Source organism: Achromobacter sp. ISS7 (assembly GCF_056523125.1).
The window spans coordinates 2,476,451-2,588,258 of the sequence record NZ_JAWRZD010000001.1 but is presented as its reverse complement, the minus strand read 5'-3'; the positions used below and the strand labels follow the sequence as shown (position 1 = coordinate 2,588,258).

Genomic DNA, 111,808 nt, shown 5'->3' with positions numbered 1-111,808 from the left:
CGTTCCAGTTGCGGCGCGATGGCGCCGACCACCTGCTGGGTCACCTGGTCCTGCAGCGCGAAGATATCGTCCAGCACGCCTTCGAAACGGCCGGCCCAGTGATGCGCGCCGGAGGTCGCGTCGATCAGCTGGCCGGTGATGCGCACCCGCCTGTTGGCGGTGCGCCAGCTGCCTTCCAGCACATAGCGCACGCCGAGCTCGCGGCCGACCTGCTTGATGTCGATCGCGCGGCCCTTGTAGGCGAAGCTGGAATTACGCGCCACCACGAACAGCCAGCGATGCTGCGACAGCGCCGCGATGATGTCCTCGACCACCCCGTCGGCCAGATAGTCCTGGGCCGGATCGCCGCTGAGATTGACGAACGGCAGCACCGCGATCGACGGCCTGGCGGGCAGGGCCGGCAGGGCGCCGGCGGGCGCCCCGGCGTCGGTCGCGGTCACCGGTTCGCGCAGGTCGGCGACGAAGCGAAAGCCCTTGCGCGGCACGGTGCGGATCACGCGTTGCGCCTCGCCACTGTCGCCCACCGCCTTGCGCACCGCGTTGACGTGGCTGGCCAGGGTGGATTCCGACACGATGCGTCCGGCCCAGACCGCCGCGATCAGGTCGTCGCGCGTGACGACGCGGTCGCGCTGCCGTGCCAGGTAGGCCAGCAGGTCGAATACCCGCGGCGCCGTGGCCACGGCCAGGCCGGCGCGGTGTAGCTCGCGCCGGTCCAGATCGAGCACGCAGTCGTCAAACGCCAGCAACATCCGCCGCTCCGGGGCAAGGAAAAAACAAGGGAAAGACAAGGCGCCGGCAAGGTCTCGCGGCCGGCGGCCAAGGATACTGCATCCATCGGTCGCCGCCATCCGGACGACCCCCACTTTTCCCAGGAGATTCCCATGAAAATCGTCGTCATCGGCGGCACCGGCCTGATCGGCTCGAACGTCGTCAGGCGCCTGCGCGCCATCGGCCACGAGACCGTCGCCGCCTCGCCCAACACGGGCGTCAATACCCTGACCGGCCAGGGCCTGGCCGAGGCGCTGCGCGGCGCGCAGGTGGTGGTCGATGTGTCGAATTCGCCGTCGTTCGAGGACCGGGCGGTGATGGACTTCTTCCAGACCTCCGGCCACAACCTGCTGGCCGCCGAAGCCGCCGCCGGCGTCGGGCATCACGTGGCGCTGTCCGTGGTCGGCACCGACCGCCTGCCCGACAGCGGCTACTTCCGCGCCAAGGTGGCCCAGGAGGCCTTGATCAAGGCGGCCGGCAGGCCCTATACGCTGCTGCGCGCCACCCAGTTCTTCGAGTTCGTCGAAGGCATCGTCCAGGCCGGCGCCGACGGCGACGTGGTGCGCCTGTCGCCGGCCCTGATCCAGCCGATCGCCGCCGACGACGTGGCGGCGGCGCTGGCCGACCTGGCCGTGGCCGCGCCGGTCAACGGCACCGTCGAGGTGGGCGGCCCGGAACGCTTTCCGCTCGACGAACTGGCGCGCACGTTCCTGGCCGCGCGCGCGGACCGCCGCGAAGTCATCGCCGACGTGCACGCCCGCTACTTCGGCAGCGCGCTGGACGACCGGTCGCTGGTGGCCGCGGCCGGCGCGCGCATCGGTCCCACGCGCTTGTCCGACTGGCTCGGCCGCGCGGCCGGCTGACGGCCGCGCGGCCGGCTGACGGCCTCCGTGCCGCTTTCCACATCATTGCAAGGATTTCCCATGACGCCCCGCATCGACTACCAACAGCAATCTCCCGAACTCTTCAAGAAATTCGTCGCCTTCAGCCTGGCGTTCAAGCAATCGGCGATCGAGCCGTCGATCCGCGACCTGGTCGACCTGCGCGCCTCGCAGCTCAACGGGTGCGCCTTCTGCGTGGACATGCACGTCAAGGAGGCCACCCAGCACGGCGAACGGCCGCTGCGCCTGCACCACGTGGCCGTGTGGCGCGAATCGCCCCTGTTCAGCCCGCGCGAGCGCGCCGCGCTGGCCTGGACCGAGGCCTTGACCCGGCTTGGCGAGCACGGCGTGGCGGACCCGGTCTACGAGGCGGCGCGGGCCGAGTTCTCGGAAAAGGAACTGTCCGACCTGACTTTCCTGGTGATGTCGATCAACGCCTGGAACCGCGTCAACATCGCCTTCCAGGTGCCGCCGGGGCTGTACGACAAGGCTTTTGGCGTGGACGGCTCGGGCCTGGCCTGACGCGAAGCCCGCGGCGGGCAGGTCGGGGCGCGCCGTGGGCGGCGGCGCGTTCCACCGGGCTTGTTTATGAGGGACGGGTTGAGGGGTTAATTGGGGACTCATAGTTGCCGGCGACCGTGCCATCGTCACATCTTCGCGAGCGATTTCCCCCTAAAATTGCGATCGCCGCCGCGATTTCCAGGCGTGCCTCATTTCCCTATAAGAGATGCACGTCGATCTCCTGACCCTGTACTTCATCACCATTGGAACGCTGCTGGCCAGTGCCGGCCTGACGTTCTGGGAGCATCGGACCCACTCCAACCGCAGCCGCTCGCTGGGCATCCTGGCGGCCGGCTTCGCCACGCTGGCGCTTGGCTGTATCAGCGCCCTGTTCCGCGCCGACATGCCGGCAGGGCTGGGTTCGCCCGTCAGCAATCTCATCATCCTGAGCGGCTACCTGCTGGTCCTGAACAGCGTCGCCTCCCTGAGCGGGCGCACCTGGCGCGGCCGCTCGCTGGCCCTGCTCGCCGTCATGGCGCTGATCTGGCTGGGCGCGGGCATCGAGGGGCAGGACCTGGTGTGGAAATACGTCAGCGCCTTTCCCATCGCACTGGTCAGCGCCTGTACCGCCTGGGAACTGCTGCGCTGCGACGCCATGAAGATGCTGAAGACCCGCAACATCGCCGTGGCGGTCGCGGGCGTGCATGCGCTGATCTATTTCGGCCGCGCCTTCCTGCTGCCGTGGTGGGTCGCGGTGGACGGCCCGTCGGTGCAGCTGCTGGCCAGCAACATCACCATGTACGAGGGCGTGCTGTATTCGGTGCTGCTGCCGATGACGCTGGTCAAGCTGATCCGCGAGGAAACCCACGCCCAGCTGGTGCAGGAATCGCAGACCGACTACCTGACGCGCCTGGGCAACCGCCGCTGGTTCTTCGAGCAGGGCGCGCGCCTGATCGAGACCCACGGGGCGCGCGAGCCGATCGCCGTGCTGGCGTTCGACCTGGACCAGTTCAAGGGCATCAATGACCGCTATGGCCACCATACCGGCGACCTGGTGCTGAAGTCGTTCGCCGGCATCGCCCGCGTGGCGCTGGGGCCGCGGGCCATCCTGGCGCGCATCGGCGGCGAGGAATTCGCCGCGCTGCTGGCGGGCGACGATGCCCGCCGCGCGCACGAACTGGGCGCGGACGCCGCCACGCGCTTTGCCCAGACCATCGCCCACCAGGCCGACGGCCTGGGCATCGCCGCCACGGTCAGCATCGGCCTGGCGTATTTCGAAGACGACGCGCCGGCGCTGGCCGACGGGCTGGCGCGCGCCGACATGGCCTTGTATCGCGCCAAATCGCTGGGCGGCAACCGGCTGGAATCGGCGTTGGCGCCGGAACGCGTCGCCGCGGACTGACGGTCTGGCGTTTGCGTCGATAATGGCGGCCATGACGACGCCCACGCACGCTTGCCCGTCCGACCGTGACGGTTTCTGGTTCGACGCCGCCGATCCCTCCCTGGCGCTCGAACGCGCCGGCAACCACGTCCGGCTGGCGCGCGCCGAGCCGCCCTGGATCGTGGTCGACCAATCCATCGCCTCGCTGACGCTGGGCCGCCACTGGCCCGGGCGGTTGTGGCGGGTGCGGGTGACGCAGCTGGGCGACATGTCCGGGCTGGTGGCGCAACCCGGCTACTGGCGCGCCGCCGCCATCGAGCTGCTGCAACCGCTGCCGCTGGGCACGCTGTTCGGTCCGCACGGCGAAGCGGTGGTCGACATCCTGGCCCGCATTCCCGAATTGACGCGCGAACAGGCGCAGGCGCTGGGCGCCGGCTTGCCCGACGATGGCTGGGACCGCTACGGGCGCGCCTGGGAGCGCTGGGCGGCGGACGAGGATGGCCCCGTCGCGGCACCGCCCGATGGCGCCACCGAGGCGTCGCCGCAATCCGAGTGGCATGGCGTGTTGTCCGCCGCCCGCCGCCGTGGCGGCGCGCATTCGCCGATCCATGCCGGCTTCATGCAGGTCCACGGCCTGCTGCGGCGGCGCGCCGAGGCCGTCGATGGCGCCGCCGCCTTCATCCGGGAGGAAGACGAGGACGGCGAGATCGACGAGTGGCTGGCGGCGCCGTGGGACCAGGCCAGCGACGCCTTGCTGTTCGCCGCCATGGCGCGGGGGGCGCCGCAATACCTGACGGCGGCGGATGCCGAGGCGCTGTCGCGGCCCTGGCGCGACGTGTTCGGCGACCCGGCCGGCCCGGCGTGATCCGGTCGTGCGCGGCGGGCGCCGTCCGGCGCCGCCGTCCGCGCGTTTTGCCTACCAGTTCACCCGCGCCGTCAGCATCACATTGCGTTCGTCGCCGTAGTAGCAGGCATACGGGCACGCGGCGATGTAGCGCTTGTTCGTCAGGTTCTTGACGTTGAGCGCGAATTCCCAGTTCTGCAGGCGGTACCGCAACGCCGCGTCCAGCACGGTGTAGCTGGGCACCGTGACGCCGTCGCTTTCCTGCCGTCCCACGTAGCGCACGCCGGCCGCGGTGCTCAGGCCGGGCAGCGCCGCCAGCTTGTAGTCCAGCCACAGCGACGCCATGCTGCGCGGCACCGATGCCGGCCGCGCGCCTTCGTCGCCCCGCGTGCTCTTGGTGGTCCTGGCGTTGGTCAGCGTGAAGGCGGCCACCACATCCAGGTTGTGGTTGAGGCTGGCGCGGCCTTCCAGCTCGGCGCCGCGCGAGCGCACTTCGCCGGTCTGCACCGAGAACCCGGGATTGGCCAGGTCCGAGGTCATCACGTTGCGCTGGGTGATGTCGTACAGCGCCAGCGTGACCGACGCGTCGACGCCGGGCGGCTCGTACTTCAGGCCGATCTCGTGCTGCGTGCCGGTGGTGGGCTTGAACGGCGTGCCGCCGAAATCCATGCCAGAGGTCGGCTGGAATGACTTGGTGAAGCTGTAGTAGGGCGCCAGGCCGTTGTCGAACAGATACATCAGGCCGGCGCGCGGCGAGAACGCGTGCGAATCCTGCCTGTCGCCGCCGGGGGCTTCCTCGGTGCGGGCGCGGTCGTAGCGGCCGCCGAACAAGCCGATCCAGCGGCCATCGAATTTGATCTGGTCCTGGGCATAGAAACCCACCTGACGCGAGCGGTCGACGCCGCGCCGGGCGGGGTCCAGCGTCGGCGTGCTGCCGTAGACCGGGTCATACACATCGATCGGGACGGCATTGACGCCCACCGCCTGATCGCGTGTCAGGCTGCTGCGGCTGGCGTCCACGCCGAACAGCAGGGTGTGCTCGAAGCGGCCGTGGCGCAGCTTGCCCAGCAGCTGGTTGTCCAGGGCGATGCCCTTGTCCGTGTCGTCGCGCGACACGGCCAGGCGCTCGAGCAGCGCCGGGTTGGCGGGGTTGACCGAGCTTGTCATCATGTACATGCTCTTGCTATTGGCGCGGTGGTTGTAGCCCAGCAGATTCTGGCGCACCTGCCAGTCGTCGTTGATCTTGTGCTCCAGCAGGTAGCCCAGGTGGCCGCCCTGCACCACGAAACGGTCAAACCCCGGTTCGCCCAGGAACACCGAGCGCGAGATCGCGCCGTTGGGATTGGGCAGCAGCGTGCCCTGGCGCGGCTTGCCCACGTCGTAGGGATTGTCGGTGCGGCTCCAGCCGCCCAGCAGCGTCAGCCGCGTGGCACCGCTCAACTGCCATTCGAGCGAGCCCGACAGCGACTGGCGGTCGTTGTTGATGTGCCGCACCATGGTGTCCGCATCGCGTCCCAGCCCGGTCAGGCGGTAGCGCACGTTGCCGTCCTCGGTCAGCGGGCCGCCGAAGTCCATGGCCAGTTGCTTGGTGTTCCAGGTGCCGTACTTCACCTCCATCTCGCGCAGCGGCTCGGCGGTGGGGCGTTTGCTGACCAGGTTGATGATGCCGCCGGGCGCGGCCTGGCCGTACAGGATCGACGCCGGCCCCTTCAGCACCTCGATGCGTTCGTAGTCATACGGCTCCATGGCGCCGCTCAGCGAGTTCATCGGCAGCTTGGTGCCGTTCAGGTACAGCGGCGCCGAGCCGGTGACGTTGAAGCCGCGCACCGTGAAGCCGGTGCTGATGTTGCGCAGCGCGCCGCCGTCCAGCGGCATCACGCCGGCGGTATACGCCAGCGCCTGGTCGAGCGAGTCGGCGGCCTGCGCCACCATCTGGGCGCGCGGCACCACCGACACCGATTGCGGCGTTTCGTGCAGCGGCGTGTCGGTCTTGGTGGCGGTGGCGCTCTGTTTGGCCACGAAGCCCTGCACCGGGCCCCAGGCGGTTTCCGGGCGTTCCCCGGTCACCGTCACCGACGGCAGGGTCTGCGCGCCATCCGCGCCCGGCGCGGGACGCAGCAGATAGCCGCCGTTCGGTTGCAGGCTGGCGCGCATGCCCGTGCCGGCCAGGATCTGGCTCAGCGCCGAGGCCGGGTCATGGCTGCCGCTCAGGCCGCCGCTGCGCTTGCCGGCCACGTCGGTCGCGGCATAGGACAGCATCAGCTGGCTTTCCAGGGCATAGCGGGTCAGCACGCTTTCGAGGGAGCCGGCGGGAATCGCATAGGCGCGCGCGGCCGGCTGCGCCAGGGCGGCAGGCGACAGCAGCGTGGCCGACAGGGACAGCACGGCCAGGCGGCCGGGCGAGAGCAGGGGGGCGGTCCGGCCGATGAGGCGGGCGGCGCGGCGCGAGAGGCGATCGTGCATGGTGGTCTTCAGTTCCCGTGAAAAAAGTGGCTTCCATAGGGATTGCCACGCGAGAACGAAAAACCCCTCATCTGGACCGTATCAGCCCTCACGCGGCGTCACGGTGGTCCAGTAGCGCGTCATGCTGCGCATCTCGACCGGATGGGTGCGGGTCAGCATGTCCAGCACCCTGTCCGGGTCCGCCAGCGGATAGACGCCCGAGACGCGCAGGGCCGCGACCTGCGGCGCACAGGCCAGCCGGCCGGGGCGGTAGCGGGCCAGTTCGGCGATGAAGTCATCCAGCCGCATGTCGCGCGCCACCAGCATGCCGGCGGCCCAGGCGCCGGCCTGGGCGTCCGCTTGCTGGTCGCTGCGCAGCGGCGCCTCGGCGGCCAGCCGGCTGTAGTGGCTCTGCTCGCCGGCCCGCACGACCCGGGTGGCCGCCGGGGCGTCCCGCGGCAGGATTTCCACCGCGCCTTCCAGTACGGCCACCAGATCGGCGTCGTCCAGATGCTGCGCGACGAACCGCGTGCCCAGCGGGCGCAGCCTGCCGCGCGCCGTGTCCACCAGCAGCGGACGGGCCGGCCAGCCCGCGCGCGCCGGGTCGGGGGCGGTGGCCACCAGGATGCGGCCGTGCAGCAGCTGGATCAGGCGCTGGCCGTCGTCGTAGCGCAGGGCGATGGCGCTGCGCGTGTCCAGGTCGACGCGGGTGCCGTCGGTCAGCGTCAGCGCGCGTCGCTGGCCGGTGCCGGTGCGATAGTCCGCGTTCAGGTCCTGCCATTGCAACACCAGGCCGTCGCGCGCCAGCCAGGCGCCCGAGCCGGCAAATGCCGCCAGCGCCAGGGCCTTGAGCGCGCCGCGCCGGCCACGCCGTTCGCCGCCGCGCACCAGGGTGCCGCGCGCCAGCGGCGCATCCAGGCCGCGCAGGTGCGCGCCGAACGATTCGATATGGCGCCAGGCGCGCGCATGGTCCGGGTCGGCCGCCAGCCACTGTGCCCAGTCCCGGCGCAGGGCGTCGTTGGCATCCGCGGCCTGCAGGCGCACCAGCCACTCGACCGCGGCCCGGCTGGCCCGTTCGGGCAGCGGCGGGCCTTCCAGGGCGGGCAGGGGCGGCGCTGGCCGGCTGGCGGTGGAGTAGGGCATGGGTGGCGTGCCGGGCGCCGGGTCAGGCGCCGAAGAAGCAGCAATGCGCTGCCCTGGCGATATGGCGTTGCACCGTGGCCAGCGACAGCTTCAGTTCGGCGGCGATGTCCGCCTGCTTCATGCCGTCCAGTTGCGACAGCAGGAAAGCTTTCACCACCGGCGCGGGCAGGGTGTCCAGGCGGCGGTCCAGCTCGACCAGGGTCTCGATCAGGATGGCGCGCGTCTCGGGGCTGGGCGCGGTCTGCTCGGGCAGGGCGGCCAGGGTCGCCAGATAGGCGTCCTCGATCTTGCGGCGCCGCATGAAGTTCGACAGCACGCCCTGCGCCACGGTGGTCAGCAGCGCGCGCGGTTCGCGCACCACGGGCGGGTCTTCGCGGGCGATCAGGCGGATGAAGGTGTCGTGCGCCAGGTCGGCGGCATCGAACGAATTGCCCAGGCGCCGGCGCAGCCATCCCTTGAGCCAACCGTGATGGTCGACATACAGCGCTTCGATGCTGGGCGGGGGCATGGGCGATCCGGTCGAGGTTCCGGCGCGCAAAGCAGGGGGGATGGCGCCTGATGAATGAGAATTATCCGCAATTCTAGCGTGTGGGCCATGACGCGGGCAAGACGAGCGGCCACGGCGGGTCCATGCAAGGCGGCCGGTTTGGCCGATGCGGTCAGGCGGGCCCGGTCGAATCGCCGCCGGCGAGGCTTCGGTTCATTCCTCCGAGCGCCACGACTTGCGCCGGCGGGCCCGCGGCTTGGGTACCACGCCCAGGCGCGGGTCGCGCGCCAACGCCAGTTCCACCAGCCGCGTGGCCAGCGTCTCGAAGGCCTCGTCGGTCTGCGGCAGGTACAGCCACTTGCCCAGCTGCGGATGCGGCAGCAGGCTCGGCATGTCGGCCAGCAGCGCCGCGTGGCGGTCCTGCGAGGAACACACCATCACGCCGTTCCAGGGCGGTTCGCGGTCGGCCACCACCAGGTACAGCGCGCCATCCAGGTAGGCGGCGTCGCAGCCGAACATCTTGCGGCGCAGATAGCCGGCATCGCGTTCCAGCGGGTCGAGGATCCACAGCAGCGAATTGGCGCGGGCGGTGCGTTGGCGGGTGGGGGGCGAGAACAGGTCGGAGCGATGGGGCATTGCGAACGAAGCGGGGGGAAGGGGCCTGGTGCAGACGATACCCGATCCCGCCATCGCGCAGGCCGCCGCCGGTCGCAGGCGCGCCGGGCGGCCCGGTGTCCGCACAAAGCAGATATGCGATCCCGCGCATAGCGCCACCGCCGCCCCGCGCCTACCATGCTGCAAACATAAAAACCCCCAGGGTGGAGACAGCATGAGAATGGCAAGTGCGCTGACCGCGGTCAGCCTGTGGCTCGGTGCGGGCCTGATATCGGCGGCCATGGCGGCCGGGGCCTATCCCGACCGGCCGGTGAAACTGATCGTGCCGTTCCCGGCCGGCGGCGCCACCGACCTGATGGCGCGGTCGCTGGCGCAGGGCCTGGGCGAAAAGCTGGGCCAGACCGTGGTGGTGGAGAACCGTGGTGGCGCCGGCGGCGCGATCGGCGCCGAGGCCGTGGCCACCGCCGCGCCCGACGGCTACACGCTGCTGTATTCGACCATGGGCGTGTTGACGATCAACCCGTCGCTGTACCCCAAGCTGCGCTACGACCCGCAGCGCAGCTTCGCGCCGGTGTCGCTGACCAACCTGACCTCGAACCTGCTGGTGGTCAACCCCGGCCTCAAGGTCGACTCGGTCGCCGAGCTGGCCGAACTGGCGCGGCAGCGGCCGGGCGAGCTGACCTTCAGTTCCTCGGGCAATGGCACCACCAGCCACCTGGCCGGCGAGATGTTCAAGGCCGCGGCCCATGCCGACATCCGCCACATTCCCTACAAGGGCACCTCGGGCGCCATCAACGATTTCCTGGCCGGCCGCATCTCGATGATGATCGACACCTCGTCCAACTTCATCGAGCAGGTCAGGCAGGGCAAGGTACGGGCGCTGGCCGTGACCAGCCGCCAGCGGCTGGCGGCGCTGCCCGACGTGCCGTCGATGTCCGAGACGCCGGGGTTCGAGGACTACGAGGTCAGCCTGTGGTCGGGCGTGCTGGCGCCGGCAGGCACGCCGCGTCCCATCATCGACCGGCTGAACGCCGACATCAAGGCGGTGATGACCGCGCCGCAGATGATCGAGCGCATGGCCGGCTACGGCATCCAGACCACCCACAGCACGCCGGAGGCCTTCGCCGAACGCATCCGCGTCGACACGGCCAAATGGGCGCGCATCATCGAACAGTCCGGCGCGCGGGCCGATTGATTTCGCGATCCGAATCCTGGCCAGCCCAGCGGCCTGGCCCTTCGAAGGAAACTCCATGCGATTGATGCTTCGATCCCTGCTGGCGGCCGTCGCCACGACCGTCATTTCCGTTTCCGCCGTGGCGGCCTATCCCGAGCGGCCCGTCGTCCTGGTCAATCCCTATGCCGCCGGCGGCCCCGCCGACGTGGTGGCGCGCAGCCTGGCGCGGGCGCTGGAAAAGCGCCTGGGCCAGCCGGTGGTGGTGGAGAACAAGCCCGGCGGCGGCGCCTCCATCGGCACCGGCTTCGTGGCGCGCGCCAAGCCCGATGGCTACACGCTGCTGCTGGGCACCTCGGCCGGCCACGTGGTCACGCCGCTGATGCAGAAGACCGTGTACGACGGCGTCAAGGGTTTCGCCTTCTGCTCGGTGGTGGCGGTGCAGCCCATCATGCTGGTGGTCAACCCGTCGCGCGGCATCCGCGGCGTGCCCGAGCTGATCGCGCGCGCCAAGGCCGCGCCCGGCAAGCTCAGCTACGGTTCGGCCGGCGTGGGCGGCGCCACGCACCTGGGCGCCGAATTGTTCCAGCAGGTCGCCGGCGTGCAGCTGAACCACATTCCCTATGCCGGCGCCTCGCCGGCCATCAACGACGTGGTCGGCGGCCAGACCGACCTGGCCATGCTGAACCTGTCGGCCAGCCTGCCGTTCATTCGCCAGGGGCGGCTGCTGGCGCTGGCCTATGCCTCGGACAAGCGCTCGCCGCTGCTGCCCGACGTGCCGACGCTGGCCGAGGCCGGCGTGGCGGGGGCCGACGCGGCCACCTGGTACAGCCTGGCCGCGCCGGCCGGCACGCCCGCCGACATCGTGCGCATGCTGAGCGATACCGTCCGGGCCGTGAACGAGGACCCCGACTACCGCCGCGTCATGCAGGAGCAGGCGATAGAGTTGATGGCGCTGTCGCCGCGGGAAGCGGACGCCTACGTCGCCAAGGACCAGGCCGACATGCGCCGGCTGCTGGGCACGCTGGGCCTGCTGGCCAAATGAAGAGGCGGCGCCGGCCGCCAGGAACGCATCCATGAACTTCGATTTCAGCGAAATCAGCACCGCCAACGCCTTCAAGCTGCTCTCCAGCGTGGTGGTGCCGCGGCCCATCGCCTGGGTGGTGAGCCAGTCGGCGCAGGGGCAGCGCAACGCCGCGCCGTTCTCGTTCTTCAACGTGGTCAGCAGCGATCCGCCCATCGTGGCGCTGGGCATCGGCCCGCGCGGCGGCCAACTGAAAGACACCTCGCGCAACATCCTGGAGACCGGCGAATTCGTCATCAACCTGGTGTCGGCGGAACTGGCCGCGCAGATGAACCACACCAGCCTGGACTACATCGCCGAGGTCGATGAACTGGCGCGCGCCGGGCTGGCGACCGAGCCTTCGCGGGTGGTCGCCCCGCCGCGCATCGCGCTCAGTCCGGCGGCGCTGGAATGCCGCGTGTGGCAGGTGCTGGATGCCGCGCCGCAGCGCGTCATCGTGTTGGCGCGGGTGGTGGCGCTGTACCTGCGCGACGACGCGCTGCTGGACGCGCAGCGGTTCCATGTGGACACCCCGGCGCTGCGGCTACTGGGCCGCATGCACGGTGCCGGTTGGTACGCGCACACCAGCGACCTGTTCCAGATGCGCGCGCCGGACGCCGCCAACGATCCGGCGGTGCGGCCCGCGCAGGGCCATTGAACCGCATCACGATTTTGAATCTCCTGGGAGCCTCCTGATGAAACTGCATTGGTCGCCGCGATCGCCCTTCGTGCGCAAGGTGATGATCGTCCTGTACGAAGCCGGCATCGCCGAGCGCGTGACGCTGGTGCGCACGCCGGTCGCGATGGACAAGCCCAACCTCGACCTGGTGGCGGACAACCCGCTGATCAAGCTGCCGACCCTGGTGCTGGATGACGGCACGCCGGTCTACGACTCGCGCGTCATCTGCGCCTATCTGGACGGCCTGGCCGGCGCCGGCCTGCTGCCGGCGGACCCGGCCGCGCGCCTGTTGGCCGAGCGCCGCCAGGCGCTGGGCGACGGCTTCCTCGACGCGTTGTTGCTGTACCGGCAGGAACGCAACAAGCCGGCCGAGAAGCAGACCCAGGCCTGGCTCGACGCCTTCGCGCTGAAGACCCGCGCCGTGCTGGCGGTGCTGGAGGCCGAGGCGCCCGCCCTGCAAGCCAGCCGCTTCGACCTGGGCCTGATCGCCATCGGTTGCGCGTTGTCGTATCTGGACTATCGTTTCCCGGATCTGGCCTGGCGCGATGGCCACCCGAGGTTGGCCCGCTGGCACCAGGACTTCAGCGCGCGGCCCTCGGTGCAGCGCAGCCAGCCCGACGAAACCCCTTGAGCGAAGGACGATGATGAGCCGCATTCCCCTGCCCACGCCCGACAGCATGAGCGACGACCAGAAGCGCGTCTACGAGCGCATCGTCTCCGGCCCGCGCGGCCGGCTGGTCGGCCCCTTGCGTGCCGCGCTGCACAACCCGGAATTGGCCGAACGCTGGCAGGCGCTGGGGGCCTTGCTGCGCTTTGGCACCAGCCTGCCGCCGCGGGTCAGCGAGCTGGCCATCGTGGTCACGGCGCGGCGCTGGAACAGCCAGATCGAATGGCACATCCACGCCCAGGCCGCCCGCGCCGCCGGCATTGCCGACGCGGTGCTGGACGCCATCCAGGCGCGGCGCGAACCGTCGTTCGACAGCCGCGACGACGAGATCGTCTACGCCTACGCCCGCCAGCTGCAGGAGACCGGCCAGGTGGCGCCGGCCCTGTATGCCGAGGCGGTGCAGCGCTGGGCCGCCGTGGGCGTGGTCGAGCTGACCGCCGTCATCGGCTACTACACCATGGTGTCGATGACGCTGAACGCGCACGAGATCCCGATGCCGGACGACGCGCCTGCGCCGCTGGACCAGCCGCAACAGGACGGCCAGCCGGCGCTGAGCCGGTTGGCGCCATTGGCCGCGGAGGGCCCGGCATGACCGCGCCCGCCGATTCCCGCCAGGCCTACGTGCCGGACAGCGTCGAAACGCCGCGCATGCCGCGGGCGCCCGCCGAAGCGTTGCCGCCCCAGGCCTGCGACACGCATTGCCACGTGTTCGGTCCCTACGACCGCTTCCCGCTGTGGCATCCGTCTTCCTACGCGGCGCCCGACGCGCCGGCGGCGCGCTATCTGCGCATGCTGGACACGCTGGGCGCGGCCCGTGGCGTGCTGGTGCAGCCGGCTCCCTACGGTACGCATGCGGACGCCTTGCTGGACGCGCTGGCCCAGGGCGGCGACCGCCTGCGTGGCATCGCCGTGGCCGACCCGTCGATCAGCGAAGCGCAATTGCGGGCCCTGCATGATGGCGGCGTGCGGGGGCTGCGCTTTGTCGAGGCGCGCGACCCGGCCGGCAACCTGTTTCCGGGCAGCGTGGGCTTCGACCAGGTCGCGGCGCTGGCCCCGCGCATGAAGCACCACGGCCTGCACGCGCAGCTGTGGGCGCCGTGCGACACCTACCTGCGGCATCTGCCGGCGCTGGCGAAACTGGACCTGCCGCTGGTGATCGACCACCTGGGCAGCCTGGCGCCCGCGCGTGGCGACCAGGACCCGGCGTTCCAGCTGTTGCGCGGCCTGCTGGCCGACGGCCGGCTGTGGATGAAGCTGACGCTGTGCCGCGTGGGCAGCGCGCCCGACTACGACAACGCGCGCTTCATCCACGACGCCTTCGTCGCCGCCAATCCCGACCAGGTGCTGTGGGGTTCTGACTGGCCCTTCGTGCGCATGGGCGCCGCGGCGCCCTCGGCCGACGCCCTGGTGGCGGTGGCGCAGCGCTGGCTGGGCGATGACGCCATGCGCCGCAAGGTCTGGGTCGACAATCCGGCGCGCCTGTACGGCTTCGCTTGAAGCGCCGGCCCCGTCAGGGGCTGGCGTGCCACACGCCTTCGCCGCCGATCTCGCGCACCAGGCTCTGGATCTGCGCCGCCACCTCGGTGACGGTGCGGCCCGGGCCCTTGGCGCGGGCGAACGCCATCGAGATGATGCGGCCCATGGCCGGATCGCGCAGCGCGGCGATGCTCAGGCGGCCTTCCTGCACCTCCTGCCAGACCGCGTGCAGCGGCAGCACCGTGTACATGTGCTCGTGTTCGACGATGGATTTCATCAGCGGCAGCGAATCGGCCTCGATCAGCGGCGCGATGGTGATCTTGCGCGCCCGCGCCATTCCGTCCAGCGCATTGCGCAGGCCATTGGGCGCGCCCGGCAGGATGAAGGGCAGGCCGTCCAGCTGCTCGAAGGCGACCTCGCCGGCGCGCGTCAGGGCGTCGCCCGCCGCGCCCACCAGGTATGAATCGACCGAGGCCAGCGCCTGCTCGCCGGGCGGGCACTTGTCGCCGTAGCGGTACAGGATGGCGATGTCGACGCGGCTGTCGGTCAGCCATTCCTCGATCTGGCCGCTGGAGCCTTCGAGGATCTTCAGGTGCACCTTGGGGAACTGCTTGCGCAGCCGCGAGAACAGCCGCCGGATCAGCGGATGCGCCGTGGACGGCAACAGCCCCAGCGTGACCTCGCCGGCCGGCTCGCGCGCCTCGCCGTTCAGTTCCAGTTCCAGCCGCTCGGCGTCGCCCAGCAGCGTGCGCACCAGCGGAAACAGGCGTTCGCCCACTTCCGACAGGTGCACGCCGCGGCCGGTGCGGTTGAACAGCCGCGCGTTGCACTCGCGTTCCAGCGCGTTGATGCGGCGGCTCAGCACCGACTGGTCCTGGTCCAGGTACAGGGCGGCGCGCGAGATGCTGCCCAGTTCCGCGATCGCCAGGAAGGCCCGCCACTTGTGCAGGTCGGCGGTGACGTCCAGGCTCAGGCCCGTGGCTTTGGCAGGCGGCATGATGGATAAGGCGGCAACGAAAGAGACGGCATAAGGGTACGGCAAAAGCGGGCCGGCATGGGACTATTCCAGCCCCAGCTTGCCGCGCCGGATCACCTCGCCCCATTTCTTCGACTCGGCCTGCATCAGCGCCTGGTAGGCCTCGGGCGTGGTGGCCGCGGGAATGGCGCCCTGGTCGATCATCTTCTGCCGCAGGGCCGGCTCGGCCAGCGTCTCGGCGATGGCCCGCGACATCTTCTGCACGATCTCCGGCGGCGTGCCGGTCGGGGCGATGATGCCGTAGTTCGATTCCACGATCACATCGGGAAAACCCGCCTCCTTGGTGGTCGGCACATCCGGCAGGCCCTCGAAGCGCGTCGGGCTGGCCACCGCCAGCGTGCGCAGCTTGCCGGCCTTGATGAAGCCCAGCACCGCCGAGGTGTCGCCCGGGAACATCTGCACCTCGTTGGACAGCAGCGCCGTCACCGCGGGCGATGCGCCCTTGTACGGCACGTGCATGATGTCGATGCCGGTCTGCTGCTTGAGCAGCTCGCCGCCCAGGTGCGGCGTGGTCACATTGCCGGCAGAGCCGTAGTTGTATTTGCCCGGCTGGCGCCTGGCGCTGGCGACGAAGTCGGCCAGCGTGGCGTCGGGCAGCGACGGGTTGACCACCAGCACCAGCGGGATGCGCGCCACCAGCGACACGTACTGGATCTTGGACACGTCATACGGCACCTTCATCACGTGCGGCAGGCCGGTGATGGCGCCCGGCACGCCGAAGCCGAAGGTGTTGCCGTCCGGCGTGGCGCGCACCGTGGCGTCCACGCCGATGGTGCCGCTGGCGCCGGCCTTGTTCTCGATCACGATCGTCTGGCCCAGCCGCTGGCCCAGCGCCGGCGCCAGCAGCCGCGCCAGGTTGTCGACCGAGCCGCCGGGCGGGTAGGGCACGATCAGCCGGATCGGCTGGCTCGGCCAGGGGGCGGCGGCCTGGCCCGGGGCGGCGAAAGTGGCGCCCAGCAGCAGGGTGGCCACCGTCAGTGCGGTTGCTTTGTTCATCTGTCTCTCTCCCGTGGCGCCGGCTCGGGGCCGGCGCGTCGTTGTCATGCGCCTTCCAGGCCGAGCTGCTTGGCGTAGATATTGCGCTGGATCTCGTTGGTGCCGCTGAAAATGGTGGCGGCCAGGGCGTTGACGTACGGCGCCAGCGCGTGCACCTGGCCGTTGCCATAGCCCAGCCGCATCGCCGCGCCGCCGTATTCCTCGGCGATCTGGATCAGCAGGGCGCCCAGCCGTTCGTGCGTCTCGGTGGCCCAGACCTTCAACAGCGACAGCTCGGGCGGCAGCGGCCGGCCGGCCTTGGCCAGCTCGGCGAAGACGCTGTACATGGCGGTCAGGTCGGCCGCGTCCAGCCGCAGCTCGGCCAACCGGTCGGCGAACGCCGGGTCGGCCAGCAGGCCGCGCTGGCGCGCGATGCTGAAGATCTGCTGCAAGGCATGGTTGGCGTGCTTGGGGCTGCCGCTGAACAGGCGCTCGAAGCCGAGCAGCGCCTTGGCGATGCCCCAGCCGGCGTTCAGTTCGCCGACGACATTGGCGCGCGGCACGCGCACCTGGTCGAAGAACACCTCGCAGAATTCCTCGTGGCCCGACAGCGTGCGGATGGGGCGGCGGCTCACGCCCGGGCTGGCCAGGTCCACCAGCAGGAAACTGATGCCGGCCTGCTTCTTGACGGTCTTGTCGGTGCGCACCAGCATGAACATATGGGTGGCGTCCTGCGCCAGCGTCGACCAGGTCTTCTGGCCGCTCACGATCAGGTCGTCGCCGTCCAGCAGCGCCTCGCAGCGCAGCGAGGCCAGGTCCGAACCGGCGTTCGGCTCCGAATAGCCCTGCGCCCAGACGGCCTCGCCCGACAGGATGCCCGGCAGGAAGCGGGCGCGTTGTTCCTCGGTGCCGTGGCGGATCAGGATCGGCCCCAGCATCACCAGCCCCTGGTCCGGCGCGCGCGCCACGCCATGGCGTTCGGCTTCCTCGATGAAGGCGATCTGGCGCGCCGGCGACAGCGCCATGCCGCCATGCTCGCGCGGCCACGACGGCGCGATCCAGCCCTGGCGCGAGAGCGTGTAGTACCAGTCCTTGATCTCGTCCCAATGCAGCCGCCATGGCACATGGCGCAGGTGCTCGGGGTAGTGGGCGCGGAAGAAGCCGCGCACCAGCCGGCGGAAGTCGGCTTCCGGCATGCCGTTCCAGTCGGCTTCGCGCGGGAAGTCGGTGATGGGCGCGGCGTCGTCGTCATCGGCGCCGGGCGCGGGCAGCGCCGCCAGCGCGCCGTAGCGCTGGCGATGGGCGGTGGCATTGCCCAGCCAGGCCGCCAGGTGCAGCGCGCTGCGGAAATACAGGCTGACGTCGCATTCCTCGGTGTAGCCGATGGCGCCGTGCAGCTGGATCGCCAGCCGCGCCGCCTCCAGGCCGGCGCGCGCGGCGCGGGCCTTGGCGCGGCTGGCGACGGTCTTGCGCAGGGTGGCGTCGCCTGGCCGCGCATCCAGCGTGTCGAGCGCGTCCAGCAGGCTGTTGGCCGCCAGCTCGACCTGCATGGCGGCGTCCACCAGCCGGTGCTGCAAGGCCTGGAACGCGGCCAGCGGCCGGCCGAACTGCTGGCGCGTGTTCAGGTAGGCCACCGAATCGGCCAGCACCTGCCGCGCCACCCCCACCAGTTCCGCCGATTGCATCAGGCGGCCCAGGTCCAGCGCTTCGTCCACCGCGTCCACCACGCCGTCGCGCGCCAGCAACGCGTGCGCCGGCACGACGGCCGACTCGATCGTCAGGTGGCAGGCGGCGGCGCCGTCGGCGCGCGCGTGCACCTGCGCGGTCACGCCCGGCGTGCCGGCGGCGACGAAGAAGAGGGCGGTGCCGCGCTCGCCGTCGGCCGTGACCAGCCAGCCATCGACACCGGCGCCCGGCATCACGTGGCGCTTCTCGCCATTGAGCACATACGCGCCCTCGCGCTCCGTCACGCTGACGCCGAAGGCCGTCGCGGCTTCGCCGGCCTCCAGCTGGCCCTCGGTCTCCTGCCAGGCCAGCCCGATCAGCGCGTCGCCGGCGCACACGGCCTGCAGCAGCGCATCGCGCCGAGCCGCATCGACCGGCTCGATCCGCGCCAGCAGGGTCGCCGGCAGCACGCCCGCGCCGACCAGCGGCTCGGGCAGTTGCGCGCGGCCGGCTTCCTCCAGCACCGCCGCCATCGCCCGCCATCCAAGGCCCAGGCCGCCCAGGGTCTCGGGTACGCTCATGCCGAGCCAGCCGACTTCGGCGATCTCGCGCCAATAATCACGGTCCGCCGTGGCCTCGCCGCGCTTGCGCTGGCGTTGGTCGCGCCGTTGCAGGAAGTCGCGCGCGCTGTCGCGGATCTCTTCGATCAGGTCATGGTCGACGCCGCTCATACGATGCCCTCCGCCCGCAGGCGCGCGATCTCGTCATCGGACAGCCCCAGTTCGGCGCGCAGGATGTCCGCGGTGTGCTCGCCCAGCAGCGGCGGCGGCAGGCCGCCCGTGATCGGCGTGCCGGAAAAATGGATCGGGTTGCGGATGACCGGCAGGGGGCCCAATCGCGGATGCTCGACGCTGCCCAGCATCTCGCGATGCCGCACCTGCGGATCCTCGAACACCTGGTCCATGGTGTAGATCGGCCCGCAGGGCACGTTGGCGGCTGCGAGCGCCTGGTTCCAGTCCTGCACGGTGCGCGCGCGCATCGCCGGTTCGATCAGCCGCGACAGTTCCGGCTGCGCGGCGGCGCGCTTGGGGTTGGTATCGAAGCGCGCGTCGCGCCCCAGCTCGGGCAGCCCGATCACCTCGCAGAAACCGCGGAACTGCGAGTCGTTGCCCACCGCCACCATCAGGTGCCCGTCCTGGCATTCGAACGCCCGGAACGGCGCCGTGATCTGCGAGGCCGAGCCCATGCGTGCCGGCAGCTGGCCGCTGGCCAGGTAGTTCATGCCGATGTGCGACAGCGCCGCGATCTGCGCGTCCAGCAGCGCCAGGTCGATGTGCTGGCCCGTGCCCGAGATCTGGTCGCGGTGGCGCAGCGCCGCCAGGATGGCGCACACCGCATAGAACCCCGCCGTCAGGTCCGACACGGAATAGCCCGCCTTGACCGGCCCCGCGCCCGGCTCGCCGTCGGGCACCCCGGTCACGCTCATCAGCCCGCTCATGGACTGGAAGATCGGGTCGTAGCCCGGCAGGTGGCTGTAGGGCCCGCTCTGGCCGAAGCCGGTGATCGAGCAATACACCAGGCGCGGGTTGACCGCCGCCAGCGTCGCGTAGTCCAGCCCGTAGCGGCGCAGGTCGCCGGCCTTGAAGTTCTCGATGACGATGTCGGCCTGCTGCGCCAGCCGCCGCACCAGCGCCTGGCCCTCGGGGCGCGAGATATCGATGGTCAGCGACTTCTTGCCCCGGTTCATGGCCACGAACGACGAGGTCTGCGGGCTCGGCGCGCCATCGCGGCCGGGCATCGGGTAGCCCTGGTGGCGCACATCGTCGCCGCGTCCCGGGCGTTCGACCTTGATCACGTCGGCGCCGAAGTCGGCCAGCATCTGCGCCGCCCACGGCCCCGAAAACACCCGGCTCAGGTCCAGCACCTTCACGCCGTCCAACGCGCTCGTCATGTCGTCTCCTTGGTATTTTTTTGCGAAGTGTAGGCAGCGCCGGGCCTTGCACCTACGGCGCCACCGCAATAGCTGTTATGCGCCCCGTCCGGGGCCATGCCGCTAGCGGCCCTGGAACACCGGCGCGCGCTTTTCCAGGAAGGCGCGGCGCGCTTCCATGGCGTCTTCGGTCTTGGCGATGGCCGCCGTCATGTCCTGCTCGTAGCGGTAGCCGTCGCGCAGGCTCATGTCCTCGATGGCATTGAGCGTCTGCTTGGCCAGCATGGTCGCCAGCGGGCTCTTGGACGCCAGCTCGCGCGCCAGTTCCTGCGCGCGCGGCATCAGCGCCTCGGCCGGCAGCGCCTCCTCGACCACGCCGAGCCGGTACAGCTCGTTGCCGTCCACCCGCAGCCCGGTCAGCATCATGCGCCGCAGCCGCGAATGGCCGAACAGCCGCATGCCATGACGTCCGCCGCCCAGCAGCCCGACGTTGATCTCCGGCAGGCCCACCACGGCGTCGGCCGCCGCCAGCAGGATGTCGCACGAGGCCACGATGGCCAGCCCCGCGCCCAGCGCCGCGCCGTTGATCGCGCCCACCACCGGCTTGGCGCACTCGCGGATCGCGTGGAAGCACTCACGCGTGCGGCGCGAATGCTGCGGCAGGTCGCCCGGCCCCTTGATGGTGGCGGCGCGGTTCTTCAGGTCGGCGCCGGCGCAGAAGGTCTTGCCCTGGCCGGACAGCACCACCGCCCGCACCTCGGGCGTCTCGGAAATGCGGTCCAGCACCCACGACAGCTCGTTCATCATCTCGGTGCTGAGCGCGTTGACGGGGGGATTGGCCAGCAGGATGGTGGCGACGCCGCCGTCGATGCGCACGTCCAGCGCGCGGTAGGGCCCGGCCAGGTTTTCCGGCATGGTCATGGTTTGTCTCCTTGTGGTCCGGTCTGGTGAAGCCGGTCAGATGATCTTGCGGTCGCGGAATTCCTGGATCTGCGCCGCGCTCAGTCCCAGTTCGGCCAGCACCTCGTCGGTGTGCTGGCCCAGCAGCGCCGGCGCGCGTTCCACCCGCAATGTCGACTGGCCAAAGCGCAGCGGGTTCATCACCTGCGGCACCTCGCCGGCGGTGGGGTGGGGCAGGCGCCGCAGCATGCCGCGGTGCAGCACCTGCGGGTCCTCGAACACCTCGGGCACCGTGTTGATCGAACCGGCCGGCACCCCGGCCCGCTTGAGCAGGTCCAGCCAATGGGCGCGCGGCTCGGTGATGAAGATGGCGTCCAGCAGCGGATCGAGCGTGTCCAGGTTCTTCACGCGCTGGCTGTTGCTGACGTAGCGCGCGTCGCGCGCCAGGTCGGGCTGGCCCAGCGCCTCGCACAGGGTGGCGAACTGCGCGTCGTTGCCCACCACGATGACAATGTCGCCGTCCGCGCAGGCAAAGGTGCGCTGCGGCTGGATGTTGGGATGCGCCGTGCCGGTGCGGCGCGGCACCCGCCCGCCCAGCAGGAAATTCATGGCCTGGTTGGCCAGCAGGCCCACCTGCACGTCCAGCATGGCCACATCGATGTACTCGCCCTGGCCGGTCTGCGCGCGCCGCAGCAACGCGGCCACGATGCCCAGCGCGGCGTACACGCCGGTGGTCAGGTCGACGATCGGCACGCCTACCTTCTGCGGCCCGCCGCCCGGCTTGTCGTCGCGTTCGCCGGTCACGCTCATCAGCCCGCCCATGGCCTGGATCAGGAAATCGTAGGCCGGCTCGGCCGCGCGCGGCCCGGTCTGGCCGAACCCCGTCACCGAGCAATACACCAGGCGCGGGTTGATCGCCGACAGCGAGGCATAGTCCAGTCCCAGCCGCGCCAGCGTGCCGACCTTGTAGTTCTCCAGCACCACGTCCGCATCGCGGCACAGCTGCTTGACCAGCGCCTGGCCCTCGGCCGTCTGCAGGTCCAGCGTGATCGAGCGCTTGCCCCGGTTGGTGGCCACGAAATAGGCGCCGTCCGCCGTGTCGCGGCCCTGTTCGTCCTTCAGGAAGGGCGGCCCCCAGGACCGGGTGTCGTCGCCCTGGCCGGGCCGCTCGACCTTGATGACGTCGGCGCCCAGGTCGGCCAGGATCTGGCTGGCCCAGGGGCCGGCCAGCACGCGGCTCAGGTCGAGCACTTTCAGGTTTGATAACAGCGGCTGCAACGCCTTCTCCTTGACTGCTGTGAAGTGCGGCCAGTCTAGGATTTCCAGGCCGCCGTAGGCTCCACCCGGATGGCAAAGCTGTTATGCGTGCCGCGCCGCCGTCCCCGGTACAATTCGGCCCATCATGCCCAGGTCGCAAGGGGCATTCCGGTAGTCCGTGCAGCGTAGACAAAGGTCCCCCGATGCGCCTGAACCAGTGCCAGAATTTCCACGACTTTCGCCGCATGGCGCGCCAGCGGCTGCCCGGCCCGATCTTCAACTACATCGACGGCGCCGCCGACGATGAGACCACCTACCGCCGCAACACCGAGGCCTTCGAGGCCTGCGACCTGGTGCCCGACGTGCTGCGCGGCGTGGCCGACGTCGACATGTCCGTCACCGTCATGGGCCAGAAGCTGGCGCTGCCGGTCTACTGCTCGCCCACCGCGCTGCAGCGCCTGTTCCACCATGACGGCGAACGCGCCGTGGCCGCCGCCGCCGGCCGGTTCGGCACCATGTTCGGCGTCTCGTCGCTGGGCACCGTCAGCCTGGAAGAGGCGCGCCAGATCAGCGGCGGCCCGCAGGTCTACCAGTTCTACTTCCACAAGGACCGCGGCCTGAACCGCGACATGATGGCGCGAGCCAAGGCCGCCGGCGTGCAGGTCATGATGCTGACGGTGGACAGCATCACCGGCGGCAACCGCGAGCGCGACAAGCGCACCGGCTTCGCCATCCCGTTCCGCCTGAACCTGGCCGGCATCGCCCAGTTCGCCATCAAGCCGGCCTGGGCCATCAACTACGCCACCCACGAACGCTTCCGCCTGCCGCAGCTGGACGGACATGTGGACATGGGCGGCGGCGCCATGTCCATCAGCCGCTACTTCACCGAAATGCTCGATCCCGCCATGACCTGGGACGACGTCGCCGCCATGGTGCGCGAGTGGGGCGGCCAGTTCTGCCTGAAAGGCATCATGTCGGTCGAGGACGCCAGACGCGCCGTCGACATCGGCTGCACCGGCATCGTCCTGTCCAACCACGGCGGCCGTCAGCTCGATGGCTCGCGCAGCGCCTTCGACCAGCTGGCCGAGATCGTCGACGCCGTCGGCGACCGCATCGACGTGATGATGGACGGCGGCGTGCAGCGCGGCACGCACGTGCTCAAGGCCCTGGCGCTGGGCGCCAAGGCGGTGGGGCTGGGACGCTACTACCTGTTCCCGCTGGCCGCCGCCGGACGGCCCGGAGTGGAAAGGGCGCTGGAACAGATGCGCGTGGAGATCGAGCGCGCGATGAAGCTGATGGGCTGCCGGACGGTGGCGGAGTTGCAGCGGCGGCATCTGCGGTTCCGCTGAGGTGGCTAGGCCGCGCGCCTTTTTGCCAAGGCGGCGGGTCCGGGCGCAGTTGCCAAGGGGCGGCCCGGGCGCATTTGATACAGTCTCGGCACGCCCGATCCAGGCAAACACCCGCCGGCCGTGCCGGCCGGGGTTCATTCAGATAGTCGACGCTTTGGAGTCTTCATGCATATTCGTCCTCGTCTGACCGCTTCAATCGCCATCCTCGCGCTCTTTGCCGCGCCGGCCGCCATGGCCGCCAACCCGCAGGCCGAAGCCCCCGCGGGCGCCACCGCCTGCGCCTTCGGCGCCTGGGCCAACTACGAAAAGCCGTCGATCACGGTGCGCGATGCGCCGTCGGCCAACGCCAAGGCGCTGGGCCAGATCCCCACCAAGCCCGCCGCCGGCGAACCGGAATACTCCTACAGCGTCACCTTCGACGTGAAGCAGGCCCAGGACGGCTGGCTCAAGATAGCCAACGCCAGCGACGCCTATAACGAAGAAGAGTTTCCCGATCAGGCCCCGCGCAAGGTCTACAAAGGCGAGGGCTGGATCCGCGCCGACGAGGCCCGCGTCGGCATCCAGTCGGCGCGCGGCTATCTCAAGCCCGACGCCGCCAGCCAGCGCCTGGTGGACCTGGGCAGCGACTGGTTGACCGAGATGGGCAAGATCCAGGGCATCCGCGCCTGCCACGAGAACTGGGTGCTGCTGGACTATCTGGTGGATCGCAAGCGCTCGCCGCAGGACGAGATCGTCGAGCGCGCCAAGGGCGAGCAACTGGCCGGGCGCGCCTGGTTCCGCGGGCTTTGCGATGTGCAGGAAACGACCTGCGATATGAAGTCGGTGGATCGGTAAGGGCAGGGGACTAACGCCTTGGCGCGATGCAGGACTTGAACGGGGCGACAAGTGGCCGACACCAGGATGATTCAGCAGTGCTTATTCATGACTGCCGTGGATGAGGATGAATTCGCCGGCGCGCTGCTGCGGGCACGCCCATCGATCAGGTTCATCAATATGCGGGAACAGCCGGACAACGATCGGCCCAGATACAGGGATCGAATCGATGCGTGTGAAGGGGCTCATGTAACGGTCGTGGATGCCTCCATCATCTCCGAAGATGATTTTCACGATCGCTATGTGAAGCGTCATCCCTCGGGAAAGGGCTGGATCTACGCGTTGGTGGGATCAGGGCTGGTCAGTCTTCTGAGGTCGAGAGCCGCGGGCTTTCTTCAGGATTCCATTCTCAACGGCGAACTGCGGGCGTCCATTCCCGCGGGTGACGAAAATACCGGGGAATTCGTGGCGATCGTGCTGCGCGAGGCCAAGGCGCGCGCAGAGATGGTGGTCTCCATCGACGCGGCGACAGGTCAGCGCGGAACACGGGCCGATCGGAAATTCATCGCGTGGCCAGACGCGGCCCGGAAATTCGATGGCCTGAACGGCGCCTACCTGGCCAATGGCGCGCATGCATTATTCGTGCCGAAGGCGGCTGGGAAATAGGCGCCGCGTAATACCGCCTGCTGGCCTTGTCGCATGAATCGATGCGCGTTCCACACAGCGTGGTCCTGACGGAACTATCCATCGAAGCTTGCGATGCCGCGCCACGAGAAGCGGACACGCCACGCCGGCGTGCCGGCCAGGTACGACATGAAGGCATGCCGCACCTGCTCCAGCGTGACCCTGTCGCTTGCCTGGAACTGTTGCGAACCCTCGCGATATTGCAGTATCCACGGGTCCGAGTCGTGAGCGTTCAGAAAGGCTTGCGTCGAATCGTCAGGGCGCCAGTCATTCCCCGCCTGGATGAATTCGGTATCGGCGGCGCTCAGGACTGCGAACTTGCCGAACGCGTCGGCGGCGAGCGTTTCGTCCAGCGAAGTGGCGGTGACATCGGCCATGCTGCCCAGTTCTTCGGTGGTAAGTATCATCGAACTTCTCCTGGCTGAGGGATGGACGCAAGGTCCCGACCCGTTCACTGGCGCGGATACGAGCCCAGCACCCGTATGCCCGGCTGCGCCGCCAGGACCGACGCCAAGGGTTCCTGCCGGGCGTGGCCGGCCACCTCGATCACGTAGCGATGCGTGTCCAGCGTCTTCTTGCTGGGCCGCTCGTAGAGGGTCAGTACCGGCACCTTGGCGTCGACCAGCGCCGCCAGCGTGCCGTTGAACCTGTCATCCGACGTGTCGACCAGCAGCGAGGTCTTGTCGCGCCCGGTCGGCGCCGGCATCGCGCGGCCCAGCACCCACCAGCGGGTCACGTTGTGCGGCCCTTGCTCGATGCCATCCACCAGCGACACCAGTGAATAGACCGACGCGCCCACCTTGGGGCCGAACGATGCCTTGTCGTGGCCCGGGTCGTCGGCCACCGTCTTGGCGGCCGCGCCGCCGCTGGCCGCCTCGGTGCGCTTGACCTTGGGCATTTCGCGGTCGACCCACGGCTTGACCTCCTCGAACGCCACCGGGTGGGCCAGCACCTCCTTCACGTCCGCCAGCTTCGTGCCCGGCTTGGCCAGCAGGCTGTAGCCCAGCATCTTCGGATACTCGGCCACGACCATCACGTCCGGCAGGTCCAGCACGGCGTCCATATAGGGCGTCACGCCAACGACCGATGTCGTGACGGGCACGCATGCGCGCTCTATCTTGCCGGACTGGTAGCCCTTGAACAGGTCGTCGCGCGACAGCGCGACCAGGTCAGTGGGACCGAACAGATCCAGGCAGGCCTGGTGCGTCCAGGAACCCGCGGGTCCCAGGTAACCGATCTGGCCAGCCACGCTGGCGGCCAGCGGCAGCGCGAACATCGAGCAGCCGACCAGCGTCGACAGGAGGGTCTTCTTCATGCTTTCCCCTTGTAGAGCGCGGGTCAAGCGCCCGCGTTGGCATACTCTACAACGGCAATGTCGCGGAATGCACGAACCAGTGCCAGGCGCGGCGAGCCGCGTGACCAGATCAGGCCGAAGCGGCGCGTCGCGCGCGTGCCACGCGCATCCCCCTGGCGCAACCCTGCGTAACATCTCTCGACTTATGCGATGTAGAATAGCAACACCAATGCGCATGAGAATAAGTCGCATTAAACTTCCTTTCGCCTTGTTTCACCCCCCTGCGAAAGGAAGTCATCATGCAAGACCCGCGGCCCGCCGGCCCCATCCGCTCCGTCCGTCCACGCGCCACCCTGCGGCGCACCACCAGCCTGGTGCTGATGGCGTTAGCCAGCGGCGCCGTCCTGGCCCAGGAGAGTGGAGTCGCCACCTTGCCCGCCGTGCAGGTCCAGGCTGACGGCGACCCGACCACCACCGAAGGCACCGGCTCCTACACCCCGCGCGCCACGTCCGCCAGCACCGGCCTGCCGCTGTCGCTGCGCGAAACCCCGCAATCGGTCACCGTCGTCACGCGCCAGCGCATCGAAGACCAGGACATGCGCTCGATCACCGACATCCTCGGCAGCACGCCCGGCATTTCGGTGCAGAACTACGACAGCGAGCGTTATTCCTTCAGCTCGCGCGGTTTCGCCATCAGCAATTACCTGTACGACGGCGTGCCCACCAGCTTTGACATCGGCTACGCCGGCGGCGAATCGTCGCTGGACTCCATCATCTATGACCGCGTCGAGGTCGTGCGCGGCGCCACCGGCCTGCTGACCGGCACCGGCAACCCGTCGGCCTCGGTCAACCTGGTGCGCAAGCACGCCACCAGCCGCGAATTCAAGGCCGACCTGAGCGTCAGCGCCGGCACCTGGGACACCTACCGCGCCACCGCCGACCTGTCCTCGCCCCTGAACGCCAGCGGCAGCGTGCGCGGCCGCATCGTCTCGGCCTATCAGGACAACCACTCGTACCTGGACGGCTACCAAAACCGCAAGAAAGTCTTCTACGGCGTCGTCGACGCCGACCTGACCTCGCGCACCACGCTCAGCGTCGGCTTCAATTACCAGGACAACGAGCCGCAGCGCAGCAGCTGGGGCGGCTTCCCGCTGTGGTACGCCGACGGCGGCCGCACCGACTGGAAGCGTTCGCTCAACACCGGCGCCGACTGGACCAAATGGGCCAGCACCACCGAAGGCGCCTTCGCCAGCCTGGAGCATCGCTTCGACAACGATTGGCGCGTACAGGCCGCGGTCTCGCACTCCAAGCACGAAATGGACGGCAAGCTGCTCTACCTGTACGGCTGGCCCGACCGCACGACCGGCCTGGGCATGGGCGCCTCGGCCCAGCGCTATTTCGGCGACCGCAAGCAGAACAGCCTGGATATCAAGGCCTCCGGTCCGTTCTCCCTGTTCGGCCGCCAGCACGAAGCCGTTGTCGGCGCCAGCTTCACCCGCCAGTACGCCGAGTTCTTCAACCGCGGCGCGGTCTCGCCGGCGCCGATCGGCAATTTCCTGGATTGGGACGGCTCGTACCCCGAACCGCAGTGGAGCGACACCTCCACCCTGGCCAGCCGCTACACCACCAAGCAGGCCGGCTGGTACGGCGCGCTGCGCCTGAGCCTGGCCGATCCGCTCAAGCTGATCGTCGGCGGGCGCTACAGCACCTGGAAGACGGATTCGGTCGGCTTTGGCGGCGGCAGCCGGCAGGCGTTCGACAAGGACGCGTTCGTGCCGTACGCGGGGCTGCTGTATGACATCAACGAGAACTACACGGCGTATGTCAGCTACACCGGCATCTTCAACCCGCAGAGCTACCAGGACCGCAACGGCAGCTGGCTCGACCCGCTGGAAGGCAAGGCCTATGAAGCCGGCGTCAAGGGTGAATTCCTCGAAGGCCGCCTGAACGCGTCGGCGGCGGTGTTCCAGGTGAACCAGGACAACCTGGCCCAGGAGGACACCGGCTACCTGATCCCCGGCACCATCAACCAGGCCTACCGCGCCACCAAGGGCACCCGCAGCCGCGGCTTCGACCTGGAAGTGTCGGGCGAGGTGTCGCCGGGCTGGAACGTGGCGGCGGGTTGGTCGCACTGGACCGCGCGCGACGGCCAGGGCAGCCCCATCCAGACCGACCAGCCGCGCAGCCTGGTGCGCTTGTTCACCACCTACCAATTGCCGGGCGACTGGAACCGGCTGACGGTGGGCGGCGGCGTCAACTGGCAGAGCCACGTCTATACGATCGCCAGCGGCCCCAACGGGGACGAGCGCGTGGGGCAGGGCAGCTATGCGCTGTTCAACCTGATGGCGCGCTACAAGTTCGACAAGAGCCTGTCGGCGCAGTTGAACGTCAACAACCTGACGGACCGCAAGTATTACTCGCAGATCGGCTTCTACAGCCAGGGCGCGTGGGCGGCTGGGCGCAGCGCCACGTTGACGATGCGGTATCAGTATTGAGGAAACACGCGGGCGCTACGGCACGATGACGATGGCGCCCGCGTTTTCTCTTTTCTCCGCCATGCGATGGGCATCCGCAATCCGGTCCAGGCTGAAGCGGGCCGCGATCGCCGGTTTGATCCAGCCCTTGTGCAGCGCCTCGAAGACGGCCGCGGCGTTGGCCCGGAAGGTGACCGCATCGGCATTGTGCGGAAACACGGAAGGCCGCGTGAGAAACAGGCAGCCTTTCTTGTTCAGCAGTTCGGGGTCGATGGCGGGCGCCGGCCCCGATGCCGCGCCGAACACCACGACGGTGCCGAATTTCGCCGCGCAGTCCAACGAGCCCAGAAAGGTGTGCCGCCCGACGGAGTCATACACCACCTGCGCCTTGCGGCCGCCGCTGGCCGCGATCACCTGCTCGACCCATCCTTCCTCGCTGTAGTTGATGGCATGGTCGCAGCCCGCCTCGCGCGCGATCCGGCATTTCTCGTCCGATCCCGCCGTACCGATGACGACGGCGCCCAGGGCCTTCGCCCAACTGCTCAGGACTTGCCCCACGCCACCCGCAGCGGCATGGATCAGCACGATATCGCCGGCCTTCACGGGATAGGTCCTGCGCAGCAGGTATTCGGCCGTCATGGCCTTGAAGAACACGGCTACCGCATTCAATTCGTCAACGCCTTCAGGAATGTGCGCCAGCTTGGTGGCGTCCACATTGCGGCGGTCGGTGTAGGCGCCGATGCCGGCGTTCATGTAGATGACGCGGTCGCCCTCGCGGAAATCCGTCACGCCCGGTCCGACGCTTTCCACCACACCGGCGGCTTCATGTCCCAGCCCCGTCGGCAAGGGAAGGGGATATTTGCCGGAGCGCTGATAGATATCGATGTAGTTGAAGCCCATGGCGATCTGCCGAAGCTGGACTTCACCCTGGGCGGGCGGGGCGATTCCTTCTTCCCGCAGTTGGAGCACGCCAACGTCTCCGAAGGCGTCCAATTGGATCAAGCGGCGGGAAATTGCGGCTGCGGGCATGCGGATCTCCAGGGTGGGAATCGGGGTGCCTGCCCAGCATAATTCATAATTATGGAGAAAAGCGATGCTGGTTTTCGCGAGTGGGCCCGCCGGGATCGATACCCGACGGGCTCAATCCAGCATTGCCTTCAATGCCGTCGATCCAAGCCCTGGGGCCGCAATCCCCCAGGCACTCCACTCGGGAGCCTTGGTCTTTTGTCAGACGGGCGAGCGCGGGATCACGGGCGGGGATACGAGCCGAGCAGCCGCATCCCCGGATGGGCCGCCAGAACGGATGCCAGCGGTTCCTGGCGGGCGTGGCCGGCCACCTCGATCACGTAGCGATGCGTGTCTAGCGTCTTCTTGCTGGGCCGCTCGTAGAGGGTCAGGACCGGCACCTTGGCATTGACCAGCGCCGCCAGCGTGTTGTTGAACCGGTCGTCCGACGTCTCGACCAGCAGCGAGGTCTTGTCGCGCCCGGTCGGCGCCGGCATCGCGCGGCCCAGCACCCACCAGCGGGTCACGTTGTGCGGCCCTTGCTCGATGCCATCCACCAGCGACACCAGTGAATAGACCGACGCGCCCACCTTGGGGCCGAACGACGCCTTGTCGTGGCCCGGGTCGTCGGCCACCGTCTTGGCGGCCGCGCCGCCGCTGGCCGCCTCGGTGCGCTTGACCTTGGGCATTTCGCGGTCGACCCACGGCTTGACCTCCTCGAACGCCACCGGGTGGGCCAGCACCTCCTTCACGTCCGCGAGCTTCGTGCCCGGCTTGGCCAGCAGGCTGTAGCCCAGCATCTTCGGATACTCGGCCACGACCATCACGTCCGGCAGGTCCAGCACGGCGTCCATATAGGGCGTCACGCCAACCACCGACGTCGTGACGGGCACGCATGCGCGCTCGATCTTGCCGGACTGGTAGCCTTTGAACAGGTCGTCGCGCGACAGCGCGACCAGGTCAGTGGGACCGAACAGATCCAGGCAGGCCTGGTGCGTCCAGGAACCCGCGGGTCCCAGGTAGCCGATCTGGCCAGCCGCGCTGGCGGCCAGCGGTAGCGCGAACATCGAGCAGCCGACCAGCGTCGACAGGATGGTCTTCTTCATGATTTCCCCTTGTAGCGCGCGGGTCAAGCGCCCGCGTTGGCATACTCTACAACGGCAATGTCGCGGAATGCACGAACCAGTGCCAGGCGCGGCGAGCCGCGCGACCAGATCAGGCCGAATCGGCGCGGCTCGCAGGGCTCGGGCAGCGGCAGGGCCAGCAGGCCAAGCCGTTCGATCGCGCCATTGGTGGAACGCGGCAGGATCGCCACGCCCAGGTCGCGGCTGACCATCACCGCGATCGACTCGATGGCGTTCAGCTCGAAGCGCTCGCGGGGCGTGATGCCCACGCGCCGCAGGTAATCGTCGACGTGGTGTCCGCCCCAATCGCTGCGCTGGTAGCGGATGAAGGGCTCCGCCGTCAACAGGCTGTGCGGATGCCGCCCCGCATGGCGTGGCGCCGCCGCCAGCACGTAGGGTTCTTCGCGCAGCAACTGCCAACCCAGGCTTTTGGACAGCGGGTAGGGGGCTTCCAGCGCGATGGCGGCGTCCAGTTCGCCGCTTTCGATGGCCGGATAGAAGCGCGCGGAATGGCCCGGCTGGATCTCGACGTTGATCAGTGGATGGCGACGCACCAGGTGTTCCAGGATGGCCGGCACCATCGAATTCAGCGCCGTATTGCCGGCGCCCAGCCGCAGCTCGCCCATCATCTCGTCCGAGCGCGCCAGATAACGGATCTTCTCGATCCGCTCCAGCACCTCGCGCATCGGCCCGATCAGTTCGGTGGCCTTGGCCGTCAGGTGCACGGTGCGGCCGGCGCGCGCCACCAGCGGCACGCCCAGCTCCTGTTCCAGCTTGCGGATCTGCTGGGCCACCGCGCCGTGGGTCAACCCCAGGCGGCGCGCGGCTTCGGCCATGGAGCCATGGCGCGCCACGGCGGCCAGCGTGTGCAGGAAGTCGGTGTTCATGATGATAGATATTCTATCGTCTTATCGTAATTTGGCTGTCCCCGGCCAGGTGTCTCCAGCGCCACAATGCCTCCAGGAGACATCAATGAGAAGCAAGCTTTTCGTTCCGGCCTCGCGCCCGGAACTGTTCGACAAGGCCCTGGCCAGCATGGCCGATGCGCTGTCCTTCGACCTGGAGGATGCGGTTGCGCCGACCCGCAAGCAGGAAGCCCGCGACAGTCTGGCGGCCTGGCTGGGGGCGCCCGCGTTCGTCACCGCCAACGCGCAACATCCCAAGAAAATTATCGTTCGCGTCAACGCCGCCGATAGCCCCGACTATGCCGCCGACCTGGCCGCGCTGCGCGGCCTGCCCATCGACGTGCTGAACCTGCCCAAGGTCGAGAGCGCCAGCGCGCTGCGCGCCGCGATCGACGACGCCACGGACGCCGGCTTCGCCGGTGAGTTCCTGGTCACCGTCGAAACCCCGCGGGCATTGGCCGACGCCGCGCAACTGGCCGCGGCCCATCCGCGCGTCGCTGGCCTGCAACTGGGCCTGGCCGACCTGTTCGAGCCGCTCGGCATCGAGCGCTACCAGCCCGACACGCTGCGCGCGGTGATGCTGTCGTTGCGCCTGGCCGCCGGCTGCGCCGGCAAGTACGCCATGGACGCGGCCTATGCCCGCGTGCGCGATGCCGATGGCTTTCGCGCCGAGGCGCAACTGGCGCGCTCGCTCGGGTTCCTGGGCAAGTCCTGCGTGCACCCCAGCCAGATCGCCATCGCCAATGAGGTGTTCGGCTTCAGCGCCGAAGAGGTCGCGCAGGCCGAGCGCATCGTATCGGCCAGCCGCGAACAGGACGGCGTCGGCGCCTTCCTGCTCGACGGCAAGATGATCGACGCCCCATTCGTGCGCCGCGCCCAGGACGTGCTGCTGGCCGCCGGCAGGGCAGCGTGAGGCCGGTCCCGGCACTGATAATGAGTGAATTCCCCATGCAACAAGAATCCCCCGCCGACCTGCCGCTGGCCGGCATCAAGGTCCTGGACCTGAGCGCCTACATCGCCGGCCCCTACGGCTGCGCCCTGTTGGGCGACATGGGCGCCGACGTCATCAAGGTCGAGCCGCCCGAAGGTGACAACCTGCGTAAATACCCGTCGACGCTGGCCAGCGAAAGCCGCGCCTTCCTGGGCATCAACCGCAACAAGCGCGGCCTGTGCCTGAACCTGAAGGAAGCCGCCGGCCACGAGATCCTGCTGCGCCTGGTGCGCGAGGCCGACGTGCTGGTCCACAACTTCAGGCCCGGCGTGCCCGAACGCCTGCGCATCGACTTCGCCACGCTGTCGGCGGTCAACCCGCGCCTGGTCTATTGCGCCATGACCGGTTACGGCGCGGCCGGCCCGATGGCGCGCCACGCCGGCTACGACCAGGTCCTGCAGTCCATGACCGGCATGTGCGCGGCCCAGGCCAAGGCCGACGGCCCGCCCGAAGTGTTGTACGGCTCCGTAGTCGACTACTACGGCGCCGCGCTGATCTCGAACAGTGTGTCGGCAGCCCTTTATCGCCGCGAAAAGACGGGGCGGGGCCAGGCGATCGAAGTCTCGCTGCTGGGCAGCGCGCTGGCGATGCAGGCGGCCCGCCTGGTCTGGGCCGACGGCGAGCCGCGCCACATCGAACGCGACATGCGCTCGGGCGGCATCACCGGCATCCATCCCACCCGCGAAGGCCACCTGTACCTGTCGGCCAACACGCCGCATTTCTGGCACGCGCTTTGCGGCCACCTCGGCCTGCCAGAATTGGCCGAGCACCCCGACTACGACTCCGTCAAAAAGCGCGCGGCGCAGGCCGCGGTGCTGGTGCCCCTGGTGCGCCAGGCGCTGTCGCGCGCATCGGCCCGCGAATGGGCCGAGCGCTTCGGCCAGAGCGTGCCGTGCGCCGAAGTGCGTCCGGTCGAAGACATGTTCGACCATCCCCAGGTCCAGGCCATGGGACTCATGCGTCCGTACCACAACCCGCAGGCCGGCGACTACCTGGGCCTGGCGCAATGGGCCCACTTCGGCGGCGCCGCGCCAACGCCCGCCGTGGCGCCCACGGCGGGGCGCGGCGCGCCCGGCCTGGGGGAACACAGCGAGAAGATTCTGTCCACGCTGGGATACAGCGCGCCGGAAATCCACCAATTGCGGCAAGCCGCAGTGGTGCAATAGCCGTCACAACGACCATAAGACTCGTCCGCCAAAGAACGAGGAGACAACCGCATGCGTCCACGCTACCTGCAGCGTCCCGAAGGCTCCAACTGGGGCGATTTCGGCGCCGATGACCAGCTCGGCACCCTGAACCACCTGGACCACCAGGCGCGCCTGGCCGCCGTCGCGGAAATCCGGGAAGGGTTGTCGTTTTCCCTGAGCCTGCCATTGACGGTGCCGCGCGCGCCCGTGCTCAATCCCCGGCGCAAGGGTCCGGTGATCCAGCCCGCCGAGAAGAACGGCGTGCCGGTCTACCGCTATCCCCTGGCGCGGGACGTGCCCGGCGCCACCGATGTCGTCAGCGACGACCGCGTCACGCTATCGCCGCAGTACTCCACGCAATGGGACGCCCTGGGCCACGTCGGCGCGATGTATGACGCCCACGGCACCGGCCAGCCGCAGCCGACCGGCTACAACGGCTTTACCGTCAGCGAACCGGTCGCCGACGGCTTCACCGGCACTCAGGACCTGTCCATCGCGCCCATGGCGCGGCACGGCATCCAGGGACGCGGCGTCCTGGTCGACCTGCGCGCCCGTTTTGGCGACGCGCACCGCAAGGTTTCGTACCAGGACCTGATGGACGTGATGCATGCCGACGGCGTGCAGGTGCGGCCGGGCGACATCCTGTGCCTGCACACCGGCCTGGCCGACCTGGCGCTCACCCTGGGCGACGACGAGCAGGAACGGCTCAAGACCAGTTGCTGCGTGCTGGACGGCGCCGACGCACAGTTGCTTGCCTGGATCAGGGACAGCCGCATCGCCGCCATCGCCGCCGACAACCATGCGGTGGAATTGCGCAACCATCACCTGGAATCGGGCAGCGGGCCGCTCTTGCCGCTGCACGAACAATGCCTGTTCAAGCTGGGCCTGCCGCTCGGCGAACTCTGGCACCTGACCCCGCTGGCGCATTGGCTGCGCCAGCATGGCCGCCACGCCTTCTTCCTGACCGCCGCACCGATGTACGTGCCCGGCCTGGTGGGCGCGCCGGTCAACCCCATCGCGACCGTCTGACCTCGGGCGGATCGCGCCACGATCCTTGATCGATTCAACATCCCCGCAGGGGAGACGTGAGGAGCACACATGAAGAAAACCCGTCACGCGGCCCTGGCCGCACTGCGTCCCGTGGCCGCCGCATTGGCGCTGGCCTGCACCGTGGGCGCGGCCCATGCCGCCGGCTATCCCGACCAGCCCATCACCGTGGTGGTGCCATACTCCGCTGGCGGCGGCGCCGATAACGCGGCCCGCATCATCGCGCAGGGCATGGGTGAAGTCGCCGGCCAGAGCGTCGTCATCGAGAACAAGGGCGGCGCCAGCGGCTCCATCGGCGCCGCCTACGTGGCCCGCGCCAAGCCCGACGGCTACACCGTGCTGTACGACGCCTCCGCGTTCTCCATCAACCCCGTGCTGCGCAAACTGCCCTACGACGCGAAGAAGGACTTCATTCCCGTCTCGCAGGCCGTCAGCGTGCCCAACATCCTGGTCGCCGCCACCGGCTCGGCCTTCAACAGCCTGCCCGACTTCATCAAGGCCGCGCGCGCCAACCCCGGCCGCTACACCTATGCCTCGTACGGCCCGGGCAGCCTGGCCCAGATGGCCGCCGAACTGCTCAAGAAAGACGCCAAGATCGACGTCGTGCACGTGCCGTACAAGGGCGGCGCGCCCGCCATCGTCGATGTCATGGGCGGGCAGGTCGATGTCTACTTCGCCAACGCCGCCTCCAGCCTGAACTACGTCAGCACCGGCAAGCTCAAGGCGCTGGCCGTCTCGTCGGCGGCGCGCATGCCCGACCTGCCCAACGTGCCCACGGTCAGCGAAGGCGGCGTCAAGGCCTTCGATGTCGTCGAATGGAACGGTTTCTTCCTGCCCGCGGGCACCGATCCGCAAGTCGTCGCCAAGCTGCAGGACTTGGTGCAGAAAGCGCTGGCCCGCCCCGAAACCCGCGACAAGCTCGCCAAACTCGGCCTGACCCCGGTCGGCAGCAGCGCCGCGGACTTCGCCAAGTTCGTCGACGCCGAACAGGTCCGCTGGGCCGAGGTCGTGAAAACCAATAACATCACCGTGAACTGATCGACAGGGGCGGGCCGCGCCGTTGCCCGCCCCGCCGAAAAGCACTCAATGGAGATGCCGCAATGAGCCGGGAAGACGATTTCGAGCGCGGCCTGGCCAACCGCCGCGCCGTGCTGGGAGAAGAATGGGTGCAGCGTTCGCTGGACCGCGCCACCACCTTCACCGCCGACTACCAGAACCTGATCACGCGCTACGCCTGGCATGACATCTGGAGCCGTCCCGGCCTGCCGCACAAGGCGCGGCGCATGATGGTGCTGGCGGTGACCCTGTCGCTGGGCCGCTGGGAGGAATTCGAACTGCACGTGCGGGCCGCGTTGACGGCGAAGGACGAGTCGCGGCTGAGCCCGGATGAATTGAAGGAAGTGCTGCTGCAGAACGCGATCTACGCGGGCGTGCCGGCGGCCAATACCGCGTTCAACCTGGCGCAGGGGATTCTGCGGGAAGTGGCGGGGGAGATCGGGTATGTGGTGGAGCCGGCGGATGTGCGGGGGGCGGATCTGTTTGGAGGCAGTTAGGCGGCCGGAGGGGGCCCGGCTGTCGGCGGCGCGTTGGCTTACCGCTGACGCCGGCCGGTAGGCGGCGCAAGAGCGCCGCCCCATATCGCTCAATGAAGCTGGTCCGAGCCCTTGGGTTGCAATCCCGCCAAGCCATTCCAGTCGGGATCCTTGTACGTGCCCAGCTGGATGGGATAGGTCGGATGCCCCGCCAGGCAGGTATTGAACGCGTCGAGAAATGCCTCGACGTCATGGGTGTAGAACCGCCATTCCTTCTGGTGATTGCCGGTCAGGCACGCCACCTGCACACCGATATCCGAGTCATCGAAGCCTTTTTCGATGGCTTCCTCAAAGCGGTTGGTGTGCTGCTTGTCTTCGTCATTGGGCATGCCGGATTCGATGCCGGCATAGGGCCAGGAGATGATGATCAGGTTGTCGGCGCGCTGCCGGGCGGGTTCCGCCGGCAGGCCGGTGCGAAACCGGACCACGACCGGCAAACCGTTGACCTGTGCTTCGCCGATCGACCACAGGTCGCCTGGGAAAATACTGCTCATTGAATCAAAATCCTGTGTGGGCGCCGCGCGGATGCGGGCAGCGTTTGTTGCTGATACTGCCGAGAAAACCCGGCAGGCATGCTGGCTTGAATATCAAACGGCCTCGGCGATTATTTTGCCGAGAAGTTGTACGCCGTCCGGCCGTCGGCCACGAACGTGTAAGTGACATACATCGGAATGGTCCTTCCGCAGGCTTCGAAGTTCCACGCCTCCCGGGCCGAGCCCGAGATCAGGGCGGTACCCGCGGCATTGGTGCGGATGTCGTCGGACTTGGCGACCAGCGCGACCTCCACCGATTTTGGCGTCTCCTTGCAGCCGCTGGTGATGGACAGCAGCGGCACCAGTTTTTCCAGCACGTAGGGAGGATCCGGAGTGAGCGGCTGGCCCTTTACGGGGATCGCCCTGACGTCCTGCCTGTAGGTGGTCGGGGCGGCGCAGGCGGCCAGCAGCAAGAGGGGGAGAAGAAGGGCGGAACCGCGCAGCCGGCGGGAATACAGCGATGGCTTCGAATTCATTGTTATCGGGGAATCCTTGTCAGGCTTGGTTCATGCGGAAAAATCGCGGCGGGCGATATCGCCGTTTAATCGTGGACAGAATATAACGGATCGATATCCGGCCGCGGCCACGGCGGGGAACCCCGTTTCTGTCGGGCAAAAGAATGGTCATTGCCCAGGGTGCGGTGAATAGCTCGAAGCAGACCACTCAATACCTGACCACCACCGACTCCACACTGCGCACCGCCGAATCCCGGCAAACCGCCTCGATATTGTTCCCATCCGGATCCAGCACGAACGCCGCGTAATACCCCTTGTGATACGCCCGTTCCCCCGGCGCGCCATTATCCCTGCCGCCATTTCCCATCGCCGCCCGGTAGAACGCATCCACCATGTCACGGTCATGTGCCTGGAACGCCAGATGCAGCCGCCCGGTCAGCTGCCCCTGCACCTCATCACTGTCCGGCGTGGAAATGAACAACTCGTCCGCCCAGAAATTCCTGTCATCGGAGCCGCCGATCGGAATTCCCAGCGCCTCGAACACCGCCGTATAGAACTTCTTGCTGGCAGGCAGATCTCGCACGACAAGTCCGATGTGGTCAATCAGGCGGCCCTTATGTCGGTCTCGGTTTAGCACGGAATGCTCCTGGAACGTGGGGTCTGAAAAGTGCGCAGGTAGCGCATGGAAATTATTTTGTCTTGTTTATTAACTGATAGTAATATCCGCGGGCTTTGGCGTAGCTTGCATGCAAGCTTGCTCGCGGCAGCAAATTTTCCTTTACCACGTTCAAAGAGAGTCTCGATGTTCCGGTTCGGTACTGCAATTGCGCTTGCGTTGACCCTGGGGGCCTGCACCACTGTCAAGCACTCACCCATTTCCCAGGATTCGCTGGACAAGTTGGAAGGTCGATCAGTGGCCACTGTGAGTTATGAACGCCCCGATTTTGCCGCGTTCACCGCTGGAAAGGCCGCTTTCGCGATGATCGGTGCCGCCGCGATGATCTCGGAGGGCAACACCATTGTGAAAGAGAACGCCATCGAGGACCCCGCAATCGCCATTTCAACGGCCTTGCAGGGCAAGCTTGCCGCCGCCAAGCGCACAACGCCGATGGCCTCCACTACGGTGCTCAAGAAAGACGACATTGCCACAGTCGTGGCCGCCAATCCAGGTAGTGATTTTCTTTTGGACGTGAAGACGCTGAGCTGGATGTTCAACTACTACCCGACCGACTGGGCGCATTACCGCGTGACTTACAACGCGCGGTTGCGACTGATCGACACCGTGACCAAGACGGTCGTGGCCCAGTCCGCTTGCGCCTCGGTGCAAGGTGACGACAAGAATCCGCCGACCAAGGATCAGTTGCTGGAGAACAATGCGGAGCTGCTCAAGAGCTATCTCGACAAAGCCTCCGTGGCATGCGCGGAAGTGCTGGCGCGAGATGTGTTGAAGCTCTGATGCCGGCACCTTCCAGCCTGTCCCGGCGGTTGGTCGTGACCGCGATCGTCGCGAGCTTGGCCGGTTGTGCGGCCAACAACACCTACATCCAGCCCGATGAGTCATCCTCCGCCAAGTTACGGGTGGTGCAAGGCAACCCGGACGACTATGGCTTGCTGCTGGGGGAATTGGACCCTCGCACCTGCCAGCTACGTTCACAGGTCGGCTTTCTCAGCCAAGGCGCCCAGAAGGATGCTGTCAGGGTGGGCATGCTTGATGGCGCCCCGCCCGTCAAGGACGGCATACTGGAGCGGCGCATTCCGGTGGGTGAGCCGTTCGCGATCGTGCCCAAATGGTTCGTCACGATGCTCTCCCTCGGCTCTACGCTGTTTGTGCTGAATCCGGTCGGGGCAGGCATGGTCAACGAAGAGATCAATGCAAAGCGACCGAGCGAATGCCGGTTTCCTGTTTTCGTGCCCAGGCAGGGCGAGCAATACGAATTGCGCATCGATATCGCGCCGGGCAATTGCGATATCCGCCTTCAACAGCTCGTGCTTTCGCCGTCCAGCGCGGTGGTGCGCGAGCCGGTGGAGCAGGTAGGCACGGTCAGTTACCAGCTCAGTGGCGCTGGATATCCTACGGGGAAGTGCGATATCCCCAATCGTGCGGATTAGTCGTATGGCACGTGTCCCCGATACCCGGATTTGTCTCCGGGTATCGGCGCTTGCCATCGCGCTGCCTATAATCCCCCCTCGATCCCCGCTTTGACGGCATTTCCTGCCGTGTCTCATGTCTGCTACGCCCCTACGCGTGCTGTCCGTCATCCCGCCGATGACCCAGCTCAATACGCCATACCCGTCCACCGCCTACCTGACCGGCTTCCTGCGCTCCCGAGGCGTCACGGCCACCCAGGAAGACCTGGCGTTGGCGCTGGTACTGCGCCTGCTGTCGCCCGAGGGCCTGCGCGCCGTGGCGGCCAGGGTGGACGCGTTGCCGCTGGACAAGCACACCCCCGCGATCCAGGCCTTCGTCGCGATGCAGCCGCGCTACCTGGCCACCATCGCCCCGGTGATCGCCTTCCTGCAGGGTCGCGACTCGACGCTGGCGCACCGCATCGTCGGCCGCAACTTCCTGCCTGAAGGCCCGCGCTTCGCTTCGCTGGATGTGTACATGGACGACGAGGGCGGCGACCCGCTGGGCTGGGCCTTCGGCGCCCTGGGCCTGCAGGACCGCGCCAAGCACCTGGCCACGCTCTACCTGAACGACCTGGCCGACGTGCTGCGCGACGGCATCGACCCGCGTTTCGAATTCGTGCGCTACGCCGAATCGCTGGCGGGCAGCCAGCCGACCTTCGACCCGTTGGCCGACGCGCTGACCGCGCCGCTGAACCTGGTCGACGACACTCTGCGCGACCTGACCCTGGAAGCCTTGGCGCGCCACCAGCCCACCATGGTGCTGCTGTCGGTGCCGTTTCCCGGCGCCGTCTACGCCGCCTTCCGCATCGCCCAGGCCATCAAGGCGCAGGACCCGACCATCGTCACCGTGCTGGGCGGCGGCTTCGTCAACACCGAACTGCGCGAACTGAAAGACCCGCGCGTCTTTGACTATTTCGATTTCGTCTGCCTCGACGCCGGCGAACGCCCCTTGCTGGCGCTGCTGGAACACGTCCAAGGCAAGCGCTCGCGCCAGCGCCTGGTGCGCACCTTCCTGCGCGACGCCGACAGCGGCGCGGTGCGCTACGTCAACCTGGTCGAGCCCGACGTCGCCTTCGCTGAAGTCGGCACGCCCACCTGGGACGGCCTGCCGCTGGACCGCTACCTGTCGCTGCTGGACATGCTCAACCCCATGCACCGCTTGTGGAGCGACGGCCGCTGGAACAAGCTGACCGTGGCGCACGGCTGTTACTGGAAGAAATGCAGCTTCTGCGACGTCAGCCTGGACTACATCGGCCGCTACGAAGGCGCCTCGGCCACCGTGCTGGCCGACCGCATCGAGGCCATCGTGCAGGAAACCGGCCAGACGGGTTTCCATTTCGTCGACGAGGCCGCGCCGCCCAAGTCCCTCAAGGCCCTGGCTTCTGAACTGATCGAGCGCAATGCCGGCATCTCGTGGTGGGGCAACATCCGCTTCGAGAAGACCTTCACTCCCGAACTGTGCGAACTGCTGGCCGACAGCGGCTGCATCGCCGTCTCGGGCGGCCTGGAGGTCGCCTCGGACCGCCTGCTGAACCTGATGAAAAAGGGCGTGTCCGTCGACCAGGTGGCGCGCGTCACCCGCGCCTTCAGCGACGCCGGCATCCTGGTGCACGCCTACCTGATGTACGGCTTTCCCACGCAGACCGTGCAGGACACGGTCGACGCGCTGGAATACGTGCGCCAGCTGTTCGAGAACGGCTGCATCCAGAGCGGGTTCTTTCACCGCTTCGCCTGTACGGTGCATTCACCGGTGGGGCTGAATCCCGAGGAATACGGCGTGACGCTGCGGCCGCTGCCCGAGGTGACATTCGCCAAGAACGATATCGGCTTCGACGACCCGACCGGGGTGGATCACGACGCGCTGGGGCGGGCGTTGAAGAAGGCGATCTACAACTACATGCACGGCATCGGACTGGACGAAGATGTGCGCAGCTGGTTTCCGTTCAAGGTGCCGAAGACGACCGTGGGACGGCATCGGATCGCCAAGGCGTTGAGCCATCAGGGGTAGGGGGCTGGCTGCGTTTGTATTCGCCGGGGCCGATGCCGAATTGCTTACGGAACGCCGCCGCGAAGTGGCTGGGATTCGAATAGCCCAGGTCAAACGCCACCTCCATCACCGTCACCCCGCCTGCGCGCAGCCGCCGCTGCGCATCCCGCATCCGTTCCTGCTGGAACAAGCCATAGACGCTGTGTCCGAACAGCTCGCGAAAGCCGCGCTTGATGCGCATGGCGCTCAAGCCGGTTTCGGCGGCTATCTGGGCCAGCGTCGGCGGGCGGGCGAGGTCGGCCAGCAGGTAGTCGCGCGCCGCCATCATGCGTTGCCGTTGCCGCGTGGTGGGGTTATTGAGGCCGATATCCGCATGGCCGGTTTCGAGAAACAGCCCCGTCAGCATCATGGCCTGCGCCTCGCGGATCAGCCGGGCGCCAGGCGCATCGCCGGTCGGCGCCTGCGGATGCCTCAACTCTCGGCTGATGGCGAGCACGGCTTGATGCAGCTTCTCGCCGCGATACCCGGGCTGGAAGTAACCCCCTGAATCCAGAGATCGCCACAGTGGCGCGTCCGTATCCTCGATCCAGCCACGCAGCACGTCCGGCCGCAGCGCAACGGTAAGGCTTTCGCACACCCCCTGTTGGACGAAGCGCCCGCGACGATCCGGCGTGTAGTACACGCAGCCGGACGATTCCCGCACCGCTTCACCCCGTCCGGCGATGCCACCTTCCAGCCAGCAATCGGTGCTGCCGCGCAGTTGATACGACAACAACACGCGGCCGCCGTCGTCCCGCGTGTGCACGGTAATCGGGTGCTCGAACGCGCTTTGCCAATGGCACAGCTCGATGCCATCCGCCACTTGCAGGCGTACCAGCCGGTGCCTCTGGCCCGGCAGGAAGCGTGCCAGGAAGTCAGCATCGAGCATCGAGGACGTGGGTGTTTCGGGCAGGGGGGCGGTGTGGCGCGGCATGTCGTGGTGGAGCTTCATGAAGCGATGTCCGGAAACCGCTTTCGGGGGCTGCGAACCGATCCGGGTAGTTATATGAATGAGACGCAATATTAAATGGAGTCTCCTTGAAGCACTGCCCATATATCGCGCCAGCCGTACGTGCTGGCCCCCCGGGATGTGTGCCATCAAACAAACGGACCACGCTCATGATCTTCCAATCCCGCGCCAGATGCGCATCGCCCCGGGTTCTTACCGTCGGATTTCATTTGCTGCTGTTGGCCTGGGCCCAGCCCGGCGCAGCGCACGCGGCCGAGGCGGCCAAGAGGGGGGACGCGCCTACCTTGCCGTCTGTCGAGGTCGTCGGCATTGCGCAGGACGACGGCCTGGTGCCGCGCCGCTCCAGCTCGGCCACGCGCACCGACACGCCCTTGATCGAGACTCCGCAATCCCTCTCGGTGGTCACGCGTGAACAGATGGACGCGCGCGACGTGCGTTCGGTCAACGAGGCCTTCCGCTATGCGCCCGGCGTCGCCACCGAATCCTGGGGCGCCGTTACCGCCTATGACGATATGAGCATCCGCGGCTTCACCACGGATAACGGCCCCGTCGACACCTTTCTGGATGGCATGCGCCTGAGCCGCGGCATTGTCTTCGGCGGCCAGCAGGTCGATCCCTTCCTGCTGGAGCGCATGGAAGTGCTGCGCGGGCCCGCCTCGGTGCTGTACGGCACGTCCACGCCTGGCGGCGTCATCGCGCTGACCAGCAAGCTGCCGCGCGAGGATGCCGTGCGTCTCATCGAACTGGAGGGCGGCACCAGCCGCTACCGCCGTGGCTCGTTCGACCTGGGCGGTAAGGCCGACGAACGCGGCACGCTGCTGTTCCGGGTCGTCGGCACCGCCATGAACAGCGATGGCCAGTTGGACGGCACCTGGCTGCGCCGCCGCGCGGTCGCGCCCTCGCTCACTTGGCAACCCAGCGCCGCCACCCGTTTCACGCTGTACGCACGCTACCAGGATGATCCCGGCCTGGGCATGATCTCGTCGGTACCCGGCATCGGCAGCGTGCTGCCCAACCCCCATGGCCAACTGCCGCCCCGCTTCAACGTGGGCGAGCCGGGCTACGACACGTTCGCGCGCACCATCCGTGCCGTGGGCTACCAGTTCGACCAGAAGCTGGCGGGCGACTGGTCGATGAGCCTGAACGGTCGTCATACCCGCGTCGACAGCGACTATGCCGCCGTGGTCCTGGCCGCTTTGCAGCCAGACCTGCGCACCATCGACCGTCAGGTGCTGGGCTCGACCGAGCGCTACGACAGCTTCACGCTGGATAACCAGCTGAAGGGACGCTTCGCCACAGGCGCGGCGCGCCACGATTTGCTGGCCGGCCTGGTGTGGGAGCAGATGCGCGGTGACGGGGACTACCGAACGACTTACAACGGTACCAAACTGGATATCTACAACCCCGTCTACGGCGCGTCGCAACCCGTCCCGCCCAAGGTCATGGACAAGGGCGTGCGTTCGACGCTGACCGGGCTTTACGTGCAGGACCAGATTGCGCTCGGCAACTGGCACACCACCGTCGGCGTGCGTCAGGATTGGTCGACCATCGATTCCACCGACAGGCTCTGGCATGGCGGCTTCACCCAGAAGGACCAGGCCGCCACCGTGCGTGCAGGCACCTTGTATCGCTTCACTAATGGATTGGCGCCGTACGCGACCTATGCGCAATCCTTCGAGCCCGTGAACAGCCTGTCGGCTAGCGGCAAGCCGTTCAAGCCGACGCGGGGCGAACTGTTCGAAGCGGGCCTCAAGTACCAGCCGGAGAACTGGGAGGCGTTGTTCTCCGCGGCGATCTACAACCTGACCCAGACCAACGTGTTGAGCCCCGACCCGAGTAACCCCCGCATGTCGATCCAGTCGGGTGAGGTCCGTTCACGCGGCCTGGAACTCGAAGCGCAGGCGCGGCTGACGGCGCAGTGGAGCGTGATCGCGGCGTATACGTGGCAGAACGTCGAATACACCAAGGGCAATGCCAATGAAGTGGGCAGGACGCCATCGCGCGTGCCGACGCGCTTTGGCGGCGTCTGGCTGGCGTGGGATGCACCGTCGGGGTTGGGCGCGGCGCTCGGGGTGCGGCATAACGGGGGGAGCTGGGGCGGATACAAGACGCTGCAGGATTTCCGCGTGCCGGGATACACGTTGGTGGATGCGCAACTGCATTACGACCTGGGCCGGCAGGTGCCGAGCTTGAAGGGGGCGAAGGTGCAGTTGAATGTGTCGAATTTGACCGACAAGCGGTATAGCGGGGGATGCTATGACCTGGATAACGGGTGCTTCGCGGGAGCGGGGAGAGTGGTCAGCTTGAAGATGGCGTATCAGTGGTGAGGGGACAGACAAAGGACGAACGATATTGGTCAACAGCGGTTGCGATCCAGTCAATATTCTTCACGGGAAGCCAACTGGATTGGCCGTCCGCTAGAATCAGGTCGATCCTGAATAAAGCAATCAATCACGAGGGTCCTTGGCAGACAGCATTTTTTGATCGAGTCCCACATCCATAACAGGAGGAGAAGACCATGGCCAATGGTGATGTGAGCAGGCTGGCGGTGCTCATTGACGCGGACAACGCCTCGGCGAAGGTTATTCAAGATCTGCTTGGAGAAGTCTCTAAATACGGGACTGCGACAGTGAAGCGCGCATACGGGGACTGGACTACTGCGAATCTGGCCGGCTGGAAAGCCCAGCTACATCGTCACGCGGTCCAGCCCATTCAGCAATTCGCTTATACCTCCGGGAAGAATGCCACCGATTCCGCATTCATCATTGATGCCATGGACCTGTTGTACGCGGGTAACGTCGACGGATTCGTATTGGTGTCCTCTGACAGTGACTTCACTCGGCTCGCGACCCGGCTGCGAGAGGCGGGTAAGGTGGTCTATGGACTGGGCGAGAAAAAAACGCCGGAGGCTTTTATCGCGGCCTGCGACAAGTTCATCTTCTTCGAGGTGTTGCAGGACCTGCCGAAGGCCGATGCTGAAGTTGCCGAGATCGCGGAGTTGAAAGTGCTTCTGGCCAGGGCAATTGAAAACACCGCTCGTGACAACGGATGGGCGCCTTTGGGAGCGGTCGGGTCGTATATCGTCAAGAACAACGCCTCTTTTGATTCCCGCAATTATGGCTTTGCCAAACTTGGCGGGCTCGTGCGTGCCCAACCTTATATCGAGATCAAAGAAGTTGGGGATCAGTCTGTCATCACGGACATGCACATCCGGCTAAAACGAAAGTAATGCTAGGAAGTCAGGCGTGGCTTTGGCACCGTGTTGTCCCTAGGATCAGGGGTATTTTGAGTTCAGGTAATATTTGCATACATTAGTCTCGGGTAGAGATATCTGTCCGAGGTGAGGTGGACCTGATCTATTCAACCTTGGCTTAGAAGATATTGGGGGCAGCATGGCACGCCGTAGCGGTTTCGGAGCATTTATCAGAGCAGCGGCGCGCGCAGCCGCTGCGTCCGAGCGAGAGCGTAATCGTGCCGCCCGGATGCAGCTTGCATATGCCAGACAAGTCGAGCGCGACGAACGTAGGGACACGGCACAGCGTCATCGCGATGAGCGAAGATTGGCCGCCCAGCAGGCCAGGGAGGATCGCGAAGCCGAAAAGGCGTTGAAAGCGCAGTACCTTTTTGATCGGCAAGCGGAAACAGATGACCTCAATGCCGAATTGAACGAACAGGTCGAAGCGCTGGAAGATATCCTCCCGCACACGCTCAGGTGTGATGACGTCATTGACTTCGATAGCCTCCGGCATTTCGAGCCATTCGCACCTTTTGAGATCGCCGCAGAACTCCGGCCCGCAGATCCGCCTTCGTTGATCACGGTGCCAACTCCAGCAGGGTTGAAGCGGCTGATCCCGGGCGCTGGTAAAAGGCACCAATTGGCTAAGGAAAAAGCCAGGATACAGAACCAACAGCGATTGGAATCATTCGAATTATGGGAAGAAGATAAGCGGGCACAGGTTGCCACACTGCACGACCAGTACCTACAGAAAAAAGCAACCTACGATGCCGAGGCGGCGCGGCGCAATGCGGAGGTCGACGATTTTCAAGCGGCCTATCAGGCGTGCGAGGGCGACGCCGTCATTGCGTACAACGAGATGGTCTTGGTTCGCTCGGAATACCCTGAAGAAGGGTTTCCGCAGAAATTCCGAATGGCCTATCTCGAAGAGAGCAAAGCGTTGGTGGTGGAGTATGAGATACCTCACATATCCGTCGTGCCTACGGAACTGGAGCATCGCTACGTCAAGACCCGAGACCAAATTGACACCAAAGCGCGAAAGCCCGCGGATATCAAGCGTCTATATCAGGGCGTCGTTGCGGCCATAACGCTGCGAACACTGCATGAATTGTTCGAGGCGGATCAAGCCGATGCGCTCGCGCTTGTAACCTTTAATGGCGTCGTGGATACGATAGATCCATCCAGCGGGCGAGAAGTCCGTGTTCCCGTCGTCTCCGTGAGGGCAGAGAAGTCTGAGTTTCAAGCGTTGCTTTTGGATCGTGTCGACATGATCGCCTGCTTGCGCAATCTGGGTGCGCAGGTATCGAGCCGCCCCGACGAACTGCAGGCTATCAAGCCTATTGTCGAGTTCGATATGGTCGACAAACGTTTCATAGAGCAGGGCAACGTGCTCAGTGATCTAGAGTCAAGGCCCAATCTGTTGGACCTGACCCCTGGCGAATTTGAGGTGCTGGTGTCGAACCTGTTCAGCAGCATGGGACTGGATACCAAGCTCACTCGGGCGTCTCGGGATGGAGGCGTGGATGCTGTTGCCTTTGATACGCGCCCTATCCTAGGCGGCAAGGTCGTGATCCAGGCTAAACGTTATCGTGACACGGTTGGCGTGGCGGCGGTACGAGATCTTTTTGGCACAATGATGAACGAAGGCGCGACCAAAGGCATCCTGGTATGCACAAGTGGCTATGGGGTCGACGCCTACAAATTCTCTCAGGATAAGCCCATTGAATTGATTGACGGGGGTGGGTTGCTATATCTGTTGAGAGAGCATGCGGGTATCGAGGCAAAGATCCTGGTGTAGAGGGCAGGGGGCGTTGTCGCCTTCACATGCGAATCAAATCTGAGCCGACATCCTTTAGCGCCATCCTAGGTCGTTGCCGCGATATTCACTCGGGGGATTTTGGCGCGTAATTTAGCTTCCCAATCGCGTAGCCCTATGTCGCCGCACCCGATCAATGTCAACTCCTGCAATCCCGCAAGCTCTCCTAGTACGTCGATATCCGTGATCCGCTTGCAATATTGGATATTCAGGTTTTTCAGCGCCGGTAGCACGGCGATGGTCCGGATCGTTTCCAGCACCCCTTGATTCTTCAGCCGCAGCGACCGCAATCCGGACAACCGTTCGATACCCGCCAGCGTCTGCAACGAACGTCCCGACATCAACCCCAGCGACACCAGCGGCAAAGCCGCGATGCGATCAAACAAGGTCGCATCGAAAGGCACATTGAACAGATTCAGTTCCGCAAGCAGTGGCAGATACAAGGCTTGATCCAGCAACTTGCCCTGCTTGTCCGGCAATATCGACAACGACCGCAGCGCGGGAAAATCCTCCGCCTTGAATCGCATCGGCACATTCACTTCCAGCGATTCCAATAGCGGCATCGGTCCCGCCGACCAGGTATGCGAACCCGGGCAATCGAAAATCGACAGATGCCGCAGGCTGGCCGGCAGCAGGTCGGCGCGCAGGTTCTTGACGACCGAGGCCTGGATATTGCCAGGTCCGATGGATAGATGGGTCAGCGACGGCAATTGCGCGATCAAGGCCGGCACGGCTTCCACTGGGTCCAAGGGCGGCGCCCACAGATGGACGTATTCAATCGTCGCCAGCGTTGCCGCATCCGGCGGCGCATCGTAGAAAAGGATTTGATCCGAGCCATGCGCCTGCGCGGCCTGGCGGCTGTGCATCAACAGCCATCGCTTGTCGCGGCCGGGTTGAGGCGTCGAAAACGGGACTGGCGACATACGGGCTCCAGAATCATGGCGTCTGTCGGCAAGGAGGGCATGGCGACAGCGGGACGGGCATTCTCGAAGGGTAGAACAATAAAGCAGAACGGCAATCTCGCGCGAGCCGGATTGCCGTTCTGTTTTGGCGGTGCCGTGAAGGGCACCCCGTTTTCCCGCCAGACGGTTTATTCGGCCGGCTTGGGCGGCAGGTCTTTCGCCGTCACGCCGCCGCGCCCCAGATACGCGCCGAACACCGTGCCGATGGTCTTGACCAGGCTGTGCGAGTTCATCACTTCGCCATGGATATCGTCGATACCTTCGTCGTCCGGTTGCAGCTTGCTGGCGTGTCCGACCCATTCGATGGCGGCGAAACGGTTCTTCTTGGCGCCGTGGCCGCGCGCATAGGCCAGCCCGATCTCGGCGCTGGCGCGGGCAGCGCGCCAGTCGTCGTCCTCGTCGACTAGCGGCCGCAGATACTCGCGCACGCCGGCCTGCTTTTCTGCGTCGGTGCCGTGGTCGCGCAGCAAGACCCCGATGCGCAGCCGCGCCAGGGCGTCGGCGCGCGGTTCCTCGCGCGATTCCTGCAGCAGCCGCAATACCGTCTCGACATTCTCGCGGCGCGAGAAATCCATCTTGCCGTCAAACAGATGGCGATGCGCCATGTTGTACTTGGCCAGCGGCGAGCCATCGTCCACCGCGCGTTGCAGCCATTCGTCGCGCACCGCCTCATTCAGATAATGATCCGGCGTGTTGTCGCGGAAACCGCGGTGAATGTCGTACATGCTGCTGGCCGCGTCCGGCAGGCGCCGATCGGCCAGCTGGCGCGTCAGGAAATAGCCTTGCTCGTGCGCGCCGCCATCCCACAGCATCGCGGCCGCCCCCAGCACATTGAAACTGTCGTCCGCCTGGTCCCGGCCGAGTTCTGTCGCGCGATCCAGCAATTGCTGCGCCTTGGCTGCATCCTGTTCAAAACCCCACAGCCCGAAATGGTGCGCTACCGCCACCAACGCCTGTGGCGTCGCCAACTGGTTCCAGTGGCACATGCGCTCGAGCACGCGCTTGAACGCGCCGTCATCGTCCGGGATATGGTGAATCAGCGTCACATGCGCAAAACTGCGGAACGGCCCGTCCACCTCGCCGAAATACATATTCCCCGGGAACGCCGCCACGCTCTGCGCATGCAGCGCGCGGGCACGCGCATGGTCGCCCAGCGAATAACTGATGAAATTCGCGAACCGCCCCAGCGCCTCGCCGCGCTCTTGCGGGCGCAAATCGCGTTGCAGGAACGATTCGAAGGCCTGGCGATGGGCTTGCACCGCCTGGGTTTCATCCGATTCCGGAAAATCGCTCAACTCGTCCCACAGCCCGATCCAGCGGATCGCGTTGCGCTGCGGTTCCGTCAGCGTCTCGCACAGCGGTCCGCTGGCCAGGCCGTCGATATCCTCGTAACTGCCGCCCCAACGCGGTTGCAGATACTGTGCATACGCGGTCAGCGTTTCCATATGGCCGGGGCGCAGTTCCAGCGCTCGCAGCAGCCAATAATCCTTGCCCTGGTCCATCTCGTGCTCGGCGCGCGGCGCCAGCCAAGCGGGCAGGGCCTGCGGCGCCTGGTCCGGTTGCAGGCGCGGCACGCCGTAGTCCGCCAGATGCGCCAGCGCGGCGTCCAACAGGCCGGGTTCCTCGATGTCGTCGTGGGTAATGGTTTCCGGGGGATTGCCTTCGAATAACTGGCGCAGCCAATACGGCTCTTTGAAATGCGCGGCCATTTGCATCATGGTCACGCAGGCCGCCACCGGGCGCGGGGAAAGCGTCATGGCCTTCAAGAGGGCTGCGGCGGCGCTTTCACATGCAAGCGCCGAGCCGATCCAGCGGTCCTGCGTGACGCTGTCCGCCCAGCCGAAGCCGCGGATATCGGCGGCGCGGCCGAAGCAGAAGTTACCCAGGACTAGATGGGCGTGGTAGGAGTCGGGGCAGGCGGCGATCCAGGCCTGGAGGAAGTCGGCGGCTTGCGGGTAGGGGACGGTGCTGTAGTCGAAGAGGGTGCCGGAGAGGACGGCTTCGGAATAGAGCGAGCCTTGCTGGTCAGTGGTGTCCCAATCTTGCCGTTCCAGATCGCTGTAGTAGGCGTCGATTTGAGAAAAAGCGCGGGATTGAACCAGGGCGCGGAGGTCTCGGCGAATTGCAGTGAGGGATGGCAAGGAAACACCCGATGGAGAAAAACCGATTGATCGGCTGAGGCGCAGATGATGCCTTATCCATGAGCCAAGGTAGAAAATGAAAACGACAAATTACAAGTCCTAATTTCAAAATGTAATTCATATCGCTGTTGAAGCTCCGCGCGAGGGCAAGCCACCAGGAAAACGCGCTGCGTAGTGCAAAGAAGCGTCAGGTCATTCTCTCAGCGCATCTGATGTGCGCGAGTCTCCGCGTCAGCGTCGGTCTTTTTTCATCGTCATCTCCATCCCGTACACTACATGGATCTTCAGGGAGCGATATGTCGATTCAAACGTTGGGCCGCTTTGGTGTTGTCTTGTTTCTTGCCGCGTTGACGTCCGGCTGCTCGTTGGGTGGCGAGTGCCGCTGGTACCGCAGCAGCTGCATGTATGACGGCAAGTATGAGCCGGGCGAAGAAGACTACGCGGAAGCCGAAGCGAAACGCCTGAACAAGGCCTCGACCGATCGGTTGCGTCGCAGCTCTGGCGATTGATCGCCAGGTCGAGCCGTCCAAGCGGGCGAGGCCTTAGCCCGCAACTCGCCAACTGCGCAATTGCTCGAACAAGCGAAATCCCACATAGCTTTCGCGCTAGGGATAGCGCCGTCGGTAGTAGCAATCCCAGTAACTGGTCATGCGTTGCTGCGCCAGATCCAGAAAGGCCGGATTCTCTTCGAGGACCGTGCCGTAGACGCGCCTGTCTAGCCGTGGCAGGCACGCCTCGATTTCCTGCAGGATTTCAACGACGTACTCGCTGCAGAGCTGTACCAGGAACGGTACAACTTAAGGCTCCGATGCCCTCGCCAGCCGCTCAATCTGGCGCTGGCGAATGTGGCCGTCATGATGGCGCGACTGCAGGCAGGCATAGATCAGCGCCTGGGGTTCATTCAGTTGAGAAAACAGGGAGTCGTCGCTGCGGTGCTGAACGTGGTAGGGTAGCGCGGTCGAACAGAGTCGCATCGAAGGGCACATTGAACCGATTGGGTTCCGCAAGCGGTAGCTGCATGGCCTGACACAGCAGTTTGCCTTGCTTGTCGGGCAATAGCGACAACGCCCGCAATGCGGGGAAGTCCTCAGCCGTGAATCGCATCGGCACATTGACTTCCAGCGATTCCAATCGGGCATCGGCTCCGCTGACCAGGTATACGACCCGGGCAGTCGAAAAGAAAGCGGGACGGGCATTCTCGAAGGGTGGAACAATGAAGCAGAACGGCAATCCCGCGCGAGCCGGATTGCCGTTCTGCTTTGGCGGCGCTGTGGAGAGTGCCTCCGTTTTCCCGCCAGACGGTTTATCCGGCCGGCTTGGGCGGCAGGTCTTCCGGCGTCACGCCGCCGCGCCCCAGATACGCGCCGAACACCGTGCCGATGGTCTTGACCAGGCTGTGCGAGGTCATCACCTCGCCATGGATATCGTCGATACCCTCGTCGTCCGGTTGCAGCTTGCTGGCGTGTCCGACCCATTCGATGGCGGCGAAGCGGTTCTTCTTGGCGCCGTGACCGCGCGCATAGGCCAGCCCGATCTCGGCGCGCGGTTCCTCGCGTGATTCCTGCAGCAAGCGCAACACCGTCTCGACATTCTCGCGGCGCGATGCATCCATCTTGCCTGTCGAACAGGTGCCGATGCGCCATGCTGTGCTTAGCCAGCGGCGAGCCTTCACGTTCCGCGCGTTGCACATGACCTTCCTCTTATGTGCTGCGAGTTCAGCGTGTCGCTGATATCAATACGCCGGAGGTTGTAGCCAACCATGCTTGTGTTCCTACGCCATCACGCAATTCTATGCTATTGTTTCCAATGTAACTAAAAAATACTTAACCTAAAATTATAAAAATATACATGAAAAAGAGGGTTTGATGGTGCGCAGAAATGGTGGGGAAACTACTAAGACAGCTATGGAAGAGCTTGTTGACCTATTAGAGGATAGAGTAATAAAGTCAACGCGAAGTTCAAAAGCTGGTCGAGTTACTTATATTATTGGAAATAATGGAACTGGTAAAAGTCGGGTCCTTGGCGAATTAGCTGAACGTCTGGCAGTGGCGCGCCCTGCGCGTCCTGTTGCGTGCATCGCAAATTCTCTTCACGATCGTTTTAAATATGGCGACAGCGGTCGAATTCGCTATTTGGGGGCTAGAAATCAGACTAATGCAGTCTTCTTGTCAGGCATTGATCGCCAGCTCGCTAGGTTGATTCTGCGAGCAATGATCATCGATCCAAAACTATTCGATTCCCTAAGAAAAACTGTTTCTATGGATTTGTCGTTCAGTCTTGGAAAAGAAGTTCAATTGCAAGTTAAGAAACTTCTTGAAGCGTCATCTGAAAATAGTAAATCTCGAAAACGAAGAGCCTTTGCTTTTAGGGCGCTCGGGACCCCGCATTACATGGCGATATTGAATCGCATTGCTCAAGGGGGCGGGAGATTTGAGCGATTGACGGTGCCGCAGATCCACACACTTCTTCAGTATTTGGAATTGGGTGTTGATATACAGATTGATGTCGCGTTTAATGGTGACGAGCGTCTAAATTTTAGGCAACTTAGTACGGGAGAGCAGAACCGTATACTGGTTCTTGCTAAGGTGCTAAGCAATATGGAGCAGGGGGCTGTCTTTCTTATCGACGAACCCGAAGTGAGTTTGCATTTGCACTGGCAAATGAGATTCCATGAGACGTTAATGGATCTCTTGTCTCGGCTAACTAGATTTCATGTGGTCATCGCCACTCATGCTCCGATTGTCATTAGCGAAGCAGCAAAATACGAGCCGCTCAGCACGAGAAATCTAGTCGCCATCCTGCGTCATGACGTGGGGGAGGGGGAACGCCTGGGTGAACTAACACTCGGACGCGGGAAAGTCAGCTTGGACATGCATAGTTTCGCCGATGTCGCAAGTCACGATCAATTGGTGCTTAGGTATTTTCAGGTCGCGCCATATCATGCTCGTGAAATCAGTGTGGAAATTGCAGACACTGTTTTACAGGTAACTGAAGGTGCCCAAGACCGATCTGAGGCGGAGACCTTATTGCAGCGACTGAAAATTACTGAAGGTCTTTCAGTCGAGGCAGTGGCGCAAATTAACGCGGCACTTTTACTGATCCGTCGGGATTGGTCAATTGCATTCAGGGAAGCTTCAACATGATTACGCTGTGCACAGGAAGCCAGAAACAGCACCTTCTTAAGCTAATCACCATGCTTAGAAATAAAGAGCTAGATGGAACGGAGGCGTGGTCTGCCTTCTCATCGCCAGCGATTTCGAAAAAATTCAAAGGAAAAAGATATCGAACAAAAACTTTTAAATTCACTGCAGAGGAAGTTAAGACGTACGAACAGCTTCGGCAGATGGTTAAAAATAAACTCTTTGATGAGTGTTGTGGTAGCTGTTCGTATTGTAAGCGCCCTGTTGGACATTATGGTTGGGCGTGGCACATTGAGCATGTGGTGCCCAAAAAAAAGTACCCGGCTAAAGCATTTGAGTTTTCCAATCTAACGGTTGGGTGTGTGCATTGCAATATGTGGAAGGGAAGTTCGGTTGATAGAAAATTAACTTCCACAGTTCTTCCTATAATAAATCCTGTGGAACAGGGTTTTAATTATTCGACGCATCTTAAGTTCGTGCAAATAGGTACGGAATCTTTGAGTTTTGCGAAGTACTTTCCTCTTTCTTCAGTCGGGGAAAGCACTTATGATTTATTGTCTTTCAAGGAGTTGGAGCGGGCTCAGGCGATTAATGGATTGAATGGTAGTGCGGCTGCTTTGCATGATCGAATAATGAAAGGGTTGAAACTCGGACTGTCTTCTCAGGATGGACTGGAATTGGTTTCGCTTCTTCAAAAGTTAAAAACTGCAATCTATACGCTGCCATGATGAGGGTTAATCAAGTTATTTAAGAGTCTTATCGAAAGGCGCTCCTGAGAAGTTTTTAATTTCATACCGCCTGATCATGTCTTAAGTAAGTCATGCGTCTCAAAGGCTTCTTATATCGCAGTCATCGTAACTCGTTCGAGTGACTCGTTCGAGTGACTCGCTTACTGTAAATATGATTCGGTCATCCTTTCCCAGCGTTAGATAAGTTCCTTGTGCTGTAATTGATATGGTTTTTCGGATGGGTCAAAGCTATAACAGTGACGTTGCTTTTTTCTTTGGCGGAAAGTTGAGCGATATATTTGGACGGTTGGGCTATAGGAGCCCCATGTCGATTCAAACCCTAGGCCGTTGTGGTGTCGTTCTGTTTCTCGCCGCCCTAACGTCCGGCTGTTCCCTCATCAACGAATGCCGCTGGTATCGCAGCAGCTGCATGTATGACGGCAAGTACGAGCCGGGCGAAGAAGGCTACGCGGAAGCCGAAGCGAAACGCCTGAACAAGGCCTCGACCGATCGGTTGCGTCGCAGCTCGGGTGATTGAGCGATAGCTCAGCGTGGGCGGTGGCGTGGCGGGTGGCGCAGCATCCTGTCGGTTTCCCACTCTTGCGACGTGCCGGTATCCCGATGGCGTCAAGCACACCGCAACCGCGCCAATCAATGCAATGACCCTTCCGTCATCGCGACTTCTATATCCAATCGCGCCCCGTCCATAGCCGGCTCTGCAAGATCCGCAATGTGATCGCAGAGGCTCTCAATGCCACCTAGCAAGTTGGCGCTGATCCACGGTTCCAACGGCTCCGCGCCGGTGCCCTCGGGTTCCGTCGCGCTATTGCCCACGATCCGGGCGATGGCCCAGATGCCCAGGCAAGCCCGTTCTATCTTCCGAAGATCAGCAAACCGGATCGGCACGCTCTCCGGATCATCCGGCGTGGCCCAGCGGTCAAGGGTATAGGGATGGTGGCTCATTGCACGCTCCTTTGGGGTGTGAACTATGGCTGTGGCTGTTTGCTCCCTTGGTTTTCCGGCTGTCATCCCGGGTGATCGTTGGTGTGATCGCAGGGCGAGTGTAGGTGCATCGCATATGGGTGCCAGTGCCAACGGTGACGTTTTCATCCCTTCCCTAGATGAGCGCCCAAAACAAAAAGGACCCCCACAGGGTCCTTTTTCAATTCTCAAGCCGCTTGCGGCAGGAAGAACCGATCCTTCAACTCCTGCAACCCGATCCGATCCAACATCTCCGTCAGCCGTTCCGCCGGCTTCCTGCGCGGCAGATCCTTGTACTGCGCGATGATCAGCTCATTCTTCATCGAATGTTCCCACCCGACCAACTCCGTCACGCTGACCTGGTACCCATGCGCTTCCAGCTGCAAGCACCGCAGCACGTTCGTGATCTGGCTGCCGAATTCCCGCGTATGCAGCGGATGCCGCCAGATCTCGGCCAGCGGATCGGCCAGCGCCTTGGCTTTGTTCTTCCTCAGTACCGACGCCACTTCCGCCTGGCAGCAGGGCACCACCACGATGTACTTGGCCTTTTTCTCCAGCGCGAAATGGATCGCGTCGTCGGTGGCGGTGTTGCAGGCGTGCAGGGCCGTGACCACGTCGATGGTCGCGGGCAGTTTGTCGGAGGTGATGGACTCGGCCACCGACAGGTTCAGGAACGACATGCCGTCAAAGCCCAGGCGTTTGGCCAGTTCTTCCGACGACTTGACCAGTTCCTCGCGGGTCTCGATGCCGTAGATGTGCGAGCCGTTCTTGAGCGCCTCGGGCTGTTCCTTGAAGAACAGGTCGTACAGGATGAAGCCCAGGTACGACTTGCCCGCGCCGTGGTCGGCCAGGGTGACGGCGCCGCGTTGTTGCTGGACGTCCTTGAGCAGCGGTTCGATGAACTGGAACAGGTGATAGACCTGCTTGAGCTTGCGGCGGCTGTCCTGGTTCATCTTGCCGTCGCGGGTCAGGATGTGCAGGGCCTTGAGCAGTTCGATCGACTGGCCGGGGCGGATGTCGTGGGTTTTGTCGGACATGGGGGTAAGGCAATGCGCCCCGCGTGGGGCGGGGCGCAGTGGAAGGCGGAAAGCGTCAGTTTAACGAAACCGGCGGCTTTCCGTCCGGCGGTCCACAGGGTGGGCCTGGCGTGCAGCAGTGCGCCGGTCGGCCGGTCACCCGGCGGCGGCCGGGGCGACGGCGGCGCCGTCGATGCCATGGCGGGCCAGGGCCTGGGCCACGAAGCCGCTGCGTTTCATGTCTTCGACGAAGTCGGCCAGGACGCGGGTCGCGGCGTCGCCGCGCCCGCGCGGTAGGCCCATGGCCTGGCGGATGGTCATGAAGCTGCCGGGCAGCAGGCGCAGGCCGCCCAGGCGGCGGGCGTCGGCTTCCAGTTGCTGGCGCACGCCGGCGGCGACGTCGGTGCCGGTCTGCAGGAAGGTGTCGACCACGGTGGGCGAGGTGGCGGCGCGGGTGATGGCGGCGCGTTGCAGTTCGCGGGTCAGGTAGAGGTCATAGGCGCTGCCCAGGCCGACGGTGACGCGGTGGCGCGGGTCGTCGACCTCGGCGATCTCGCGCAGGGGCGAATCGTTGCGCACCAGGTAGGCGCCTTCGATCAGGACGTAGGCGTCGGTGAAGGCGATGCCGGTGGCGCGCTTGGGGTCGATGGCGAAGAAGCCGATGTCGGCGGCATCCTGGCTGACGGTGTCGACGGCCTTGCCGGCGCTGTCCAGGACGATGAGTTCCAGGGCGACGCCGAGCCGCTGCGCGAAGGCGCGGGCCAGGTCGACGGAGACGCCCACGGGGTCGCCGTTGCCGTCGCGGTTGGCCAGGATGGGGTTGCCGAGGTTGATGGTGGCGCGCAGCGCACCGGTGGGGGTGAAAGCCCTGACGATGTCGGCGGGGATGCTGGCGGCGCCGGAATGGGCGGTGGCGTCCGAACGGGCGGTAGTGCTGGAAATCGCGGTCATGGCGTTATGGGTGGAGGACAGTGGGAAATTCAAAGGCGGTAGTGGATGGCTTGCTTGCCGTGACGGAAGCTCACAGGCGGCAGCTACGGTTTGAGTGCCGTAGTGGACGGGTCACCTCGTGTAGCAGCCAGCTCACACGCTGTACCGCCCCGCAGTCGGCGCACAGCACAAGTCGATCCGTTGCGGCTCCAGATCGTCGCCGAACCAGGCATTGATGGCGGCGCGGCGTTCGCCGACATAGACCGGCGCGCCATCGGCGTCGAGCTTCATGCCAAGGTCGTGCCCAGGCACCAGCAGGGTGTCCGGTCGCTTGCGCCACCACGCCCAGATGCGCTCCAGGCTGGCGTGGCTGGCGGCGGCGTCGGCGGTGTCCGCCACCTGGCCCGAGACCAGCTCGGCGCGGTTCTTGGCCGCATCGCCGGTGAAGAGGATGGGTTGGCGCGGGTCGTCGACGTAGAACAGCAAATGGCCCGGCGTGTGGCCGGGCGCGGCGATGGCGGTGATGCCGGGCAGGAAAACGTCGCCGTCGCCGATGCGGCGCACGCGGTCGAGCTGGTCGAGTTCGCGCACGTACAGTTCCGGCAGCGGGTTGAAGCCGGGCGGCTGCGCGGCGGCCCATTGCAGTTCCTGCGCGCCGATCCAGACGGTGGCGTTGGGGAACAGGGTGAAGTTGACGGCGTGGTCGTAGTGGGCGTGGGTGAGGACCACGTCGGTGATGTCGGCCGGCGCGACGCCGCAGGCGTCCAGGTGGCGGCCGAGCAGGTGGCGCACGCCGAACGCGCCCACGTCCACCAGGATCTTGTGGCGGTCCGAGCGCAGCAGGGTGCTGGTGCTCCAGCCCAGGCCGCCGTGGCAGACGGCGCGGCCGGGGTAGCCCTGGATCAGGATGTCGATCTGGTACATGGGGTCACTCCGCGGTGATGTGGGCCTCGCTGATCAGCTGGCGATAGCGTTGCAGGTCGTCGCGCAACTGGCGCGTGAATTCCTCGGGCGTGCCGGCGACGATTTCGTTGCCGCCTTCGGTGGCGAGCTTGCGCACCACCTCGGGGTCCTTGACCGCCTGGACCACGGCGTCGTGCAAGGTGGCGATGATGCGCGGATCGGTGCCGGCCGGGGCCAGCAGGCCCTGGAACTGGGTGATGACGAAGTCCTTGTAGCCCAGCTCCTGCATGGTCGGCAGGTCGGGCAGGCTGGAGGCGCGGCGCGGGCCGGTGACGGCGTAGGCGCGCAGTTTGCCGGACTGGATGTGCGGGGTGGCGGTGACGGTGGTGTCGAAGGTAAAGGACAACTGTCCGCCCAGCACGTCGGTCAGGGCCTGGGCGTTGCCTTTGTAGGGCACGTGCGTCAGCTGGGTGCCGGTGCGCAGCGCCAGCAGTTCGCCAGCCAGGTGGCCGCCGGCGCCCAGGCCGGCCGAGCCATAGGTGACGGCGCCGGGTTTCTTGCGGGCGGCGGCGAGCAGGTCGTCGATGCCGTGCGCGGGCGACTGCTGCGGCACCACCAGCGCGTATTGGTAGCTGGTGATCTGGCTGATCGGGGCGAAGTCCTTCAGCGGGTCATAGGGCGTTTTCTTGTACAGCGACGGGTTCACCACCAGCGGGCCGCTGGCGTCCAGCAGCAGGGTGTAGCCGTCGGGCGCGGCCTTGGCGACGAAGTCGGTGCCGATCATGCCGTTGGCGCCGGGCTTGTTCTCGACCACGATGGTGCCCTTCAGGGTCTTGCCCATGCGGGCCGCGACCACGCGGGCGGTGATGTCGGCCGCGCCGCCGGCCACGTAGGGCACGATCAGGCGGATCGGCTGGCTGGGGTAGTCGGCGGCGCCGGCCTGCGGCGCGGCCAGGGCCGTCGCCAGGCCCAGGGTGAGCAGTGTGATGGGCTTCATGTTGTGGGTCTCCTCCGGGATGCCGGCTCAGCCCTGGCCGGCGTGTTGGCGCAGCAGGGCCAGCACGTCCGCGGCGACTTCGATGCCGTGGGCGCGCTGGCGCGCCAGCTTGGCCAGTTCGATCTCGCCGGGCTGGATCACGGGGCGGGCCGGGTCGGCGGCCGGGCTGGCGTGCAGGATCGCGGCGAAGTCGTTCATGCGTTCGGCCAGCCATTGCGTCGAGCCCAGGCGGCGGGTGTCGATCAGCAGGAAGAAGTGGCCCAGGTTCTGCGGTTCGTCGGGCGCATCGACCCAGGATTTGACGTGGGTGAGGTAGGCGGCGTTGGACAGCAGGCCCGCGAACAGGTCCACCATCAGCGCCAGGCCGTAGCCCTTGTGGCTGCCGATCGGCAGCAGGAAGCCGTCCAGGGCCTGCTTGGGGTCGGTGGTGGGCTGGCCTTGGGCGTCGGTGGCCCAGGTGTCGGGGATGGCCTGGCCGGCCTTCAGGGCGTTGCGGATCTTGGCGCGGGCCACAACGCTCATCGCCATGTCGAGCAGGAAGTGGGCGCCGTCCGGGTTGGGGACGGCAAAGCCGATGGGGCTGTTGCCGACGCGCGCGTCGGTGCCGCCCCAGGGGGCGATGGTGGTGGTGGCGTTGCTGCCGATGATGCTGGCGTAGCCGGCCTCGGCGGCGATCAGGCCGTAGGGCGAGATGGGGCCGAAGTGGTTGCTCTGGCGGGCGAACGCCAGGCCGACGCCGCATTCGCTGGCGGCCTGCATGGCGGCGCGCAGCGCGTGCATGCCGACCAGCGGGCCGACGCCGTTGTCGCCGTCGACCAGGCGCAGCGCCGGGGCGGGGCTGTCCACGCGGATGCGGGCCTGGCGGTTGATGCCGCCGACCTGCAGGCGCTCGCCATACGATTCGATGCGCGACAGGCCGTGGGTGGACAGGCCGAACAGGTCGGCCAGCACCAGGATGTCGACGACGTCGACGGCGTCCTGGCGCGGCAGGCCCAGGCCTTCGAAGGCGCGCACGCCCAGCGCGCGCAGTTCGGTTTCCGGGACGAGGGAGGGGGAGCCAGCAGTGGCGGCCATGATCAGCAATCCTTGTGTGAAATAAGAGAGGGGCTTATTCGGCGGAGAGACGCGCGTCTTTCACCACCTTGCTCCAGCGGCGCTCTTCGGCGTCGATGAAGGCGGCGAATTCGGCCGGGCCGGCGCCGGACGGTTCGGCGGCGTCGTGGGCCAGGCGCTGGCGCACGGCGTCGGTCTGCAGGGCGCGCTGGGCGGCGGCCTGCAGGCGCGCGATGGCCTGCGGCGGCGTGCCGGCCGGGGCCAGCAGGCCGAACCATTGCGAGCTTTCGAAGCCGGGATAGCCCTGTTCGGCCACGGTGGGCACGTCCGGCAGGATGGGCAGCCGCTCGGCCGAGCCGACGGCGATGATCCTGATCTTGCCGGCCTGCGCGTGCGGCAGCAGGCCGGGGATGCCGGCCGCGGCGGCGTCGGTGTTGCCGGCCAGCAGGTCGGTGACCTGGGCGCCGGTGCCCTTGTACGGCACGTGCATCACGTCGATGGCGGCGGCGGTCTTGAGCATTTCGAAGGCCAGGTGGCCGGCGCTGCCATTGCCGGCCGAGCCGTAGTTCAGGACGCCGGGCTTGGCGCGCGCCAGCGCCACGAATTCTGGCAGGGTGTTGGCCGGCACCTTGGCGCCGACGGCGAACACCATCGGCAGCTTGGCCAGCAGGATGATGGGGGCGAAGTCGCGGCGCGGGTCATAGGACAGGTTGGGCATCATGGTCGGGTTCACCGCCAGGGTGCCGACGTGGCCCAGGATCAGCGTGTAGCCGTCGGGCCGGGCGCGCGCCGCTTCCACCGTGGCGATGCTGCCCTGGCCGCCGCCCTTGTTCTCGACGATGACCTGCTGGCCCAGGTCGCGCGACATTTCGACGGCGACGGCGCGCGCCACCACGTCCGAGCTGCCGCCCGGGCCATACGGCACCAGCAGGCGGATGGGGCGCTGCGGCCAGTCGTCGGCACGGGCCGGCGCGGTGGCGGACAACAGCAAGGGGGCGGTGGCCAGCGCCAGCGCGGTGCGCAGGCAGGCTCTCCGTAGCGACTTCATGGGCAGGTCTCCTGTTCAGGCCGCTATTGGTTGCGGCTGGGAGACATCGTGCCCCGCCCTCGGAATCGAGTAAAGTGCAAAAATTCGTTCAATTCTTGATGAAAACGCATGAATTTCGATCTTGCCGATTTGCGCGCCTTCCTGGCGGTGGCCGACCTGGGCAGTTTTCGGGCGGCGTCCGAGGCGCTGCATCTGTCGCAGTCGGCGTTGTCGCGCCGGGTCGACAAGCTGGAGGCGGCGCTGGGCGTGCAACTGATGACGCGCACCACGCGCAAGGTCGAGCTGACCACCATCGGCCGCGGCTTCGTGCCGCGCGCCCGCAGCGTGCTGAACGAGCTGGAGAGCGCGCTGGTCGGCATCCGCGACGTGGCCGAGCGGCTGTCGGGCATGGTGACGATTGCCTGCGTGCCGTCGGCGGTGGCGTATTTCCTGCCGGATGTGATCCGCGAATACCACGCCAGCTATCCGCGCATCCGCATCCGCATCATCGACGAGTCGTCATCGCAGGTGCTGACGGCGGTGGCGCGCGGCGACGCGGATTTCGGGCTGACCTACATCGGCGCCAATGACGCGGAGATCGAGTTCAAGCCGCTGCTGGAGGAGCCGTTCGTGGCGGCGGTGAGCCGCAAGCATCCGCTGGCCAAACGCAAGTCGGTGGATTGGGCCGACCTGGAGGCGCACCCGTACATCACGCTGGCGCAGGGCAGCGGCAACCGTTTCCTGATGGACCAGGCGCTGGTGCACAGCGGCAGCCGGCCGCGCCATTTCTGCGAGGTGCAGCACGTGCCGGCGCTGGTCAGCATGGTCGAGGCGGGCCTGGGCGTGGGCGTGGTGCCGCGCCTGGCGATGCCGGATGAGGACCATGGCACCCTGGTCAGCGTGCCGCTGCGCAATCCCGCCGTGAGCCGCACCATCGGCCTGATCCATCCGCGCGGCAAGACCTTGAATCCGGTGGCGCGGCTGTTCTACGACCTGCTGGCGCAGCGGGTGGAGGCGCGGCAGAAGTAGGCGGCGCGCGGTTCAAGCGGGACGCCGCTGCGTTGTCGGCCGCCGGCGGAGGACGGGCATCAACCGCAAGCCGAAAAGCAAACAGGCCGCGAAAACGCGGCCTGTTCAGGTACGACTTGGCGCGGCTCGCGCGCGGTCGTCAGACCTGCACGACCACCGGCTCGCCCAGGTTCAACATCAAGCGGTTGGCCCACGCGAAGATCGCGTCCGAGTGCAGCAGGTCCAGCACTTCGCCATCGCTCAGGCCCACATCCTTCAGCGCCTGGATGCTCGCCGCATCCACCGAAGCCGGCGCCTCCGTGATCTGGATCGAGAACTTGCCGATCGCCAGTTCCCGCGTGGTGGTGCCGGCGGTAGCCGGGTCCTCGAACACCTGCGCGATCACATCATTGCGCTTGGCCAGTTGTTCGAAGCGCTGCGCGTGCACCGACGCGCAGTACACGCAGCCGTTGACGCGCGACACCACGGTCGCGCCCAGCTCGCGCTCGGCGCGCGACAGGCCGCCGGGCGCGTACATGATGGCGTTGAACGCGGTGGAGCGCTGGCGCAGGATTTCGGGCTGGTGCACCAGGAACAGGTAGTAATCCGAGACCTTGGCCTTGGGGTGGCTTTCTTCCAGCACGGCGACCTGTTCGGGCGTGGCGCTGTCGACCTGGACCACGTCCAGCCAGGCCTTCCATTCCAGCACTTCGTTGGTGAAGCCGTGGGCCTTGATGACGGCGCCCGGTTCGGTGGCGGCGGTGTTGGCGGGGAAGGGCGCGGGCGGGTTGCCGGCCGCGGCGGGCTTGGCTTCCAGGGCCGTCATGGCTTGCAGGCCGGCGACCAGGCGCACCTGGTACGACAGGAACGCCACCAGTTGCGACAGCGTCACCACGGCAGGCGTGGAGACGCCGGCGGCCGGCAGCGTCTTGAGCGCGGCTTCGTCGCCTTCGACGGGCTTTTCGATCAGCTTGCGCGTGAATTCCAGGATGGCGGCCAGGCGCGGGTCGGCGGCGTCCGCCGGCTTGCCCGACTCGGCCACCTGGATGTCGGCGGCGCTGGCGCCGGCTTCGACCAGGCGCTGGCGATAGTGCGCGGCCAGCGCCGGCGACGGCGTCAGGCGCGCGGCATACAGCGCGACCAGCAGGCGCTCGGCCAGCGTCAGGCCGGCCAGCGCCGGGTCGAACAGCGCGTCGTAGCTGCCCTGGGTGGCGGCGGCGACCTTGTCGCGCTGGTGGCGCACGGCGTAGGTGGCGCTGTCGGCCTTCAGGCCGACGAGCTGGTCCACCAGGTCGCGGGCGGCGTCATAGACGATGGGTTGTTGTGCCATGGGAAAGTCTCCTTGGATATCGTTCAGCGGGCGGCCTGGCCGCGCGCCTTGACCGCGGCGTCCAGGAACTTCAGCACGCCTTCCCAGGATTCCTGGTCGGCGCGCGCGTTGTCCTTGGGGTTGCCGCCGCTGGTGCTGATCTTGCCGGACACGGGGTGGGCGTAGACCAGCTGCGTGGTGGGCACGTAGGGGAACAGGATCGAGTGGCCGCCGTTCTCGTAGTCCAGCCATTGCACCGGGTACGGGTGCTTCACTTCGGCCAGCTTGTCCTGCACCATCTTCGAGTACAGGCTGGACGGCCACGAGCCGTCGTCGGTGGCCGACAGCAGCATCACCGGGCCTTGGATGTCCTCGACCTTGATGCGGGCGCGGGCCACGGCGTCGGTGTCCTGCAGCGCGGTGAGGATGGCCTTTTCGTGGCGGTGCGGCGACGGGCCTTCATCGAACGGCGCCCAGGTGGCGGTGCGGTTGTTTTCCCAGACGTGCGGCAGGGGCTTGCCGCCCAGCAGCCAGGTCGGGCCTTCGCGGCCGATCTTGGGGTCGCAGGCGTTCTGGCCGCTGTGGACCACGGCGCCGGGTACGTAGGCGACGACGGCCGAGACTTCCGTGGGGAAGGTGGCGCCCAGCAGCAGCACCAGCTCGCCGCCGCGCGACTGGCCGCTGATGGCGACGAAGTCGTGCTTGGGCTGGACCTTCCTGCGCAGCCAGCGCAGGCCGGTCTGGAAGTACTCCAGCGGCGTGTTGGAGATGTAGTCCGACAGGCCGGGCGCCTTGAAGTAGGCCAGCGCGAAGGCGGCGTAGCCGCGCGAGGCGTACAGCGCGGCGCGCGGTTCGTTGATGCCGCCGCCGGAACCGTTCAGGATCAGCACGGCGGGATGCGAGCCAGGGGTGGCGCCGGGCGGCAGGTAGAGCGTGCCGACCAGGCCTTCCTCGCGCACTTCCTGGCGGGTGACGCCGTCCGCGGCCAGGCGCTGGGTGAAGCGGGCGATGCTCTGCGCGCCGGCGGCGCGCGCCACCACTTCCGTGACCAGCGCTTCGGTCACAGGATGGTTGAAGTGCTCGCGGCTGGACGAGTCCACGGGGGCCTGCGACCACACCAGGCCCATGGGCGCGACGCCGCTGTAGTCGCCCGAGACGGGCGCGTCGCGGCTCAGGTCGACCACGCCGTCCTCGCCCGCGACGAAGGCGGCCTGGCTTTGCCAGAGCACGCCGTTGCGGCGGGTGAGGGCGGTGATCTCCACCGTCTGGCCGGGCGCGACGTGCTCGACCCGGATATGGCGGGGCACGTCGATGAGCGCGTCGGCGGGTTGGATGCTCAGGGTAGGAACCATGATGCGCGCCTTACTTGCCCGAGTCCTTGGTGACCATCATGGCGGCGGTGCGGTCGCTGGTCATGGGGGTGACCTTCAGGCCCTTCTTGGTGGCCCAGATGTTCTTGTAGTGGTACAGCGGGATGATGCCGACGTCGTCGGACACCAGCTTGACCGAGTCGCGCAGGATGGCTTCACGCTTGGCCACGTCGAATTCCGAGGTGGACTGGTCCAGCGCGGCGTCGACCTTGGCGTTGCTGTAGTGGCCCCAGTTGGAGGCGCCCAGCCCCTTCTTGGCGTCCACGGTCGCCAGGATGTTGACCAGCGCGTAGCTGGCTTCGCCCGTGCCGTTGCCCCAGGCCAGCATGCTGACCGCGAATTCGTTCTTGTTGGCGCGGCCCGAGTACACGGCCCACGGCACCACTTCCACTTGCGTCTTGACGCCGACGCGGGTCCAGAACTGGGCCACCGCCTGGGCCGTTTCCGGGCCTTGCGGGTAGCGGTCGTTGGGCACGTGCATGGTCAGCTTGAAGCCGTCGGGGAAACCGGCCTCGGCCAGCAGCTTCTTGGCCTTCTCGACGTCGTTGGGGATGTCCTTGACGTCGGGGTTGTAGCCGAAGGTGCCCTTGGGCATCCACTGGTTGGCTTCGGTGGCGGCGCCTTGCAGGATGCGGTCGGCGATGGCCTTGCGGTTGATCGCCAGGTTCAGCGCCTGGCGCACGCGCACGTCCAGCAGCGGGTTCTTGTCCAGCGGCTTGCCGTTGTTGTCGGTGATGTACTGGTTGGGGGCGGGGTTGAAGCTGGGCTGCAGGATCATGACGCGCAGGCCGTCGTACGGGTAGACCGAGATGTTGGAGGCCTTCTGCAGCTTGGCCAGGTCGGACACCGAGACCTTGTCGATCACGTCGACGTCGCCGGCCAGCAGCGCGGCGGTGCGGGCGGCGGCGTTGTTGATGTAGCGGTAGTTGACCTTGTCCCAGGTGGCCTTCTCGCCCCAGTAGCCGTCATTGCGTTCCATGATGACGCGGTCGCCGGGGGTGTACGAGACGAACTTGTAGGGGCCGGTACCGACCATGGCCTTGCCCGAGTTGTAGTCTTCGGTGGTCGACTTTTCGCCGACGTGCTTGCTGACCACGTGCACCGAGGCCAGGTTCAGCGGCAGGTCGGGGTTGGGCGCCTTGGTCTTGACGATCAGGGTCAGCGGGTCCTTGGCGGTCATCGTGTCGATGGTGCGCAGGTAGCCGGCGTAGGTGGCGACGCTGCCGGGCACGGCGCGGGCGCGGGTGTACGAATAGATCAGGTCGTCGGCGGTGAACGGCGTGCCGTCCTGCCATTTCACGCCTTCGCGCAGCTTGAATTCCCAGGTGGTGCTGTCCAGCGGCTTCCAGCTCACGGCCAGGCCGGGCTGCAGCTTGTTCCACTTGTTCTCGATCAGCAGGTCCCAGAAGTGCAGGGCCACCGAGCGGTCGCCGGCGTGGTTGTTCAGTTGCGGGTCGAGCGAGGACAGCGGATCGGCAAAGCCGATCGACAGGTTGTCGGCCGAGGCCGCGGCGGACGCGCCCAGGATGGCGGCGGTCAGGGTCGAGAGAATCAGGCGTTTCATGTTCGGGGTCCTTGGTGAGGGGGAACTTCTTTCAGGCCATGTCGTTCAGGTGACAGGCGCTCAGGTGGTTGATGGCGATTCCCTTCAGGGTGGGAACCTCGGTTTTGCAGCGCGCCATCGCATGCGGACAGCGCGGGTGGAAGTGACAGCCGCCGGGCGGATTCAGCGGGCTGGGAATCTCTCCCTTGATGGCGGTGAAGGTCTTGTGGCGCGATTTCAGGTTGGGGATCTCGGCCAGCAGCGCCTGGGTGTAGGGATGGTTGGGGCGGCGGAACACTTCCTCGACCGGCGCGGTCTCGACCACGCGGCCCAGGTACATGATGACCACGCGGTCCGACAGGTGCTCGACCACGCCCAGGTCGTGGCTGATGAACAGGTACGTCAGGTTGAGCTGTTCGCGCAGGTCCATGAACAGGTTCAGGATCTGCGCCTGGATCGACACGTCCAGCGCGGCCACGGCCTCGTCGCACACCAGCATCGACGGCTGCACCGCCAGGGCGCGGGCGATGCCGATGCGCTGGCGCTGGCCGCCGCTGAACTGGTGCGGGTAGCGCTGGCGCAGGGCCGGATCGAGGCCGGCGCGTTGCAGCTGGGCGCTGACGTAGTCGTCGAAGTCGCCGTTGCCGACCAGGCCGTGGATGCGCGCCGCTTCGCCGACGATCTCGTCCACGCGCAGGCGCGGGTTGAGGCTGGCGTACGGGTCCTGGAAGATCATCTGCACCTTCAGGCGCGCGGCGTGGGCCTGCGCCGGCGTCATGTCGGCGGGGCGCTGGCCGTTGATCAGCACCTCGCCGCCGGACGGCGTCAGCAGGCCGGCCGCGATGCGGCCCAGCGTGGACTTGCCGCAGCCGGACTCGCCGACCAGGCCGACCACTTCGCCGGGGCGCACCAGCAGGTCGACATGATCGACGGCGCGGGTGATGGCGGGCGGCTTGGACAGGCCCAGGCGCTGCAGGGCGCGGCCGGCGGCGCCGACGGGGCGTTCGCCGAAGCGCTTGCTGACCTGGCGCAGGTCGATGAGCGGGGTGGCGTTGGCGCGGTCATCGGCGTGGGCCGTGGCTTGCACGCTGCCGCCCGTTGCGATGCCTGCGGGCGCCGCCGCGTTGGCGCCGTCGCGGGTATCCGGAATCGTCGTCTGGCTCATGCCGTCACCTCGCCCAGTTGGCGCGACGGGTGGAAGCAGCGCACCTGATGGCCGGGCAGCACGTCGGTGATGGCGGGCTGCTGGCCGCATTGCGCCGTGGCGCGCGCGCAGCGCGCCGCGAAGGCACAGCCGGCGGGCAGGGTGAGCAGGTTGGGTGTCATGCCGGGAATCTGGCGCAGGCGTTGGCCGCGCTGGTTGTTGCTGGGCAGGCTGTCGATCAGGCCCACCGTGTAGGGATGCTGCGGACGGTCGAGCACGTCGTCGACCTTGCCGTGCTCGACGATGCGGCCGGCATACATCACCGCCACGTCGTCGGCCAGGCCCGCCACCACCGACAGGTCGTGCGTGATCCAGATGAGGCTGGTGCCGTGCTGCTGCGCCAGCTTCTGCACTTCGGACAGGATCTGCGCCTGGATGGTGACGTCCAGCGCGGTGGTCGGCTCGTCGGCGATGATGAGGTCGGGGCGGTGCAGCATGGCGATGGCGATCGCCACGCGCTGGCGCATGCCGCCGGACAACTGGTGCGGGTAGGCCAGCAGCCGCTCTTCCGGGCTGGGAATGCCCATCATGCCGAGCGTGTCGCGGGCCAGTTCGCGCGCCTGCGACTTGCTCATGCTGTTGTGGGCGCGCACCGTTTCGATCATCTGCACGTCGACCCGCAGCACGGGGTTCAACGTCATCATCGGATCCTGGAAGATCATGGCGATGCGGTTGCCCTGCAGCTTGCGCAGTTCGCGCGGGGCCAGCTGGGTCAGGTCGCGGCCCTGGAACAGCACCTGGCCGCCGACCACGCGGCCGGGGGCGTCCACCAGGCCCATGATGGAAAAGCCGGTGACCGACTTGCCCGAGCCGGACTCGCCGACCAGGCCCAGGATCTTGCCGCGTTCGAGCGTGAAGGACACGTCGTCCACGGCGGGCAGGGTGCCGGCGCGGGTGAAGAAGTGGGTGCGCAGGTTGCGCACTTCCAGGGTGGGGGCGGCCGGGGCCGCGACGGGGCGGGCGGCGCTCATTTGTGGGTCCTCGGGTTCAGCACGTCGCGCAGGCGGTCGCCCACCAGGTTGATGGCGACAATGGTGACCAGCAGCGCGATGCCGGGGTAGAAGCTGATCCAGTATTCGCCGGACAGCATGTATTGGAAGCCGTTGGAGATCAGCAGCCCCAGCGACGGTTCGGTCACGGGCACGCCCAGGCCCAGGAAGCTCAGCGTGGCCTCCAGCGTGATGGCGCGCGCGATCTGCAGGGTGCCGATGACGATCAGCGGCGGCAGGCAGTTGGGCAGGATGTGCTTGAGCATGATCCGCCAGTTCGGGATGTCCAGGCAGCGCGCCGCCTCTACATACTCGCGGCGGCGCTCGACCAGGGCCTGGCCGCGCGCGGTGCGGGCGTAGTAGGCCCATTCCAGGATCACCAGCGTCAGCACCACGTTGCCCACGCCCTTGCCCAGGTAGGCCAGGATCATCATGGCCACCAGGATCGACGGGAACGACAGGATCAGGTCCACCAGCCGCATGATCAGCGCGTCGACCTTGCCGCCGGCGTAGGCCGCCAGCAGGCCCAGCAGCGTGCCGATGACGCCGGCGATCAGCGCCGAGCCCACGCCCACCATCAGGCTGATGCGCAGGCCGTAGAGAATGCCGGAAAGCAGGTCGCGGCCCTGGCCGTCGGTGCCGAGCCAGTAGTGGAAGGTGTTCAGGCCGTTCATCGTGCCCGGCGCCAGGCGCGCGTCCAGCACGTCGATCTGCAGCAGGTCATACGGGTTCTGCGGCGAGATCCACGGCGCCAGGATGGCGGCCAGGATCAGCAGGGTGGCGATCACCAGCCCGAACACCGCCGTCTTGGACGACAGGAATTCCAGCAGGTTGCGGCGCCAGGGCGATTCGCGCTTCAGGATGGGACTCGGGTTGGGAGTGGAAACAGCGCTCATGCCGAGGCCTCCAGCCGCACCCTCGGGTCCAGCACTTTGTACAGGATGTCGACGATCAGGTTGAGCGTCACGAACAGGCACACCACCACGATCAGGTAGGCCACGATCACCGGGCGGTCCAGCGCGTTCAGGCTGTCCAGGATCAGCTTGCCGGCGCCGGGCCAGGCGAAGATGCTTTCCGTGATGACGGCAAAGGCGATGGTCGAGCCCAGCTCCAGGCCCAGCACCGTCACCAGCGGGATCATGGTGTTGCGCAACACGTGCACACAGACCACCCGGAAAGGCGACAGGCCCTTGGCGCGGGCGAACTTGACGAAGTCCAGCGGCATCACGTCGCGCACGCCGGCGCGGGTCAGGCGGATCACCAGCGAGATCTTGAACAGCGACAGGTTCAGCGCCGGCAGGATCAGGTGGCGCCAGCCGTCGGCGGTCAGCCACGACCACTGGAAGCCCAGGAACTCCACCGTCTGGCCGCGGCCGCTGGCAGGCAGCCAGCCCAGCGACACGCTGAAGGTCATGATCAGCATCAGCGCGACCCAGAAGGTCGGCAGCGAGAAACCGACGATGCTGCCCGCCATCACCAGCTTGGAGAAGCGGCTGTCCGGATACAGCCCGGCCAGCAGGCCCAGCGGCAGGCCGATGATCACCGCCAGCAGCAGGGCGGCGATGGCCAGTTCCAGCGTGGCCGGCAGGCGCTGGATCACCAGCTCGACGGCGGGGATGTTGTAGACGAAGCTGTTGCCCAGGTTGCCGTGCAGCGCCCCGTTCAGGAAGCCCAGGTACTGTTGCCACAGGGGCTTGTCCAGCCCCAGTTCGGCAATGATGCGGGCGCGGTCGACCTGGTCGACGTCCTGGCCGATCAGGATGTCGACGGGGTTGCCGATGGCGTGCAGCCCGACGAAGACGATCAGCGTCATCAGGAACACGACCACCGCGGCTTGCGCCAAGCGGCGGAGCAGCCAGCCGGTCATTGCGCGGTCTCCGCTTGCTGGGCCGCGCCGGGCGCCGGGGCCGGCGTCCATTCGTCGCCGAACACTTCGGGTTCCGAGAACGCTTCCATGTTGGCGTAATGCGTCGCCACGTCCTCGCGGTAGAACAGGCCGGCGATGCCTTGCGCCAGGCGCTTGGCGCCTTCGCTGATGGCGGGGATGTCGCCGGACACGGTGCCGTGGGTCAGCGCGGCCGGGTACGAGAAGCAGTGCACCCGGTCCAGGCCGGGACAGGCGCCCGGCGTCTTTTCCTGCAGTTCGAACGCCGCGCCCAGGTCGGGCGAGTCGTGCAGCTCCTGATCTTCCTCGCCGGCGGCGGGGGTGTAGCGGTCGCCCCAGGCGCGCACGTGCGGCGCCAGCGCGGCGAATTCCGGACGCACGGTCCAGTCGATGCGGAAACCGGTCGAGAACACCAGGAAGTCCAGCGTGAAGACACCCTTGGGCGTGGTGACGCGGATGGCGTCATCGACCAGCGCCAGGTCCTGCACGCCACAGCCCAGGTTGAAGCGGGCGTTCGGGTGGCGCGACACGCGCAGCGTGCTGCCGCGCGGCGGCGGCACCTGGGCGGCGTTGATGTAGTGGCGGATCTTCCACTTCCAGTCGTCGGGCAGGTTCAGGTGGCCGTGGGTCAGGCCGGGGTTGCCCGCGCCCTTGCCCTTGTTGATGCGCGGAATGTCGTTGCGGCGGATCAGCAGGTCGACGCTGGCCGCGCCCGCTTCCAGCGCGGTGGCGGCGCTGTCCATGGCCGACGCGCCCGCGCCCACCACGCCGACGCGCTTGCCGGCCAGGGTGGCGTAGTCCAGCACGTCCGACGAATGGGCCCAGCGGTCGCGCGGCAGCTTGCGCGCGAAGTCCGGCACGTAGGCGCCGCCCAGGCCGTCGCGGCCGGTCGCCAGCACCACGCGGCGCGCCAGCACGGTCTGGCGGCCGGCGGGCGACTCGATGTCCAGCCGCACCAGCTGGTCGGCGCGCGGCAGCACGGCCAGCACGCGGTGCTGGTTGCGCACGTCCAGGTTCAGCACGCGGCGGTACCAGCGCAGGTAGTCCATCCATTGCAGGCGCGGGATCTTGTCCAGCGCGTCCCACGCATCGCTGCCGAACTGCGCTTCGAACCAGGCGCGGAAAGTCAGCGCCGGCAGGCCCAGCGCCGGGCCGGTCAGCTGCTTGGGCGAACGCAGGGTCTCCATGCGCGCGGTGGTGGCCCACGGGCCTTCATAGCCTTCGGGCGACTGGTCGAAGATCGGCGCGACGATGCCCAGGTGCGTGAGCGAGGCCGCCGCGGCCAGGCCGGCCATGCCGCCGCCGATGACGGCCACGTCCAGCACCGGCTGGCCGTCCACCAGGCGCGGCGTGACCCACTGTTTGGCCGGGATTTCCAGCCAGGACAGGTCCTGGCGCAGGCGCGCTTCCAGCGCGGCCAGGCCTTGCGGGGCGGGGGCGAGGGGTTGATTCATAGTGCGGGCGTATCCGTAAGAGGGGTGTCATCGCCGTAGATCGACTGCAGCAGCGCGCCGTGCTGGCAGGCGTCGTGCAGCACGAAGCCGGGCAGCAGCTGCGCGGCGGCCTGCGCCAGGGCATCGGCCATGGCCTGGCAGGCCGGCGTCAGGGGCTGCGACTGCGAGGTGATGACCCCGAAGAAAAAGGGAATGTCCAGGTCGATCGGGCGGATCGCCACGCCCGCCATCGGCGCGCCGTAGGCGGTAATGGGTTCCAGCACCGACACGCCCAGGCCGGCGCGCACGGCGGCCAGGGCGTTGACGGACGAATTGGTTTCGATGGCGCCAAGCGCGTGGCCGCCGGGCGGCAGCGCCGCGTCCAGGCGCCGGCGCAGGCGGTAGGGGTTGGCCATGGTGATGACGCGGCGCCCGGCCAGCTCGGCCACCGGCACCACGTCATGGCGCGCGGCCGGATCGTCTTCCGGCAGCGCCACCACACAGGGCGCCTGGCCGATCCAGTGCACCGTCAGGCCGCGATGTTCCAGCGGCAGGCTGGTCGCGCCCAGCTGGGCCGTGCCGCTCAGCACGGCGTGCACTACGCGTTCGGGCGAGGCGCTGCGCAGTTCGATGCGCGGCGCGGGGGCGCTGGCTTGCGCCTCGATGCGCTTGAGAGCGGCGGGCACCAGGCCGGCGGCCAGTGCCGAGGTGGCCGCCAGCAGCAGCGGCTGGGCCTGGCCGCGGGCGATTTCCTCGGCCCGGTCGCGGATCTGGCGCAGGCTGGAAAGCGCGCGTTCGACGTCGTCATAGAGCAGGAAACCCTGCTCGGTCGGCGTCACGCGCGGCCCGCTGCGGGTGAACAGGGCATAGCCGATCTCGGCCTCCAGTTCCTGCAGCAGGCGGCTGATCGCGGGTTGCGAACGGCCAAGCAGACGCCCGGCAGCGGTGACGCTGCCCGTGGACATGACGGCCGCGAAGGCCTCGAGTTGACGAAGTTCCATCTGTCTTGCTTTATGCCAAGGACGAATTCTTGCGTATCGAGTATGCGCTCGGCAAATAATTAAAGGGCATAAGCAAATTCCCTAATGGGGATTTCCTTATGCCCTTTCATTACTGTGAGTTATTTCAAAGACTTAGGGGTGTTTGAGGAGAGAACCCATTCCCATGGCAAGTGGCAGGCGCGGTCGCCATCGTTGTCTCGGTGCCTGTCCGGGAATGCCGGCGTGGTTTTTTACTTTGTTAGAATAATTCAAAATGTATCTTTGACTGACCAAAAATGGCCGCTACCACACGGGGCTCCGCCGCGCCGGGCCCCTCGGTCAAGGCGGACCGCACGTCAACACAATCAAAGGAACCGTGATGCAAGGCGTTCTGTATTTCGTCGACAGGATCAACGCAAAAACGACGGAACAGCCCTTACCCGGGCAGTACCTGCTCAAACCGATCCATCAAGACGCGGTTCATGTCACGATTGCGGGCAGTGACTGTCACGCGGTCAGGTTCTTCGCGGACACGAAGCGCGAGGTGACGCTGCTGTATGTGCCCTTGCCCGGTGGCGCCGACTGGGACATCCCGGAATCCCAGAGGGCCGCATTTCGCTGCGCGGAAAGGCTGGCCAGCCTCGGGGGAGATGCGCCCAAGACAGCGGGAAAATTCCTGTGGTCGAACATGGCGCCCGAGCGTTTGTTGAGCGTGGCTTCGCAATTCCTGCGCGGAACCAAAACACTGGTCGAAGATTGCTATCGGCCGGTGGGAGGTCTGTCGGTTGCCACGGACGGCGTGGGGCTGGCGGTCCGTTGCCCGGAGACGGATATGGGCGCACGGCCTGCGCGTGCGTTGGTGATGCATATGCTCGGACTGGCCTGCCATCGGGTGCTGGAAAACGCGATCGCCGAGTTTGCCGGACTGAGTCGCCGCAGGGAGCGGGCCGCGCTGGAACACATGCATGAGGATATTTCGCACTTCCTGGCCGCATCCTATTTCGATATGCCTGCCCGCGCATTTACCCTGGAAGTCGGGCAAATCTATGGGCTGATCCGGGAGCGCCTGTTGTTGCGCGAACTGAGCCGTGAACTGGTGGAGCAACTGGAACGCGTTTCCGAGGCGTCGCGCGTACAGCGTCAAGCGCAAGAGGCGGCGTTCGAATCCCGCACGCAGCGACGTTTTACGTTGATTGGCATCGCCGTGGCCGTAATGGGCTTGATCCAGGTGGCCCAGATAACGCCCGCACAAGTTGGCATATTTTTCCGCGCCTGGACGGACTGCCTGATCCGGGAGGGCGTTTGCTTTGGGGCGCCGCCGCCACCTGTCGCCCAGGACAAGCCTGCCGCGCGACCGGGCCAGCCAGCGCGCCGTGCCGCGGGATCGTGAGTGTCATGCGCGTCATGCCGTTGGGGCTTGGGACAGTCGTCCCGATGATGATGGCGCCTGCCTTGGGCAGCGCGGTCACTATGCCTTGTTTGAGCGCATCACGTGGCTGGCGACGGGCAGGCGGGCCTTGCTGGAACACCTCCTGAAGCCGGCGCGCGCCACCTTCTGCGGTACCGTCCCTCATCGGAAGATTGCCAGTCTGGCGAGACCGCGCCACGCGCTTCCCTCCGACAGCAAAGTCGGAAATTGCAATAGCATTACGCCTCGCCTGGCGGTTCGGCCCTGGCGACTTGTATGGGAGCGGCATGGAGAGGCAACGACCGGTACGGAATGCATGGCTTGCCGCGCTTTATAGCGCGGGCCAGCGCCGTGACATACGGGCCGACACAAACTACCGCGCCCGTCTATGCAAGCCGCTGGCGGCACTGCTCTGTCTGGGCTTGAGCGCCTGCATCCATGGCCGGCCGATGCAGCCTCCACCCCCGCTGTACCAACTGTGGGCCAAGGCCGGAGTCGACCAGCAAGGCGTGCGTAGTGCCTTGCTCGATTGCGGCTACCCCAATTCCAGCCATGTCGACGGCACGATCATGACTAACAATGCCTATGCGCGGGGCGAGCAGTGCATGCTCGGCAAGGGGTTCGTCTACCGGGAGCGCCACGCTTATTGCGACGCCCATCCGCAACTGGCGGCCTGCCCGCGCCCGGAAGGCACATCGGTGTCCCCGGCGAGGCAACGCCCGCCGGCCTATGAGCAATGGACCCGCGCGGACGTTGATGTACAGGGCGTGCAGCAAGCCATGCGGGCGTGCGGCTACGCCTCGGTCATCGAGCCGGGCGACGACATGTTGCTCAACGATATCGCCGCCGCACAGTTGTGCATGCTCGATGGGGGCTTCCAGTTCACGCTGCCGGCCAGCGCGCTGTTGTGCAGGAACCCCCCCATGCTGGCGGCCTGCCGCGGCCGCGTGATCGACACCGCCCACTGCTGCGCGCCTCCCCGGGCTGCTGGCCAGCGCTGATGCGGTGGCCCTGGGTCAGTCGGTACCCGGAAACGCATCCACCCATTTGACCGTTACGTCGGGGAACGCGTCCACCAACTGGATCTTGAAGTCCGGGAAGGCATCGACGATCTTCCATTCCCCGCAACGGTCGGCGAAGGCGCTGACTTTTTTCACCCGGATATCGGCGAAGGCGTCGACCACCTTGACGCGGATGTCGGGAAACGCGCTGACGATCTTGACCTTGCCATGCAGCGGGATGCCTTTGTAGGTGCAGCGGCTTTTGTCGACATCACCGGCCTGCGCGGCGAAGGCGGCGCCCAGCAGGGCGCAGGCAAGAAGGGCGTGGGGCAGAGCGCGCATGAGCGGTGTTTTTTCAAAGCCGGGCCAGGCCGGCGGGCGGGGGGGATTATGCCCGAGTCCGCCCCCGTGCCGTGCGCGTCTGGAGGGGGACGGTCTTGCCTATACTGCCGAAACTTCGGCGGCCGATGGTCCCCGCGTCACCCCCGGCGGCGCCGTCACGATCGACGTCAGCGCCGGCTCCGCCGGCTTCAGCGCCGCCAGGTCCGGCAGCGGCCGTTGCAGTTCCGCGTGGCCCGCGAACGCCGACTCCATCCCCTGCGCCGCCGCCAGCACCTCGCGATCCCCGCGGAACCGCCCCACGATCTGCAGGCCGAACGGCATGCCCTTGTGATCCCGCCCGCAAGGCAGCGTCAGCGCCGGATGCGTGGTCAGCGTGATCACGTACGTCAGCGCCAGCCAGCGGTAATAGTTCTCCTGGCGCTTGCCGTTGATGGCCTCGGCATACAGCTGCGTCCACGGGAATGGCGAAACCGGCGTGGTCGGCGACAGGATCAGGTCGTAGCCGTCGAAGGCGCGCTGGAAGCGCTTGATCAAGCGGGTCTGCTCGGCCTGCGCCCAGGCGCAATCCTTCAGGCTCATGGCCGCGCCCATCTCGAAATTGGCGCGGGTGTTGGGGCCGAGGCTGGCCGGGTCTTTCTCGTAGGCGTCGCGCATGCCGGCCACGAAGGCCTCGGCGCGCAGCACGTCGAAGCAGCGGTGGGCCTCGCCGAAGTCGATCTCGATGGGATCGCAGGCCGCGAACAGATGGCGCATGGCGGCGATCTTGGCGCGGAAGGTGGCGCGGATGCCGTCGTCCACGTCGCACAGCCCGAAGTCTTCGGTATAGGCCACGCGCAGGCGGCCCAGGTCGGCCGCGCCGGGCGCCAGGAATTGCAGCGGATCGAGCGGATAGCTGAGCGGATCGCCGGCGTCGGGCCCGGCGCTGGCGGCCATCTGCAGGCAGGCGTCGGCCACGGTGCGGCCCATCGGGCCGACCACCGAGATCGGCGTCCAGCCCAGCGGCTTGCGCACGCTGGGCACCACGCCCGGCGAGGGCCGGAAACCCACCACGCCACACTTGGCGGCGGGGATGCGCAGCGAACCGCCGGTGTCCGAGCCGGTGCACAGCGGGAACAGGTCGCTGGCGAGCGCCGCGGCCGAGCCGCCGGAAGAGCCGCCGGCATTGAGATTCGGGTTGAACGGGTTGCCGGTGGCGCCCCACACCGTGTTGCGCGAGTTGGCGCCCGCGCCCATTTCCGGCACGTTAGTCTTGGCCGCCACGATGGCGCCAGCGCGGCGCAGGCGCGCCACCAGCGTCACGTCCTCGGCCGGCACGTGGTCGCGATAGATCGGCGAGCCGAAGGTGGTGAGCAGGCCCGCGGTGGGTTCCAGGTCCTTGACGCCCAGCGGCAGCCCGTGCAGCAGGCCGAGCGCGTCGCCCGCCATCACCGCCCGTTCGGCGGCGCGCGCCTCGATGCGGGCGCGCTCGAAGGCGGTGGCGGTGACGGCGTTGATGTAGGGGTTGACCGCCTCGATGCGCGCGATGCACGCCTCCAGCAGTTCCACCGGCGACAGTTGGCGCGCGCCGATCAGGCGCCGCAGTTCCACCGCGGATAACGAGACGAGGGAATCGTCCAGGGTCATGAGAGCTTCCTTCAATCGATCTTGATGTTGGCGCGTTGCGCGACGTCGCGCATCTGCGGCAGTTCCTTCTGGATCAGCGCTTCGCCTTCGGCGGCGCTGGAGAAGGCCGCTTCGAAGCCTTGCGCCTCCAGGCTCTTGCGCACGTCGGGCGATTCGACCGTGGCGCGCAGGGCGGTTTCCAGCCGGGTCTTGACGTCCTTCGGCAGGCCGCGCGGCGCGGTGAACATCAGCCAGGTGTCCATGGCCACCGACGGATAGCCCTGTTCGGCAAACGTGGGCACATCGGGCAGGAAGGCCGAGCGGGCCGGGGCCGACACCGCCAGCACCCGCACCTTGCCCAGCTTGCTCTGCGGCAGCGCGGCGGCCACGGTGTCGACCGAGAACGGAATCTGGCCGCCGATCAGGTCGGTCATGGCCGGCGCGCTGCCCTTGTAGGGCACGTGGATCATCTTGATGCCGGCCGCGGCCAGGAAGGCCTCGCCGACGAAATGCGCGGTGGTGCCGGCGCCGAACGAGCCATAGGCCGGCGGTTCCTTATCGCGCGCCTTGACGTAGGCCACCAGTTCCTTCAGGTCCTTGACCGGCACCTGCGGGTTGGCCAGCAGCGCCAGGCCGGTGCGGCCGACGATGCCGAGCGGCTCGAAGCTCTTGACCGGGTCGTACGGCAGCTTGCTCTGGATCGCCGGATTGACCGTGAAGGTGGTGCCGGAGCTGACCAGCAGGGTGTAGCCATCGGGCGCGGCCTTGGCGACGAAGCCGGCGCCGATCGCGGTGCCCGCGCCGGCGCGGTTTTCCACCACCACGGTCTGGCCCAGTTCCTGGCCGAGCTTCTGCGCGATGACGCGGCCGAGCACGTCGGTCGCGCCGCCCGGCGGAAAAGGCACCACCAGGGTGATGGGGCGCGTCGGATAGCCGGCCTGGGCGCTGGCCGGGGCGGGCGCGGCGAGGGCGCCCGCAAGGGTGACACCAAGGGCAATCAAGGCAGTCTTCATGGTCATGCTCGACGAGAGTGGTGGAGGGACGGCGCGTCGGTTGGCGCCTGGGGGGCGGCCGCGAGTCGTTGCCCGCGGCTCAGGAATCGGTCGTACTCCTCGGCCGGCACGTACAGCCCGCCCGTGGTCCAGGCCAGGTGCGTGGCGCGCGCCAGATGCGGCAGCAGTCCGCGCCGGCGCAGCCATTGCTGCCCGGCCAGGCTGCCCAGCAGCTGGCGCGGACCGGAGAACCCGGCCGCCGCCGACGGTTCGATGCGCAGGCCCTCGCTGTCGTGCAGCCGCGCCAAGTCGCCGTAGAGCGTGTCGTCGGCCACCGTGTAGACGCCGGCCAGCGACTGGCCGACGGCGGCATACGCCAGGTCGGAGGCGCGCGGCACCGCCAGGCCGTCGGCCTCGGTCTGGTTGGTCAGGCCGATGTCGTAGACCGACGGCGGCACCGGCACGCCGGGCAGTTGGCCATGGCCGGCCATCATGCGCAGCAGGAAGCAGGGCGACTGCACCGGTTCGGCAAAGAAGCAGTGCGCGTGCGCGCCATACAGCAGCGACAGGCCGAAGGCGATGCCGCCCGGCGCGCCGCCGACGCCGCAGGGCAGGTAGACGAACAGCGGATGCTCGGCATCGACCACGATGCCGGCCTGCGCGATCTGCTCGCGCAGCCGCAGCGCCGCCGCCGCGTAGCCCAGGAACAGCGAGGCCGAGCGCTCATCGTCGACGAAGTAGCCGTGCGCATCGGCCTGCACCTGGCGGCGGCCGGCGGCCACGGCTTTTTCATAGTCGCCTGGGTGTTCCACCACCTCGACGCCCCGGGCGCGCAGGCGCGCCTTCTTCCATTCCTTGGCGTCGGCCGACATGTGCACGGCGGCGCGAAACCCCAGCGCCGAGGCGATCACGCCGATCGACAGGCCCAGGTTGCCGGTCGAGCCCACGGCCACCTGGTATTGCGCGAAACAGGCGCGCGCGGCGGGCGTGCCAAGCTTGCGGTAGTCATCGCCGGGTGCGACCAGGCCATGCGCCAGGGCCAGCTTCTCGGTGAACTCCAGCACTTCGTGAATGCCGCCGCGGGCCTTGATGGAGCCGGCCACCGGCAGCGCGTGGTCGGCCTTGATCCACAGGCGCCCCGAGGCCGCCGGCAGGCCCAGCGCCTGTTGCATGGCGGCGGCTTCGCGCAGCGGCGATTCGATCACGCCGGCGGCGGCCTCCAGTTCCGGGAACAACTGCGCCAGCAGCGGCGCAAAGCGCGCGAAGCGGTCATGCGCCGCCTGCACGTCGGCCAGCGTGAAGGCGACGCCGGCGCCAGTCGCGGCGTTGTTGGGGCGCATCCACAGTACCGGTCGCGCCGCGCGCAACGCCTGCAAGGAAAAAGCGGAAACCGAAACGTGGGACGGGATCATGACTGCGCGCGCCAAAGGGGTGATGTCATCGAACGGTCACATCCTAGGCGGGGCTCATGCATTGCCGCAATATGAATTGCTAGAATCGTTCATTGCGTTTTACGCAAACCAAGGGCAAACCCGATGAACCCGCAAGTCCTGCAGGAAATGGCCGTGCGCTACTTCCTGGAAGTGGCGCGCTGCGGCTCGGTCAGCGTCGCGGCGGAGCGGCTGGACGTGGCGCCGTCGGCCGTCAGCCGCCAGATCGCCCGGCTCGAACGCGAGCTGGGCACCTTGCTGTTCGAGCGCCGCTCGCGCGGCATGGCGCTCAACGCCGCCGGTGAACTGCTGGCCGCCCACGCCAAGCGCTCGCAGCAGGACGTGGACCGCGTGGCCGGCGAAATCATGGGACTGCGAGGCTTGCGCCAGGGACTGGTGCGGGTGGTCTGCACCGAGGGCTTCGTGCATGACTTCCTGCCGGCAGCCATCGCGGATTTCCGTCAGCAGTACGCGGGCATCCGTTTCACGCTGGACGTGTGCTCGCAACGCGAGGTGCCGGCCCGCGTGCGCGATGGCGCGGCCGACGTCGGCGTGACGCTCAGCCTGACCTCGCACCGCGACGTGCGGGTCGAACTGCGCATGCCGGCGCCGGTGCGCGCCGTGGTGGCGACCGATCATCCGCTGGCCGGCCTGCCCGAGGTGTCGCTGGCGCAGTTGATGGTCTATCCGCTGGCCTTGCCCGATGCCGATTCCACCTTGCGGCAGCTGATCGACATCAGTTGTAGCCGCCAGCAATTGCAGTGCGAGCCGGTGTTCTCCAGCCGCAGCGTCGACGCGCTGGTGGCATTCGCGGGGGCGGGCGGCGGCGTGGCGTTCTGCGGCGAACTGGCGATCCGCTATCGCCTGCGCGGCAGGCAGGTGGTGGCCGTGCCGCTGCGCGACCGCGAAATGAATGAACGGCACTTCGAGGTGCAGACCCTGGCCGGGCGCGTCCTGCCGGAGGCCGCCAAGGCCTTCATCGCCAGCTTGCGCACGCAACTGAGTCCAGTTGCAGGCGCCGGCAGTTCCCGAATCTCATAGGGTTTTTTTCATCGACGGCGCCGGATGCCGCGTGTATTGCTCGCGCTCGTAGAAGGGGATCGCGTCGGGCCGGGCGTCCAGGAACACCGCCCCCATGCCGCGGGCGCGCGCGTCCGCCTCGGCATAGGCCATCAGCGCGCGGCCGGCGCCGCTGCCGCGCACGGCCTCGTCGACCACCAGATCGTCCACATGCAGATGCGGACCGCGCGCCAGCGTGTGCACCGGCCGCATGCCCATCACCCCGATCAACCGGCCGTCGCGGTAGGCCCCGACCAGCTCGTAGCCGCCATGCGATTGCCGGCGCACCCGCTGCAGGAACTCGGCCTCATCGAGGGCGGCGCGCAGCTGCTTGATCAAGGGAAAGGCCTGCGCCCAGGCGGACGGTTCGATTCTGCTGACGCTCAACATGATGCCTCCGGAAAGTCTGACGGCAGGCTACCATGGCCCGTCCCCAATGAGAGGAGCAGCCATGGATGCAGTGAACGGATTTCAGATCACGCGCGGCGCGGTGCAGGTGCAGGACGGCTATCTGCCGGTGATCGAGGCGCAGGGGCCATCGGCCGACGGCCGCACGCTGCGCGGGGCGGTGACCGTGACGGAATACGGGGTGTTCGACGACCAGGAAGAGGCCATCAATGCGGGCTGGACGATTCGCGTGCGCGCGATCACGGCCGAAGGCGATGGACTGTCGATACGGATCGACCAGTAAGGGTGCCGTCGCGGTGCGCGCTGGAAGATCCTGGACAAAAAAAAATCCGGCCCGAAGGCCGGAAAAACTTACAACAACAAGCACAACAGCTCGCCGGCACGAGCCAGTGCGGTGAGAAATTTATCACGTATGAGATAAATTACAAGATGTAGTGTCCGTGGAATGGACGCTTGGTGGCCGATTCCATCAAATATGGCCCCAATTCAGTGCGAACCCGCGGAACCGGCCGCGCGGCCGCCACGCCGACGCGCGGCGGCCCGCGATCTCAAACCACGCGCGTCACCGTCTTGCCGTCCCGGAACCAGCCGTCCAGGTTGGCCAGCATCAGGTCGGCCATGGCGCGGCGGGTCTCGTGCGTGCCGCTGGCGATGTGCGGCAGCATCACCACGTTGTCCATGGCGTTGAGCGCGGCGGGCGTGGCCGGCTCGTGTTCGAACACGTCCAGGCCCGCGCCGGCGATCTGGCCGGCCTGCAGGGCCTGGACCAGCGCGGCCTCGTCCACCACCGTGCCGCGCGCGATGTTGATCAGCCAGCCCTGCGGACCCAGCGCATTCAGCACCTCGGCGTTGATCAGATGCCGCGTGGCGCCGCCGCCCGGCACCGCCAGCACCAGGAAATCGCACTCCGCGGCCAGCGCCGTGATGCTCGGGCAATAGCGGTAGTGGGCCGGCGCGTCCGGCCGCGGCTTGCGGTTGGTGTACAGGATGGGCATGTCGAACGCCTCGGCCCGCCGCGCGATCTGCAGCCCGATGTTGCCCAGCCCGACGATGCCGCAGCGCTTGCCGCTCATGCGGGTGCCCAGGCCGAAGCCTTCCTGCGGCCAGCGGCCGGCGCGCACGAAGCGGTCGGCCTCGGCGATGCGGCGCGATGCCGCCAGCATCAAGGCCAGCGCCGTGTCCGCGACGCAGGCGTCCAGCACGCCCGGCGTGTTGGTGACCTGGACCTGGTGCTCCTGCGCCGCCGCCAGGTCGATGGTGTCGTAGCCGACGCCGAAACTGAAAATGCCTTCCAGCGCCGGCAGCGCCTCGATCAGGTCGCGCGTGGCGCCGAAGCGCCCGCTGGTGGCGATGCCGCGGATGGCCGAGCCGTGCTCGCGCAGCAGTGCGGCCTGGTCGGGGCTTTGCCACCAGCGGTGCACGCGGTAGCGCGACTCCAGCTCGGCGGTCAGCTCGGGCAGCAGGGGGCCGACCATCAGCAGGTCGGCGGTGGGGGAAGCGTGGGAAACGGTCATGGGCTGGGTGCTACGTTTGCGGCGGCGAGGCCGGGGAGGGCGGAACCGCGGTTGAGGAAGAGGGGACGGCGCCGGTGTGCGGGACCGGCGCCGCGGGTCGTCATTGCACCTGGATATGGCGTGTCTTGATGATCTGCCCGTAACGCTCGCGCTCGCTGGCCGCCAGCGTCTCCAGCTGCTTGGGCGTGGAGCCATGCGCCACCGCGCCCTGTGATTCGAGCTTGGCCTTCATCGTCGGATCATTGGCGATATCGCGGATCGCGGCCGACAGCTTGTCGATCACCGCCTGCGGCGTGCCCGCCGGCGCCAGCACCGCGGTCCAGGATCCGGTCTGCGCATTCTTGACGCCGGCCTCGTCGATGGTCGGCACGTTCGGCAGGGCGGGCGAGCGCGTGGCGCCGGTCACGGCCAGGGCGCGCAGCTTGCCGGAATTGACGTAGGGAATGGTCTCCAGCACCGACGCGAACAGCATGTCCACGCGGCCCGCCATCAGGTCGGTCATGGCGGGGCCGCCGCCCTTGTAGGGCACGTGCATCAGGTCGACCCCGGTGGCCTGCTGGAAGATCTCGCCCGACAGGTGCGGCGCGCCGCCGGTGCCCGAACTGGCGTAGGTGTGCTTGCCGGGTTGCGCGCGCGCCAGCGCCACCAGCTCCGGCACGTCCTTGGCCGGCAGGCTGGCGGGCACCACCAGCACGAACGGCAGATCTGAGAACAGCGACACCGGCGCGAAGGCCTTGGCCGGGTCGGAGTGCAGCTTGTAGATCCAGGGATTGATGGCCAGCATGCCGGAATTGGCGAACAGCAGCGTGTAGCCGTCGGCGTTGGCGCGCGCCACCAGGTCGGCGGCGATCTGGCCGCCGGCGCCCGGCCGGTTGTCCACCACCACCGAGGCGGCCAGCTTGTCGCCCAGCGCGGCCGCCAGCAGGCGCGCCGATATGTCGGTGCCGCCGCCGGGGGCGAACGGCACGATCAGATTGATCGGGCGTTCCGGATACGGCGCGGCCCGCGCGGCGGCGGGCAGGATGGCACACGTGGCCAGGGCCAGCGCGGCGGCAGTGAGCCGGCGGCGCGGGCGGTGGGTGGGGCTTGTCTCCATGGCTTTCTCTTTTGTAGTGAGCGGCTTGGGCCGCGGGGAAAACACTGCTGCGATGACACTCCTTCTGGCCCGGCCGGTCAGGCGCCTGGCGTTGCGGCCGAGTATAGGAATGCCAGCCGATGGATGACTGTTCGAGCTATAAATAGCATTGATCAATTCAAGGATTGGATCGATGGAATTCCGCCAGCTCGAATGCTTCATTGCCGTGGCCGAGGAACTGCACTTCGGCCGCGCCGCCGCGCGGCTCTGCATGACGCAGCCGCCGCTGTCGCGCCAGATCCAGCTGCTGGAGCAGGACCTGGGCGTGACGCTGTTCGAGCGCAGCAGCCGCCAGGTGGAACTGAGCGCCGCCGGCCGCCGCTTCCTGCGCGACGCGCGCCACCTGCTGGAGTATTCGGCGCGCGCCGCCGCCACCGCGCGGCGCACCTCCGGCGGCGACGCCGGCCACATCACGCTGGGCTTCACGGCGGTGGCGTCGTACCGGCTGATGCCGTCGCTCATCGTGCGGGCGCGCAAGCGCCTGCCGGGCGTGGAGATCCAGTTGCGCGAAACCGTCAGCACCGACCTGTCGCGCCTGCTGCTGGGGCGCGAGTTGGACGCGATCCTGGCGCGCAGCGTGCCGCAGCAAGCGGGCATCGAGTCGCGCCTGATCGAGCGCGAACCGCTGGTGCTGGCATTGCCCGCCGGGTCGCCGTTGTGCGCGCACGAGGTGGTGCCGCTGCGGCTGCTGCAAGGCCAGCCCTTCGTGTTGTATTCGCCGCGCGAGGGCAAATACTTCTACGACCGCATCGTCGGCGCGTTCGGCCTGGCCGACGTGCAGCCCGACTACGTGCAGCGCGCCAGCCAGACGCATACCTTGCTGGCGTTGGTGCGGGCGGGGCTGGGCGTGGGCATCGTGCCCGATTCGGCGCGCGAGCTGCGCCTGGAGGGCGTGGAATTCCGCTCGCTGGGCCAGCGCGACCTGTACGCGGACATGTACCTGGCCTGGCACGCGCAGCACGACAACCCGGCGCTGGCGGCGTTCCTGCGGCAGGTGGCGGAGGTGCTGCCGCCGGAGGCGTGAGAAAGGGGATGCCCGTAGCCGCAAGCCGCGACCCTGGCGCGTTGTCGCCGTTCAGCTTGGCGCGTCGCCGCCATTCAGCCTGGCGCCTTGTCGCCGTTCAGTGCAACGGGCGCAGACCGCACGGCATTGCCGCGGCTCAACGCGGCGCGGCGGCGTCCGCGTCCGACGTCAGGCTCTCGATGATCCGCAGCCCGTCCCGATGGCGCTGTTCGCCGGTCTCGCGCGACTTGCAGATCGCGCCGACGTACCGGCCATCGACCACCGTTTCGGCGAACAGGCCCGACCGGTGCGGGGGGCGCGCATCGGTCTGGACGCGATACCAATCACGGTCGCCGATGCGCACGCGCTCCAGCGGCTGGCGGATATCGGCGTCGGGGCCGGTCGCGCTCAGCACCGCGCGCAGGCGGAAGTAGCGCTTGAGCGGTGAGGCGTAGAGCGCCCGCAGCCGGGCCTCGTCGTCGTCGCCTTCCAGTGGTGTGGCGCGCATCAGCAGGGTGCAGGTCTCCTGCGTTTCCATGCAGGCTTCGCTTTCGCAGGCCAGCTGCACGCGCCGCAAGCCGCTGCGCGACACGGCGCCCTCCGGCGAGCCGTCCACCACCCAGCCCTCGGGCAGTTGCACCGACAGCCCCTGCGGCAGCTCGACGGTCTCGGCCGATACCGCGGGGGCCAGCACGGCAAGCGCCAACCCCGCATACAGCGCCGCCAGGCGCGGCGTGCCGGGCGTGCTCATGGCGCGTCTCCGGGCGGCGGGTGATCGCCATTCGCGCCGCGCGTGAGGTTGCGCTCCAGCAGCGCCAGCTGATCTTCGTTCAGCGCGCGCATTGGCAGGATCAGCGGCTCGCCCTCCCGCCGCAGCAGGATCAGATGCTCGCCCTGCCGCTCGATCCGCTCGAAACCGGCCGTCGCGAAGCGGTTGTACCAACCAGCCTGCCAGACTTCGAGCCTGTCTTCATATAGCCGCGCCTCGTGTTCATCCGCCGGCATGCGCCGGTGCAGTCGCTCGGCCAACCGGTACGCGTGCCGGCGCCGGGCCCAGGGATGCAGCAGGATGACGGCGGCCAGGAACGCCCAGAACCCGAGCGTGAATTGCCAGAAACTGTCCGTGAACATCTCGCCAAAGAGCGGCAGCGCATAGCGCAGCGGCACCCGCTCGGGGTCCAGCAGCCACAGCAGCGCGAATATCAGCGGCATCAGCAGGGCGGTCAGCACGAAGGCCAGCAGGAAACCGCGCCGGCGCCGCCGCCGCATGCCGGGGCGTTCCATCTGCCAGGTGATCGCGGCCGCGCGGTCGTCCTCGGTCAGCTGGAAGCGGGCCGTCAGCAGCGGGGGCGTGGCAGCGGGCGTCTGTGAATCCGGCGGGCGCTGCGCCGCGTCCGGGACGCCGGCATGGCACGACGCGGCCCACGCCTTGATGCGCGCCACCTGCTCGCTGGACAGCGCCTGTCGCGCCAGGGGGTAGACGTCCTCGATGTTGCGCAGCTGGATGAAGAGGTGCCCGGGCGTCTCGGCAATGCCCTGGATGCGCGAGCACGCCATGACCGTCTTGCGTCCCGGCAATGTCAGGGTCAGCCCGCCCGGCTCGAAGCGATAGACAGGGTGGATGGTCTGGTCGAGCCCTTCGTCGCGGCACCAGCGCGCCAGGCGCCCGCGCACGATCGCGGGATGGCGCACGTAGTGGATCAGCATCGGAATGGCCACGATCAGGATCGGCAGGCCATTCAGGCCGAACAGGTCATGCAGGAAGCGCGAGGCGAAAGCGCCGAAGCCCTGCTCGCCGCTGTTCCGCCACGATGAAAAGCCCAGCACCCCCAGCAGCGCCAGCACCACCCAGGCCAGGATGCGCAGCGAGCGCCGCCGCGCGGCCGAGAACATGTCGGCATAACTGAACAGCGAGGCCGCGATGCGGTCCTGCAGCGTGATCGGCGCGGTCAGCGAAAAGCTGCCGTCCGGTTCCGCGCCGGGGGGATCTTCCAGGGGCGCGGCGCGTGGCGTCGGCGTGCCGTGGGCGGCGGGGCTTGGCTCGGACATGAGGTCTCCGTCAGGGGGCGACCCGCAATGTAGCACCGCGCATGGCGCCGCGTCGGGCGGCGCGGACCAGGGCCTGGTATCAGGCCGGCATCTTCTTCTTGCCCAGCAGCGCCAGCGTCAGCGCGCGGCCGCGGCTCATGAAGGGATATAGCGCCGCCGACAGGCAGGGGCGGCGGAAGAGGGCGGCATTGATCTGGTTGAACAGATCGCTGTCGGAGCTGATCAGCGCCAGCCGGTTGATGCAATCGGCGCCCCAGTAGATGTGCCCGTCCAGCCGCAGCAGCATGCCGTCGTTCAGGTCATAGCCCTGGGCGCGATAGGACGCGGCCAGGTCCGGGTGGTCGCGCATGTTCAGCAGGGCCACCGGCCCCACCGCCTTGCGCAACTGCACCATCCGCACGTAGTTCGTGCAGAACGGGCAATCCCCGTCATAAAGCAGATAGTTACGCGGCAAGTTTTCCATCCCCACAGCTTACCTCCCATCCCCTCAAAGCCATAGCCAGGTCCGGGCGCAGGCAATAAGAAACTAAACGTTTCCAGGCTGTCAAAATACTGACAAAGTTGCGAATATCGTTCCCGCACGCCCCGCGCGTGCATGCTCGTGCTTGCCAAGTTGGTCAGGAAGTCTCGCGTGGCCGGCCACTCCGTTTCGGATGTGCCGGAAAACCGCGGCAAACGCCGCCGTGTTTGGGAGACGACTTAGATGGAACGACGCACGTCCAGGCATCTGCCTTTCGTCCTCTGGCCCATGGCCGCGGCCATGGCATTCGGCGGATCTTCCGCATCCGCCGCCACGCTTGCTCCTTTCGTTGTCGCGCCCGGCGCCACCAGTACCATCAATGGCGGCGACTCGGTGATTGGCGCCGGCAGCGGCACCGGTATCCGGGTGAGCAACGGCGCCACGCTCAATTTCGCGGCGGGAACCAGCACGATCCAGCAGGTCGGGCTCGGCATATTCGGCGCCAGTGGCGCGACCGGTTCCACCATCAATTTCCTGACGGGCTCGAACGTCACCATCACCACGGTCACCGCCACCGGCCTGGGGCTGCAAAGCTCGCCGGGGTCCAACACCACCTTCAACCTCAACTCGAACTCCCGCGTGACGCTGATCGGCTACCAGGGCGTGAACCTGGGCCACTCGCCGGCGGGCACGGTCAACAAACTCGAGATCGGATCGGGCGCCACCTTGCGCATCCAGACCGCGCCCGTCGCGGGCGGACAGGCCTGGGCCAAGGGCGTCATGCTCAGCAGCAACGCGTCCGTGACCGTGGCCGCCAATGGCGTGCTGGATATCGAGACCACGGGCGGCCAGTACGCGCGCGGCGTCGAACTGGGCACCAGCATGACCTATCCCGATGCGTTCGACCGCCGCTTCACCGCCGCCGCCGGCTCGACGCTGCGCGTCAAGACCACCGGGCTGACCTCCGACGGCTTCTACATGCTGGGCGCGGGCGAGGCCGTCATGTACGGCACCACCGACATCCACACCACCGGCAACGACAGCAGCGGCATCTTCCTGTACCAATACAACTCGCCCGTCAGCCGTCTGTTCCTGGCGCCCGCGGCGGGCGGCACCGCCAGCATCCGCACCGAGGGCAACGAAAGCCATGGCCTGATCGGCATCAACGGCTCGCAGGCGCAAGTGTCGGATGCCGCCTTCCAGACCTCGGGCGCCGCCGCGGTCGGGCTCTATGCCTATACCGCCGCCGGCCAGACGGCCACCGCCATCCAGGCCACCCGCGCCACCGTGCAGACCAGCGGTACCGGCGGCTTCGGCCTGCTGGCCGAAGGCGCGGCCAGCCGCATCACCTTCGACGCGGGCACCGTGCGCACCACCGGCGCGCTGGGCCATGGCGCCGTGCTGCACGGCGCCTCGACCCTGTCCGCCACCGGTAGCACCATCGCCGCCAGCGGCGCCGGGGCCTACGGCCTGCTGCTCGCCAGCGACACCGGCACCCAGCAGGCCACGTTCAACGGCGGGACGCTGTCCAGCGCGGCGGGCAACGCCATCGGCGTGGATGGCGGCACCGCCAACGTCACCCTGACCGGCACCTCGGTCACCGGCGCCGGCGACTGGCTGCGCGTGGCCCCGTCCGGCAGCTTGCTGACGCGCACGCCGACCTCGCGCGCGCTCGACCCCAGCGTCGACCCCACCTGGGCCACGCCGCCGGCCTTCACCAGCGCGCCGCTCGCGGCCGGCTCGCCGGCGTTGGCCAACGTGCGCGCGGTCAACGCGCAGCTGAGCGGCACCGTCACCACCGACGCCGGCAGCGTATCCAACGTGACCCTGGTGGACAGCACCTGGACCATGACCGGCAACTCCAACATCACCACGCTGGTCAACGACCCCAGCCTGATCAGCTTCAGCGCGCCCCAGGGCGGCGTGTTCAAGACGCTGACCGTACGCAACTACAGCGGCGACGGCACCATCGCCCTCAACACCTATCTGGGTTCGGATGGCTCGCCATCGGACAAGCTGGTGATCGACGGGGGCACCGCCACCGGCACCTCGAAACTGTCGATCCGCAACGCCGGCGGGCCGGGCGCGCAAACCGAGTCGGCCGGCATCATGGTGGTCGACGCGATCAACGGCGGCACCACCGCGCCCGGCGCCTTCTCGCTGGCCGAGCCGGTCACGGCCGGCGCCCACGAATACCTGCTGTATCGCGGCGCCGCCACCGCCGACCAGGCGCAGAACTGGTACCTGCGTTCGTCTACCCTGGTCATCGACCCCGAAACCGGCGAGCCCGAGACCATCCCCAACTACCGTCCCGAAACCGCGCCCGCCGTCATCGCCCCGGAAATCGCGCGGCAGGTGGCCGGGCGCATGCTCGACACCTTCCATGACCGCATGGGCGACCAGTACGCCTTGCTCAGCTCCGGCGAGCGCAAGGCCGGGTGGGCGCGGGTGGTCGGGCAGCGCCTAAAACAGCAATGGGAAGGCACCGTCGAGCCGCGCTTCAAGGGCAACCTGTGGATTGGCCAGGCCGGCGCGGACCTGCTGGAACGGACCCGCGACGACAACCTGTCCGACCGCCTCGGGCTGTTCGGCGCCTACGGCCAGGCCAGCGGCCACGTCGACGGCTTCGTCGAGGGCGTGCACGGCGCCAGCGCCGGCTCGCTGCGGCTGGAGTCCTATGGCCTGGGCCTGTACTGGACGCGCCTGAAGCAGACGAACTGGTATTGGGACAACGTGCTGATGGGCAACTACTACACCGGCCGTTCACGCTCGGATCGTGGCGTCAGCGCGGACCTGGAAGGCTGGGGCCTGACGGCCTCGTCCGAGGCCGGCTATTCCTTCTTCCCGCGCAGCGACCTGATGCTGCAGCCGCAGGCGCAGTTGATCTACCAATACACCTCGTTCAACGACACCAAGGACGAATACTCGTCGATCCGCTACAGCGGCGGCGGGGCGGTGACCGGCCGCATCGGCCTGCTGCTGCAAGGCAACGCCGACCAGCCCGAGAAGATCCGGCCGTATGCGCGCGTCAACCTGTGGCACCGCTTCAGCCGTGGCGAGTCGGTGGTGTTCGGCGCGTCGGACGCCGTGCGCACCGAATACGGCGCCACCTCGGCCGACCTGCGCGTGGGACTCGTGGCGCCCATGAACAAGCGCACCGAACTGTACGCGTCCGCGGGTTACGGGCTGAACCTGGACGGCAACGTGCGCCAGGCCTACTTCGGCAATGTCGGCGTGCGCTATTCGTGGTGAGGCGCCGTGCGGCGGCAGGGCGGCGTCAGGCCGCCTCCGCCCACGCCAATGCCATGGCGTAGTCGCGTACGTCGCGCGGCCACTCGGCGACCTGGCGCGCAAAGCCCGCGCGATCGTCCGCGTACAGCGCCCGCGTGGCCTCTTCAAACCCCGGCAGGTTGCCGCCCATGCTGGACATGAAGTGGTACGCCGCTTCCTGCCGCTGGCGCTGCTGGTCGCGCGCCTCGTTGTCGCGGCGCGCCTGCTCCACCAGCTTGCGCAGCGCCACCGACGCGCCGCCCGGCTGCGCCGCCAGCCAGTCCCAATGGCGCGGCAGCAACGTCACTTCGCGCGGCACCACGCCCAGCTTGGGCCGGCCGCGGCCGCGCGGGGTGGCCTCGGCGGTATCGGCGTCGTCAGCCGGTGCGGCAGTGGCCGCCGACGCCTGATAGCGCTCGCGGATATCGGCTTCGCCGCCGCGCAGGTCCAGGTCGACCTGTTTGCCGCTCTGGTCGTCGAACACCAGGATGGCGGCGTCGGCGCGCGCGGCCTGCGCCTGCTTGACCGACAGCGCCACGTCGGCGAGCGCGCCACGCGCCAGCAGGCGCTGGCCGTCGAACGCGGTGTGGGTGGAGGGAAGGGCAGTCAGCGTCATGATGGATGCGAAAGATATTCGCCCGGATGAATTTAATGATCCGTATTGTGGACATGCCCCGATCGCCTGTCAATATAATCCGGGTAAAAATAGTGCGGGCACGCGAAGCCGATTGAAAAAAGTCGCAAAAATTACGTCCCGACCTAGGGTCAATACCTAGTCAAAACATGCAACCGGCGTATAATCTTGCTTTGCGCCCGGAGTTACCCATGCGTCTCGTTCAAAAAGCGCTCACCTTCGACGATGTGTTGTTGGTGCCTGCGTATTCCGAGGTGTTGCCGCGCGACACCTCCCTGGCCACGCGCCTCACTCGCAACATCTCCCTGAACATCCCCCTTGTGTCCGCCGCCATGGACACGGTCACCGAATCCCGCCTGGCGATCGCCATGGCCCAGGAAGGTGGCATCGGGATCATCCACAAGAATCTGTCCGCCGACGCCCAGGCCCGTGAAGTCGCCCGCGTCAAGCGCCACGAATTCGGCATCGTGATCGATCCGGTCACCGTCACCCCCCAGATGAAAGTGCGCGACGCCATTGCGTTGCAGCGCCAGCATGGCATCTCGGGCCTGCCGGTGGTGGAAGGGCGCAAGCTGGTCGGCATCGTCACCAACCGCGACCTGCGCTTCGAAGAGAACCTGGACCAGCCCCTGCGCAACATCATGACGCCGCAGGAACGCCTGGTGACCATGAAGGAAGGCGCCACGCTCGATGAAGCGCAGGCCCTGATGCACAAGCATCGCCTGGAACGCGTGCTCATCGTCAATGACGGTTTCGAGCTGCGCGGCCTGGCCACCGTCAAGGACATCGTCAAGAACACCGAGCACCCGCTGGCCAGCAAGGACGCCCAGGGCCAGTTGCGCGTCGGCGCCGCGGTCGGCGTCGGTGGCAACACCGAAGAGCGCGTGGAAAAGCTGGTCGCCGCCGGCGTCGACGTGCTGATCGTCGACACCGCCCACGGCCACTCCAGGGGCGTGCTGGAAGGCGTGCGCTGGGTCAAGCAGAACTACCCCAAGGTTGAAGTCATCGGCGGCAACATCGCCACCGCCGCCGCCGCGCGCGCGCTGGTCGAGTACGGCGCCGACGGCGTCAAGGTCGGTATCGGCCCCGGCTCGATCTGCACCACCCGTATCGTGGCCGGCGTCGGCGTGCCGCAGATCCACGCGATCTCCGAAGTCGCCAAGGCGCTGGAAGGCACGGGCGTGCCGCTGATCGCCGACGGCGGCATCCGCTACTCGGGCGACGTCGCCAAGGCCCTGGCCGCCGGCGCGTTCTCCTGCATGATGGGCGGCATGTTCGCCGGCACCGAAGAAGCGCCGGGCGAAGTGGTGCTGTTCCAGGGCCGCTCGTACAAGTCGTACCGTGGCATGGGCAGCCTGGGCGCCATGACGGAAGGCTCGGCCGACCGCTACTTCCAGGATCCGGCCAACAACGCCGACAAGCTGGTCCCCGAAGGCATCGAAGGCCGCGTCCCCTACAAGGGCAGCGTGCTCGCCATCATCTACCAACTGGTCGGCGGCATCCGCGCCTCCATGGGCTACTGCGGCGCCGCCACCATCGACGACATGCGCACCAAGGCCGAATTCGTGGAAATCACCTCCGCCGGTGTCCGCGAGTCCCACGTGCACGACGTACAGATCACCAAGGAAGCGCCCAACTACCGCGCCGACTGATCCCGTACAGTCAACTACAATGTCATGCATCACGCACCGGCAGAACCGCAGAATCAGTCAGCGGGTCTGCCGGTGCGGTTTTATTTACAGCGATTTCATTCATTACCGGTAGAGTCTCCATGCACCAGCGCATCCTCATTCTCGACTACGGTTCGCAAGTCACCCAACTGATCGCCCGCCGCGTGCGCGAAGCCGGCGTCTACTCCGAAGTGCATCCCGGCGACGTCGACGACGCCTTCATCCGCGACCAGATGGCGCAGGGCCTGAAGGGCATCATCCTGTCCGGCAGCCACGCATCGGCCTACGAAGAAGGCTCCATGCGCGTGCCGCACGCCGTGTTCGAGCTGGGCGTGCCCGTGCTGGGCATCTGTTATGGCATGCAGTCCATGGCGCAACAGCTGGGCGGCGTGGTCAGCTTCTCCGACCACCGCGAATTCGGCTACGCCGAAGTCCGCGCCCACGGCCACACCAAGCTGCTGGAAGGCCTGGAAGATTTCGCCACCGCCGAAGGCCACGGCATGCTCAAGGTCTGGATGAGCCACGGCGACAAGGTCACCGAGCTGCCCCCGGGCTTCAAGCTGATGGCCTCCACGCCGTCCTGCCCCATCGCCGGCATGGCCGACGAAGATCGCCGCTTCTACGCCGTGCAGTTCCACCCCGAAGTCACGCACACCGTGCAGGGCAAGGCCATGCTGGCCCGCTTCGTCAACGAGATCTGCGAATGCCAGGGCGACTGGAACATGCCCGACTACGTCGCCGAAGCCGTCGCCCGCATCCGCGAGCAGGTCGGTGAAGACGAAGTCATCCTCGGCCTGTCCGGCGGCGTCGACTCGTCGGTGGCCGCGGCCCTGATCCACAAGGCCATCGGCGACCAGCTGACCTGCGTCTTCGTCGACCACGGCCTGTTGCGCCTGGACGAAGGCAAGCAGGTCATGCAGACCTTCGCCGAGAACATGGGCGTCAAGATCATCCACGTCGACGCCACCGCCCAGTTCATGGGCAAGCTGTCCGGCGTGGCCGACCCCGAAGCCAAGCGCAAGATCATCGGCCGCGAGTTCGTGGAAGTGTTCCAGGAACAAGCCGGCAAGCAGAAAAGCGCCAAGTGGCTGGCCCAGGGCACCATCTACCCCGACGTCATCGAATCGGCCGGCGCCAAGACCGGCAAGGCCACCTCGATCAAGTCGCACCACAACGTCGGCGGCCTGCCGGACACGCTGAACCTGCAACTGCTGGAACCGCTGCGCGAACTGTTCAAGGACGAAGTCCGCGAACTGGGCGTGGCCCTCGGCCTGCCGCCGCAGATGGTCTACCGGCATCCGTTCCCGGGCCCGGGCCTGGGCGTGCGCATCCTGGGCGAGGTCAAGCACGAGTACGCCGAGCTGCTGCGCCGTGCGGATGCGATCTTCATCGAGGAACTGCGCAGTACCAAGGACGAGGCCAGCGGCCTGACCTGGTACGAGCTGACCTCGCAGGCGTTCGCCGTGTTCCTGCCGGTGAAGTCGGTGGGGGTGATGGGCGATGGCCGGACGTATGAGTACGTTGTCGCGCTGCGGGCTGTGCAGACGTTTGACTTCATGACGGCCGATTGGGCGCCGCTGCCGCATCCGTTGCTGGCTCGGGTTTCCTCGCGGATTATTAATGAGGTGCGGGGGATCAATCGGGTGGTGTATGACGTGTCGAGCAAGCCGCCGGCGACGATTGAGTGGGAGTAGTGTCGCGGCAGGTTGCGCGATAAGGAAAAAAGGCGCCTCGGCGCCTTTTTTTCATCGAGCGGCAATCGCGTCGGTAGTCCCGTATCTCATCAAGCCAGCCCTGAGCCTGCGTTCAGTCACGTCTGGTCTGAAGACCCGCGCCAGTTGACTGAACTGCTACATGGTTTCGCCAATGTCTTCGCGTTCACTGGTTTTGATGCCCCTCATGGCGTCGAAATGGTGGGAAAAAGTCTGGGCGGCTGCTTGCGTTGGAGCGGAAAGCGTAGTCTGACATCTTAAATATTAGTAGCATAAGGAAGATAAATTCTAAGGAAGTGCTATGCAAGAAAGTAAGGATTACATTTCGCTTTACCTGGAGAATCAGTCTTCGAAACTTCGTGCGGAGTTGCTTAAGGAGAACCATGATCTCCGTCTCCAGCTTGAGAAAATAAAATCGGAAACTTTAGAGATTCTTTCTGATGTGAATGGAAAAATCTTAAATGTGGAAGACAAGATCACGGAGAAGGCTATTGATAAGACGCTCGGAATAATAAGTCAAGTAAAAAACTGGCTTGCCATTGCTGCCTTGGTGATTTCCGCAATTTTTGGTTTGGGTGTGATTCTTGGCTACAATAATTTGTCTAACACCTTGATTGCATTGTTTAACGATAAAGTTAACCAGTGGATGCGATTTGAAGATGACCGAAGCGGTGGCAAGCAAGCGCTAGATGAATTACGAACCGAAGCGATCATTAATGCTTATATGATTAGGTTGGCGAGGAATTATGCCTCGATTAGTGAGTCACTATTCCCTTTGAATGGGCCGGAAGAGAAACGGTTGCTTAGTGTTTTGCTGGCTCCTGAAAGCAAATATTCGAATTTTTCCGATGCTTTGACAATTATCATAAAAAATCGTGGGCCATTCCGGCCTGCACTCTCAGAAGATGATGTGGGTCGGAAAATAGCATCTCTCCTCACAGCGTCTGATATGTCTCCTGAAAAAAAATGGCTGGTGCTTGAAAAGCTAAAAGGAGATGCCGCGCTATTGCCGTACTCAAAATCCATATTGAATGACGAGGGTCAAAGTGTTTACACACGCATGGCAGCGTGGGAGAACGTTAAGGTTTTCGACAAAGAAATGGCCATAAGTTTTGCCGAGAAAAATGTTGATATTGTTAAACCTAATCTAAAAAGTAATCTGATCCTGTACTTGGTAAAAGAATCGGCGCGCTACGATGCAGCATTGCAGTATGTGCGTGATCAGATTTCTCAGAAACCTGAGTTCTGGCAGTCTGGCGTATTGCGAATAATATCTGGTCTCGGTGAAACACTTCCGGCTACTCTAGATCCTGGTGCCGAAAAGCTTGCCGACCTTTTCGCAGAAATTGTGAATCTTGGCGGTAAGATTGAAATTTCGGATGAAAGATTTGGGCCTAAACGGATAGCACTTCAGATTGATGGCGCGTCCACGATGCTAGAGAAGCCCGGGCGGTTATTAAAAAGTTCTAGCTTGGTGAAGGCAATTATTGCTAAGAGTGCTTCACTTGATTGGGTTTTGAAAAGCACAAGCTTTTTTCAAGTTTCCGATCAGGGTGTTCTGTTGACTACTTTGAGCGTTACGCTTGGAGATAAATCAAGCATCGAAACACAGAATAATTCCAGGCTGTCCAATGATAATGTTCTGGATTCCATCTGGTTGCGAACTCAAAACTACCCCGGCGGCAGTCAATTGATTGCTACGTGGCGTGACAGAAATACAGGGGTTGTCCAGGTGGACCCGGTTACTAAGTTCAATGAGTTAGAGGACATGAGCTTTCGAATATCCTTTGATGAGAAGCTATTAGAGTCGCTCTCTTATGACTATCATTCGCCAACCGACCGCCTGTAGGCCATATTTGAATTAGATGTATTAGTGATCGCTGGGGGCGAGGCAGCCTGCAGAGCAGTGTGAGCCCGGTGGGGTGGGAGATCACCCTATAGAACATGAACATCCAACCGACGCTGATCGCAAGGCCCAGGCTGCTAATGCTGATCGTGAACCGGGATCTGATGCTGAAGCCATGCCAGCATTGCCGCGAAGCGGAAAGCAGATCTGACTCCGCGGTCAGCTTTTGGAGTTGGTCGGGCGGTCAATTGGAATGCTGCAGGGGTTTCATCGCATGAATTCAAACTTGAAGAAACCGCGTGACTTATTGATTATCTCCAGGGTTGATGTTGTAACGAAACGAAATCTATTTGATCTGATTCAGTACTCAAAGGTGGATGGATCGCCATATTGGGATGGATTTGATAATAGTATTGATAATACACCTCAGCAAGGGATAAATTGGCTCGGTCAAAATCCGAATTGCAGCGCTGTGGTGATAAAAACTTGGCCGGGCTTGTATGGTCAAGACCGGTTGGGTCGACGAGAGCGACGACGTTTATCGGTACTCTTTTAAGTCGGTTAGGGGGCATATTTCATATGCCGAAAAAGCCAACGCGGTTTTGATTAATCAGCCGAGGAATGGCTATCCGATTCTGTTGTTTATTGAGTCCCGTGATCAATGGATTTATCAAGGTGACTTCAAGGTAACAGAACTTCATGATAGCGTTGTAGTGCTCAGCAGAGGGGTTTTGTCCACGATCCTTTCAGAGGAAAATTTACTGCAGGAGCTTGGTGTTTCGTACACCGAAGGTGACAGGAAATACGTCACTCGCCTTATGGCGGAACGAAATAAGGAAGTGGTTTCTATAGTAAAGTCGAAGCAGGACTCTGCCTGCGATATCTGTGAACTTCGTATTTTCGAACGGTACGGCGTTGAGTGAATTGAGGCTCACCACAAAAGGCCCATGTCGACCTATTCTTCGTCATACGTTGTCGCTCCGTCCGATTTTGTATTGCTTTGCCCTAATTGTCATTGAGCCGTGCACAGGTACATGAAGATGCAGGTCGATGATTATCTTCATATAAGGGAATTGGTAATTCGGAGATTTCAAGAGGTGCGTGATGCAGATGTGCTTTCAGAGTGGTGATGGCGCAGCTTGCCGGCGTACTAAAAGTGGAAGAGCCAGTTTTCGAGCGTTACGGTTTCGCACTTGGTGCAGCTTTGCCCGCTGCGGGACGAGAACGCTGTGCTCAAAAGCATGTACGCCGACTTGGCGCTCGTGCCCATCCCCTGAAGGACGTCGTTCGCGGAAAGCTCTCACACTGCGACCTAGTTTCTGATGTCTGATACGTTTTTTTCGTAGCCATCTACACCCTCCGGACTAATCAGCGGCACAATCAGCCTAAATATTCAATTTCATTCCGCCCAGATGAGTGCACAACCAGCCGTTGATCTCCTTTCGAAGATGCTGATCGACCAGCAAACACGCGCAGCCAGCTACTTCGCGGGCTACGAGCGATTGGCCATCACGGAGGCGTTCCGGACGCTGGACATGTGCGCCTATGCCTTCCAGATGGCCCCTAACCGGAAGCACCTCCTGCAGCGAGACCAGGCGCGCCACTGGATGTTGGCGGGCGCCGCTCCCGCGTTGAAACCACTGTTGAGGGCGGTTGCCGAGGTCGAGGGGCCTATGCCCTGGGGGCCGTCCTCCACTAGGTGGACCGGGGTCGTGGAGAACCATTTGCTGCGATGTGGACAGTTGACTTGGCTACACCGCCTGGCCAGTCTGGAGAGATACGGGCTTAGTCGCACGACTACCGGAGCCTCAAAGATGCGCATCGAAGTCGTATCCGACGAACTTGAGGCTGCAGACCGCGAAGCATTGGCGTGGCTGGGCCTGCAAAGGCTTGACGCCGCTGAGGTGCGGGGAGAGCTTGACTTGGCGAAGGGCCAGCTGAAGCGACTTCGAAGGCGACTTGATAAGAAATCGGGGACCGACATGGGCGGCTGGTTCATTCGATATACAGGCGACGAGGAACTGTTTGAGCGTAGCCGCCAGCGGGTACGCGATCTCCAGCCTATCTGGCACGAGACCGAAGCTCTCCCCGACGGCGCAATGATCGGCGGGAAGACCTTTCGAGAGTGGAAGGATGCATGTTGCGTTGCTGCGGCTGCCGTTTTGCACCACATTGAATTTTCCACTCGCCTCAAGACGACTCATCCGGGCATTGACCTACGCAACCTGTTGACCATGTTCATCAGGCGCGATGACCTTGAGCGCGTATGGCAGGAGCGGGGGCTTGAACCCGAATGGATCAGAGAGGTTTCGCAGGCCATGACGCTTGACTGCCAGTCCGTAGAGGAGGCGCTGCTGCATCACGACACGCCGTTTCCCTTCTACGTGGACATGGGGCACGAATTTATCCTTGCCCCATCGCTTTCAGCGTTGCTGAACCCATTCGTTGGTGTCGTGAGGCATCTTAGGTCATGCTACCGCGGTGACTGGGATCGCGCGGTAGATAGCCGGGAAGCGGCATTTCGCTCAGATCTTGCCGCAGTCTTCAACGAGCCACGCTATGCCGTGCTGCCCTCGGGTGTCGCGCTCCGGCGCTCTGATGGCACGCTGCTAACCGATGTCGATGCTGTGGTTCAGGATAAGGGAAGCGGCACCGTGGCGCTCGTACAGCTGAAGTGGCACGATATCTTTGGCAAATCGCTCCGGGAACGAGAGAGTCGAAAGCGGAACCTTCTCGCCGCGAACCAATGGGTTGAACGCGTCGCGGCCTGGGTAGGCGAGCGCTCGTCGGCCGACATCGCGATGGCGGTCGGCATGCCTGTGGCCAAATGTCAGCAGGCTGAGAAGCCAGTCATTCTGGTCGTAGCCCGCTACGCTGCACGCTTTTCGGGCGCAGGTGCATGTGACTCGCGTGCCGCTTGGCTGTCCTGGCCCGAACTGGTCCGAGGCGCCTCTTCGGATACTCGCGAGATTGACATCTTGCGGCATGTCGCAACCGCCTTCAAGGGCGTAGACCGTAGCGGCCGGCCCAGCGGTGACGAGCGGGAAGCTGCTTCCTGGCGGCTGCGGTTCTCGGGGCTGGATGTCGAGGTCGTCCGGCGCGCCGCGGTGTAGTACAAGGGTTTTAGCCGGGTTGCGTTCTGCAAATGAGAGGACAGTCTGTTTGATTGTTGAGTCTGGCGTCTATCGGCAGAATGTGTTGTGTTATTTGTAAGCGTACGCCCAGCACCGTGTAGACGCTGGCTGGCGCCGGTCAAACCCTTAGAGCTATAACCCCAACTGCGCCGATGTCAGCTACACCACGCCATTCTGCGCCTGTGGCCAGACGAAGCGACTTTGCTCCAGCCGTATGGTCGAAAGGCATAGCCCGCCGCTGGACCATCACAGCGCCTTGAGCACGTAATCACGTGCCTGGGGAACAAGGTAGGCATACGTTCAGCGCTGACCAGTTTTGAGCCGCCTTTGGCATTTTTGCTTAAGACTTCCTCGTCGGAGAGCTAGTTCGTATCCCGTCGAGACTGGTCGGGTTCCATACGATCGGTTGTTCCCATTGCGTATGACGCTCGGAAAAAATGTTTCTGGCTTCGACAAAGGCGCTTCGGCGTCTTTTTCATTTACCTCGTCCTCCGGCCGAGGATACCCGGCCCTCAATACTCCAACCCATAACTCACCGCCACGGTCCTCCCCTGCGCCCGCGGCCAAGGCGCCCGCGCATTCGCCTGCATGAACACCGAGTAATAATCCCGATTCGTCAGGTTATAAACCCCCACATCCACACGCCCTTTGGGTAACTCCACCGAAGCCAACAGATCCAGCAACGTATACCCGACGGTCTCGCGCCCATTCTTATCCCGAGCCGCCGCGTCATACCCGCCCACGCGCACGCCCTGCAACCGCACGCTATACCTCCCAGGCGCATAACTGACATAAGCCGTGAACTTCGGCGGCGCGATCCGGGTCGCTGGCAGCGCGGTCCAACTCCCTTTCTGCTTGGTCGCACCCTTCGTATACGCATAGCTGCCACCCACCTTCCAAGCGCGATTGACGTTGAAGTCGAGGCTGGCCTCATACCCGCTCACTCGCTCCTTCTGGTTGATTAACCGCAGCACCCGATCCTTCGCATCGTAGAACTGCGTCACGTCCGAATTGTTCCGATAGGCCGTGAGGCTGGCCTGCACCATCTCCCACGCACCGCGCCAACCGATCTCATAGCTGTCGACCTTCAACGCCTGCGAGTTCAACTGCTGGATGTCGTAGTCGCTGCGCACGTCGCGCAGGAAGCGCTGGATGTCCGGCAGGGTGAAACCCTGGCTGAAGTTGACGAATACGTCCTGGGCGTCGCTCAGGTGGCGGACCACCCCCAGGTTGTAGAGCGTGGCGTTGTACTTGAGCTTGTCGCCCGGCAGGACGTTGCCCACGCCCGTCGCCTGGATGTCGCCATAGGCGACGCTGTCCTTGACGTTACTGTCGATCCACTGGCGGCGAACGCCCGCGCGTAGGGTCCAGTGTTCCATTTCCCAGGCGGATTGCAGGAAGAGGGCGCGGGTTTGGGTGGTCATGTCAGGCCCCAGTTCGAGCGTGCGGCCAGTGGGGGTGTAGACCAGTCCCTTCACGGTGTATTGCCTGCCATCCTGGGTCAACTGCTCGCGTTCGTAGTCGCCGCCGTAGGTCAGCGTTCCCTGGATGCCGCTGAAGCTGGGCAGCTGGCTTTCCATGGCCAGCCGCAGTCCGTAGACGGTCGCGCGGCTGTCGGTGGCGGTGATGCCGGCTTTCTTTCTGGGGCGATCGGGATAGAAAAGCGCCTCGTTATGGCGCCAGTAGCTTTCGGCTTGCAGCCGTTGGCCGAAGAAGGCGCGGTCGGTGTAGTTGAGGTTGATGGCGCGATTGAGCGTTCTGGGTTGGTCGTCCAGATCCAGGCCGGATACGGCGCGGGCTTCACCGTCGACAGCCTGGAATCCGTAATCGGAACGCTGCTTGTCCTGGAACTCCTGCAGGCCCAGGGTCAAGCGGCGTTCCGGGGTGAAGTCGAAGCCGAAGCGCGCCGTCAGGTCATGGTTGCGGGTGTCCATTTCGCTGCCCTGAGAGGTGTCTTGCGGGATGCGCTGGCCCAGGGCATCGAATTGCCCACCGCGTTTGACGAAGTCTCCGGACAGGTACCAGTCGAATGCGCCCTTGCGTCCCGTGGCACTCTGGAACAGTTCGTAGGCCATGCCGTCGCGGTGGAAGTCCTTGTCGGCGGTGATGCCGACCCGGCTGCTGAAGGCCAGGTCCTGCCCGTTGTTGCGTTTGGTGATGATGTTGATCATGCCGCCGGTGGCGCCGGCGCCGTAGAGGCTGCTGGCGCCGGAGACCACTTCGACGCGCTCGATGCTCTCGGGCGCGATGCTGTTGAGCTGGCGGTAGTTGTCGCGGCTGGCGTTTTGCGGCACGCCGTCGATCAGGACCAGGACGTTGCGTCCGCGCAGGCTCTGGCCGTAGTTGGTCATGGTGCCGCTGCTGGGAGCCAGGCCAGGCACCAGGGTCGCCAGGACGTCGGCGACCTTGCGGCCGGCACCGGATTGGCGCTTTATTTCTTCGGCTTCGATGACCTGGACGGAGCCGGGGATGCTGGCGATGCTGGCTTCGCCGCGTGTGGCGGTGACCGTGACGGTGGGAAGGGTGGTGGCTTCCTCGGCGTGGAGCGGGCCGATACCCAGCGTCCACATCGAGGCGGAGACGAGCAGGAACCGGTTGACACGGACAGGCGCAATGCCGGCGATAGGGGATTTCATGGTGGGTCCTTGATTTCCGAGGGGAATGGTGTGGCGGGCGAGTTAGCGGGAGTTGGGCGCGGTTGCTGGCAGCCCGGTAGTCGGCGCAGGAAGCGCACGCTCAGCGCGGCGACGACATAGAGCGGCGCGACCAGCCAGAAGCCCCAATGCAGACTGGCCCATGACATGGCGCCGGCGCCCAATGCGAGCCCGGCCAGCGCGCCCACTTTGGCGGTGCTGTTGCCCAGGCCCAGGCCGATCGCGCGATAGGCGTTGGGGGCGGTATGTCCAATCAGGACGTAGGCCAGAGGCAGCAGCGCGCCTTGCCACAGGCCCCACAGCAGGCGTGTGGCGATGAACGTGATGGTGTCGTGAGCCAGCGCCATCAGGCAGAGCGTGAGCGCGCTGGCCCAGGAGGCGACTTCCAGGAATCGCCAGCCGCGTTGGACGGGCTGGGGTGCGCACAGGCGTGCCCACCAGGGCGCGGACAGGGCCAGGGTCAAGGCGCTTGCGGCGTAGCTTGCGCCGCTGAGCCAGGAGGGCGCGTGCAGCACTTCGTTCAGATACAGCGCGAAGAACGGTTGCGGCATCATTTTCGCCGCCTGGACGAGGGTGATCACCACCAGCGGGGCCAGCAACCAGGTGTGCGTGGTGGCGCGTCCGATGGTCCCGGTGCCCATTGGCGCGGCGGGCTCCGGAGTGTCCCTGGGCAGACTCAGGACGGGAACGACGCAGGCCAGGCAGATCAGCCCGGCGATGAGGCAGATCCACGCGAATCCATAGAGGTCCATTAACAAGCCACCAGAGACCGGGCCCAGCATGGAGCCAATGGCGGTGGCCGATTGCAGGCGGGCGAGTACCTGCCCACGGTTCGCGCCAGACGACCCGGCGGTGGCATAGGCCTGCGCCGCGGCGATGAAGCCGGCCAAGGCGCCCTGCAGCACCCGGATGCCGATCAACAGCCAGACGTTCGTGGTGAGGGCCGCAAGCCACTGGCACACGCCAAGCGCCAGCAGCGCCCGGATCAACATGGGGCGGTGTCCGCGACGCGTGCCCAGCGCGCTCCAGAAGGGCGTGGCGACAATTGCCGTCAACGCCGGCCCGATGTAGATCAGCGCCGCCAGCCACGACAATTGATCTTGCCGATCCGAAGGCAGCAAGGCCCGCAGGCGCAGCGGCCAGAATGGGCCGCTCATTTCCATCGCGCCCATCGCAAAGGCCTGGATCAGCACCAGCCGGAAGAGCTGTCGGCGATCGAAACTCATGCATTGCCGATCCACGCGCGTAGCGGGTTGTCCATTTGGCCGGCGATGTCGTTCTGGGTCTGCGCCAATCGCATGCGCAGGAAACTCTTGGCGGGCCAGGGGTGTTCGAGAAACGCGGCGCGTTCGACTTGCCAGCGGTCAGGGTCGGTCCGTGGGCGGACATGGTCGAAGCGTTCGGCGACCTGCCGGGCAAGCACTGACCAGAGCGCTTGCTCATCCAGTTCCGGCCAATGGCGCTGGCACAGCAGGGCAAGTTCGCCGAGATGGCACATGAAGCCGGCGTGCAGTAGCTTGGCGCGCACGAAGTCGGGGTCGTCAAAGAGCGTCAGCGCGGGGTCGTGGATCTCCAGCGTGAGGCCCTGCCGGACCAGGCTGGGACGATGGATGCGCAAATCGCCGAAATCGCGGATCAGCAGCCGGGAGGGTTGGCCCGCGTCATCCATGACCATGAAGCTGTTCTGTTGGTGGGCTTCGAAGGCGATGCCGTAGATCAGGTAGAGGTCGAGCAGGCCGGGCAGGGCCGTGGCGACATAGTCCTGGAAGAACCGCAGTGCGGCCTGATGGTCGCTTGCGCCTTGCGCGATCACGACCCATTGGCGTAGCAAGGGTTCGTCGTTGTGGTCTTCGACGAACAGGCTGCCGACGGGTATCGCCATCTGGCCTGAATGCAATCGACTTGTCGGGTTGTCTCGATAGAGCGCGCCGAGGTGGCGCGCGCGCTCGTCGTCGGCCGGTTCCAACAAGACATGGATACCGTGCCGCTCGGGCACGAAGTCCCAATACCGAGCCAGTTGCGGTTCGCGCTCCCGGATGGTCGCCAGCAAGCGGCTGATGCGTGGCCCCATCCTTGCCGATCGCGGAGTGAGCGTGCGTTGCACACTGGTCAGGCGCAACGCGACGGGTAGCTTCACCATGGGCATATGCCGCGGATCGGCGCCTTCTGTCCATAGCGTACGGAAGGACATGCCGGGGCGGCCCGTGATCGCGGCGTCGTCGAGCAGGATCAATTGACCCTGTGCGATCTCGGCGGCGAATGTTTCCCGGAGGGTGGAGAGCTGAAAGGGATGCACCGGCAGGGGGAGGAAGTCCGCCGGCTCGCGTCCCAATGCACGTAGCGCCGAATCCCAGGTACGCGCTTCGTGTGGGAAAGCCCCGCGCCACCAGGCTGGATAGGCAGGCTCCGACATCGACTCGGTATGCGCTACCCCTCGGTGTAGCGCGACAAGCGGCAGACGCATCTGCGCTTCGAATTCCGGGGCGCAGTCAATGACTTCCCGGGTGTCCATGCCGAGCTTGGCTTTGTAACCGGGGTGCCAAGGATGGCCGAGGGTGCCCCACTGTTCCAGCAGTTGCGTGGGGTTGCGGGGAGCGTCTGGTGATCCCAACCATTGCAACAGGCTGTGCGTGTGCGCATCGCTGGCGTGCTTCAACAATCGGGCATTCCAATTGCCATGAAATGCCAGGCACAGGCTGTCGTTGCGGAAGCTGTCGTCGAGTTCGCGTTTCAGTTGTTCGACCACCTCGACGCCGGGAATGGGGTCCAGCAAGGGAACCAATTGTTCGATCAGGTCCGAGGGGAGTTCCAGTTCGTGTGCGGGATTCGGAGATCGGTGAAGTAGGACCGGACCGTCGAGGCACCAACTGGCCATTGGCCCCGGCCGCAGGCTGCCAAAGGTGAGGTAAGCACCATCGTCGCCGAGGGGCAGGATGCTTCGCCCATGCGCTTGTTGGACGCGCCCGGGCGGTATCAGCTTCTCTCGCAGCAAGGCTTGCATCAGACGCTGAAACGCGCGTTCACGGACTCTGGGAAGTACGGCAATCAGGTCGGCCTGGTTGATGCCATTACGCTGAAACGCTTCAGTCTGAAGCGCCTGTGTCCACACGGAATGCAGGCGTCCGGTGCTGCTGGAAAGCTCCATACACGGCCTCGTTGAAGGGTCACGTTGCCGCAGAAAGGAGAACTGTGTAATCGGCTCGACAACGTCGGGGTTACCGTCGCGCGCCGTGCCGACGCGCAATCTGGTTGGAGCTCGATTCTTATTGAGAATGGGAGTTGTTTATGGCAAGAGCCGTCCGACTCTTGTCCCTGGCGTAATTAAATCGGACGAAATCGACCTGTGATAAGCAGGTATGGCAACAGAGGGGCATGCTTTCGCGACGGCAGGTTTGCCCCGATCCTGCCAGGCACGAGCGCCGTTTTACGCCCACCGATCGAAGCTGTAGATCACCGCCGCCGTCGTCACCAAGAGGCAGGATGCAACGTTCCCGCGTTTGTTGGATACGGCTGGGTGCGATCAGTTGGTCGCGCCTCTGCTCATTGCATCAGCTGGACCAACTCGGTCAACGCCCGCTCGACGTCGTAAGCAAATTCTGCGAAATCCGTGGCGGGATTCAACGTGCCGTCATGCCGGATAACATCGTCCGACAGGGTGATCGCCGGTGCTGTCGTGACAACACGCATCTTCAATGCCTCGGCGACCTGTCGCAGTTGGTTGGCGCATTTGGTTCCGCCGTGTCCTCCGTATGTCACGATGGCCGTTGGCTTCGTTCGCCATTCGTAATAGAGGTGATCGATCGCGTTCTTCAGCGCTGCGGGATAGCCCCAGTTGTACTGCGGCGTGACAAAAACCACGGCGTCGCAGGCTGAGATTTTCTCGCTCCATGCACGTGTGTTGGGCTGGGCATACGGTGTGCCCAGGGCGGGCAATCCCGGCTCGTCGTCCATGGGCAGGTGCCAGGCTTTCAGGTCTACGATCTCGTAGGTCGAGTCCGTGCAAGTCCCGCCAATATCGGCGACCCACTGTGCGATCGTGGGGCACTTTCGTCCCGCACGTGTGCTTCCCATGATAACGAGCACCCGTTTTGATTGGCTCATCGGTTATCCCTTAGTTTGTTGAAATCAACTTCGTTGCGGACCGTGCCGGCGCCATCAACGGAACCAGGCACAGTGCCAATAGCCCGACCGCGGCCATGAAGACGAAAGCGTCGGCATAAGCGAGCGTTTTGGCCTGCTGTACAGCAGTCCGCGCGAGTAGCGCTTCGGCCATGCTACGCGCTTGCGTGGCTTCCTCCCCCCGCTGAATAAGTGAGGTCGTCACTGACGTCATCCATTCATTGACTTGCAGGGACATCGAATACAGGTGGTCGAACAACTGGCTGGAGTGCAATTGTTCCCGCCATGCCAGAACCGATGTGACGATTGTCACGCCCAGCGACACGCCGAATTGACGGAACGTCATGTACACCGCGACGGCATCCAGTTGTACTTCTTGCGGGAGTCTCGCAACCGTTCCACTGGCGAGCGCGGACAACACCGGCGAAAGACAGAAGGCATACAGCATGAGCGGCAGCGCGAAATAGCTATATGGCGTTTCGGTCGTGATCAGGCGCGACATCAGCGACATGGAGATCGTCAACAGGATGAATGCGAACGCAAGCACCTTGCGTGGTCCAACCTTGCCAATCGAGCGTGTGACAAGGGGGCGAATGGCCGCGGCGGTCAATGCGTAGATGCAGAGAATACGGCCTGTGTGGGTCGCATCCAGTCCGGGGGAGCAGACCGTCCTCAGAAATTCCGGCAATGCATAGGTGCTGCCGGACACGATGATGCCGACCAGCACCCCGAGTACCACCGACGCGGCGACATCGCGCTGCCGAAGAAGCTCCAGGCGAAGCAGCCGAGCGTCGTTGCGGCCATGCAGCTGCCATCCCACGAACAGGACGAAAGCCATGAGCGCGACGCAAGCGAATCCCCGGATTTCCCATGAACCGAACCAGTCCTTCGCCTGCCCCCGGCTCATGACGAATTGCGTGCATGTCAGGGCTACCGCGAGCAGTAGAAGTCCCGGTGCATCGACACTACGGGCGCGTCTGTCGGACGGGCGGACGACCTTCGGGAAGTGACGCTTCAGTAGCCAGATGGCCGCTACGGCGACGATCACGTTCGGCGCGAAGAGAAGGCGCCATGTGTATTGGTCGGTGACATATCCGCCCAATAGCAGCCCCAACGCCGTCGACAGATAGATCATGACGGAGATGCGCATCATTGACACGCTGCGTTGCGGTCGCGGAATCAACAGATAGACGGAGCCTCGCCACCACATCGCAAGGCCCGCGCCAGCAAATCCCGAGACGGCACGCCACAGCAGCATGGTGCTGAAATCCGTGGCGAACGCGCATCCCAGCGATGCGATCGCGAACAAGACGATGCTGCCCAGGATGTAGCGCAAGTAACCGATATGTCCGGCGAGCCAGACGGAAACGGCCACGCCCCAAAACAATGTGGTGCTGAAAGCGATCAGGAGCCAACTGGCTTCATCCTGGGAGACGCCGAATGAGCCCGCCAAATCGGGAAGCACGAGATTGACGGCATCGAACGTATAGAACTCCATCCATGCCGTCAGCCCCAGCCCGGCGACCAGTCCGGTGTGCTTCCCGCCGTCTTGGGATTGCGGCGCGCGGGCGGTCGACAACGCGCTGGCAGGCGCGGATAGGAAAGGTGCCATATTTGCGAAATTCGGAAGTAACTAAGCCGAAGCACCATGTTGATCCAGCGATGGGGTTCCCGAAACCCACGGATGTGCACAGGTTATTTCCGATTAGTGGAAGAATGGCGAGGGCGGTGCTAGCATGCCATTCGATACGTGCGCCGTCGCCACCCGACAAACCACCCGGCAGGAGACCTCTCTGGACTCGATTTCCGAACTTGAGCTTTTTCAGGCGATTGTTGAAAGGGGAGGGATTTCGCACGCGGCCGTGGCGCTGCATTCCTCGCCTGCCGCGGTCAGCCGACGCTTGCGACAACTCGAGACGCGCTTGGGGGTGTCGCTTGCGAATCGCAGCACGAGACGTTTCGATCTTACCGACGAGGGGAGGTTGCTATACGAACGCGCGGCGGCGATTCTCGAGTCGGTGCGCGATGTCGAATCGGAGGTCTCTTCGCGTGGGACGGTCGCGCGTGGTCTCCTGCGCGTCGGCGCGCCGTCCGATCTGGGGCGTCGTCAGCTATCGACATTGCTGGCGCAATTTGCGCGTCTTCATCCGGGCCTCGAAATCACATTGCTCCTGTCCGATGCCGGCATCGAAAACATGCTGGACGGCTGCGACGTGGTGCTGCGTTTTGGCTTGCCGAGCGATGAAGGCATGGTCGCTCGTAAAGTCGCGACGTCTGAAATGCTGATTGTGGCCGCGCCGTCGTATCTGGAACAGCACGGCCATCCGGCCACGCCGGAAGACCTGAGTGCCCACAATTGCCTTCGTCTGTTCCGACGGCACCGTGTCCCGGGCCCATGGCGGTTCATGCAGCAAAGCGGATGGCTGGACGTCCATGTGAAGGGGACCTTGGCCAGTGCCGATGGGGCCGTCTTGCGCGAATGGGCGCTGGCCGGAGAGGGGATCTCGTGTGAAGCTGCGTGGGATGTGGCCGAGGACCTCGCTGCGGGTCGACTGGTCCGCTTGCTCCCGTCTCATGCGATGCAGGGCATTGAGCTGTATGTCGTGTTTGCCCCCGGGAACCCCGTTCCTCCGCGGATTCGGCTGCTGGTCGATTTTTTGACCCGCGAATTTGGCCACGATCTCCGGCAAATTTAGGAAGCCACTTCGAGCTCACGACCGCTTGGGTTGTTTCGCTGAGCTAAGCCTGGCAACTACACGGGTGCCCACGGCACAATTCAATCCATGACGCTTGAGGATGCGGGAATGCAGGCAAAAGATGCACGTGCCAGATGGCAGGCGGAGCAGTTGCAACGAGTTGGCAGGGCTCTTCATGATGCGGCCAAGTCCATGAGGATGGGGGCGATGCCGGAATCGCCGTTCGGACTTACCGATGAGGGCTTTGAGGACTATCGAGGGATTACGCTCGCTGAAGCGGTCCGCTACCGGAATATCGAAAGGGTTGATCTCTCTGACGCCCTGTTCAAAGACGGGGCTAGCATCAATGAGTCCGAGGCAAAGGGGTGCAAGTTTGAGCGCATCGATATGCGCAACGTCTTCGTGAGAAGGAAATTCGATTCGTGCAGCTTTGTCGGAGCGAAGCTCAACGGCGCGCGATTGGGCGGGGAGTTTATTGACTGTGACTTCTCGCGCTCGAATCTATCCAAGTCCTTTGCGACCGACTGCAAGTTTGTCAATTGCAAATTTTCCGGGGCAAATCTCTCAAGTATTCATTTCATCAGTTGTGTATTCGATGGATGTGACTTTACGGAAGTCAAGGTCATTTCCGGGTCAGTGGCGAAGAGCAGGTTTGTGGGTGGCGTTGCCACGGAACAGCTTCGAGGCTGTATCACGGATGGGGTCGTGATTAGTTAAGGGGATCCAGCCAACCTATTGATGCCGCCTCTTTCTTGAGCGCGGCCATGAACGACGGAACATCGAGGCCTTTAAATTGATATTTATTCAGGGACTCTTCCGTGTAGTCGAAAAAATAACCGGCCACGATGGACCTCTGTTGCGCCACATTCATGTCCTTCAGCAGATCCTCTGAAAGACACATATCCAGGTAGAGAACGGACTCCGCCTTCGAAAAGCGCCGCGACGATTTTCTGCCGATCTCATCTGGAAGGCAGCGAAAAACGAAGAACATCTCGATGTTGATTGATTGGAAATGCGACTCCAGGGCAGGAAATATCGAATCAAGTTCGTTTGCAATTTTGTAGACACTGGTCGCACCGCTTGTGTCTGTAGACAATCCAAATTTCATTGCGCCGTAACTCCTTCGCTTATTTTCCGCTGGAAGCAAAACTTTGCAGTTCAAAAAACCCAATAAAAAGCAGCAATCCAAAACCCAGTGACAAGCGGCGCATTCAATTTCTCCATGTTGATCCGCACGAAGTGGGATTAGCCGAAAAATACCACAGCGATTTCAAGCTTCGACCGATTCCTTGGGGCACTGCAATGCCTACGCCGCTGCGGGACGGCAGGACGGCACTGCCTGCGGGGGTACGCCGAGTCCCAGGGAGGGATCGCATCGCGTGCTATTCGGCGGCCTTTACATCGACTCATAACTCGGTACAGAACGCAAGCATCCAGCACGGGTGCATCCCAGCCCTTCGAGTACTATCGCCAGTGATCCTGTCGTGTCCCCATTTAGGATGCAGATCACCCAATAAACGGAGAAACCGAATGCGCCTGAAGGCCCTTGCACTGTGTTTGATGACTGGATTCGCCGCCACCGCCGCTGCCCAGGACAGCACTCAGACATTGCAGCAAGCCTTGACGCAGATACCGCAGGCGGTGCTGTCATCACCCCAACCGATGCAGATCTTCTTCATGGACGTGCAAGCCTGGCGAGGCCTGGAGAAAACCGGGCCGACCGCTGACGGCATGCGCCGGCTGGCGATCGCGCAGCCGATCCGTCCTCTCGAATCCATCGGCCATGGCCTGGACGCGTGGTCGGATAACGCGAAAGTGCCGTTCGACGAGGTGTCGTATTTCGCCGGGTTTGGCCAGTCGCCTTCCAATATCAGCTATTGGGGGTTGAAGAACAAACAGGCCGTCGGCAAGTTGGTTGCCAATCTCAAGCAGGTCGACTTTGTCGCGGTCGACGGCGATGCGCCGGGTCTGATCGCCAATGGCGAAGCCGGCAGGATGGATATGCAAAAGGCCAACGCGAAGAATCCGTGGCGCGGCATGATGGGGCAGGCCAGCTTTGTGCTGCCGCTCGATACGGCGTTGATCCAGGCGTCTTCGGCGACCGGAATGAAGACGCTGGCCCAGACCGCGCCGTCGGTGGCGGATAGTGAAGTCGTGGCCGCCTCGCTGGCCGGCCTGAAGGAGGGCGTGCCTGCGGACCGGGGCCAGATCGTGCAGGCCGCGGTCATTTCCCCCGTCCTGGGCCTTGCCGCCGTCGATCCGGCAAAGGTGCTGTTGTCGACCAATGGCGATAGGGATATCGCGAAGCAGAATCTCAAGGCCGCCGTCGAGGCGAATGGCCGGGGTATTCCGCCGTATTTCTCGGGGATCCTGGCCGATGCCCAGATCAATAACCTGCCCGCGGTCGTGATTTCCCTGGCGTATGCCGATTGCGCCACGGCCAAGCAGGCCGTCGACGGGATCCGCGCCGCGTGGAAGGAAAGCATGACTGGCGCGAAGGATGCCAAGGTCGCCGGCACCACGGTCCAGGCCGGCAAGCTGTGCGCCGCGGTGGTGAGAG

Annotated in this window: 101 protein-coding genes (2 of these 101 cut by a window edge); 44 read left to right on the top strand and 57 right to left on the bottom strand. The window is 65.6% G+C overall.

The genetic code is table 11. The annotated features are described in order from the left end of the window. On the bottom strand, nt 1-749 hold the 5' portion of the coding sequence (locus AC1HFW_RS11710) for a winged helix-turn-helix domain-containing tetratricopeptide repeat protein (protein ID WP_479283467.1). It extends 805 nt beyond the left edge of the window; only the first 749 of its 1,554 coding nucleotides appear in the window; its start codon is at nt 747-749; the stop codon falls past the left edge of the window. Between the two features lie 132 nt (nt 750-881). Between AC1HFW_RS11710 and AC1HFW_RS11705 the strand changes: the two genes are divergently transcribed. From AC1HFW_RS11705 to AC1HFW_RS11690, 4 genes are all read left to right on the top strand, one after another. Beyond that, entirely contained in the window at nt 882-1,631 is a 750-nt protein-coding gene (locus AC1HFW_RS11705) for an SDR family oxidoreductase (protein ID WP_061070821.1), read from the top strand. A 60-nt stretch (nt 1,632-1,691) separates the two neighbouring features. Next, a complete protein-coding gene (locus tag AC1HFW_RS11700; RefSeq protein WP_061070822.1) occupies nt 1,692-2,171 on the top strand; it encodes a carboxymuconolactone decarboxylase family protein in 480 nt (159 codons plus the stop codon). A gap of 205 nt (nt 2,172-2,376) precedes the next feature. Next, complete coding sequence (locus AC1HFW_RS11695) at nt 2,377-3,552, top strand: GGDEF domain-containing protein (RefSeq protein ID WP_006395711.1); 1,176 nt, start codon at nt 2,377-2,379, stop codon at nt 3,550-3,552. A gap of 31 nt (nt 3,553-3,583) precedes the next feature. Next, complete coding sequence (locus AC1HFW_RS11690; protein ID WP_479283464.1) at nt 3,584-4,396, top strand: hypothetical protein; 813 nt, start codon at nt 3,584-3,586, stop codon at nt 4,394-4,396. Between the two features lie 51 nt (nt 4,397-4,447). On the opposite strand, the gene AC1HFW_RS11685 is transcribed toward AC1HFW_RS11690, so the two are convergent. From AC1HFW_RS11685 to AC1HFW_RS11670, 4 genes are all read right to left on the bottom strand, one after another. Beyond that, on the bottom strand, nt 4,448-6,838 hold the full coding sequence (locus tag AC1HFW_RS11685) for a TonB-dependent siderophore receptor (RefSeq protein ID WP_479283461.1): 2,391 nt from the start codon (nt 6,836-6,838) through the stop codon (nt 4,448-4,450). An 81-nt stretch (nt 6,839-6,919) separates the two neighbouring features. Beyond that, nucleotides 6,920-7,960: a FecR domain-containing protein gene (locus AC1HFW_RS11680; protein ID WP_479283459.1), complete on the bottom strand. Its 1,041-nt coding sequence runs from the start codon at nt 7,958-7,960 to the stop codon at nt 6,920-6,922. Between the two features lie 22 nt (nt 7,961-7,982). Further along, nucleotides 7,983-8,468: a sigma-70 family RNA polymerase sigma factor gene (locus AC1HFW_RS11675; RefSeq protein ID WP_006395707.1), complete on the bottom strand. Its 486-nt coding sequence runs from the start codon at nt 8,466-8,468 to the stop codon at nt 7,983-7,985. A 192-nt stretch (nt 8,469-8,660) separates the two neighbouring features. Beyond that, the gene (locus AC1HFW_RS11670; protein ID WP_241073693.1) at nt 8,661-9,083 is read right to left on the bottom strand and encodes a hypothetical protein; all 423 of its coding nucleotides are present in this window, start codon (nt 9,081-9,083) and stop codon (nt 8,661-8,663) included. Nucleotides 9,084-9,276: 193 nt separating this feature from the next. Here AC1HFW_RS11670 and AC1HFW_RS11665 point away from each other — a divergent pair, with 193 nt between their 5' ends. Genes AC1HFW_RS11665 through AC1HFW_RS11640 form a run of 6 tightly spaced genes read left to right on the top strand, consistent with a single transcriptional unit; the run spans nt 9,277 to nt 14,139 of the window. Further along, the gene (locus tag AC1HFW_RS11665) at nt 9,277-10,257 is read left to right on the top strand and encodes a Bug family tripartite tricarboxylate transporter substrate binding protein (protein WP_479283456.1); all 981 of its coding nucleotides are present in this window, start codon (nt 9,277-9,279) and stop codon (nt 10,255-10,257) included. A gap of 55 nt (nt 10,258-10,312) precedes the next feature. Further along, entirely contained in the window at nt 10,313-11,278 is a 966-nt protein-coding gene (locus AC1HFW_RS11660) for a Bug family tripartite tricarboxylate transporter substrate binding protein (RefSeq protein ID WP_479283453.1), read from the top strand. A gap of 31 nt (nt 11,279-11,309) precedes the next feature. Continuing rightward, nucleotides 11,310-11,954, top strand: a complete 645-nt coding sequence (locus AC1HFW_RS11655; protein ID WP_479283451.1) for a flavin reductase family protein — start codon at nt 11,310-11,312, stop codon at nt 11,952-11,954. Between the two features lie 37 nt (nt 11,955-11,991). Further along, nucleotides 11,992-12,606, top strand: coding sequence for a glutathione S-transferase family protein (locus tag AC1HFW_RS11650; protein WP_241070337.1), 615 nt, complete (start codon nt 11,992-11,994; stop codon nt 12,604-12,606). Nucleotides 12,607-12,619: 13 nt separating this feature from the next. Further along, nucleotides 12,620-13,234 (top strand): carboxymuconolactone decarboxylase family protein, encoded by a 615-nt coding sequence (locus tag AC1HFW_RS11645; RefSeq protein ID WP_479283450.1) that lies wholly within the window; start codon nt 12,620-12,622, stop codon nt 13,232-13,234. Next, nucleotides 13,231-14,139 carry an amidohydrolase family protein gene (locus AC1HFW_RS11640; protein ID WP_479283448.1) on the top strand — a complete coding sequence of 303 codons (909 nt, stop codon included), beginning with the start codon at nt 13,231-13,233 and terminating at the stop codon, nt 14,137-14,139. Before AC1HFW_RS11645 ends, AC1HFW_RS11640 begins: the two co-directional genes overlap by 4 nt. 13 nt (nt 14,140-14,152) lie before the next feature. Here AC1HFW_RS11640 and AC1HFW_RS11635 read toward each other — a convergent pair whose 3' ends face one another. The 6 genes from AC1HFW_RS11635 to AC1HFW_RS11610 form a co-directional block, all read right to left on the bottom strand. Further along, the gene (locus AC1HFW_RS11635; protein WP_006395697.1) at nt 14,153-15,115 is read right to left on the bottom strand and encodes a LysR family transcriptional regulator; all 963 of its coding nucleotides are present in this window, start codon (nt 15,113-15,115) and stop codon (nt 14,153-14,155) included. A 63-nt stretch (nt 15,116-15,178) separates the two neighbouring features. Then, entirely contained in the window at nt 15,179-16,150 is a 972-nt protein-coding gene (locus AC1HFW_RS11630; RefSeq protein ID WP_479283446.1) for a Bug family tripartite tricarboxylate transporter substrate binding protein, read from the bottom strand. Nucleotides 16,151-16,194: 44 nt separating this feature from the next. Then, complete coding sequence (locus AC1HFW_RS11625) at nt 16,195-18,525, bottom strand: acyl-CoA dehydrogenase (protein WP_479283444.1); 2,331 nt, start codon at nt 18,523-18,525, stop codon at nt 16,195-16,197. After that, nucleotides 18,522-19,745: a CaiB/BaiF CoA transferase family protein gene (locus AC1HFW_RS11620; RefSeq protein ID WP_479283442.1), complete on the bottom strand. Its 1,224-nt coding sequence runs from the start codon at nt 19,743-19,745 to the stop codon at nt 18,522-18,524. Before AC1HFW_RS11620 ends, AC1HFW_RS11625 begins: the two co-directional genes overlap by 4 nt. A 102-nt stretch (nt 19,746-19,847) precedes the next feature. Further along, nucleotides 19,848-20,645 carry an enoyl-CoA hydratase/isomerase family protein gene (locus AC1HFW_RS11615; protein WP_081104945.1) on the bottom strand — a complete coding sequence of 266 codons (798 nt, stop codon included), beginning with the start codon at nt 20,643-20,645 and terminating at the stop codon, nt 19,848-19,850. Between the two features lie 36 nt (nt 20,646-20,681). Continuing rightward, nucleotides 20,682-21,902, bottom strand: a complete 1,221-nt coding sequence (locus AC1HFW_RS11610) for a CaiB/BaiF CoA transferase family protein (protein WP_479283439.1) — start codon at nt 21,900-21,902, stop codon at nt 20,682-20,684. Between the two features lie 182 nt (nt 21,903-22,084). On the opposite strand from AC1HFW_RS11610, the gene AC1HFW_RS11605 reads away from it, so the two are divergent. The 3 genes from AC1HFW_RS11605 to AC1HFW_RS11595 all read left to right on the top strand — a co-directional run bounded on the left by AC1HFW_RS11605 (nt 22,085) and on the right by AC1HFW_RS11595 (nt 24,709). Beyond that, nucleotides 22,085-23,230, top strand: coding sequence for an alpha-hydroxy acid oxidase (locus AC1HFW_RS11605; protein WP_241070327.1), 1,146 nt, complete (start codon nt 22,085-22,087; stop codon nt 23,228-23,230). A gap of 165 nt (nt 23,231-23,395) precedes the next feature. Further along, nucleotides 23,396-24,064: a hypothetical protein gene (locus AC1HFW_RS11600; RefSeq protein WP_241073684.1), complete on the top strand. Its 669-nt coding sequence runs from the start codon at nt 23,396-23,398 to the stop codon at nt 24,062-24,064. 87 nt (nt 24,065-24,151) lie between these two features. Beyond that, nucleotides 24,152-24,709 carry a hypothetical protein gene (locus tag AC1HFW_RS11595; protein ID WP_479283436.1) on the top strand — a complete coding sequence of 186 codons (558 nt, stop codon included), beginning with the start codon at nt 24,152-24,154 and terminating at the stop codon, nt 24,707-24,709. Nucleotides 24,710-24,783: 74 nt separating this feature from the next. Here the strand turns inward: AC1HFW_RS11595 and AC1HFW_RS11590 are convergent, their stop codons facing one another. Both AC1HFW_RS11590 and AC1HFW_RS11585 read right to left on the bottom strand, forming a co-directional pair. Further along, the gene (locus tag AC1HFW_RS11590) at nt 24,784-25,134 is read right to left on the bottom strand and encodes a hypothetical protein (protein ID WP_061070840.1); all 351 of its coding nucleotides are present in this window, start codon (nt 25,132-25,134) and stop codon (nt 24,784-24,786) included. A 44-nt stretch (nt 25,135-25,178) separates the two neighbouring features. Further along, nucleotides 25,179-26,003, bottom strand: a complete 825-nt coding sequence (locus tag AC1HFW_RS11585) for a prephenate dehydratase (RefSeq protein ID WP_479286492.1) — start codon at nt 26,001-26,003, stop codon at nt 25,179-25,181. Nucleotides 26,004-26,320: 317 nt separating this feature from the next. Here AC1HFW_RS11585 and fhuE point away from each other — a divergent pair, with 317 nt between their 5' ends. Next, nucleotides 26,321-28,516 carry a ferric-rhodotorulic acid/ferric-coprogen receptor FhuE gene (gene fhuE, locus AC1HFW_RS11580; RefSeq protein ID WP_061070841.1) on the top strand — a complete coding sequence of 732 codons (2,196 nt, stop codon included), beginning with the start codon at nt 26,321-26,323 and terminating at the stop codon, nt 28,514-28,516. A gap of 15 nt (nt 28,517-28,531) precedes the next feature. Here the strand turns inward: fhuE and AC1HFW_RS11575 are convergent, their stop codons facing one another. The 3 genes from AC1HFW_RS11575 to AC1HFW_RS11565 form a co-directional block, all read right to left on the bottom strand. Then, entirely contained in the window at nt 28,532-29,524 is a 993-nt protein-coding gene (locus AC1HFW_RS11575; RefSeq protein ID WP_479283432.1) for a quinone oxidoreductase family protein, read from the bottom strand. 218 nt (nt 29,525-29,742) lie between these two features. After that, a complete protein-coding gene (locus tag AC1HFW_RS11570) occupies nt 29,743-30,606 on the bottom strand; it encodes a prephenate dehydratase (RefSeq protein ID WP_479283430.1) in 864 nt (287 codons plus the stop codon). 23 nt (nt 30,607-30,629) lie between these two features. After that, nucleotides 30,630-31,511: a LysR family transcriptional regulator gene (locus tag AC1HFW_RS11565; RefSeq protein WP_006395683.1), complete on the bottom strand. Its 882-nt coding sequence runs from the start codon at nt 31,509-31,511 to the stop codon at nt 30,630-30,632. An 85-nt stretch (nt 31,512-31,596) separates the two neighbouring features. Between AC1HFW_RS11565 and AC1HFW_RS11560 the strand changes: the two genes are divergently transcribed. The 5 genes from AC1HFW_RS11560 to AC1HFW_RS11540 all read left to right on the top strand — a co-directional run bounded on the left by AC1HFW_RS11560 (nt 31,597) and on the right by AC1HFW_RS11540 (nt 36,307). Further along, complete coding sequence (locus tag AC1HFW_RS11560) at nt 31,597-32,442, top strand: HpcH/HpaI aldolase/citrate lyase family protein (protein WP_479283428.1); 846 nt, start codon at nt 31,597-31,599, stop codon at nt 32,440-32,442. Nucleotides 32,443-32,462: 20 nt separating this feature from the next. Next, on the top strand, nt 32,463-33,686 hold the full coding sequence (locus AC1HFW_RS11555) for a CaiB/BaiF CoA transferase family protein (protein ID WP_479283426.1): 1,224 nt from the start codon (nt 32,463-32,465) through the stop codon (nt 33,684-33,686). Between the two features lie 51 nt (nt 33,687-33,737). Then, the gene (locus AC1HFW_RS11550) at nt 33,738-34,736 is read left to right on the top strand and encodes a cyclase family protein (RefSeq protein WP_479283424.1); all 999 of its coding nucleotides are present in this window, start codon (nt 33,738-33,740) and stop codon (nt 34,734-34,736) included. 69 nt (nt 34,737-34,805) lie between these two features. Beyond that, complete coding sequence (locus AC1HFW_RS11545) at nt 34,806-35,792, top strand: Bug family tripartite tricarboxylate transporter substrate binding protein (RefSeq protein WP_006395679.1); 987 nt, start codon at nt 34,806-34,808, stop codon at nt 35,790-35,792. A 62-nt stretch (nt 35,793-35,854) separates the two neighbouring features. After that, nucleotides 35,855-36,307, top strand: coding sequence for a carboxymuconolactone decarboxylase family protein (locus tag AC1HFW_RS11540; protein ID WP_479283422.1), 453 nt, complete (start codon nt 35,855-35,857; stop codon nt 36,305-36,307). 89 nt (nt 36,308-36,396) lie between these two features. On the opposite strand, the gene AC1HFW_RS11535 is transcribed toward AC1HFW_RS11540, so the two are convergent. The 3 genes from AC1HFW_RS11535 to AC1HFW_RS11525 all read right to left on the bottom strand — a co-directional run bounded on the left by AC1HFW_RS11535 (nt 36,397) and on the right by AC1HFW_RS11525 (nt 37,971). Then, nucleotides 36,397-36,840, bottom strand: coding sequence for a DUF695 domain-containing protein (locus tag AC1HFW_RS11535; RefSeq protein ID WP_061070842.1), 444 nt, complete (start codon nt 36,838-36,840; stop codon nt 36,397-36,399). Between the two features lie 110 nt (nt 36,841-36,950). Next, nucleotides 36,951-37,355, bottom strand: coding sequence for a hypothetical protein (locus AC1HFW_RS11530; RefSeq protein ID WP_479283420.1), 405 nt, complete (start codon nt 37,353-37,355; stop codon nt 36,951-36,953). 187 nt (nt 37,356-37,542) lie between these two features. After that, nucleotides 37,543-37,971 carry a VOC family protein gene (locus tag AC1HFW_RS11525; RefSeq protein ID WP_479283418.1) on the bottom strand — a complete coding sequence of 143 codons (429 nt, stop codon included), beginning with the start codon at nt 37,969-37,971 and terminating at the stop codon, nt 37,543-37,545. 45 nt (nt 37,972-38,016) lie between these two features. Here AC1HFW_RS11525 and AC1HFW_RS11520 point away from each other — a divergent pair, with 45 nt between their 5' ends. The 3 genes from AC1HFW_RS11520 to AC1HFW_RS11510 all read left to right on the top strand — a co-directional run bounded on the left by AC1HFW_RS11520 (nt 38,017) and on the right by AC1HFW_RS11510 (nt 41,472). Further along, entirely contained in the window at nt 38,017-38,790 is a 774-nt protein-coding gene (locus AC1HFW_RS11520; protein ID WP_479283416.1) for a hypothetical protein, read from the top strand. A gap of 35 nt (nt 38,791-38,825) precedes the next feature. After that, a complete protein-coding gene (locus tag AC1HFW_RS11515) occupies nt 38,826-39,443 on the top strand; it encodes a hypothetical protein (protein WP_479283414.1) in 618 nt (205 codons plus the stop codon). 115 nt (nt 39,444-39,558) lie between these two features. Next, the gene (locus AC1HFW_RS11510; RefSeq protein WP_479283412.1) at nt 39,559-41,472 is read left to right on the top strand and encodes a B12-binding domain-containing radical SAM protein; all 1,914 of its coding nucleotides are present in this window, start codon (nt 39,559-39,561) and stop codon (nt 41,470-41,472) included. Here AC1HFW_RS11510 and AC1HFW_RS11505 read toward each other — a convergent pair. After that, entirely contained in the window at nt 41,408-42,442 is a 1,035-nt protein-coding gene (locus tag AC1HFW_RS11505) for a helix-turn-helix transcriptional regulator (protein WP_479283410.1), read from the bottom strand. The two genes, AC1HFW_RS11510 and AC1HFW_RS11505, sit on opposite strands and share 65 nt — an antisense overlap. A 167-nt stretch (nt 42,443-42,609) precedes the next feature. On the opposite strand from AC1HFW_RS11505, the gene AC1HFW_RS11500 reads away from it, so the two are divergent. The 3 genes from AC1HFW_RS11500 to AC1HFW_RS11490 all read left to right on the top strand — a co-directional run bounded on the left by AC1HFW_RS11500 (nt 42,610) and on the right by AC1HFW_RS11490 (nt 47,493). Next, nucleotides 42,610-44,787: a TonB-dependent siderophore receptor gene (locus AC1HFW_RS11500; RefSeq protein WP_479283408.1), complete on the top strand. Its 2,178-nt coding sequence runs from the start codon at nt 42,610-42,612 to the stop codon at nt 44,785-44,787. A gap of 191 nt (nt 44,788-44,978) precedes the next feature. Next, on the top strand, nt 44,979-45,689 hold the full coding sequence (locus tag AC1HFW_RS11495; protein WP_479283406.1) for an NYN domain-containing protein: 711 nt from the start codon (nt 44,979-44,981) through the stop codon (nt 45,687-45,689). 163 nt (nt 45,690-45,852) lie between these two features. Further along, complete coding sequence (locus AC1HFW_RS11490) at nt 45,853-47,493, top strand: restriction endonuclease (protein ID WP_479283405.1); 1,641 nt, start codon at nt 45,853-45,855, stop codon at nt 47,491-47,493. A 65-nt stretch (nt 47,494-47,558) separates the two neighbouring features. On the opposite strand, the gene AC1HFW_RS11485 is transcribed toward AC1HFW_RS11490, so the two are convergent. Together AC1HFW_RS11485 and AC1HFW_RS11480 are read right to left on the bottom strand one after the other, a co-directional pair. Next, nucleotides 47,559-48,434, bottom strand: a complete 876-nt coding sequence (locus AC1HFW_RS11485) for a leucine-rich repeat domain-containing protein (protein WP_479283403.1) — start codon at nt 48,432-48,434, stop codon at nt 47,559-47,561. A gap of 167 nt (nt 48,435-48,601) precedes the next feature. Further along, complete coding sequence (locus AC1HFW_RS11480) at nt 48,602-50,614, bottom strand: DUF4034 domain-containing protein (protein WP_479283402.1); 2,013 nt, start codon at nt 50,612-50,614, stop codon at nt 48,602-48,604. 296 nt (nt 50,615-50,910) lie between these two features. On the opposite strand from AC1HFW_RS11480, the gene AC1HFW_RS11475 reads away from it, so the two are divergent. Beyond that, nucleotides 50,911-51,123 carry a hypothetical protein gene (locus AC1HFW_RS11475; RefSeq protein ID WP_479283401.1) on the top strand — a complete coding sequence of 71 codons (213 nt, stop codon included), beginning with the start codon at nt 50,911-50,913 and terminating at the stop codon, nt 51,121-51,123. 388 nt (nt 51,124-51,511) lie between these two features. Here AC1HFW_RS11475 and AC1HFW_RS11470 read toward each other — a convergent pair whose 3' ends face one another. Together AC1HFW_RS11470 and AC1HFW_RS11465 are read right to left on the bottom strand one after the other, a co-directional pair. Beyond that, on the bottom strand, nt 51,512-51,745 hold the full coding sequence (locus AC1HFW_RS11470; protein WP_479283399.1) for a hypothetical protein: 234 nt from the start codon (nt 51,743-51,745) through the stop codon (nt 51,512-51,514). Between the two features lie 172 nt (nt 51,746-51,917). Further along, nucleotides 51,918-52,226 (bottom strand): hypothetical protein, encoded by a 309-nt coding sequence (locus AC1HFW_RS11465; protein WP_479283398.1) that lies wholly within the window; start codon nt 52,224-52,226, stop codon nt 51,918-51,920. A 292-nt stretch (nt 52,227-52,518) separates the two neighbouring features. Between AC1HFW_RS11465 and AC1HFW_RS11460 the strand changes: the two genes are divergently transcribed. From AC1HFW_RS11460 to AC1HFW_RS11450, 3 genes are all read left to right on the top strand, one after another. After that, on the top strand, nt 52,519-53,757 hold the full coding sequence (locus AC1HFW_RS11460; protein WP_479283396.1) for an AAA family ATPase: 1,239 nt from the start codon (nt 52,519-52,521) through the stop codon (nt 53,755-53,757). After that, on the top strand, nt 53,754-54,482 hold the full coding sequence (locus tag AC1HFW_RS11455; protein WP_479283394.1) for an HNH endonuclease: 729 nt from the start codon (nt 53,754-53,756) through the stop codon (nt 54,480-54,482). Before AC1HFW_RS11460 ends, AC1HFW_RS11455 begins: the two co-directional genes overlap by 4 nt. Nucleotides 54,483-54,807: 325 nt before the next feature. Continuing rightward, nucleotides 54,808-55,020: a hypothetical protein gene (locus tag AC1HFW_RS11450; RefSeq protein ID WP_479283393.1), complete on the top strand. Its 213-nt coding sequence runs from the start codon at nt 54,808-54,810 to the stop codon at nt 55,018-55,020. Between the two features lie 113 nt (nt 55,021-55,133). Here the strand turns inward: AC1HFW_RS11450 and AC1HFW_RS11445 are convergent, their stop codons facing one another. From AC1HFW_RS11445 to AC1HFW_RS11415, 7 genes are all read right to left on the bottom strand, one after another. Beyond that, nucleotides 55,134-55,445, bottom strand: coding sequence for a hypothetical protein (locus tag AC1HFW_RS11445; protein ID WP_479283391.1), 312 nt, complete (start codon nt 55,443-55,445; stop codon nt 55,134-55,136). A 206-nt stretch (nt 55,446-55,651) separates the two neighbouring features. Continuing rightward, nucleotides 55,652-56,500, bottom strand: a complete 849-nt coding sequence (locus AC1HFW_RS11440; protein ID WP_479283390.1) for a class I SAM-dependent methyltransferase — start codon at nt 56,498-56,500, stop codon at nt 55,652-55,654. Nucleotides 56,501-56,635: 135 nt separating this feature from the next. Continuing rightward, complete coding sequence (locus tag AC1HFW_RS11435) at nt 56,636-57,430, bottom strand: transporter substrate-binding domain-containing protein (RefSeq protein ID WP_479283388.1); 795 nt, start codon at nt 57,428-57,430, stop codon at nt 56,636-56,638. A 132-nt stretch (nt 57,431-57,562) separates the two neighbouring features. After that, a complete protein-coding gene (locus tag AC1HFW_RS11430) occupies nt 57,563-58,333 on the bottom strand; it encodes an MBL fold metallo-hydrolase (RefSeq protein ID WP_479283386.1) in 771 nt (256 codons plus the stop codon). A 4-nt stretch (nt 58,334-58,337) separates the two neighbouring features. Next, nucleotides 58,338-59,309 carry a Bug family tripartite tricarboxylate transporter substrate binding protein gene (locus tag AC1HFW_RS11425; RefSeq protein WP_479283384.1) on the bottom strand — a complete coding sequence of 324 codons (972 nt, stop codon included), beginning with the start codon at nt 59,307-59,309 and terminating at the stop codon, nt 58,338-58,340. A 27-nt stretch (nt 59,310-59,336) separates the two neighbouring features. Next, nucleotides 59,337-60,383: an Ldh family oxidoreductase gene (locus AC1HFW_RS11420; RefSeq protein ID WP_479283382.1), complete on the bottom strand. Its 1,047-nt coding sequence runs from the start codon at nt 60,381-60,383 to the stop codon at nt 59,337-59,339. 34 nt (nt 60,384-60,417) lie between these two features. After that, nucleotides 60,418-61,410, bottom strand: a complete 993-nt coding sequence (locus AC1HFW_RS11415) for a Bug family tripartite tricarboxylate transporter substrate binding protein (protein ID WP_479283381.1) — start codon at nt 61,408-61,410, stop codon at nt 60,418-60,420. A gap of 108 nt (nt 61,411-61,518) precedes the next feature. Between AC1HFW_RS11415 and AC1HFW_RS11410 the strand changes: the two genes are divergently transcribed. Then, on the top strand, nt 61,519-62,418 hold the full coding sequence (locus AC1HFW_RS11410) for a LysR family transcriptional regulator (RefSeq protein WP_049054069.1): 900 nt from the start codon (nt 61,519-61,521) through the stop codon (nt 62,416-62,418). Between the two features lie 139 nt (nt 62,419-62,557). On the opposite strand, the gene AC1HFW_RS11405 is transcribed toward AC1HFW_RS11410, so the two are convergent. Genes AC1HFW_RS11405 through AC1HFW_RS11365 form a run of 9 tightly spaced genes read right to left on the bottom strand, consistent with a single transcriptional unit; the run spans nt 62,558 to nt 73,131 of the window. Beyond that, nucleotides 62,558-63,727 carry a CMD domain protein gene (locus tag AC1HFW_RS11405; protein ID WP_479283379.1) on the bottom strand — a complete coding sequence of 390 codons (1,170 nt, stop codon included), beginning with the start codon at nt 63,725-63,727 and terminating at the stop codon, nt 62,558-62,560. Nucleotides 63,728-63,750: 23 nt separating this feature from the next. Continuing rightward, a complete protein-coding gene (locus AC1HFW_RS11400; RefSeq protein ID WP_479283377.1) occupies nt 63,751-65,058 on the bottom strand; it encodes an acyl-CoA thioester hydrolase/BAAT C-terminal domain-containing protein in 1,308 nt (435 codons plus the stop codon). Nucleotides 65,059-65,068: 10 nt separating this feature from the next. Next, nucleotides 65,069-66,640: an ABC transporter substrate-binding protein gene (locus AC1HFW_RS11395; RefSeq protein ID WP_006395656.1), complete on the bottom strand. Its 1,572-nt coding sequence runs from the start codon at nt 66,638-66,640 to the stop codon at nt 65,069-65,071. Between the two features lie 31 nt (nt 66,641-66,671). Then, nucleotides 66,672-67,784, bottom strand: a complete 1,113-nt coding sequence (locus AC1HFW_RS11390; protein WP_479283375.1) for an ABC transporter ATP-binding protein — start codon at nt 67,782-67,784, stop codon at nt 66,672-66,674. Beyond that, the gene (locus tag AC1HFW_RS11385) at nt 67,781-68,794 is read right to left on the bottom strand and encodes an ABC transporter ATP-binding protein (RefSeq protein ID WP_006395654.1); all 1,014 of its coding nucleotides are present in this window, start codon (nt 68,792-68,794) and stop codon (nt 67,781-67,783) included. Before AC1HFW_RS11385 ends, AC1HFW_RS11390 begins: the two co-directional genes overlap by 4 nt. Next, complete coding sequence (locus tag AC1HFW_RS11380) at nt 68,791-69,708, bottom strand: ABC transporter permease (protein WP_479283373.1); 918 nt, start codon at nt 69,706-69,708, stop codon at nt 68,791-68,793. Before AC1HFW_RS11380 ends, AC1HFW_RS11385 begins: the two co-directional genes overlap by 4 nt. Continuing rightward, on the bottom strand, nt 69,705-70,679 hold the full coding sequence (locus tag AC1HFW_RS11375; protein ID WP_006395652.1) for an ABC transporter permease: 975 nt from the start codon (nt 70,677-70,679) through the stop codon (nt 69,705-69,707). Before AC1HFW_RS11375 ends, AC1HFW_RS11380 begins: the two co-directional genes overlap by 4 nt. Beyond that, the gene (locus tag AC1HFW_RS11370; RefSeq protein ID WP_479283370.1) at nt 70,676-72,151 is read right to left on the bottom strand and encodes a SidA/IucD/PvdA family monooxygenase; all 1,476 of its coding nucleotides are present in this window, start codon (nt 72,149-72,151) and stop codon (nt 70,676-70,678) included. The genes AC1HFW_RS11375 and AC1HFW_RS11370 overlap by 4 nt, the downstream gene beginning before the upstream one ends. Next, nucleotides 72,148-73,131: a LysR family transcriptional regulator gene (locus AC1HFW_RS11365; RefSeq protein WP_479283368.1), complete on the bottom strand. Its 984-nt coding sequence runs from the start codon at nt 73,129-73,131 to the stop codon at nt 72,148-72,150. The genes AC1HFW_RS11370 and AC1HFW_RS11365 overlap by 4 nt, the downstream gene beginning before the upstream one ends. A gap of 358 nt (nt 73,132-73,489) precedes the next feature. On the opposite strand from AC1HFW_RS11365, the gene AC1HFW_RS11360 reads away from it, so the two are divergent. Both AC1HFW_RS11360 and AC1HFW_RS11355 read left to right on the top strand, forming a co-directional pair. Continuing rightward, nucleotides 73,490-74,500, top strand: coding sequence for a hypothetical protein (locus AC1HFW_RS11360; RefSeq protein WP_479283366.1), 1,011 nt, complete (start codon nt 73,490-73,492; stop codon nt 74,498-74,500). 467 nt (nt 74,501-74,967) lie between these two features. Continuing rightward, the gene (locus tag AC1HFW_RS11355) at nt 74,968-75,519 is read left to right on the top strand and encodes a hypothetical protein (RefSeq protein WP_479283364.1); all 552 of its coding nucleotides are present in this window, start codon (nt 74,968-74,970) and stop codon (nt 75,517-75,519) included. A 15-nt stretch (nt 75,520-75,534) separates the two neighbouring features. On the opposite strand, the gene AC1HFW_RS11350 is transcribed toward AC1HFW_RS11355, so the two are convergent. The 4 genes from AC1HFW_RS11350 to AC1HFW_RS11335 form a co-directional block, all read right to left on the bottom strand. Then, nucleotides 75,535-75,861 (bottom strand): 7(1) septoil knot domain-containing protein, encoded by a 327-nt coding sequence (locus AC1HFW_RS11350; RefSeq protein ID WP_479283362.1) that lies wholly within the window; start codon nt 75,859-75,861, stop codon nt 75,535-75,537. A gap of 99 nt (nt 75,862-75,960) precedes the next feature. Next, entirely contained in the window at nt 75,961-77,484 is a 1,524-nt protein-coding gene (locus AC1HFW_RS11345; protein WP_479283360.1) for an amidase, read from the bottom strand. 11 nt (nt 77,485-77,495) lie between these two features. Then, nucleotides 77,496-78,482: a Bug family tripartite tricarboxylate transporter substrate binding protein gene (locus AC1HFW_RS11340; protein ID WP_479283358.1), complete on the bottom strand. Its 987-nt coding sequence runs from the start codon at nt 78,480-78,482 to the stop codon at nt 77,496-77,498. Then, nucleotides 78,479-79,867, bottom strand: a complete 1,389-nt coding sequence (locus tag AC1HFW_RS11335; RefSeq protein WP_479283357.1) for a D-serine ammonia-lyase — start codon at nt 79,865-79,867, stop codon at nt 78,479-78,481. The genes AC1HFW_RS11340 and AC1HFW_RS11335 overlap by 4 nt, the downstream gene beginning before the upstream one ends. Nucleotides 79,868-79,990: 123 nt before the next feature. Between AC1HFW_RS11335 and AC1HFW_RS11330 the strand changes: the two genes are divergently transcribed. Further along, nucleotides 79,991-80,926, top strand: a complete 936-nt coding sequence (locus tag AC1HFW_RS11330) for a LysR family transcriptional regulator (RefSeq protein WP_479283355.1) — start codon at nt 79,991-79,993, stop codon at nt 80,924-80,926. On the opposite strand, the gene AC1HFW_RS11325 is transcribed toward AC1HFW_RS11330, so the two are convergent. Next, nucleotides 80,921-81,334, bottom strand: a complete 414-nt coding sequence (locus AC1HFW_RS11325; RefSeq protein ID WP_192579566.1) for a GNAT family N-acetyltransferase — start codon at nt 81,332-81,334, stop codon at nt 80,921-80,923. The genes AC1HFW_RS11330 and AC1HFW_RS11325 overlap by 6 nt on opposite strands. Before the next feature lie 61 nt (nt 81,335-81,395). On the opposite strand from AC1HFW_RS11325, the gene AC1HFW_RS11320 reads away from it, so the two are divergent. Beyond that, nucleotides 81,396-81,635 carry a hypothetical protein gene (locus AC1HFW_RS11320; protein ID WP_006395638.1) on the top strand — a complete coding sequence of 80 codons (240 nt, stop codon included), beginning with the start codon at nt 81,396-81,398 and terminating at the stop codon, nt 81,633-81,635. Nucleotides 81,636-81,900: 265 nt separating this feature from the next. Here the strand turns inward: AC1HFW_RS11320 and AC1HFW_RS11315 are convergent, their stop codons facing one another. Continuing rightward, nucleotides 81,901-82,866, bottom strand: coding sequence for a 2-hydroxyacid dehydrogenase (locus AC1HFW_RS11315; RefSeq protein ID WP_006395637.1), 966 nt, complete (start codon nt 82,864-82,866; stop codon nt 81,901-81,903). A 100-nt stretch (nt 82,867-82,966) separates the two neighbouring features. Next, on the bottom strand, nt 82,967-83,962 hold the full coding sequence (locus tag AC1HFW_RS11310; RefSeq protein WP_479283352.1) for a tripartite tricarboxylate transporter substrate binding protein: 996 nt from the start codon (nt 83,960-83,962) through the stop codon (nt 82,967-82,969). Nucleotides 83,963-84,134: 172 nt separating this feature from the next. On the opposite strand from AC1HFW_RS11310, the gene AC1HFW_RS11305 reads away from it, so the two are divergent. Continuing rightward, a complete protein-coding gene (locus AC1HFW_RS11305) occupies nt 84,135-85,025 on the top strand; it encodes a LysR family transcriptional regulator (protein ID WP_006395635.1) in 891 nt (296 codons plus the stop codon). Nucleotides 85,026-85,161: 136 nt separating this feature from the next. On the opposite strand, the gene AC1HFW_RS11300 is transcribed toward AC1HFW_RS11305, so the two are convergent. The 3 genes from AC1HFW_RS11300 to AC1HFW_RS11290 all read right to left on the bottom strand — a co-directional run bounded on the left by AC1HFW_RS11300 (nt 85,162) and on the right by AC1HFW_RS11290 (nt 87,516). Continuing rightward, nucleotides 85,162-85,755 (bottom strand): hypothetical protein, encoded by a 594-nt coding sequence (locus AC1HFW_RS11300; protein ID WP_479283349.1) that lies wholly within the window; start codon nt 85,753-85,755, stop codon nt 85,162-85,164. Next, nucleotides 85,752-87,053, bottom strand: a complete 1,302-nt coding sequence (locus AC1HFW_RS11295; RefSeq protein ID WP_479283347.1) for a YcxB family protein — start codon at nt 87,051-87,053, stop codon at nt 85,752-85,754. The genes AC1HFW_RS11300 and AC1HFW_RS11295 overlap by 4 nt, the downstream gene beginning before the upstream one ends. Nucleotides 87,054-87,132: 79 nt before the next feature. After that, nucleotides 87,133-87,516, bottom strand: a complete 384-nt coding sequence (locus AC1HFW_RS11290) for a DCC1-like thiol-disulfide oxidoreductase family protein (RefSeq protein WP_479283345.1) — start codon at nt 87,514-87,516, stop codon at nt 87,133-87,135. Nucleotides 87,517-87,756: 240 nt separating this feature from the next. Between AC1HFW_RS11290 and AC1HFW_RS11285 the strand changes: the two genes are divergently transcribed. Then, entirely contained in the window at nt 87,757-90,765 is a 3,009-nt protein-coding gene (locus AC1HFW_RS11285; RefSeq protein WP_479283342.1) for an autotransporter family protein, read from the top strand. A gap of 25 nt (nt 90,766-90,790) precedes the next feature. On the opposite strand, the gene AC1HFW_RS11280 is transcribed toward AC1HFW_RS11285, so the two are convergent. Further along, nucleotides 90,791-91,399, bottom strand: a complete 609-nt coding sequence (locus AC1HFW_RS11280; protein WP_479283340.1) for a DUF2239 family protein — start codon at nt 91,397-91,399, stop codon at nt 90,791-90,793. Between the two features lie 209 nt (nt 91,400-91,608). On the opposite strand from AC1HFW_RS11280, the gene guaB reads away from it, so the two are divergent. The 5 genes from guaB (at nt 91,609) to AC1HFW_RS11255 (ending at nt 99,758) form a co-directional block, all read left to right on the top strand. Then, nucleotides 91,609-93,069 (top strand): IMP dehydrogenase, encoded by a 1,461-nt coding sequence (guaB, locus tag AC1HFW_RS11275; RefSeq protein WP_006395566.1) that lies wholly within the window; start codon nt 91,609-91,611, stop codon nt 93,067-93,069. 119 nt (nt 93,070-93,188) lie between these two features. Continuing rightward, entirely contained in the window at nt 93,189-94,781 is a 1,593-nt protein-coding gene (guaA, locus tag AC1HFW_RS11270) for a glutamine-hydrolyzing GMP synthase (protein ID WP_479283338.1), read from the top strand. A 319-nt stretch (nt 94,782-95,100) separates the two neighbouring features. Further along, complete coding sequence (locus AC1HFW_RS11265; RefSeq protein WP_479283336.1) at nt 95,101-96,648, top strand: hypothetical protein; 1,548 nt, start codon at nt 95,101-95,103, stop codon at nt 96,646-96,648. Nucleotides 96,649-97,145: 497 nt separating this feature from the next. Next, on the top strand, nt 97,146-97,568 hold the full coding sequence (locus tag AC1HFW_RS11260) for a hypothetical protein (RefSeq protein WP_479283334.1): 423 nt from the start codon (nt 97,146-97,148) through the stop codon (nt 97,566-97,568). An 891-nt stretch (nt 97,569-98,459) separates the two neighbouring features. Next, entirely contained in the window at nt 98,460-99,758 is a 1,299-nt protein-coding gene (locus tag AC1HFW_RS11255) for a hypothetical protein (RefSeq protein WP_479283332.1), read from the top strand. A gap of 533 nt (nt 99,759-100,291) precedes the next feature. Here the strand turns inward: AC1HFW_RS11255 and AC1HFW_RS11250 are convergent. From AC1HFW_RS11250 to AC1HFW_RS11230, 5 genes are all read right to left on the bottom strand, one after another. After that, nucleotides 100,292-102,415: a TonB-dependent receptor gene (locus tag AC1HFW_RS11250; protein ID WP_479283330.1), complete on the bottom strand. Its 2,124-nt coding sequence runs from the start codon at nt 102,413-102,415 to the stop codon at nt 100,292-100,294. Beyond that, complete coding sequence (locus AC1HFW_RS11245; RefSeq protein WP_479283328.1) at nt 102,412-103,659, bottom strand: MFS transporter; 1,248 nt, start codon at nt 103,657-103,659, stop codon at nt 102,412-102,414. The genes AC1HFW_RS11250 and AC1HFW_RS11245 overlap by 4 nt, the downstream gene beginning before the upstream one ends. Further along, complete coding sequence (locus tag AC1HFW_RS11240) at nt 103,656-105,578, bottom strand: IucA/IucC family protein (protein ID WP_479283326.1); 1,923 nt, start codon at nt 105,576-105,578, stop codon at nt 103,656-103,658. Before AC1HFW_RS11240 ends, AC1HFW_RS11245 begins: the two co-directional genes overlap by 4 nt. A 395-nt stretch (nt 105,579-105,973) precedes the next feature. Further along, a complete protein-coding gene (locus AC1HFW_RS11235) occupies nt 105,974-106,534 on the bottom strand; it encodes an NADPH-dependent FMN reductase (protein ID WP_479283324.1) in 561 nt (186 codons plus the stop codon). A 10-nt stretch (nt 106,535-106,544) separates the two neighbouring features. Further along, complete coding sequence (locus AC1HFW_RS11230) at nt 106,545-108,164, bottom strand: DHA2 family efflux MFS transporter permease subunit (RefSeq protein WP_479283323.1); 1,620 nt, start codon at nt 108,162-108,164, stop codon at nt 106,545-106,547. Between the two features lie 124 nt (nt 108,165-108,288). Here AC1HFW_RS11230 and AC1HFW_RS11225 point away from each other — a divergent pair, with 124 nt between their 5' ends. Together AC1HFW_RS11225 and AC1HFW_RS11220 are read left to right on the top strand one after the other, a co-directional pair. Beyond that, nucleotides 108,289-109,248: a LysR family transcriptional regulator gene (locus AC1HFW_RS11225; protein WP_479283321.1), complete on the top strand. Its 960-nt coding sequence runs from the start codon at nt 108,289-108,291 to the stop codon at nt 109,246-109,248. Between the two features lie 87 nt (nt 109,249-109,335). Then, complete coding sequence (locus tag AC1HFW_RS11220; protein WP_479283319.1) at nt 109,336-109,965, top strand: pentapeptide repeat-containing protein; 630 nt, start codon at nt 109,336-109,338, stop codon at nt 109,963-109,965. Here AC1HFW_RS11220 and AC1HFW_RS11215 read toward each other — a convergent pair. Beyond that, nucleotides 109,958-110,356: a hypothetical protein gene (locus AC1HFW_RS11215; protein WP_479283317.1), complete on the bottom strand. Its 399-nt coding sequence runs from the start codon at nt 110,354-110,356 to the stop codon at nt 109,958-109,960. The two genes, AC1HFW_RS11220 and AC1HFW_RS11215, sit on opposite strands and share 8 nt — an antisense overlap. A 422-nt stretch (nt 110,357-110,778) precedes the next feature. On the opposite strand from AC1HFW_RS11215, the gene AC1HFW_RS11210 reads away from it, so the two are divergent. After that, a protein-coding gene (locus AC1HFW_RS11210; protein WP_479283315.1) for a hypothetical protein crosses the window boundary here: on the top strand, nt 110,779-111,808 show its 5' portion. 107 nt of this gene lie beyond the right edge of the window; only the first 1,030 of its 1,137 coding nucleotides appear in the window; the start codon lies at nt 110,779-110,781; its stop codon lies beyond the right edge, outside the window.

What these genes read in the sequence shown, in the direction of transcription:
- fhuE (WP_061070841.1), top strand. Translation starts at nt 26,321, where the DNA reads ATGCAAGACCCGCGGCCCGCCGGCCCCATCCGCTCCGTCCGTCCACGC.
- AC1HFW_RS11435 (WP_479283388.1), bottom strand. Translation starts at nt 57,430, where the DNA reads ATGACCGCGATTTCCAGCACTACCGCCCGTTCGGACGCCACCGCCCAT.
- AC1HFW_RS11450 (WP_479283393.1), top strand. Translation starts at nt 54,808, where the DNA reads ATGTCGATTCAAACCCTAGGCCGTTGTGGTGTCGTTCTGTTTCTCGCC.
- AC1HFW_RS11680 (WP_479283459.1), bottom strand. Translation starts at nt 7,960, where the DNA reads ATGCCCTACTCCACCGCCAGCCGGCCAGCGCCGCCCCTGCCCGCCCTG.
- AC1HFW_RS11325 (WP_192579566.1), bottom strand. Translation starts at nt 81,334, where the DNA reads ATGTTGAGCGTCAGCAGAATCGAACCGTCCGCCTGGGCGCAGGCCTTT.
- guaB (WP_006395566.1), top strand. Translation starts at nt 91,609, where the DNA reads ATGCGTCTCGTTCAAAAAGCGCTCACCTTCGACGATGTGTTGTTGGTG.
- AC1HFW_RS11250 (WP_479283330.1), bottom strand. Translation starts at nt 102,415, where the DNA reads ATGAAATCCCCTATCGCCGGCATTGCGCCTGTCCGTGTCAACCGGTTC.
- AC1HFW_RS11625 (WP_479283444.1), bottom strand. Translation starts at nt 18,525, where the DNA reads ATGAGCGGCGTCGACCATGACCTGATCGAAGAGATCCGCGACAGCGCG.
- AC1HFW_RS11430 (WP_479283386.1), bottom strand. Translation starts at nt 58,333, where the DNA reads ATGTACCAGATCGACATCCTGATCCAGGGCTACCCCGGCCGCGCCGTC.
- AC1HFW_RS11300 (WP_479283349.1), bottom strand. Translation starts at nt 85,755, where the DNA reads ATGAGCACGCCCGGCACGCCGCGCCTGGCGGCGCTGTATGCGGGGTTG.
- AC1HFW_RS11425 (WP_479283384.1), bottom strand. Translation starts at nt 59,309, where the DNA reads ATGAAGCCCATCACACTGCTCACCCTGGGCCTGGCGACGGCCCTGGCC.
- AC1HFW_RS11245 (WP_479283328.1), bottom strand. Translation starts at nt 103,659, where the DNA reads ATGAGTTTCGATCGCCGACAGCTCTTCCGGCTGGTGCTGATCCAGGCC.
- AC1HFW_RS11590 (WP_061070840.1), bottom strand. Translation starts at nt 25,134, where the DNA reads ATGATACTTACCACCGAAGAACTGGGCAGCATGGCCGATGTCACCGCC.
- AC1HFW_RS11485 (WP_479283403.1), bottom strand. Translation starts at nt 48,434, where the DNA reads ATGTCGCCAGTCCCGTTTTCGACGCCTCAACCCGGCCGCGACAAGCGA.
- AC1HFW_RS11620 (WP_479283442.1), bottom strand. Translation starts at nt 19,745, where the DNA reads ATGACGAGCGCGTTGGACGGCGTGAAGGTGCTGGACCTGAGCCGGGTG.
- AC1HFW_RS11490 (WP_479283405.1), top strand. Translation starts at nt 45,853, where the DNA reads ATGGCACGCCGTAGCGGTTTCGGAGCATTTATCAGAGCAGCGGCGCGC.
- AC1HFW_RS11400 (WP_479283377.1), bottom strand. Translation starts at nt 65,058, where the DNA reads ATGGTTCCTACCCTGAGCATCCAACCCGCCGACGCGCTCATCGACGTG.
- AC1HFW_RS11285 (WP_479283342.1), top strand. Translation starts at nt 87,757, where the DNA reads ATGGAACGACGCACGTCCAGGCATCTGCCTTTCGTCCTCTGGCCCATG.
- AC1HFW_RS11665 (WP_479283456.1), top strand. Translation starts at nt 9,277, where the DNA reads ATGAGAATGGCAAGTGCGCTGACCGCGGTCAGCCTGTGGCTCGGTGCG.
- AC1HFW_RS11600 (WP_241073684.1), top strand. Translation starts at nt 23,396, where the DNA reads ATGCATATTCGTCCTCGTCTGACCGCTTCAATCGCCATCCTCGCGCTC.
- AC1HFW_RS11540 (WP_479283422.1), top strand. Translation starts at nt 35,855, where the DNA reads ATGAGCCGGGAAGACGATTTCGAGCGCGGCCTGGCCAACCGCCGCGCC.
- AC1HFW_RS11230 (WP_479283323.1), bottom strand. Translation starts at nt 108,164, where the DNA reads ATGGCACCTTTCCTATCCGCGCCTGCCAGCGCGTTGTCGACCGCCCGC.
- AC1HFW_RS11645 (WP_479283450.1), top strand. Translation starts at nt 12,620, where the DNA reads ATGAGCCGCATTCCCCTGCCCACGCCCGACAGCATGAGCGACGACCAG.
- AC1HFW_RS11335 (WP_479283357.1), bottom strand. Translation starts at nt 79,867, where the DNA reads ATGATCCCGTCCCACGTTTCGGTTTCCGCTTTTTCCTTGCAGGCGTTG.
- AC1HFW_RS11695 (WP_006395711.1), top strand. Translation starts at nt 2,377, where the DNA reads ATGCACGTCGATCTCCTGACCCTGTACTTCATCACCATTGGAACGCTG.
- AC1HFW_RS11345 (WP_479283360.1), bottom strand. Translation starts at nt 77,484, where the DNA reads ATGACCCTGGACGATTCCCTCGTCTCGTTATCCGCGGTGGAACTGCGG.
- AC1HFW_RS11630 (WP_479283446.1), bottom strand. Translation starts at nt 16,150, where the DNA reads ATGAACAAAGCAACCGCACTGACGGTGGCCACCCTGCTGCTGGGCGCC.
- AC1HFW_RS11350 (WP_479283362.1), bottom strand. Translation starts at nt 75,861, where the DNA reads ATGCGCGCTCTGCCCCACGCCCTTCTTGCCTGCGCCCTGCTGGGCGCC.
- AC1HFW_RS11635 (WP_006395697.1), bottom strand. Translation starts at nt 15,115, where the DNA reads ATGCCGCCTGCCAAAGCCACGGGCCTGAGCCTGGACGTCACCGCCGAC.
- AC1HFW_RS11615 (WP_081104945.1), bottom strand. Translation starts at nt 20,645, where the DNA reads ATGACCATGCCGGAAAACCTGGCCGGGCCCTACCGCGCGCTGGACGTG.
- AC1HFW_RS11570 (WP_479283430.1), bottom strand. Translation starts at nt 30,606, where the DNA reads ATGAAGAAGACCATCCTGTCGACGCTGGTCGGCTGCTCGATGTTCGCG.
- AC1HFW_RS11375 (WP_006395652.1), bottom strand. Translation starts at nt 70,679, where the DNA reads ATGACCGGCTGGCTGCTCCGCCGCTTGGCGCAAGCCGCGGTGGTCGTG.
- AC1HFW_RS11340 (WP_479283358.1), bottom strand. Translation starts at nt 78,482, where the DNA reads ATGACCATGAAGACTGCCTTGATTGCCCTTGGTGTCACCCTTGCGGGC.
- AC1HFW_RS11455 (WP_479283394.1), top strand. Translation starts at nt 53,754, where the DNA reads ATGATTACGCTGTGCACAGGAAGCCAGAAACAGCACCTTCTTAAGCTA.
- AC1HFW_RS11330 (WP_479283355.1), top strand. Translation starts at nt 79,991, where the DNA reads ATGAACCCGCAAGTCCTGCAGGAAATGGCCGTGCGCTACTTCCTGGAA.
- AC1HFW_RS11395 (WP_006395656.1), bottom strand. Translation starts at nt 66,640, where the DNA reads ATGAAACGCCTGATTCTCTCGACCCTGACCGCCGCCATCCTGGGCGCG.
- AC1HFW_RS11520 (WP_479283416.1), top strand. Translation starts at nt 38,017, where the DNA reads ATGGAAATTATTTTGTCTTGTTTATTAACTGATAGTAATATCCGCGGG.
- AC1HFW_RS11405 (WP_479283379.1), bottom strand. Translation starts at nt 63,727, where the DNA reads ATGGCACAACAACCCATCGTCTATGACGCCGCCCGCGACCTGGTGGAC.
- AC1HFW_RS11685 (WP_479283461.1), bottom strand. Translation starts at nt 6,838, where the DNA reads ATGCACGATCGCCTCTCGCGCCGCGCCGCCCGCCTCATCGGCCGGACC.
- AC1HFW_RS11235 (WP_479283324.1), bottom strand. Translation starts at nt 106,534, where the DNA reads ATGAGCCAATCAAAACGGGTGCTCGTTATCATGGGAAGCACACGTGCG.
- AC1HFW_RS11410 (WP_049054069.1), top strand. Translation starts at nt 61,519, where the DNA reads ATGAATTTCGATCTTGCCGATTTGCGCGCCTTCCTGGCGGTGGCCGAC.
- AC1HFW_RS11225 (WP_479283321.1), top strand. Translation starts at nt 108,289, where the DNA reads ATGCCATTCGATACGTGCGCCGTCGCCACCCGACAAACCACCCGGCAG.
- AC1HFW_RS11390 (WP_479283375.1), bottom strand. Translation starts at nt 67,784, where the DNA reads ATGAGCCAGACGACGATTCCGGATACCCGCGACGGCGCCAACGCGGCG.
- AC1HFW_RS11505 (WP_479283410.1), bottom strand. Translation starts at nt 42,442, where the DNA reads ATGAAGCTCCACCACGACATGCCGCGCCACACCGCCCCCCTGCCCGAA.
- AC1HFW_RS11320 (WP_006395638.1), top strand. Translation starts at nt 81,396, where the DNA reads ATGGATGCAGTGAACGGATTTCAGATCACGCGCGGCGCGGTGCAGGTG.
- AC1HFW_RS11240 (WP_479283326.1), bottom strand. Translation starts at nt 105,578, where the DNA reads ATGGAGCTTTCCAGCAGCACCGGACGCCTGCATTCCGTGTGGACACAG.
- AC1HFW_RS11495 (WP_479283406.1), top strand. Translation starts at nt 44,979, where the DNA reads ATGGCCAATGGTGATGTGAGCAGGCTGGCGGTGCTCATTGACGCGGAC.
- AC1HFW_RS11500 (WP_479283408.1), top strand. Translation starts at nt 42,610, where the DNA reads ATGATCTTCCAATCCCGCGCCAGATGCGCATCGCCCCGGGTTCTTACC.
- AC1HFW_RS11465 (WP_479283398.1), bottom strand. Translation starts at nt 52,226, where the DNA reads ATGGATGCATCGCGCCGCGAGAATGTCGAGACGGTGTTGCGCTTGCTG.
- AC1HFW_RS11440 (WP_479283390.1), bottom strand. Translation starts at nt 56,500, where the DNA reads ATGTCCGACAAAACCCACGACATCCGCCCCGGCCAGTCGATCGAACTG.
- AC1HFW_RS11290 (WP_479283345.1), bottom strand. Translation starts at nt 87,516, where the DNA reads ATGGAAAACTTGCCGCGTAACTATCTGCTTTATGACGGGGATTGCCCG.
- AC1HFW_RS11365 (WP_479283368.1), bottom strand. Translation starts at nt 73,131, where the DNA reads ATGGAACTTCGTCAACTCGAGGCCTTCGCGGCCGTCATGTCCACGGGC.
- AC1HFW_RS11215 (WP_479283317.1), bottom strand. Translation starts at nt 110,356, where the DNA reads ATGAAATTTGGATTGTCTACAGACACAAGCGGTGCGACCAGTGTCTAC.
- AC1HFW_RS11460 (WP_479283396.1), top strand. Translation starts at nt 52,519, where the DNA reads ATGGAAGAGCTTGTTGACCTATTAGAGGATAGAGTAATAAAGTCAACG.
- AC1HFW_RS11565 (WP_006395683.1), bottom strand. Translation starts at nt 31,511, where the DNA reads ATGAACACCGACTTCCTGCACACGCTGGCCGCCGTGGCGCGCCATGGC.
- AC1HFW_RS11370 (WP_479283370.1), bottom strand. Translation starts at nt 72,151, where the DNA reads ATGAATCAACCCCTCGCCCCCGCCCCGCAAGGCCTGGCCGCGCTGGAA.
- AC1HFW_RS11295 (WP_479283347.1), bottom strand. Translation starts at nt 87,053, where the DNA reads ATGTCCGAGCCAAGCCCCGCCGCCCACGGCACGCCGACGCCACGCGCC.
- AC1HFW_RS11705 (WP_061070821.1), top strand. Translation starts at nt 882, where the DNA reads ATGAAAATCGTCGTCATCGGCGGCACCGGCCTGATCGGCTCGAACGTC.
- AC1HFW_RS11560 (WP_479283428.1), top strand. Translation starts at nt 31,597, where the DNA reads ATGAGAAGCAAGCTTTTCGTTCCGGCCTCGCGCCCGGAACTGTTCGAC.
- AC1HFW_RS11380 (WP_479283373.1), bottom strand. Translation starts at nt 69,708, where the DNA reads ATGAGCGCTGTTTCCACTCCCAACCCGAGTCCCATCCTGAAGCGCGAA.
- AC1HFW_RS11545 (WP_006395679.1), top strand. Translation starts at nt 34,806, where the DNA reads ATGAAGAAAACCCGTCACGCGGCCCTGGCCGCACTGCGTCCCGTGGCC.
- AC1HFW_RS11575 (WP_479283432.1), bottom strand. Translation starts at nt 29,524, where the DNA reads ATGCCCGCAGCCGCAATTTCCCGCCGCTTGATCCAATTGGACGCCTTC.
- AC1HFW_RS11690 (WP_479283464.1), top strand. Translation starts at nt 3,584, where the DNA reads ATGACGACGCCCACGCACGCTTGCCCGTCCGACCGTGACGGTTTCTGG.
- AC1HFW_RS11315 (WP_006395637.1), bottom strand. Translation starts at nt 82,866, where the DNA reads ATGACCGTTTCCCACGCTTCCCCCACCGCCGACCTGCTGATGGTCGGC.
- AC1HFW_RS11535 (WP_061070842.1), bottom strand. Translation starts at nt 36,840, where the DNA reads ATGAGCAGTATTTTCCCAGGCGACCTGTGGTCGATCGGCGAAGCACAG.
- AC1HFW_RS11605 (WP_241070327.1), top strand. Translation starts at nt 22,085, where the DNA reads ATGCGCCTGAACCAGTGCCAGAATTTCCACGACTTTCGCCGCATGGCG.
- AC1HFW_RS11260 (WP_479283334.1), top strand. Translation starts at nt 97,146, where the DNA reads ATGGTCAAGACCGGTTGGGTCGACGAGAGCGACGACGTTTATCGGTAC.
- AC1HFW_RS11660 (WP_479283453.1), top strand. Translation starts at nt 10,313, where the DNA reads ATGCGATTGATGCTTCGATCCCTGCTGGCGGCCGTCGCCACGACCGTC.
- AC1HFW_RS11530 (WP_479283420.1), bottom strand. Translation starts at nt 37,355, where the DNA reads ATGAATTCGAAGCCATCGCTGTATTCCCGCCGGCTGCGCGGTTCCGCC.
- AC1HFW_RS11420 (WP_479283382.1), bottom strand. Translation starts at nt 60,383, where the DNA reads ATGGCCGCCACTGCTGGCTCCCCCTCCCTCGTCCCGGAAACCGAACTG.
- AC1HFW_RS11675 (WP_006395707.1), bottom strand. Translation starts at nt 8,468, where the DNA reads ATGCCCCCGCCCAGCATCGAAGCGCTGTATGTCGACCATCACGGTTGG.
- AC1HFW_RS11220 (WP_479283319.1), top strand. Translation starts at nt 109,336, where the DNA reads ATGACGCTTGAGGATGCGGGAATGCAGGCAAAAGATGCACGTGCCAGA.
- AC1HFW_RS11510 (WP_479283412.1), top strand. Translation starts at nt 39,559, where the DNA reads ATGTCTGCTACGCCCCTACGCGTGCTGTCCGTCATCCCGCCGATGACC.
- guaA (WP_479283338.1), top strand. Translation starts at nt 93,189, where the DNA reads ATGCACCAGCGCATCCTCATTCTCGACTACGGTTCGCAAGTCACCCAA.
- AC1HFW_RS11655 (WP_479283451.1), top strand. Translation starts at nt 11,310, where the DNA reads ATGAACTTCGATTTCAGCGAAATCAGCACCGCCAACGCCTTCAAGCTG.
- AC1HFW_RS11310 (WP_479283352.1), bottom strand. Translation starts at nt 83,962, where the DNA reads ATGGAGACAAGCCCCACCCACCGCCCGCGCCGCCGGCTCACTGCCGCC.
- AC1HFW_RS11640 (WP_479283448.1), top strand. Translation starts at nt 13,231, where the DNA reads ATGACCGCGCCCGCCGATTCCCGCCAGGCCTACGTGCCGGACAGCGTC.
- AC1HFW_RS11585 (WP_479286492.1), bottom strand. Translation starts at nt 26,003, where the DNA reads ATGTTCGCGCTGCCGCTGGCCGCCAGCGTGGCTGGCCAGATCGGTTAC.
- AC1HFW_RS11305 (WP_006395635.1), top strand. Translation starts at nt 84,135, where the DNA reads ATGGAATTCCGCCAGCTCGAATGCTTCATTGCCGTGGCCGAGGAACTG.
- AC1HFW_RS11445 (WP_479283391.1), bottom strand. Translation starts at nt 55,445, where the DNA reads ATGAGCCACCATCCCTATACCCTTGACCGCTGGGCCACGCCGGATGAT.
- AC1HFW_RS11670 (WP_241073693.1), bottom strand. Translation starts at nt 9,083, where the DNA reads ATGCCCCATCGCTCCGACCTGTTCTCGCCCCCCACCCGCCAACGCACC.
- AC1HFW_RS11360 (WP_479283366.1), top strand. Translation starts at nt 73,490, where the DNA reads ATGCAAGGCGTTCTGTATTTCGTCGACAGGATCAACGCAAAAACGACG.
- AC1HFW_RS11385 (WP_006395654.1), bottom strand. Translation starts at nt 68,794, where the DNA reads ATGAGCGCCGCCCGCCCCGTCGCGGCCCCGGCCGCCCCCACCCTGGAA.
- AC1HFW_RS11555 (WP_479283426.1), top strand. Translation starts at nt 32,463, where the DNA reads ATGAGTGAATTCCCCATGCAACAAGAATCCCCCGCCGACCTGCCGCTG.
- AC1HFW_RS11265 (WP_479283336.1), top strand. Translation starts at nt 95,101, where the DNA reads ATGCAAGAAAGTAAGGATTACATTTCGCTTTACCTGGAGAATCAGTCT.
- AC1HFW_RS11550 (WP_479283424.1), top strand. Translation starts at nt 33,738, where the DNA reads ATGCGTCCACGCTACCTGCAGCGTCCCGAAGGCTCCAACTGGGGCGAT.
- AC1HFW_RS11355 (WP_479283364.1), top strand. Translation starts at nt 74,968, where the DNA reads ATGCAGCCTCCACCCCCGCTGTACCAACTGTGGGCCAAGGCCGGAGTC.
- AC1HFW_RS11280 (WP_479283340.1), bottom strand. Translation starts at nt 91,399, where the DNA reads ATGACGCTGACTGCCCTTCCCTCCACCCACACCGCGTTCGACGGCCAG.
- AC1HFW_RS11415 (WP_479283381.1), bottom strand. Translation starts at nt 61,410, where the DNA reads ATGAAGTCGCTACGGAGAGCCTGCCTGCGCACCGCGCTGGCGCTGGCC.
- AC1HFW_RS11595 (WP_479283436.1), top strand. Translation starts at nt 24,152, where the DNA reads ATGACTGCCGTGGATGAGGATGAATTCGCCGGCGCGCTGCTGCGGGCA.
- AC1HFW_RS11700 (WP_061070822.1), top strand. Translation starts at nt 1,692, where the DNA reads ATGACGCCCCGCATCGACTACCAACAGCAATCTCCCGAACTCTTCAAG.
- AC1HFW_RS11475 (WP_479283401.1), top strand. Translation starts at nt 50,911, where the DNA reads ATGTCGATTCAAACGTTGGGCCGCTTTGGTGTTGTCTTGTTTCTTGCC.
- AC1HFW_RS11255 (WP_479283332.1), top strand. Translation starts at nt 98,460, where the DNA reads ATGCGCATCGAAGTCGTATCCGACGAACTTGAGGCTGCAGACCGCGAA.
- AC1HFW_RS11650 (WP_241070337.1), top strand. Translation starts at nt 11,992, where the DNA reads ATGAAACTGCATTGGTCGCCGCGATCGCCCTTCGTGCGCAAGGTGATG.